The organism is Kitasatospora sp. NPDC036934 (assembly GCF_055608425.1).
The window spans coordinates 224,993-340,335 of record NZ_JBVJQR010000005.1; the positions used below are offsets into that span (position 1 = coordinate 224,993).

Annotated in this window: 82 protein-coding genes, 2 tRNA genes and 1 pseudogene (2 of these 85 running past the window's edge); 53 read left to right on the top strand and 32 right to left on the bottom strand. The window is 73.3% G+C overall.

What is annotated here, in order from left to right; all coding sequences use genetic code 11:
* Both malQ and ACZ7BZ_RS10180 read right to left on the bottom strand, forming a co-directional pair.
* Positions 1 to 1,422: the 5' portion of a 4-alpha-glucanotransferase gene (malQ, locus tag ACZ7BZ_RS10175; RefSeq protein ID WP_470358032.1), read on the bottom strand. Its footprint begins 741 nt before the window's first position; the window shows 1,422 of its 2,163 coding nt (coding positions 1-1,422); its start codon is at positions 1,420 to 1,422; the stop codon falls past the left edge of the window.
* A gap of 725 nt (positions 1,423 to 2,147) precedes the next feature.
* Entirely contained in the window at positions 2,148 to 9,518 is a 7,371-nt protein-coding gene (locus ACZ7BZ_RS10180) for a polymorphic toxin-type HINT domain-containing protein (RefSeq protein WP_470357954.1), read from the bottom strand.
* Between the two features lie 355 nt (positions 9,519 to 9,873).
* Between ACZ7BZ_RS10180 and ACZ7BZ_RS10185 the strand changes: the two genes are divergently transcribed.
* Positions 9,874 to 14,163, top strand: coding sequence for a ricin-type beta-trefoil lectin domain protein (locus ACZ7BZ_RS10185; RefSeq protein WP_470357955.1), 4,290 nt, complete (start codon positions 9,874 to 9,876; stop codon positions 14,161 to 14,163).
* Between the two features lie 191 nt (positions 14,164 to 14,354).
* Entirely contained in the window at positions 14,355 to 18,269 is a 3,915-nt protein-coding gene (locus tag ACZ7BZ_RS10190; protein ID WP_470357956.1) for a beta-N-acetylglucosaminidase domain-containing protein, read from the top strand.
* Positions 18,270 to 18,532: 263 nt separating this feature from the next.
* On the opposite strand, the pseudogene ACZ7BZ_RS10195 reads toward ACZ7BZ_RS10190, so the two are convergent.
* Positions 18,533 to 19,036: pseudogene (locus tag ACZ7BZ_RS10195) on the bottom strand (HNH endonuclease); the annotation flags it as partial.
* Between the two features lie 526 nt (positions 19,037 to 19,562).
* On the opposite strand from ACZ7BZ_RS10195, the gene ACZ7BZ_RS10200 reads away from it, so the two are divergent.
* Positions 19,563 to 20,714, top strand: a complete 1,152-nt coding sequence (locus ACZ7BZ_RS10200) for a mechanosensitive ion channel family protein (protein ID WP_470357957.1) — start codon at positions 19,563 to 19,565, stop codon at positions 20,712 to 20,714.
* A gap of 113 nt (positions 20,715 to 20,827) precedes the next feature.
* Here the strand turns inward: ACZ7BZ_RS10200 and ACZ7BZ_RS10205 are convergent, their stop codons facing one another.
* Together ACZ7BZ_RS10205 and ACZ7BZ_RS10210 are read right to left on the bottom strand one after the other, a co-directional pair.
* On the bottom strand, positions 20,828 to 22,825 hold the full coding sequence (locus ACZ7BZ_RS10205) for an aldehyde dehydrogenase family protein (RefSeq protein ID WP_470357958.1): 1,998 nt from the start codon (positions 22,823 to 22,825) through the stop codon (positions 20,828 to 20,830).
* A gap of 36 nt (positions 22,826 to 22,861) precedes the next feature.
* The gene (locus ACZ7BZ_RS10210; RefSeq protein ID WP_470357959.1) at positions 22,862 to 24,343 is read right to left on the bottom strand and encodes an MFS transporter; all 1,482 of its coding nucleotides are present in this window, start codon (positions 24,341 to 24,343) and stop codon (positions 22,862 to 22,864) included.
* Between the two features lie 150 nt (positions 24,344 to 24,493).
* Here ACZ7BZ_RS10210 and ACZ7BZ_RS10215 point away from each other — a divergent pair, with 150 nt between their 5' ends.
* From ACZ7BZ_RS10215 to ACZ7BZ_RS10255, 9 genes are all read left to right on the top strand, one after another.
* Positions 24,494 to 24,949 carry a MarR family winged helix-turn-helix transcriptional regulator gene (locus tag ACZ7BZ_RS10215; protein ID WP_470357960.1) on the top strand — a complete coding sequence of 152 codons (456 nt, stop codon included), beginning with the start codon at positions 24,494 to 24,496 and terminating at the stop codon, positions 24,947 to 24,949.
* Between the two features lie 354 nt (positions 24,950 to 25,303).
* Positions 25,304 to 26,494, top strand: coding sequence for an ROK family transcriptional regulator (locus tag ACZ7BZ_RS10220; protein WP_470357961.1), 1,191 nt, complete (start codon positions 25,304 to 25,306; stop codon positions 26,492 to 26,494).
* 116 nt (positions 26,495 to 26,610) lie between these two features.
* Complete coding sequence (locus tag ACZ7BZ_RS10225) at positions 26,611 to 27,957, top strand: ABC transporter substrate-binding protein (RefSeq protein WP_380460798.1); 1,347 nt, start codon at positions 26,611 to 26,613, stop codon at positions 27,955 to 27,957.
* Between the two features lie 24 nt (positions 27,958 to 27,981).
* Positions 27,982 to 28,980 carry a carbohydrate ABC transporter permease gene (locus ACZ7BZ_RS10230; protein WP_465744260.1) on the top strand — a complete coding sequence of 333 codons (999 nt, stop codon included), beginning with the start codon at positions 27,982 to 27,984 and terminating at the stop codon, positions 28,978 to 28,980.
* Positions 28,981 to 29,001: 21 nt separating this feature from the next.
* Positions 29,002 to 29,901, top strand: a complete 900-nt coding sequence (locus ACZ7BZ_RS10235) for a carbohydrate ABC transporter permease (protein WP_470357962.1) — start codon at positions 29,002 to 29,004, stop codon at positions 29,899 to 29,901.
* Complete coding sequence (locus ACZ7BZ_RS10240; protein WP_470357963.1) at positions 29,901 to 31,199, top strand: 6-phospho-beta-glucosidase; 1,299 nt, start codon at positions 29,901 to 29,903, stop codon at positions 31,197 to 31,199. The genes ACZ7BZ_RS10235 and ACZ7BZ_RS10240 overlap by 1 nt, the downstream gene beginning before the upstream one ends.
* A 136-nt stretch (positions 31,200 to 31,335) precedes the next feature.
* Complete coding sequence (locus ACZ7BZ_RS10245) at positions 31,336 to 32,355, top strand: N-acetylglucosamine kinase (RefSeq protein WP_470357964.1); 1,020 nt, start codon at positions 31,336 to 31,338, stop codon at positions 32,353 to 32,355.
* Positions 32,356 to 32,502: 147 nt separating this feature from the next.
* Positions 32,503 to 33,168 (top strand): hypothetical protein, encoded by a 666-nt coding sequence (locus ACZ7BZ_RS10250; RefSeq protein ID WP_470357965.1) that lies wholly within the window; start codon positions 32,503 to 32,505, stop codon positions 33,166 to 33,168.
* A 371-nt stretch (positions 33,169 to 33,539) separates the two neighbouring features.
* Complete coding sequence (locus tag ACZ7BZ_RS10255; RefSeq protein ID WP_470357966.1) at positions 33,540 to 34,649, top strand: hypothetical protein; 1,110 nt, start codon at positions 33,540 to 33,542, stop codon at positions 34,647 to 34,649.
* Positions 34,650 to 34,903: 254 nt separating this feature from the next.
* On the opposite strand, the gene ACZ7BZ_RS10260 is transcribed toward ACZ7BZ_RS10255, so the two are convergent.
* Together ACZ7BZ_RS10260 and ACZ7BZ_RS10265 are read right to left on the bottom strand one after the other, a co-directional pair.
* Entirely contained in the window at positions 34,904 to 35,560 is a 657-nt protein-coding gene (locus ACZ7BZ_RS10260; RefSeq protein ID WP_470357967.1) for a response regulator, read from the bottom strand.
* Positions 35,557 to 36,888: a sensor histidine kinase gene (locus ACZ7BZ_RS10265; protein ID WP_470357968.1), complete on the bottom strand. Its 1,332-nt coding sequence runs from the start codon at positions 36,886 to 36,888 to the stop codon at positions 35,557 to 35,559. The genes ACZ7BZ_RS10260 and ACZ7BZ_RS10265 overlap by 4 nt, the downstream gene beginning before the upstream one ends.
* 134 nt (positions 36,889 to 37,022) lie before the next feature.
* Here ACZ7BZ_RS10265 and ACZ7BZ_RS10270 point away from each other — a divergent pair, with 134 nt between their 5' ends.
* Together ACZ7BZ_RS10270 and ACZ7BZ_RS10275 are read left to right on the top strand one after the other, a co-directional pair.
* The gene (locus tag ACZ7BZ_RS10270) at positions 37,023 to 37,934 is read left to right on the top strand and encodes an ABC transporter ATP-binding protein (protein ID WP_470357969.1); all 912 of its coding nucleotides are present in this window, start codon (positions 37,023 to 37,025) and stop codon (positions 37,932 to 37,934) included.
* Entirely contained in the window at positions 37,931 to 38,791 is an 861-nt protein-coding gene (locus ACZ7BZ_RS10275; protein ID WP_470357970.1) for an ABC transporter permease, read from the top strand. The genes ACZ7BZ_RS10270 and ACZ7BZ_RS10275 overlap by 4 nt, the downstream gene beginning before the upstream one ends.
* Before the next feature lie 96 nt (positions 38,792 to 38,887).
* Here ACZ7BZ_RS10275 and ACZ7BZ_RS10280 read toward each other — a convergent pair whose 3' ends face one another.
* The gene (locus ACZ7BZ_RS10280; RefSeq protein ID WP_470357971.1) at positions 38,888 to 39,649 is read right to left on the bottom strand and encodes a tyrosine-protein phosphatase; all 762 of its coding nucleotides are present in this window, start codon (positions 39,647 to 39,649) and stop codon (positions 38,888 to 38,890) included.
* 249 nt (positions 39,650 to 39,898) lie between these two features.
* Here ACZ7BZ_RS10280 and ACZ7BZ_RS10285 point away from each other — a divergent pair, with 249 nt between their 5' ends.
* From ACZ7BZ_RS10285 to ACZ7BZ_RS10320, 8 genes are all read left to right on the top strand, one after another.
* The gene (locus ACZ7BZ_RS10285; protein WP_470357972.1) at positions 39,899 to 41,026 is read left to right on the top strand and encodes a PucR family transcriptional regulator; all 1,128 of its coding nucleotides are present in this window, start codon (positions 39,899 to 39,901) and stop codon (positions 41,024 to 41,026) included.
* A 277-nt stretch (positions 41,027 to 41,303) separates the two neighbouring features.
* The gene (locus ACZ7BZ_RS10290) at positions 41,304 to 42,068 is read left to right on the top strand and encodes a hypothetical protein (RefSeq protein ID WP_470357973.1); all 765 of its coding nucleotides are present in this window, start codon (positions 41,304 to 41,306) and stop codon (positions 42,066 to 42,068) included.
* Between the two features lie 65 nt (positions 42,069 to 42,133).
* Complete coding sequence (locus ACZ7BZ_RS10295; RefSeq protein ID WP_470357974.1) at positions 42,134 to 44,155, top strand: flotillin family protein; 2,022 nt, start codon at positions 42,134 to 42,136, stop codon at positions 44,153 to 44,155.
* Positions 44,156 to 44,179: 24 nt separating this feature from the next.
* Positions 44,180 to 48,892 carry a DNA repair ATPase gene (locus tag ACZ7BZ_RS10300; protein WP_470357975.1) on the top strand — a complete coding sequence of 1,571 codons (4,713 nt, stop codon included), beginning with the start codon at positions 44,180 to 44,182 and terminating at the stop codon, positions 48,890 to 48,892.
* Positions 48,893 to 48,992: 100 nt separating this feature from the next.
* Entirely contained in the window at positions 48,993 to 49,781 is a 789-nt protein-coding gene (locus ACZ7BZ_RS10305) for an ABC transporter ATP-binding protein (protein ID WP_470357976.1), read from the top strand.
* Entirely contained in the window at positions 49,775 to 52,357 is a 2,583-nt protein-coding gene (locus tag ACZ7BZ_RS10310; RefSeq protein WP_470357977.1) for an ABC transporter permease, read from the top strand. The genes ACZ7BZ_RS10305 and ACZ7BZ_RS10310 overlap by 7 nt, the downstream gene beginning before the upstream one ends.
* A gap of 221 nt (positions 52,358 to 52,578) precedes the next feature.
* A complete protein-coding gene (locus ACZ7BZ_RS10315; protein WP_470357978.1) occupies positions 52,579 to 53,433 on the top strand; it encodes a class I SAM-dependent methyltransferase in 855 nt (284 codons plus the stop codon).
* Between the two features lie 8 nt (positions 53,434 to 53,441).
* Positions 53,442 to 54,533: an aromatic ring-hydroxylating oxygenase subunit alpha gene (locus ACZ7BZ_RS10320; RefSeq protein ID WP_470357979.1), complete on the top strand. Its 1,092-nt coding sequence runs from the start codon at positions 53,442 to 53,444 to the stop codon at positions 54,531 to 54,533.
* Positions 54,534 to 54,848: 315 nt separating this feature from the next.
* Here ACZ7BZ_RS10320 and ACZ7BZ_RS10325 read toward each other — a convergent pair whose 3' ends face one another.
* The 3 genes from ACZ7BZ_RS10325 to ACZ7BZ_RS10335 all read right to left on the bottom strand — a co-directional run bounded on the left by ACZ7BZ_RS10325 (position 54,849) and on the right by ACZ7BZ_RS10335 (position 58,771).
* Complete coding sequence (locus tag ACZ7BZ_RS10325) at positions 54,849 to 56,510, bottom strand: 4Fe-4S binding protein (protein WP_470357980.1); 1,662 nt, start codon at positions 56,508 to 56,510, stop codon at positions 54,849 to 54,851.
* Between the two features lie 42 nt (positions 56,511 to 56,552).
* Positions 56,553 to 57,470, bottom strand: a complete 918-nt coding sequence (locus tag ACZ7BZ_RS10330; RefSeq protein WP_470357981.1) for an AurF N-oxygenase family protein — start codon at positions 57,468 to 57,470, stop codon at positions 56,553 to 56,555.
* A 299-nt stretch (positions 57,471 to 57,769) separates the two neighbouring features.
* A complete protein-coding gene (locus ACZ7BZ_RS10335; protein ID WP_470357982.1) occupies positions 57,770 to 58,771 on the bottom strand; it encodes an RNA ligase family protein in 1,002 nt (333 codons plus the stop codon).
* A gap of 361 nt (positions 58,772 to 59,132) precedes the next feature.
* Here ACZ7BZ_RS10335 and ACZ7BZ_RS10340 point away from each other — a divergent pair, with 361 nt between their 5' ends.
* Positions 59,133 to 59,345, top strand: coding sequence for a cold-shock protein (locus ACZ7BZ_RS10340; protein WP_470357983.1), 213 nt, complete (start codon positions 59,133 to 59,135; stop codon positions 59,343 to 59,345).
* 142 nt (positions 59,346 to 59,487) lie between these two features.
* On the opposite strand, the gene ACZ7BZ_RS10345 is transcribed toward ACZ7BZ_RS10340, so the two are convergent.
* The 3 genes from ACZ7BZ_RS10345 to ACZ7BZ_RS10355 form a co-directional block, all read right to left on the bottom strand.
* Positions 59,488 to 61,677, bottom strand: coding sequence for a serine/threonine-protein kinase (locus ACZ7BZ_RS10345; RefSeq protein ID WP_470357984.1), 2,190 nt, complete (start codon positions 61,675 to 61,677; stop codon positions 59,488 to 59,490).
* Between the two features lie 127 nt (positions 61,678 to 61,804).
* On the bottom strand, positions 61,805 to 62,479 hold the full coding sequence (locus tag ACZ7BZ_RS10350; protein WP_470357985.1) for a response regulator: 675 nt from the start codon (positions 62,477 to 62,479) through the stop codon (positions 61,805 to 61,807).
* Positions 62,476 to 63,705, bottom strand: coding sequence for a sensor histidine kinase (locus tag ACZ7BZ_RS10355; protein WP_470357986.1), 1,230 nt, complete (start codon positions 63,703 to 63,705; stop codon positions 62,476 to 62,478). Before ACZ7BZ_RS10355 ends, ACZ7BZ_RS10350 begins: the two co-directional genes overlap by 4 nt.
* Before the next feature lie 204 nt (positions 63,706 to 63,909).
* Here ACZ7BZ_RS10355 and ACZ7BZ_RS10360 point away from each other — a divergent pair, with 204 nt between their 5' ends.
* Positions 63,910 to 65,055, top strand: a complete 1,146-nt coding sequence (locus ACZ7BZ_RS10360; RefSeq protein ID WP_470357987.1) for a serine hydrolase domain-containing protein — start codon at positions 63,910 to 63,912, stop codon at positions 65,053 to 65,055.
* Between the two features lie 47 nt (positions 65,056 to 65,102).
* On the opposite strand, the gene ACZ7BZ_RS10365 is transcribed toward ACZ7BZ_RS10360, so the two are convergent.
* Positions 65,103 to 65,717, bottom strand: coding sequence for a hypothetical protein (locus tag ACZ7BZ_RS10365; protein ID WP_470357988.1), 615 nt, complete (start codon positions 65,715 to 65,717; stop codon positions 65,103 to 65,105).
* A gap of 94 nt (positions 65,718 to 65,811) precedes the next feature.
* A tRNA-Leu gene (locus tag ACZ7BZ_RS10370) sits at positions 65,812 to 65,895 on the bottom strand.
* 167 nt (positions 65,896 to 66,062) lie between these two features.
* On the opposite strand from ACZ7BZ_RS10370, the gene ACZ7BZ_RS10375 reads away from it, so the two are divergent.
* The 3 genes from ACZ7BZ_RS10375 to ACZ7BZ_RS10385 all read left to right on the top strand — a co-directional run bounded on the left by ACZ7BZ_RS10375 (position 66,063) and on the right by ACZ7BZ_RS10385 (position 69,012).
* On the top strand, positions 66,063 to 66,956 hold the full coding sequence (locus ACZ7BZ_RS10375; RefSeq protein ID WP_470357989.1) for a LysR family transcriptional regulator: 894 nt from the start codon (positions 66,063 to 66,065) through the stop codon (positions 66,954 to 66,956).
* A gap of 125 nt (positions 66,957 to 67,081) precedes the next feature.
* A complete protein-coding gene (gene dmpI, locus ACZ7BZ_RS10380; RefSeq protein ID WP_465744322.1) occupies positions 67,082 to 67,264 on the top strand; it encodes a 4-oxalocrotonate tautomerase DmpI in 183 nt (60 codons plus the stop codon).
* 191 nt (positions 67,265 to 67,455) lie between these two features.
* Positions 67,456 to 69,012: an AMP-binding protein gene (locus ACZ7BZ_RS10385; RefSeq protein WP_470357990.1), complete on the top strand. Its 1,557-nt coding sequence runs from the start codon at positions 67,456 to 67,458 to the stop codon at positions 69,010 to 69,012.
* Positions 69,013 to 69,189: 177 nt separating this feature from the next.
* On the opposite strand, the gene ACZ7BZ_RS10390 is transcribed toward ACZ7BZ_RS10385, so the two are convergent.
* A complete protein-coding gene (locus ACZ7BZ_RS10390) occupies positions 69,190 to 70,089 on the bottom strand; it encodes a LysR family transcriptional regulator (RefSeq protein WP_470357991.1) in 900 nt (299 codons plus the stop codon).
* A 61-nt stretch (positions 70,090 to 70,150) separates the two neighbouring features.
* Here ACZ7BZ_RS10390 and ACZ7BZ_RS10395 point away from each other — a divergent pair, with 61 nt between their 5' ends.
* Entirely contained in the window at positions 70,151 to 70,501 is a 351-nt protein-coding gene (locus ACZ7BZ_RS10395) for a DoxX family protein (RefSeq protein WP_470357992.1), read from the top strand.
* Positions 70,502 to 70,566: 65 nt separating this feature from the next.
* On the opposite strand, the gene ACZ7BZ_RS10400 is transcribed toward ACZ7BZ_RS10395, so the two are convergent.
* Complete coding sequence (locus tag ACZ7BZ_RS10400) at positions 70,567 to 71,208, bottom strand: TetR/AcrR family transcriptional regulator (RefSeq protein WP_470357993.1); 642 nt, start codon at positions 71,206 to 71,208, stop codon at positions 70,567 to 70,569.
* Between the two features lie 59 nt (positions 71,209 to 71,267).
* On the opposite strand from ACZ7BZ_RS10400, the gene ACZ7BZ_RS10405 reads away from it, so the two are divergent.
* Positions 71,268 to 72,674: an aldehyde dehydrogenase family protein gene (locus tag ACZ7BZ_RS10405; RefSeq protein ID WP_470357994.1), complete on the top strand. Its 1,407-nt coding sequence runs from the start codon at positions 71,268 to 71,270 to the stop codon at positions 72,672 to 72,674.
* A 37-nt stretch (positions 72,675 to 72,711) separates the two neighbouring features.
* Here ACZ7BZ_RS10405 and ACZ7BZ_RS10410 read toward each other — a convergent pair whose 3' ends face one another.
* Entirely contained in the window at positions 72,712 to 73,233 is a 522-nt protein-coding gene (locus tag ACZ7BZ_RS10410; protein ID WP_470357995.1) for a hypothetical protein, read from the bottom strand.
* A 142-nt stretch (positions 73,234 to 73,375) separates the two neighbouring features.
* Here ACZ7BZ_RS10410 and ACZ7BZ_RS10415 point away from each other — a divergent pair, with 142 nt between their 5' ends.
* The gene (locus ACZ7BZ_RS10415; RefSeq protein WP_470357996.1) at positions 73,376 to 74,290 is read left to right on the top strand and encodes a sigma-70 family RNA polymerase sigma factor; all 915 of its coding nucleotides are present in this window, start codon (positions 73,376 to 73,378) and stop codon (positions 74,288 to 74,290) included.
* Between the two features lie 62 nt (positions 74,291 to 74,352).
* Here ACZ7BZ_RS10415 and ACZ7BZ_RS10420 read toward each other — a convergent pair whose 3' ends face one another.
* Positions 74,353 to 74,886 (bottom strand): DinB family protein, encoded by a 534-nt coding sequence (locus ACZ7BZ_RS10420; protein ID WP_470357997.1) that lies wholly within the window; start codon positions 74,884 to 74,886, stop codon positions 74,353 to 74,355.
* A gap of 50 nt (positions 74,887 to 74,936) precedes the next feature.
* Positions 74,937 to 75,512, bottom strand: a complete 576-nt coding sequence (locus ACZ7BZ_RS10425; RefSeq protein WP_470357998.1) for a nucleosidase — start codon at positions 75,510 to 75,512, stop codon at positions 74,937 to 74,939.
* Positions 75,513 to 75,992: 480 nt separating this feature from the next.
* Between ACZ7BZ_RS10425 and ACZ7BZ_RS10430 the strand changes: the two genes are divergently transcribed.
* The 10 genes from ACZ7BZ_RS10430 (at position 75,993) to ACZ7BZ_RS10475 (ending at position 89,210) form a co-directional block, all read left to right on the top strand.
* Positions 75,993 to 77,306, top strand: coding sequence for a hypothetical protein (locus ACZ7BZ_RS10430; RefSeq protein WP_470357999.1), 1,314 nt, complete (start codon positions 75,993 to 75,995; stop codon positions 77,304 to 77,306).
* 16 nt (positions 77,307 to 77,322) lie between these two features.
* Positions 77,323 to 78,294, top strand: coding sequence for a glutamate ABC transporter substrate-binding protein (locus tag ACZ7BZ_RS10435; RefSeq protein WP_470358000.1), 972 nt, complete (start codon positions 77,323 to 77,325; stop codon positions 78,292 to 78,294).
* Between the two features lie 197 nt (positions 78,295 to 78,491).
* Positions 78,492 to 79,862, top strand: a complete 1,371-nt coding sequence (locus tag ACZ7BZ_RS10440) for a hypothetical protein (RefSeq protein ID WP_470358001.1) — start codon at positions 78,492 to 78,494, stop codon at positions 79,860 to 79,862.
* 5 nt (positions 79,863 to 79,867) lie between these two features.
* Positions 79,868 to 82,432, top strand: coding sequence for a serine/threonine-protein kinase (locus tag ACZ7BZ_RS10445; protein ID WP_470358002.1), 2,565 nt, complete (start codon positions 79,868 to 79,870; stop codon positions 82,430 to 82,432).
* 3 nt (positions 82,433 to 82,435) lie between these two features.
* Positions 82,436 to 83,797, top strand: coding sequence for a protein phosphatase 2C domain-containing protein (locus tag ACZ7BZ_RS10450; RefSeq protein ID WP_470358003.1), 1,362 nt, complete (start codon positions 82,436 to 82,438; stop codon positions 83,795 to 83,797).
* Between the two features lie 94 nt (positions 83,798 to 83,891).
* Complete coding sequence (locus ACZ7BZ_RS10455) at positions 83,892 to 85,247, top strand: vWA domain-containing protein (RefSeq protein WP_470358004.1); 1,356 nt, start codon at positions 83,892 to 83,894, stop codon at positions 85,245 to 85,247.
* Between the two features lie 73 nt (positions 85,248 to 85,320).
* A complete protein-coding gene (locus ACZ7BZ_RS10460; RefSeq protein WP_470358005.1) occupies positions 85,321 to 86,502 on the top strand; it encodes an FHA domain-containing protein in 1,182 nt (393 codons plus the stop codon).
* A 155-nt stretch (positions 86,503 to 86,657) separates the two neighbouring features.
* Positions 86,658 to 87,575 (top strand): ABC transporter ATP-binding protein, encoded by a 918-nt coding sequence (locus tag ACZ7BZ_RS10465; RefSeq protein WP_470358006.1) that lies wholly within the window; start codon positions 86,658 to 86,660, stop codon positions 87,573 to 87,575.
* On the top strand, positions 87,572 to 88,717 hold the full coding sequence (locus ACZ7BZ_RS10470; RefSeq protein ID WP_470358007.1) for an ABC transporter permease: 1,146 nt from the start codon (positions 87,572 to 87,574) through the stop codon (positions 88,715 to 88,717). Before ACZ7BZ_RS10465 ends, ACZ7BZ_RS10470 begins: the two co-directional genes overlap by 4 nt.
* Positions 88,718 to 88,805: 88 nt before the next feature.
* Complete coding sequence (locus ACZ7BZ_RS10475) at positions 88,806 to 89,210, top strand: globin (protein ID WP_380463518.1); 405 nt, start codon at positions 88,806 to 88,808, stop codon at positions 89,208 to 89,210.
* Positions 89,211 to 89,245: 35 nt separating this feature from the next.
* Here ACZ7BZ_RS10475 and ACZ7BZ_RS10480 read toward each other — a convergent pair whose 3' ends face one another.
* The 5 genes from ACZ7BZ_RS10480 to ACZ7BZ_RS10500 form a co-directional block, all read right to left on the bottom strand.
* Positions 89,246 to 89,938 carry a DUF8185 domain-containing protein gene (locus ACZ7BZ_RS10480; RefSeq protein ID WP_470358008.1) on the bottom strand — a complete coding sequence of 231 codons (693 nt, stop codon included), beginning with the start codon at positions 89,936 to 89,938 and terminating at the stop codon, positions 89,246 to 89,248.
* A 70-nt stretch (positions 89,939 to 90,008) separates the two neighbouring features.
* Entirely contained in the window at positions 90,009 to 90,452 is a 444-nt protein-coding gene (locus ACZ7BZ_RS10485) for an acyl-CoA thioesterase (RefSeq protein WP_188303386.1), read from the bottom strand.
* Positions 90,453 to 90,561: 109 nt separating this feature from the next.
* On the bottom strand, positions 90,562 to 92,226 hold the full coding sequence (ettA, locus tag ACZ7BZ_RS10490) for an energy-dependent translational throttle protein EttA (protein ID WP_470358009.1): 1,665 nt from the start codon (positions 92,224 to 92,226) through the stop codon (positions 90,562 to 90,564).
* 297 nt (positions 92,227 to 92,523) lie between these two features.
* Entirely contained in the window at positions 92,524 to 93,954 is a 1,431-nt protein-coding gene (locus tag ACZ7BZ_RS10495; RefSeq protein WP_380463524.1) for a Cys-Gln thioester bond-forming surface protein, read from the bottom strand.
* A gap of 356 nt (positions 93,955 to 94,310) precedes the next feature.
* Entirely contained in the window at positions 94,311 to 94,886 is a 576-nt protein-coding gene (locus ACZ7BZ_RS10500) for a single-stranded DNA-binding protein (protein WP_470358033.1), read from the bottom strand.
* Between the two features lie 654 nt (positions 94,887 to 95,540).
* Here ACZ7BZ_RS10500 and ACZ7BZ_RS10505 point away from each other — a divergent pair.
* Positions 95,541 to 95,613 (top strand) — tRNA-Arg (locus tag ACZ7BZ_RS10505).
* 295 nt (positions 95,614 to 95,908) lie between these two features.
* Here ACZ7BZ_RS10505 and ACZ7BZ_RS10510 read toward each other — a convergent pair.
* Positions 95,909 to 96,520, bottom strand: coding sequence for a TetR/AcrR family transcriptional regulator (locus ACZ7BZ_RS10510; protein ID WP_470358010.1), 612 nt, complete (start codon positions 96,518 to 96,520; stop codon positions 95,909 to 95,911).
* Positions 96,521 to 96,596: 76 nt separating this feature from the next.
* Here ACZ7BZ_RS10510 and ACZ7BZ_RS10515 point away from each other — a divergent pair, with 76 nt between their 5' ends.
* A complete protein-coding gene (locus tag ACZ7BZ_RS10515) occupies positions 96,597 to 97,148 on the top strand; it encodes a GNAT family N-acetyltransferase (RefSeq protein WP_470358011.1) in 552 nt (183 codons plus the stop codon).
* 169 nt (positions 97,149 to 97,317) lie between these two features.
* On the opposite strand, the gene ACZ7BZ_RS10520 is transcribed toward ACZ7BZ_RS10515, so the two are convergent.
* Complete coding sequence (locus ACZ7BZ_RS10520; RefSeq protein ID WP_470358034.1) at positions 97,318 to 98,799, bottom strand: MFS transporter; 1,482 nt, start codon at positions 98,797 to 98,799, stop codon at positions 97,318 to 97,320.
* Positions 98,800 to 99,090: 291 nt separating this feature from the next.
* On the opposite strand from ACZ7BZ_RS10520, the gene ACZ7BZ_RS10525 reads away from it, so the two are divergent.
* From ACZ7BZ_RS10525 to ACZ7BZ_RS10535, 3 genes are all read left to right on the top strand, one after another.
* A complete protein-coding gene (locus ACZ7BZ_RS10525) occupies positions 99,091 to 99,780 on the top strand; it encodes a TetR family transcriptional regulator (protein WP_465744367.1) in 690 nt (229 codons plus the stop codon).
* Positions 99,781 to 99,814: 34 nt separating this feature from the next.
* Positions 99,815 to 100,624, top strand: a complete 810-nt coding sequence (locus ACZ7BZ_RS10530; RefSeq protein WP_470358012.1) for an enoyl-CoA hydratase/isomerase family protein — start codon at positions 99,815 to 99,817, stop codon at positions 100,622 to 100,624.
* Between the two features lie 150 nt (positions 100,625 to 100,774).
* Positions 100,775 to 101,377 (top strand): phosphatase PAP2 family protein, encoded by a 603-nt coding sequence (locus ACZ7BZ_RS10535; RefSeq protein ID WP_380463042.1) that lies wholly within the window; start codon positions 100,775 to 100,777, stop codon positions 101,375 to 101,377.
* Position 101,378: 1 nt separating this feature from the next.
* Here ACZ7BZ_RS10535 and ACZ7BZ_RS10540 read toward each other — a convergent pair whose 3' ends face one another.
* On the bottom strand, positions 101,379 to 102,605 hold the full coding sequence (locus ACZ7BZ_RS10540; protein WP_470358013.1) for an acyl-CoA dehydrogenase family protein: 1,227 nt from the start codon (positions 102,603 to 102,605) through the stop codon (positions 101,379 to 101,381).
* A gap of 151 nt (positions 102,606 to 102,756) precedes the next feature.
* On the opposite strand from ACZ7BZ_RS10540, the gene ACZ7BZ_RS10545 reads away from it, so the two are divergent.
* Entirely contained in the window at positions 102,757 to 103,383 is a 627-nt protein-coding gene (locus tag ACZ7BZ_RS10545) for a TetR/AcrR family transcriptional regulator (protein ID WP_380463048.1), read from the top strand.
* Between the two features lie 84 nt (positions 103,384 to 103,467).
* A complete protein-coding gene (locus ACZ7BZ_RS10550; protein ID WP_470358014.1) occupies positions 103,468 to 104,943 on the top strand; it encodes a cellulase family glycosylhydrolase in 1,476 nt (491 codons plus the stop codon).
* Here the strand turns inward: ACZ7BZ_RS10550 and ACZ7BZ_RS10555 are convergent, their stop codons facing one another.
* Positions 104,944 to 106,968: a M3 family metallopeptidase gene (locus ACZ7BZ_RS10555; protein WP_470358015.1), complete on the bottom strand. Its 2,025-nt coding sequence runs from the start codon at positions 106,966 to 106,968 to the stop codon at positions 104,944 to 104,946.
* Between the two features lie 161 nt (positions 106,969 to 107,129).
* On the opposite strand from ACZ7BZ_RS10555, the gene ACZ7BZ_RS10560 reads away from it, so the two are divergent.
* Complete coding sequence (locus ACZ7BZ_RS10560; protein ID WP_470358016.1) at positions 107,130 to 108,842, top strand: bifunctional 3'-5' exonuclease/DNA polymerase; 1,713 nt, start codon at positions 107,130 to 107,132, stop codon at positions 108,840 to 108,842.
* 3 nt (positions 108,843 to 108,845) lie between these two features.
* Here ACZ7BZ_RS10560 and dhaM read toward each other — a convergent pair whose 3' ends face one another.
* The gene (dhaM, locus tag ACZ7BZ_RS10565; RefSeq protein WP_380463059.1) at positions 108,846 to 109,238 is read right to left on the bottom strand and encodes a dihydroxyacetone kinase phosphoryl donor subunit DhaM; all 393 of its coding nucleotides are present in this window, start codon (positions 109,236 to 109,238) and stop codon (positions 108,846 to 108,848) included.
* A 143-nt stretch (positions 109,239 to 109,381) separates the two neighbouring features.
* On the opposite strand from dhaM, the gene dhaK reads away from it, so the two are divergent.
* Together dhaK and dhaL are read left to right on the top strand one after the other, a co-directional pair.
* The gene (gene dhaK / locus ACZ7BZ_RS10570) at positions 109,382 to 110,377 is read left to right on the top strand and encodes a dihydroxyacetone kinase subunit DhaK (RefSeq protein WP_470358017.1); all 996 of its coding nucleotides are present in this window, start codon (positions 109,382 to 109,384) and stop codon (positions 110,375 to 110,377) included.
* 11 nt (positions 110,378 to 110,388) lie between these two features.
* Positions 110,389 to 111,015 carry a dihydroxyacetone kinase subunit DhaL gene (gene dhaL / locus ACZ7BZ_RS10575; protein ID WP_470358018.1) on the top strand — a complete coding sequence of 209 codons (627 nt, stop codon included), beginning with the start codon at positions 110,389 to 110,391 and terminating at the stop codon, positions 111,013 to 111,015.
* A gap of 327 nt (positions 111,016 to 111,342) precedes the next feature.
* Here the strand turns inward: dhaL and ACZ7BZ_RS10580 are convergent, their stop codons facing one another.
* Positions 111,343 to 112,512 (bottom strand): PP2C family protein-serine/threonine phosphatase, encoded by a 1,170-nt coding sequence (locus ACZ7BZ_RS10580; RefSeq protein ID WP_470358019.1) that lies wholly within the window; start codon positions 112,510 to 112,512, stop codon positions 111,343 to 111,345.
* Between the two features lie 153 nt (positions 112,513 to 112,665).
* Here ACZ7BZ_RS10580 and ACZ7BZ_RS10585 point away from each other — a divergent pair, with 153 nt between their 5' ends.
* The 3 genes from ACZ7BZ_RS10585 to ACZ7BZ_RS10595 all read left to right on the top strand — a co-directional run.
* Positions 112,666 to 113,607 (top strand): PrsW family intramembrane metalloprotease, encoded by a 942-nt coding sequence (locus tag ACZ7BZ_RS10585; RefSeq protein ID WP_470358020.1) that lies wholly within the window; start codon positions 112,666 to 112,668, stop codon positions 113,605 to 113,607.
* A 118-nt stretch (positions 113,608 to 113,725) separates the two neighbouring features.
* Complete coding sequence (locus ACZ7BZ_RS10590) at positions 113,726 to 113,944, top strand: heavy-metal-associated domain-containing protein (protein WP_380463469.1); 219 nt, start codon at positions 113,726 to 113,728, stop codon at positions 113,942 to 113,944.
* Between the two features lie 64 nt (positions 113,945 to 114,008).
* Positions 114,009 to 115,343, top strand: the 5' portion of a protein-coding gene (locus tag ACZ7BZ_RS10595) for a heavy metal translocating P-type ATPase (RefSeq protein ID WP_470358021.1). Its footprint extends 960 nt past the window's final position; 1,335 of the gene's 2,295 nt are visible here — the first part of the coding sequence; it begins with the start codon at positions 114,009 to 114,011; its stop codon lies off the right edge, out of view.

Consider the following 115,343-nt stretch of genomic DNA (forward strand, 5'->3'; position numbering starts at 1 on the left):
GTGGCCGTTCGGGACCCACCAGAGACGGAAGAGGCCCATCACGTGGTCGATCCGGAGGGCTCCGGCGTGCCGGACCGCTGCTCGCAGGAGTTCCGCGTACGGGGCGTAGCCGGTCCTCGCCAGGGCGTCCGGGCGCCAGGGCGGCAGGCCCCAGTCCTGGCCGTGGGCGTTGAAGGCGTCCGGCGGGGCGCCGGTCGAGATGCCGCCGGCCAGCACGTCCTGGAGCGCCCAGGCGTCGGCGCCGTCCGGGTGGACGCCGACGGCGAGGTCGTGGATCAGGCCGACCGGCATGCCGGCGTCGCGGGCGGCGCGCTGGGCACAGGCGAGCTGCTGGTCGACCTGCCAGGCGAGCCAGCGGTGGAATTCGGCCTGCTCTTCGAGTTCTTTGGCTGCTTGCTCGATGTGTGGGCCGTTCGGGTGACGCAGGCCCTTCGGCCAGTGGTGCCAGTCGGCGCCGTGCGCCTCGGCGATCGCGTTCCAGAGGGCGTGCCGGCGCAGCCACTCCCCCTCGCGGCGCCGGTACGCCTCGTAGGCGGCCTGGCGGCCGGGGCCGCGCGGGACGTCGTGGAGGAGGTGGAGGGCTTCGCGCTTGAGGGCCCAGACCGCGTCGCGGTCGACCAGGCCGTCGTGGGCGAGGACTTCGTCGCGGAGACGGGCTGCGCGGCGGGTGAGGTCGTCCGCTGCCGTCCGCTGTTCCGGCGTCAGGTAGGCGTACTCGGGGACAGCCTCGATCCGCAGGTGCACCGGGTCGGCGAAGCGGCGGGAGGAGGGGCGGTAGGGGGACGGGTCGGAGGGGGTGCCGGGGGCCGCGGGGAGGGCTTGGTGGAGTGGGTTGATCTGGACGAAGCCCGCGCCGAGTTCGGCGCCGGCCCACTGGGCGAGTTCGGCGAGGTCCCCGAGGTCGCCCATGCCCCAGGAGCGGGAGGAGAGGACGGAGTAGAGCTGGGTGAGGAAACCCCAGCTGCGGCCGGGGAGTTGGGGAAGCTGGTCCGGGGCGACGATGAGGGGGGCCCGCTCCTCTCTGTCGGTGGTCTCCGCCGTGAGGGTGTGGCGGCCGAACGGGAGGTCGGCGGGCAGCCAGTGCGAGTGGCCGCGGGGCAGCTGCCAACTGCCGCCGCCCTCCAGCTCGATGTGCAGCCGGGCATCGGCCGGAACGTCCAGCGCGGTGCGGCGGCCCTGTCGCACGACGATGCAGGGCGGCAGCAACCGGGCCTGCTGCTCGGCACGGTGGCGCTCCAGCGCCTCCCGCACCTCCTCCGGCGACCCCGCCGCCACGCCGAGTGCCGCCAGCACGGCGACCAGCGTCCGCGCCCCCACCGCCTGCCCGCCCGCCCCCGGGTACCGGGTGTCCACCCCGTACGCCTGTGCCAGCGCCAGCAGTTCGGCGGGCGGCGGCGGCGCGTCCTGCGTCGGGACCTTCAGCCCGTCGGCTCCGTCACTGTCGTGGTAAGCGGCCACTCGCGGCTCCTGCGATGTCTCGGCAACGCCTGGTCAGGACTCCCCAAGTCCTACCCGGGTGACGGGGCGATGACGCTGCGCGACACGGGTACGGGCGATGGCGGCGCTCACTGGCAACATCCCAGTCACATCCGTTCCCCCGAAAGCGCGGAAGATTTTCAGACGTACGGGTTTCGACTATACGAGACACCGGCCACCACTGGAAAGTCATCCGGAAATATCGGGCATGCCACTTCTCCAGAGATCAACTGAAGAATTAGATCCTCCGGCGGAACGTCCGATTCGAACCACTCTCCATCACCCCCATCAATAATAAGCGTACGCCACCCATATTCGCGAGCCAGTGGAACCCAGATCAAGATATCTCCATTATCCGTCCCCCCCCAGCAAATAATGTCATCAATCCGCACCCCCAGGGCGGAAATCCTCCTACAGGCAGGCCATTCGGGGTGAGCACGAAGCACGCGTCGCGCATTCTCGGTGCGCCACGTGAGATTTAGATACTTGTTCTCCGAGTAGACTCCATAGACCCAGAGAAACCCACTAAAACAGCCCGGACCATAGGATGTCAGGATCGAGGAATACTCACCAGGAATAGGACCGTGAACCCTTGAGGAACCTCCCCCCTCACCGTCGCAGCAATCGGGCGGAAGGATCTGCCGAAGCATCGATTGGGGCACCCAGACCACCTACAACACCTTGAACGTAGCGGACATGAACCATCCCGAGTCATCCACGGCCTCGATCGTTAGCGCATGCGCAATGTTACTACCCGGGCGATAGTGTGGCGTAGCCGCATAGATAATGTCATTTCCCTTCGCCACATGCGCCGCAATCAATTTCTCAAACTCATTCATTGGACCGTTATCAACCGCTTCAAGCGTGGTAATGAAATTGCTTTCGACGTTGCCGGCCCCACCCATAGCGCTGGGCAGAAGATGCCCACGAGAATGACCGGCGGCCTGCCCACCGAAACCAGGAGGCTGGATGCGCTGTCGCGCTTTAGTTCCCTTGGTCGTCGCCGGGGTCACTTCAGCAATGACGCCGGACCGGCGCCCTTCCGCGTCAATCGTGCCGTAATCAACGTTTGGGGGGCAATTGTGCACCAGCACTGATGAACTACCAGCAGCGACATAGTAAGTGTGAAGCTGGTCGACGGTGAGGTTGTGGGTGGTGACGGCGTAGGGGTAGTTGCGGACGGACTCGATGGTGCGGGTCATGCCGTCGGACTGGCGGAGCTTCTCGCCCGGGGTGAGGTCGCCGGCGTCGACCCACTGCTGGCGGGTCTCGCTCCAGTAGGGGTGGTGGTGGGTGGAGGTGATCTTCGACTGGTCGGCGGCCGGGGGGCCGCGGGGGTTGGCGTCGTCGGTGAGGGTGAGGTCGGTGAAGTCCTTGTCGTCAGGGGTGGTGATGGTGGCGGTGACGGTTTCAGGGCGGGTTTCGCCAGTCTGGGGATCGGTTGCCACGACGACGTCGCCGTCGTGCACGTCGCCGATGGCCTTCGTGGTGCCGTCCGCCATCAGGACCAGGGTCGCTGCCGGGAAGCTGTTGCACTTTTCGGGGCTCGGGGATGAATCCGCCTCAGCCCTGCTTGGTTTTGCTTCGGTGCCTGCCGCGTCGGTTGCTGTTTCTCTCGCTGCTTTTTCTTCGGCTGCCTTGGCTGCTGCTGCTTCGGCCGCGCGGGCCTCGGATGCGGCGGTCCTGGCGGTGACGAGAGCGGCTTCGGCTTCCCTCGCGGCGCGTTCGCCGCCCCTGATGGCGTCGTAGACCCGGGTGATCTCCTTGTAGATCTTGAGGGCCTCGATGCCGACCTTGATGGCCTTGAAGATCTTGCCCCAGGGCACCACGTTGAGAGCCGTGTTGATGCAGGCCATCACGTCGCCCTTGGTGAAGCAGTCGCGGGCGTCGTTGAAGCCGATCAGGTCGCCGACGATGTCGACCACCTTGTGCACGAGCTCATCGCGCTTGTGCTTGGTCTCGTTGAGGTTCTTCTGCGCCTCGAAGGCCGCGTGCACCGCGGTCTGTTCCTCCGCCGTGGGCGGCGGCTGCACGGTCGCCTTGGTGATGTAGGAGTAGCCGTGGCCGTTGTCCCGCTCGTCCGCGAGGCCCTGGCATTCGGCCGGGGTGTCGCAGGTGGGCCTCAGGCCGTTGGCGTCCGACTTGTTGATCGGGCTGTTGTTGGCGTACGCGTAGGCGTTCCACTGCTGGGGGTCGCCGGCGACGGTGATCGGGTCGGGGCTGATGAAGCGGCCGGTCTTGGGGTCGTACTCGCGGGCGCCGAGGAGGGTGAAGCCGGTGGCCTTCTCCTTGGTGCCGCCGACGAAGCCCTTGTCGCCGGCCCAGACGCCCTCGGCGGGCTGGGTGCCGCGGTCGTTGCCGAAGGGGTCGGTGGAGCGGCGGACGTGGGCGAGCGTCGCCGAGTCGAGCTGGACGCCGTTGGTGCCGTGCGGGTCCGCGCTCTGGTAGGCGAGCGCGGACGGTCCGCTGCTGCTGGTGGTGCGGGTGATGGAGAGGCCGTTGGAGGCCGCGTAGCTGCGGACGTCGGTGACCACTCCGGAGTTGGTGTCCAGGGTGATCTGGTCCGCGCCCAGGTTGAGCGTGGTCTTGCCGAGGTCGCGGCGGATCAGCTGGTTGCCCGACACGTCGTACAGGTAGCTGGTGGCGCCGTTCTCGCCGGTGCCGGTGATCTGGTCGAGCTTGCCCTGGGCGTTCCAGGTCAGCGTCCGGGTGCCGGGGGTGTCGGTGATCGCGGTGGTGTTGCCCGCCGCGTCGTAGGTGTAGGAGGTCACCGCGGTACCGGCCGGGCCGGTCCGGGCGGACTTCGTCAGCGCGTGCGGGCCGCCCGTGCCGCCGCCGGTCTTCGGGTCGGTGGACGGGGTGTTGGGGCCGGTGCCGAAGGTCTGGGTGGTGGTGACGTCCTTGTTGGCGTCGCCGGTGACGTCCTTCTGGACCAGCTTGGTGCGGTTGCCGATGAGGTCGTACCCGTACTGCTGCCAGTACGGGGCCGGACCGCCGACGCTCGGCTGACCAGCATCGACGGACGGGCCGTCGCTGTTGGTGCAGGCGCCGACGCCCGGCACGCTCGGCTGCGGCTTGGTGGTCTGGGTGCCGGTGTCGGTCCAGGCCTGGGTGAGGCGGCCGAGGTAGTCGTGGGTGAAGCACTGCAGGTCGGCGACGGCACCGTCCTGTGCGTCGCGGGCCGAGGTGACCTGGCCCAGCGGGTTGTAGGTGTAGTCGACCGAGTCGACGTGGGCGGTCTCGGCGGTCTGCTTGTCGAGGATCGAGCGCGTGACCCTGCCCGTGGCGTCGTCGATCACCATCGTGGCGACGACCTGGGCTCCTGCGCCGCCCACCGTGGTCCGGTACGGCCTGCCATAGGGGTTGTACCGGACGTCGGCCATATAAGTGGTGGATGGGTCGAACCCGAAGGCGCCGCTCAGCCCTACCAGTTGCCCACCGGTGTCGATGGTGAACTTGAGCGTCTCGCGCCCCAGGTTCGCCGCCGGCACTCCGGGCATCACCGTGCTCGTCAGACGGCCGGCCTCGTTGTAGGTGCTGTCGCTCTGGTAGACGCCCGCGAGCTTGCCCTCGACCGCCGGGATGGTGGTCTTGGAGCCCGTCTCCCGATAGCCGATGTCATAGCCGGTGATCTCCGACTTGTAGGCGGCTCCGCTCGCCCCACCGACATAGCGGGTGGAGGAGGTCGGCTTGCCCAGGGCGAGGGTGTCGAAGGTCCAACCGGCGACCTGCTTGGCCGGATCGACCGCCGTTCCTTCGTAGGCCGCGACGGTACGGCCGAGCAGGTCGGTGACCGTGGTCGCGCTCTTGCCGCGCGAGTCCGTGGCGGTGGTCAGGCTCTTGCTGTCGTCGTAGGACGTCGTTCCGGTACCCGAATCCGGGTCGCTGGACTTCACCGGGCGGCCGAGCAGGTCGTACTCGTACGACCACGTGTTGCCGGCCGCGTCCTTGCGCCAGAGCTCCTTGCCCTCGGGCGAGTAGCCGTAGGTGGTCTCGTCGTAAGCACCGCTCGGGGCGTTGGACTTGTACTGACGCAGCGCCACGGTGTTGCCGCGGGCGTCCTTGACGGTCGCCGAGGCGAAGCCGCCGGCCGGCGGGGTGGTGCGAACCTCGTCGGCGCCGACGAAATCGGTGTGGGTGCGCCACTGCTCCACGCCGTACGACTGGAAGATCGAGTCCACGGTACGGCCCATGCCGTCGAACTTCTGGACGGTCTGAGCCGGGATCTTGCCGTCCGGCTGCACCCCGCCGTTGGGCAGGAAGAGCTGACCGCTGGGCTGTGCCTGGTCGTTGTAGTAGGCGGCGCTGGTCTTGGTCTGCCAGCCGTGTGAGTCGAACAGCGCGTCGGTGATCATGCGGCCGGTGGCGCCCGAGGGGGTGCTGGCCTGAGTCTGGCGGACGCGGCCGAGACCGTCGTAGATGGTGAAGCTGGAGGTGTAGGTCTTCAGGTCACCCATCAGCGCCTGGCTGAGCACCTGCGAGGGTGCGTTGGTGCCGTTGACCGAGTACGAGATCTTACGGTTCGGACGGCCCGGGTTCTTCGTCCGGTCGTTGCCCGGGCTCCAGGCCGCGACGCCTCGGCCGAGGGCGTCGAAGTCCTGCTCGCTGATCCGGCCGTTCTCGTCCTTGATCTTCAGCGGCGAGCCGCGGCCGACGTCCAGCGTGCTGACGGTCTGCCAGCCCATCGGGTTCGTGTGGGTGACCTGGGTCGGCAGCTGGCCGGTGGCCGGGGAATAGGCGGTCTTGGTCTCGGCACCGGTCGGGTGGGTGGCGTCGGTGCGGGTCGGGTCGACGGTGCTGGTGACGCGGCCGTAGGCGTCGAAGCTCGCCCGGGCGGTGGTCCGGTAGACCGGCCGGCCGTTGGCGTCGTAGCGCTCCAGGACCTCGGTCGAGGTCTGCTCCGACTTGGCGCCGGCCGTGCCGAGCGGTAGGCCGTCGAAGTACGCCCGGGTGTCCGCGACCGTGTTGTCCTTGGTCGGGGTCTGACCACAGGCGCCCTTGAGGACCACGGTGCGCGAGGCGAGTTGGGTCGGGGCGTTGCCGGGGCCGGTGGCGTACTCGAAGGAGGTGCAGAGCAGTTGCTCGGGGTGGGCCAGGTCGCCGTTGTCGGAGACCGTCAGCGGGCGGGCGAACGGTGTCGAGTCGTACGTGGTGGAGCGCTCGCGGGTGCGCCAGCCGTTGGCCAGCTTCTCCCGGTTGGTCACCTTGAGGGAGTTGACGGCCCGGGCGGTGATGGCGGGCATGCCGCCGGACTGGCTGCGGGTGGCCGTGACAGGTCCGATCCATGGGTCGGAGACCGTGGTGGAGAGGAGTTCGCCGCTCTCGCCGTTGTAGTCGGCGGAGTCACGGACATAGCCGGCCAGGACGTTCTCGTCCTTGATACTGCCGCCGTTGACGTCCTTCACGCTCACCTGACGGGTGGACCCGTCGGCGAGGACGTCGCCGTCCATGCCGCGCAGGAAGGTGGCCACCGACTTGGTGCGCGGTGCCTCGACGTCGCTGCCACTACCGGTGAGGGTGGTGACCGTCGCGTAGCCGCGGAACTGGTCCCAGGTGCGGGCCTTGGGGTTGGGCATTGCGGAGTCGTTGCGGTGCCAGGCCGCACCGCCGCCGTAGACGTAGTTGGTCACGACGATCGGGTTGCCGCCGGCAACCGCGTCCTCCTGGGTCACCGACTGCACGATGATCTTGTTGAACCAGTCGTTGACCGGATCCGGGTCGCTCTGGCCGGGCAGGTACCACTTGACCGGCATGCAGGCCATCGTGTTGCTGTCCTCGGACGCCGGCATCGTGCCGCCGGGCTCCCGGGAACATTCGGCGGGACGGTAGACGACGTTGATCAGACCGCCGGTCTCGGTGGTGATCTTCTGGATCCGCGGACGGTTGTACGACTCGATCGAGGCCGAGGTGCCGTCCGGACGGACGATCTTGCCCGTGACGCGGTTGGCGATCTGCAGCGGCTGGAAGGACACCGCCGGCAGGGTGATGGGCGTGCGGTTGTTGCTGCCGGTGCGCTGGACGGAGTCGAGCCAGAGCGACGGTGAGGTGCCGTCGCCCGGGTCCTGGAAGGACTGGTTGAGGGCGAAGGAGTCGACCGGGCGGTAGGAGCTGCCGGCCCAGACCTCGGTGTCGATCCTGGTGAGCCGCTTGGTGGTCCAGAAGGTGGGCGAGGAGACGGTGCAGTCGCCGGTCGCGTCGCAGTTCTGGTCGATCGGAGTGTCCGGCCAGCGCTTGGCGTTGGCCTTGTTCCGCTGGGACGGGTCGCAGGAGAAGGCGCTGTCCGGCAGGCAGCGCTCCGCAGTGCGGAACCACACCTGGGCGGCCGGGTTGGCCTTGCCCTTGGCGGCGATCTGGTCGGGCAGGCGCTGGCCGTAGCCGACCCAGGTCGGGTAGCTGGCGCGCTGGTACTGGGTCCGGGGGCCGTTGCCGTTGTTCTGGCCGCCGCCCTGGACGTAGTAGTTCTGCTCCTGGTCGTACCGGTAGGTGATCAGGTTCTGGTGCGGGTCGACGACGTAGTCCAGCGACCACTGCCAGCCCATCTGGTTCCAGGTCTTGGTGGCCGGGGAGCCGTCCTTGAGGCACGGGTCCTGGCCGCCGGGCCAGTAGATCGGCACGGTGGAGACCGAGTTGCTGGCCTGGTCGCTGCCGTCACCACCGGGCAGGTGGTTGGCGCCGAAGTAGTACTGGGTGCCGTCGCCGGTGGTGATCCGCCAGGCCTCGCCGTTCCAGGCGCCGTTGCTCTGGCCGGTCAGCCGCTCGACCTTGGTGCCGTCCTCGCCCTGGAGGTGCCACTCGCAGGACTTGTCGTCCTTGACCAGCTGGCCCGCGTGGCCCGCCAGCGAGAGCTGGAGCAGGTCACCGCCCCAGCACTGGTCGCCGGAGCCTTCGACCCCGGCGTCCTTGCAGCTCTTGTAGCCGCGGACGATGGAGCCCGGGTGCCACTCCCAGCCGTCGCCGATCCAGGACGGCTGGGCGTTGGTGGAGGCGGTCTTGCCGTCCACTGCGGAGGAGTCGTAGCCCAGCGACACGGCGGGCGCCGCACCGGCCAGCGCGGACGGCAGCTCGACGGTGTAGCCGTAGGTGAAGTTGCCCGCGTTGGCACCGGCCTGCCAGGAGGCGGACGGGGTGATCGGCGAGGCGGTGAAGTCACCGCCGCTACCCTTGGCCTCCGCCTCGACGGCGATGGCCGCGGACGGGGAGGGCGCTCCCGCCGGGCCGTCGAACGCGCCGGCCGAGGACGACCGGGCGGCGGACTTGGTCGCGGCGGCCCGCGGGAGTTCGACCTCGGCCGTCAGGCGGCCGGTGGCCTCGTCCAGCTGGGACGGCACCGGGGTGCGGGTGGTGCAGCCCGCGGCCCCGGGGGTGGTCAGCGCGCACCCGGGCAGCTGGACGATCCGGGCCCGGGAGCCCCAGTTGGCGCCCGCGTTCTTCGCCCAGGCCTGGATGTCGATGCCGACCTGGACCCGGCCTGCCGGACCGCCCTCGCCGGTGTCGGTGAGGGCGAGCAGGGCACCGTTGACACCCGCCGCCTTGGTCCGGCCCTGGTCGGCCAGGTCGACCTGGAGGGCGGGCGCGGCGGCAGGGGCGTCGTTCGCCGGAGCCGCCACTGCGGACTTGGCGGCGGTCTTGGCGCCCGCGACGGGCGCGATCCAGACCGGCAGCGAGCCCGCCTGGACCGGCTGGGAGGGCAGGGCGGTCGGGGAGGCGTCGGCGGCCGCCGGAGCCATGGCGGCCTTCCCGGCGACCGCGGCGCCGCCGAGCACGGCGGTGGCTCTCCCTGACGGTGGACTGGAATCGGCTGGTGGCGACCACTTCTTGCCCGGGTCGGGCGTGTGCCCCGCGGGCTTGCCGCTCGTGCCCTTCACCGGCTGGACGTCGGGCACCGGAGTGTTCGGCGGCACCCAGACCTCGGGCGGCGTGGCGGCCTTGGCCACCGCTTGAACCGAGGGGAGCGTCACCACGGACATGCAGACGGCCAGGGCGGCTGCCGTGGCCAGTCGTGAACTGCGCGAACGGTTGAACAGCCGGAAGCGACGCGGCACTTGATCCCCCCACGGATTTGCCAAGCCTTTAGGTGCGCCGAGCCGTCAGCCCGGGCCCACGGCACCTTAGGGGCACACGACCTATCGAAGGTAGGGAAATATTAAAATTACAGTACGTGACGAACCTCACCCGGAGAGCAATGTGGCACCACTCTGACAACTCGGACACCTTGTCGACAAAAAGCTTTGACAGCACACGAAATGTGAAGGCAGCGTGCGCCTGACCTCTGCTCACATCACCATCGACGACGGGTTCTTCATGTCGAGGCCACAGCTCCCAGCTCCCTCAATTCGCAGACGGAACATACGAAACCGGACATTCGGTGCCGCCCTCCTCCCGCTCGCCTGCACGGCAGTGCTCTCCCTCGGCGCGGGCCTGCTGGCCGTGCCGACCATCGCGGCCGCGGCCCCGGCCGACCGCAACCACGGCCCCGCCGACCTCGCCTGGCCAGCCACGCCGACCCAGCCCGCCAAGAACGGGTCCGACGCCCGGGCGGCGCAGGTCTCCGCGATCCGCGCGGCCCAGGCCACGGCGAGGAGCACCGGAAAGCCCGTCGTCGTCGACGCGTTGACCGCGGGCAGCAGCCGGACCACCGCCAACCCGGACGGCACCGTGGTGACCGACTCCGCTCCCGTGGTGGAGCGGGTCAAGAACGCGGACGGCAGCTGGCGACCGGTCGACGCCACGCTCCGGACCGGCCAGGACGGAACGCTCGCCCCGGCCGCCGTCCCCTCCGCGCTCACCTTCTCCGGCGGCGGCACCGGCCCGCTGGCGACCATGGCCACGGCGGACGGCCGGAAGCTGTCGGTCAAGGCTCCGTTCGACCTGCCGAAGCCCGAACTCAACGGTGACAGCGCGCTCTACCGCTCCGTCCTGCCGGACGTCGACCTGGAGTTGAGCGCGACCCCGGCCGGCGGTTGGCGCCAGGTCCTGATCGTGCGCACCGCCAAGGCGGCGAGCGACCCGAAGATCAAGAAGCTGCACCTCGACACCGCCGCCGACGGGCTGACCGTCAAAGCCGACGCGAACGGCAACCTGACGGCTGAGGACGCCTCCGGCAAGATCCGCTTCACCGCCCCCACGCCGCTCATGTGGGACTCCAGCACGGCCGTGGCACCCGCTGCGGCCGCCCGGCCGAAGGCCCAGAGCAAGCTCGCGGCCGACGGCGCCCCGGCCGCGCCCGCGTCCACCAGCAAGGCACCCGGCCCCGACGCCAAGACCGCGCCGATCGCCACCACCGTCAGCGGCGGCGGCATCGACCTGGTGCCGGACGCCTCGGTCCTCGGCCAGGGCACCGGCCCGTGGTTCATCGACCCCGGCTGGAACCCCAGCGTCGACAACGGCGCCCAGGCCTGGGCCCAGGTGCAGTCGGCCTACCCCGACACCCCCGAGTACAACGGCACCCAGTTCGGCCAGGACAAGCCGGCTGCCGGCTACTGCGGCTACATCGACACCAACAACCGCTGCACGAAGGAGGGCAAGGAGCGGGCCTACTTCCAGGTCGGCCTGAACTCGGTCTTCTGGGACTCGGCCGTCCAGAGCGCAAAGCTCTACGCCACCGTCGCGGCCTCGTCCAGCCCCTCGACCCCGTCGCCGATGGGCCTCTACTCGACCGGCTCGGGAACCAGCAATCCGATCAACCAGTGGACGACGTGGAAGGCCCAGCCCTGCCCGGAGCTCGGGAACTGCGCCAAGGTCGGAATGAACTGGATCAAGGGCGAGGGCGGCGTCGAGTACGACGTCTCCGGTCAGATGGCCCAGGCCGCGCGCGAGCACTGGGGTGGCTGGACGTTCCTGTTCGCCCCCGACGACGAGGGCAACAAGTACTACCGCGAGCGGTTCGCCAACAACCCCCACATAGTCGTCACCTACGACTTCGCCCCGCACATCGGCAGCCCGGGCACCAGCCCGACCCCGGGCTTCGCCCGCGACGCGGCCTACAACCAGTGCCAGACTCCCGGCACCGCCCACCCCTGGGACAACCCCGGGTGGGTCGGGATCAACACCGACGTCAACCTGGCCGCGGACACCTGGTCGCCGACCGGTGAGCAGCTCTGGACCACCTTCAAGATCTGGGACGACGACGACAACGGCTCGTCGAAGATCTACGAGACCGGCTGGGCCGCCAGTTCGGGCCGTCGGAACGTGAGCGTCGGCTCCCTGATCGACGGTCACCAGTACGGCTGGTTCGGCCACACCGGCGACGGCACGCTCGACAGCGACAACACCGCGATGTGCTTCCTGCGCATCGACCGCACACCGCCGACCGCCCGCGTCACGTCGACCGACTTCCCGGAGTCCGGCACCCTGGGCGGGCACCCCAAGCTGGTCGGTCAGGAGGGTGTCTTCACCCTGACCGGCACCGATCCGGCCCCGGCCGGCGGCGGCCGTTCCTCCGGTTTGGCCTGCGCCCGCTGGACCACCGACCCGATCCAGGCCGCGGCCACCGGGTGGAACTGCAACAACGGCGGCAACGTCGTCAAGATGGACGGCGACGGCAGCTTCCAGCTGAAGTACACCCCCTGGCACTGGGGGACCAACTTCCTGTACCTGCAGACCCAGGACAACGCCGGCAACATGTCGCAGCCGGTCGCGTACACCTACTTCGTGCCGAGCAACCCGGCCGCCGGCGACCCGGTGATGGGTGACATCGACGGCGACCGCAAGGCCGACGTCCTGCTGCCGGACGGCACCGGTTCGCTGCGCCTGGTCGGCGCGAACGCCGACCCGTACGCCGCCCCGAACACCAAGCCGGCGTCCGCGCCGGGGGCGGCCGACAGCCAGGACTGGAGCACCGTCCAGACCACCCATCGCGGTTCGTTCACCGAGCGGAATGTCGACGACCTGATCGCGCACGCCCCCGGCGCTGCCGAGCTGTACCTCTACGCCAACGACGACATCGCCGCCCACCTAGACGGCCAGTACTCCATTCCGCTGTCCAAGTCCGGTAGCTGTGCGTTCCCCGACGGCACGCCGATCTCGTGTGCGGACTACGGGAACGGCGGCAACTGGTCGTCGGTGACCCAGATCGCGGCGTTCGGCTCCCCAACAGGGGACACTCCCAAGAACCCGGGCACGGTCACCGCCGGCCTGCCCCGATCGTCCCTGCTCTACGTCGAGAAGAGCCGACTCTGGCTCGCCCTGTCATCGGGCGTCGGGCAACTGGACGGGCCGAACATCCTGCTCTCCCAGAGCCAGGCCTGGGACTCCTACGACCTGATCACCCCCGGTCCGGCCAAGGGCACCAACATTCCCACCGTCTGGGGCCGTTCGAAGTGGGACGGCACCATCCACTCCTACCAGTTGGGCAAGGGCAGCACCCAGGGCACCTTCGACGCCTCCGCGTTCGCCGAGCCCACCAAGGGCTGGCTGGCCAACGGCGTCGACGCCAAGCTCTACCCGAGGGTCGGTTCCAACGGCGATGTCACCGGCGACGGCGTCCCGGACCTCTGGGCCGTCGACACCGACAACCAACTGGTCGCCTGGGCCGGCGTCGGCACCAAGGCGCCCGACGTCAACAGCGGCCCGATGGTGACCGGTCTGGAGACCAATCCGGTCGTGCTCGGCAACCTGAACCGCCCGGTCGGCAACTGGCTGGCCGCCCCCGACGGCGGCAACACCGTCAAGGACGGCCAGAAGAAGGCCGACGGGACGGCCTCGGGCGTGAGTTGGGTCGGGGACACCGTGGACGGCCGCGCCACCACAGTGGGCGCCTTCAGCCCGGAGGCCGGGTCGAACGTCACGATGTCGCGCCCGGTGGTCGACTCCCGCAAGAGCTTCACGGTCTCCACCTGGGCCAAGACCGGCCCGAAGGGCGGCATCGTCGCCAGCCAGGACACCGTGCACAGCAGCAACTTCATCCTGTACGCCGACGCCAAGTACGGCTTCTGGGCCTTCGGCCTGTCGGTCAGTGACGACGACACCTGGTCGTACGACTTCACGGACACCAGGAACGCCTCCGCCTACTTCCGCCCCGGCGTGTGGACCCGGCTCACCGCCTCCTACGACGCGGACACCGGCGCGATGTCGCTGTACGTGGACGGCGTCCTCGCCACCACCGGCTACCACCGGGCGAGCACCAGTCCGCCGTCCTCGGGGCCGTTCGTGCTGGGCCGGTACCGGTACCAGTCCAAGCCGAGCGACGCCTTCGACGGGAGCATCAGCAGCACCGCCGTCTACCCGTTCGCGGTGGCGCCGACCGCGCCGGGCACCGCGAGCGTGATCCGCTCGCGCGTCGACACCAACAAGTGCGTGGACCTCAGCGGCGCTGTGGCGGCCAACGGCACCGCGGTCCAGCTCTACGACTGCAACGGGAGCACCGCCCAGCAGTTCTCGCTGGGGGGTGACGGCAGTGTCCGGGTCATGAACGGCTGCCTGGCGCCGGTGAACGCCGGTACGGGCAACGGCACGCTGATGGAGTACCGCACCTGTGACGGCACCGCCGCGCAGAAGTGGATCCCGCTCGCGAACGAGGTGCTGTACCACCCGGCCTCCGGCCGCTGCCTCGACCTTCCGGGCGGGCAGACGGCCAACGGCACCCGGCTCCAGCTGTGGGACTGCCAGATCGACCAGCTCGGGCCGAACCACCAGTGGTACGTCCCGAACCTGCGGACGGCCGTACAGCCCGCACCCCCGCGCTCCTGACCCCGTGTCCTGAGCGCCGCACCTCGGGCCCGCTCCGCCGCCTGGCGGGCGGGCCCGAACGGTTGTCAGAGGCAGTCCCGACAAAGGATCAAGCAGGGCAAAACCGGCATAGCCGTCGGTGACGTTGACACCGGGTTGGGTAGCTGGTGGGGTTGCGACCGTTGTGGTCCAGGCCTGGCGAGGAGGCCCCTGTGCAAGCCCGTGTGTCCGTTGCGGCCGGGCGGCGGCTGCGACAGCAGTTGGAGCAGAGTCCGGTGTTGCGCGAGGTGCTGGACCATCCGGCGGCGCTGGCGGCGCGGCGGGCCACGGCGCGGACGTGCCGTCAGCTGGTGCCGCGGACCGCGGACCGGCTGATCTCCGACCTCAAGGGGACGGAGCCGTTGCTGGCGTCGGTGCGGGCGGAGCGTGCGGCGCGGCGGCCGGGGCGGCGGGCGGTGCGGATCGCCGCCGGGGTGGTGACCGCGGCGGTCGTCGGCGGGCTGCTGGCCGGGCCGCTGCCCTCGTCGGCGTACGCGGCCGGGCCCGGGCCGGACGTGGTGAGCACCGCGCCGCAGACGCCGCTGGGCAGCGTGACCGACCCGCAGGTGTTCCCGCACCCGCAGGAGCAGACGGTGGCGGGCAAGGCCGTCACCGTGCCGGCCGCCGTGGCGCTGGTGACCGCGCCCAAGGTGGACGGTGGCGCGGTGGACGCCGTGCGCGAGGTGCTGACCGTCGCGGGGGCCAGCGCGGTGACCCCGCAGCCGGACGGCGGCACCCCCGCCGCCGGCTCGCTGGTGGTGTACATCGGCGGCCCCGCCGAGGGCGCCGACGGCGAGACCGACCGGACGCTGCGCCAGCTTGCCGCCGCGGCCGGCGGCAAGGACGGCTCGGCACCCTCGACCGCGGGCATGCCGCCCGGCGGCTACGTGCTGTCCGTCGGCCAGTTGCCCGCCCAGGGCGGCGGGACGTACGGCGCGGTGGTGCTCGCGGGCGCCGACGCGACCGGCACCTTCTACGCAGCGCAGAGCCTGCGCCAGCTGCTCGCCGCCGTACCCGCCGGTCAGGGCCAGGGGCCGGGCGCGGCCGGGCTCGGCCTGCCCGGGGTCACCCTGCGGGACTGGCCGAGCGGCGCGGCGGCGCGCGGCACCGCGGAGGCGTTCTACGGCACCCCGTGGACCGCCCAGCAGCGGCTCGACCAGGTCGACTTCCTGGGCCGCTCCAAGCAGAACTTCTACCTCTACGCCCCCGGTGACGACCCGTTCCGGCTCAACCGCTGGCGCGACGCCTACCCCGCCAACCAGCAGTCCGAGCTGCGCGAACTCGGCGACCGGGCCCGGCAGAACCACGTCACCCTCGGCTACGCGATCGATCCGGGGCAGTCCCTCTGCTTCAGCTCCGGCAAGGACGTCGACGCGCTGGTCGCCAAGCTGGACGGGCTGCGCAAGCTCGGCTTCACCGCGTTCCAGCTGCAGTTCCTGGACGTCAGCTACGACGAGTGGCACTGCGACGACGACCGGGACGAGTACGGCCGGGGCCCGGCCGCCGCCGCCAAGGCGCAGGCCTCGCTGGTCAAGAAGGTGCAGGACCGGCTGATCGCCAAGAACCCCGGGCTGGCGCCGCTGTCGATCGTCCCCACCGAGTACCACAAGCAGGGCTCCACGCCGTACCGCAAGGCGCTGGCCGACGCGCTGCCCGCCGGTGTGCAGGTGGCCTGGAGCGGCGGCGCGGTGATCCCGGAGAAGATCACCGGCGCCCAGACCTCGGACACCGGCAGCCTGTACGGTCACCCGCTGGTCACCATGGACAACTACCCGGTCAACGACGCCAGCCCGGACCGGCTCTTCCTCGGCGCCTACACCGGCCGCGACCCGGAGGTGGCGACCCGCTCCGCGGTGCTGCTGACCGGCGCCATGCAGCAGCCGGTGGCCTCCCGGATAGCCCTCGCCACCGCCGGGGACTTCGCCTGGAACCCCGCCGGCTACAAGCCCGACGACTCCTGGCAGGCCGCGGTGCGCTCGCTCGCCGGACCGACCGGCGCCGCCGCCACCCCGGCCGGATCGGTGCTGTCCGCCGTCACCGCGCTGGCCGGCAACAGCACCTCCTCGCCGCTGGCCAAGCAGGAGTCCGGCTACCTCCAGCCGCTGCTCGACCAGTTCTGGGCCAACGCCGAACCCACCTCCGGCGCCGCCCCCGACCTCGCCAAGTTGATAGCGGCCGCGGGCCCGCTGCGGGACGCCTTCGCCGCGATGGCGGGCGCCCGGCAGACCCTCGCCGGCACCCAGGCCACCGCCCAGCTCGCCGCCGAGGCCGGGCCCTGGCTCGGCCCGCTGCGCGACTACGGGCTGGCCGGGCAGGCCGCGCTGGACATGCTGCTGGCCCAGCACGGCGGCGACGGCACGGCCGCCTGGAAGGCCCGGGTCCAGCTCAACCAGCTGCGCTCCCAGCTCGCCCAGGCCCCGGCCACCATCGGCGCGGGCGTGCTCGCGCCCTTCCTGGACCGGGCCGTGCGCGCCGCCGACAACTGGTCCGGCGTGGTCAGCGGCGGGGTCACCCCGACCAGCAGCATGGGCACCGCGCACGACCACCTGCCCGCGCTGATGACCGACGGCCAGGCCGACACCTTCTACTGGAGCTCCGCTCCCCCGCAGCCCGGCGACTCGGTCGGCGTGGACCTCGGCGCGGGCCGGCCGATCAGCGGCGTCACCGTGCTGATGGGCGGCTGGGGCAACGGCCCGGACGCCCAGAACGCCGCCGACGACTACATCCGCGACGGCGTCCTGGAGTACAGCAGCGGCGCGGGCGGCTGGCAGCAGCTCGCCGTGGTGAAGAACCAGAAGACGGTCAGCGCCCAGCTGCCGCCCGGCACCGTGGTGCGGGCGGTGCGGCTGCGGGCCACCGCCGCCCAGAAGACCGCCGTCGCGGTGCGCGAGTTCACCGTCACCGCCCCGGACGAGTCCCCGGCCAGTGTCTCCGGCGGCCCCGCCGCGGTGCCCGGCTCCTCGGCCGCGGCCGTCCTGGACGGCAACCCGGACACCGCGTACCGCGCCGCCAAGGCGCCGACCGCGCAGGACGAGCCGCTCACCGTCGAACTCGGCGCCGCCCGTCCGCTGGACCGGCTCACCGTGCTCACCGACCCGAACGTGCACGCCACCGCCACCGTCGCGGTGCGCCGCTCCGACGGCGGCTGGGTCGACATCGGCACCGTTCAGCCCGGCTACAACGAGCTGCCGGCCGGCGGGCAGCCCGCCGACGCGTTCCGGCTGACCTGGAAGCCCGGCGGCGACCCGCCGGTGGTCAACCAGGTGATCCCCTGGTACGCCGACGCCCCGGCGGCCCGGCTCAGCCTCACCGACCCGGCCCTGGACGTGGTCACCGGCGCCGCCGCCCCCGCCAAGACCCAGGCCACGGTCGAGGCCGGGCGTCCCGAGGGCACCACCGGCGAGCTGCGGATCGACGTGCCGGCCAACGCCAAGGGCCTCGCCGTCACCCCGGCCGGTCCGGTCGCCGTGCCGCGCGGCGGGCGGGTCGGCGTGCCGCTGCTGGTCACGGCCGCGGCGGGCACGCCGTCCGGGACGTTCCAGGTGCCGGTGTCCTACCTGGCGGGCGGCACCACCGTGAAGCAGGTGCTGCAGGTGCACGTCGTCCCGCCGACCGGCGGTCCGGACCTCGCGCGCGGCGCCCAGGCGTCCTCCTCGGGCGACGAGACGCCGGACTTCCCGGCCGCCGCGATCGCCGACGGCGACCCGAAGACCCGCTGGTCCTCACCGGCCAAGGACGACGCCTGGGTGCAGCTGGCTCTGCCGCAGGCCGGTCACCTGGGCGCGGCGGTGCTGCACTGGCAGTCCGCATACGCCTCCTCGTACAAGATCCAGGTCTCGGCGGACGGCAGCACCTGGACGGACGCCGCGACTGTCGACAACGGCAAGGGCGGGGACGAGACGGTGCGCTTCGACGCCCCGAACGTCCGGTACGTGCGGATGCAGGGCGTGGCGCGGGCCACCAAGTTCGGCTACTCGCTGTACGGCATCGAGCTGTACGCCGTCACCGCCCCGGCCGCTCCGCCGCAGCAGCCGGCCAACCCGCCGGCCCAGCCGGGGACTCCGGGGACACCGGCCACCAAGCCGTAGGCGCGGCGGGGCCGGAAACGGCGGCGGGCCGCCGGGCTCCCCTTCGTGGGGGGCGCGGCGGCCCATGAGGCGCGTACCGACGGTGTGACGGGCGGGCCCTTGTGGTGCTGTGGTCAGGCGGAGAGCGGTTCGGGCTGCTCGCCGCGGCGGACGGGGCCGGAGTGGGCGGCGTGGGCGGTGTGCGCCCGGCCGATCGGGACGGAGTGGCTCGACTCCGTATGGTCGTGGTGCTCGTACTCGCCCCACTGCGGGGCACGCAGTTGGTCGCCGCCGCCGTAGGGCTCCAGGTAGGGCCGCCAGCGCGGGTCCTTGATCCCGGTGCCGATGATCCGCCAGGCGAGGCCGCTGGGCGGCGCCGGTGGGCGTTTCATCCGCCAGCCGAGTTCGGTCAGGTGGCGGTCGGCCTTGGTGTGGTTGCAGCGGCGGCAGGCCGCCACCACGTTGTCCCACCGGTGCTGGCCGCCCCGGCTGCGCGGGATGACGTGGTCGACGCTGGTGGCGGCGGCCCCGCAGTAGACGCAGCGGCCGTGGTCACGGGCGAACAGCGCCCGGCGGGTGAGCGGGACGGGCCCGCAGAACGGGACCCGGACGAAGCGGGTCAGTCGGACGACGGACGGCGCCGGAAGGGCGCTGGTGGCGCTGTGCAGAGTGACTCCCGTGTCCTCCAGGCTGACCGCCTTGTGGTTGAGGACCAGGATGAGTGCGCGGCGCATCGATACGACGCCGAGTGGCTCGTAGGACGCGTTGAGGACCAGGACATGCGGCACGGATGCCTCCTTGGACGCCTGCGACGCGTGGCTCGCGCCGGGACGAGCGGTTGGATCGCGCAACGAGTGCGTGATCTCCCCCAGTGTCGCCTTACGCCTTCGTACGGCGCCACCACTCCTGTGTAACGGACCTGACGTGAACTCCGGGTGTGGTGTCTGTCATACCCGGTATGCCCGGGCGGAGGTCCGGTTGCACCCGGGCGCGGCCGGGACGGGGGCGGGGCGGGAGCGGGGCGGGGACGGCGGACCGGCCGGGGGTGCGGCTCGGCCGGTCGGAGCAGCGCCGGGGGCCGTTCGGCGGACGGGCCGGGGCCGTCCGGGGGCGGTGTGGCCGGTGGTGCCGGGGTGGCTCGGGGGTGCTCCTCCGGAGGAGCGCACCGGGGCGTTGACGGGGCGTCCGGGCGGGGACGCACGCCGGTCGGCCGGTCCGGGCCGGTGTGCGGTGCCGGATAGGCTAGCGCGCACGGTCCGCGGGCCGCCTGCGCGGCACGGACCGGTCACGCCCCCAGCAAGGAAGGCCCCGCACGTGTTCCGCTCCGGCGCCACCGGTCCGACCGACGCGTCCCCGACGCTATCCACCCCGACGCCGGCCCCCTCGCCCACCGCACCGGACCTGCCACAGCTGCGCATCCCGACCAGTGCGCAGGAGGTCACCGACACCACCAAGCAGGCCGCCAGCTGGTTCGACACCCACTGGCAGAGCTGGCTGGCCGGCGGCCTGCGGATCGTCCTGATCATCCTGCTGGCGCTGGTCCTGCGGGCCGTGGTGAACAAGCTGATCACCCAGCTGATAGCGCGGATGACGCGCAGCCACGACCACCGGGAGGAGAGCCGGCTCGGCGGGCTGCTGGCCAACCACGGGGTGGTGAACCCCGAGCGGCGACAGCAGCGCTCGGAGGCGATCGGCTCGGTGCTGCGCAGCATGGCGTCCTTCACCATCCTGGGCACCGCCGCGCTGATGGTGCTCTCCGCGCTCGGGATGAACCTGGCGCCGCTGCTGGCGAGCGCCGGAGTGGCCGGTGTGGCGATCGGTTTCGGCGCCCGCAACCTGGTGACGGACTTCCTCTCCGGGGTCTTCATGATCATGGAGGACCAGTACGGCGTCGGCGACGAGATCGACACCGGGGTGGCCACCGGCACCGTGCTGGAGGTCGGCCTGCGGGTGACCAAGCTGCGCGGGGGCAACGGCGAGATCTGGTACATCCGCAACGGCGAGGTGAAGCGGATCGCCAACATGAGCCAGGGCTGGGCGACCGCCTCGGTCGACGTCCAGGTCGGGTACAAGGAGGACCTCCAGCGGGTCGAGGACCTGATCCAGGAGACCGCCGAGGGGATGTCCAAGGAGGCGCCGTACGACGAGCTGATCTGGGCACCGGTGTCGATCCTGGGCGTGGAGTCGGTGGCGGCGGACTCGGTGATGGTCCGGATCGAGGCCCGGACGGCCCCGGGCAAGGCCCCGGTGGTCTCCCGAGCGCTGCGCCAGCGGCTGAAGACGGCCTTCGACCTGGCCGGCATCAAGGTCAAGGAGGAGGCGGCGGCGGTGGCCACCGGGGTGGCCATCACGACGGTGGAGCCCTCGCCGCCGTCCGCCCTGGCCGACCCGACCTCGCCGCGCTACCGGGCGGCGGAGCCGATCCCGCTGCCGAAGCCGCCGACGGACGACCTGGCGAAGCCGTAACGGTCCAGCGCCCGGCTCGGCCCTCGCGGGCCGAGCCGGGCCGGGTGGCGCCGGGCCGGGTGGCGCCGGCCTGGCAGGATGCGGGCCGGGCCGGGTGGCGCCGTCGGCGGCGGTCAGCCCAGGGGCTTGTCCAGGACCGCCTTGGTGTGGCTGAACGTGTCGATCGAGTACTTCCCGTGGTAGCGGCCCATGCCGCTCTCGCCGACCCCGCCGAAGGGCAGCTCGGGGACGGCCAGGTGGGAGACGGTCAGGCCGAAGACGAGGCCTCCGGAGGAGGTTTCCCGGGCCAGGCGCTGCTTGGTCCGCTCGGAGTCGGTGAAGGCGTACAGGGCGAGCGGCTTGTCCCGCTCGTTGATGAAGGCGATCGCCGCGTCGAGGTCGGGCACGGTGACGATCGGCAGGATCGGGCCGAAGATCTCCGCCTGCATCACGGGCGCCTCGGGGGAGACGTCGGCGAGGACCGTCGGGGCGAGGTAGCGGGCGGAGCGTTCGTGGCCGCCGCCGGTGACGGTCCGTCCGTCGCCCAGCAGCGCGGTGAGCCGGTCGTGGTGGCGCTCGTTGACGATCCGTCCGTACTCCGGGCTGCTCGCCGGGTCCTCGCCGTACAGCGCGCCCACCGCGGTGGCCAGTTCGGCTTCGAGCGCGGTGGCGGTGTCGCCGATGGCGAGGACGTAGTCGGGGGCGACACAGGTCTGCCCGGCGTTCTGGAACTTGCCGCGGGCGATCCGCTGCGCGGTGACCGCCAGGTCGGCGCCGGGCTCGACCACCGCGGGGCTCTTGCCGCCGAGCTCCAGGGTGACCGGGGTGAGGTGCTTGGCGGCAGCGGCCATGACGATCCGCCCGACCGTGCCGTTGCCGGTGTAGAAGATGTGGTCGAAGCGCTGCTCCAGCAGTGCGGTGGTCTCCGCCACGGCGCCCTCGACGACGGCCACGGTCTCCCGGTCGAGGTAGCGCGGCAGCAGCCGGGCCATCGCCGCGGAGGTCGCCGGGGTCAGCTCGCTGGGCTTGACCACGGCGGTGTTGCCGGCCGCCAGCGCGCCCACCAGCGGGGCGAGGGCGAGCTGCAGCGGGTAGTTCCACGGGGCGATGACCAGCACGACGCCCAGCGGGTCGCGGACCACGCGGGCCTCGGCGGGCAGGAACGCGGCCGGGACGGCGGCGGGCGCCGGGGCCAGCCACTCCTCCAGGTGTGCCACCGTGTGGTCGATCTCGTTGACGGTGAAGCCGATCTCGCCGCGGTACGCCTCTGCCGCGCTCTTGCCCAGGTCGGCCCGGAGTGCGGCCAGGAACTCGTCGGACTGCTCGGTGAGCAGCGCGCGCAGGGCGCCCAGCTGGGCGAGGCGCCAGGCGAGCGGCCTCGTCCGACCGGTGTCGAAGGTGCTCCGCAGCCGCGCCACCACGGTGGCCGGGTCGGTGGAGACGGCGTCGACCAGCGTACGGGCCAGGGCGGCGGAGGAGCTCGGGTTCTGGCCGGTGTAGAGGTTGCGGTCGATGACGGTGTGCGGCGTGAACGGCGCGGTCTCGGCGAAGTCGGCGCCCAGCTCGACCAGGCGGTCCTGGAGCAGCCACTTGGCCTTGGCGGCGAGCCCGACGGCGCTCTCCTCGGCGTTGGTGAAGCCGGTCATCCGGTAGCCGGCGAACGGCCAGCTGCCGTCCTCGCGACGGGCGGCGAGCAGCGCGGCGGGCGCGTGGCAGACGACGCCCAGCGGCTTGCCCGAGTCCAGGGTGCGGGTGAGGATCCGGCCGGAGACCTCGTCCACCGCGAGGTCCTCCATCGGGCCGTGCCCGCCCGGGTAGAAGACCAGGTCGTACGCGTCGGGGTCGACCCGGGACAGCTCGACCGGGCTCCGGAGCGCGTCGCCGATCGAGGCGAGGTAGGCGGTGAGGCGGTCGGCCTGCTCCTGGCCGCCGTTGACCTCGGCGGCCAGGCTGCCCCGGTCGACGGTGGCGGGGGCGCCACCGGGGGTGGCGACGGTGATCCGGTAGCCCGCCTCGCTGAAGATCCGGTGGGGCTCGGCGAGTTCCTCGGCCCAGAAGCCGGTGGGGTGCTCGGTGCCGTCGGCCAGGGTCCAGTGGGTGGCGCCGGTGACGACGAAGAGGACGGAAGTCATGTGGTACTCCGGGAGGGAAGACGGTCGGTCAGTCGGTCAGGAGTGGGAGGGCGCCGCTTCGGGGGCCTCGGCCGGCGCGGGGGCGGCGGCGAGCGGCCGGTGGTGCCTGCTGAGCCCGGCCCAGGCGACCGCCGCGGCCAGCAGCAGCGCCACGGCGGCCAGGACGAAGCTGACCGTGAACTGGCTCTCGGCGGGCAGCGCCGCGCCGATCGCCGGGTAATCGATCACCTTGGAGGCGAGCAGCGAGGTCACCACGGCGCTGGCGATCGAGCTGCCGACCGAACGGGAGATGGAGTTGATGCCGTTGGCGATGCCGGTCTGGTGCAGCGGCACGCTGGCCGCGATCAGCGCGGGCATCGCGGCGTAGCCGAAGGAGATCGCGATGCCGGTGAGCATGCCGGCCGTGATCACCGAGCCCTCGGCGCCGTGGCCGAAGGCGAGCCAGGCGAAGCCCCCGACGCCGATCAGCGCGCCCACCCCGAGGGTGGAGCGGGCACCGATCCGGCGGACCAGCCGGCCGCCGACCGGGGCTGCCGCCAGCGCGATCAGGGCGCTGGGCAGCAGGTACTCGACGGAGGCCCGCAGCACCGAGGCGGTGAAGCCGTAGCCGGTGAGCCGTCCGGGCATCTGGACCAGGTACGAGATGCCGATGAACTGGGCGAAGGAGGCGAAGCCGACGAAGAGTCCGGCCAGGTTGGTGAAGAGCACCTGGCGGTGGACGAACATCCGCATGTCCACCAGCGGGTTGGCCACCCGCCGCTCGACCAGCACCCAGAGCGCGGCGACCACGACGGACCCGCCCAGCGAGCCCAGCGTGCGGGCGGAGGACCAGCCCCACTCGTGGCCCTGGGAGATGCCGAGCAGCAGCAGGACCAGGAAGACGGCCAGGGTGAGGGCGCCCAGGACGTCGATCCGGCCCCCGGCGGGCGAGCCGCCGTGCGGGACGACGAACGCGACGGCGGCCAGGGCGAGGACGGTCAGCGCGGTGGAGAACCAGAAGACCAGGTGGTAGTCGGGGTGGGCGCCCTGGGTGAGCAGCCCGGTGGCCACCAGCGAGAGGCCGCTGCCGAACGCCAGCGTGCCGCTGACCAGCGCCATCGCTCCGTGCAGCTTCTCGTGCGGCACTTCGTCGCGGATCACCGAGAGGGCGAGCGGGAAGATCGCGGTGGCGGAGCCCTGGAGGACCCGGCCGACGATCAGGAGGGCCAGCGAGGTGGTGGTGGCGGCGATCACCGAGCCGACCACCATCACGCCGAGCACCGCGAGCAGCGTGCGCTTCTTTCCGTACTGGTCGCCGACCCGGCCCAGCAACGGGGTGAAGACGGCCGCCGAGAGCAGCGCGGCGGTCGTCACCCAGCTGACGCCGGCGGCGCCGGTGTGCAGGTCCTTCTGCAGCAGCGCAAGGATCGGGACGACCTGGGTCTGCGCCATCGCCACCACCATCGCGGCCAGGCCGAGCGCCATGATCAGGGGAGTGCTGCCGCGTTTCGGCGGGCCGACAGCAGGGGCGTGGCTCATCAGGGGGTCCTTCCGGGGAGGGCCCGCCGCGCGGAGGTGCGGGACCGGGCCTGAGGCTTGAAGACCTAGATAGTTGATGTCATCAAGCAATAGGTCGAAGGTAGACCTGGATGATTGAGGATGTCAAGCAATCTCGCTTACACTCGAGCCATGCAGCAGCCCGCCGGCCCGTCCACGTCCGCCCCCATGGGCGCCCCCACGCCCGTCCAGCTCATGGACCAGCTGGCGCGGGCCGCTGCGGCCTACTACCGGAACTTCGCCGCGATGGCGGCCGAGCGCGGCCTCACCCTGATGCAGGGCAAGACGCTCAGCCTGCTCCGCGAGCCGAGGCCCATGCGCACCCTCGCCGACCTGCTCGCCTGTGACGCCTCCAACGTCACCGGGATCGTCGACCGCCTGGAGGCCCGCGGGCTGGTCCGCCGCGAGGTCGACCCGGCCGACCGGCGGGTCAAGAACGTGCTGCTGACCGAGGAGGGCGAGGAGACCGTCCGGCAGATCCGCGCCGACATGATGTCGGGCCTCACCGGGCTGGAACAGCTGGACGACGAGGACCGCCACGCCCTCCAGGCCCTGCTGGCCCGGGTCTTCTCCGAGCCGACCGGCTGAGCGGCCGGGCCCGTTCGGTGCATCCGCCACGGCAGTGCAGGCGGGTTGACCAGCGGCTCTTCCGTCTTGTGCGCAGGAAGTCGACCAGGCCGACCTCCTGCGCAGGGGCCTGACGTTTTCTTCTTCCCGTTTCTCGTCCCGGGGTTCTCTCGGGTGCCGGGCGAGCGTGAGCCCGGCCCCCTTGCCTTGGCGGGCGGCCTTCGGGGGCCTTCGGGGGCCGGGGTAACGCTTCGGCATCCTCCGGGGGACCGGCCATTGACACTCCGCTGACGGGGACCGTACGGTCCTGTGACAAGCGACTGGAAAGTTTCCTAACAGTTCCGGTCCATCAGTCGGGAGGGGAGGATTCCGGGCATGACCAAGAGCACCGCCAAGGCTCCCCTCGCCGGCACCCCCAGTCTGTTGCGCGCGATCAACGACCGCGCCGCGCTTGAACTGCTGCTGGAGAACGGGCCGCTGTCCCGCACTCAGATCGGCAGCCTGACCGGGCTGTCCAAGCCCACCTCGTCGCAGTTGCTGTCCCGGCTGGAGGCGGCCGGGCTGGTGGTGCCGGTGGGCACCACGGAGGGTGGGCCGGGGCCCAACGCGCAGCTGTACCAGGTGAATCCGGCCTCCGGGTACGTGGCCGGACTGGATGTCACCAACAGCGGGATCCGGGTCGCGGTCGCGGACATCACCGGCGGCACGCTGGCCGAGCACAGCGTGTCCACCAGAGGTGTCCCGGCCGCCGAGACCGTGCCCAGGGTGGCGGCCTCCGTCGCCGAGGCGGTGCGGGCGGCCGGGTTGCCCGAGCGGTGCCTGCGGACCGTCGCGATCGGGGTCGGCGGCGCTCCGGATCCGGTGACCGGGAAACTGCGCTACGCCTCCCACCTGCCCGGCTGGCACTCGCCCCGGCTGGTCGAGGAGCTGACCGCGGCGATCGGCGCCCCGGTGTCGATCGAGAACGACGTGAACCTTGCCGCGGTCGCCGAGCAGGCCTCCGGTGCGGCGGCCGGCTTCGAGGACTTCGTCCTGCTCTGGGCCGGCGCGGGCGTCGGCGCGGCCGTCGTGATCGCCGGACGGCTGCACCGGGGCTTCACCGGCGGCGCCGGCGAGGTCGGCTACATGCCGGTACCCGGCTCACCGGTCCAGTGGGACGCCCGTCGCCGCAAGTTCGGCGGCTTCCAGGACCAGGTCGGCGCACCCGCCGTCCGGACCCTGGCCCGCGAGCACGGACTCGGCGCGCCCACCGCGGAGGAGTCGATCGCCAAGGCCCTGGAGACCCCGGGCGCCGGCGAGGCCTTCCTCACCGAGCTGGCCGGACGGCTCGCCGTCGGGCTGTCCGTGATCGTCGCCGTGGTCGACCCCCGGCTGGTGGTCCTCTCCGGCGCGGTGCCGAGCGCGGGCGGCGAGCGCCTGCGCGCGCTCGTCGAGGACGAACTGGCCCGGATCTGCCTCGCCCGTCCGGAGATCCGCAGCAGTGCCCTGCCCGGCTCGCCCGTCCTGATCGGCGCCCTGCAACGCGCCCTCACGGACGCCCGTGAGGCGGTCTTCTCCACCCACTGATCCATCCGCTGACGCTCCCCCTGTCACCTGCACCCACCTCTCCCCCAACCCCTACGCGGGCCCCGAGGCAATGACGCCTGCCCGCGCACCCCCAGGAGGACCTCGAAGTGCACCCCATCACCTCCCGCAGAGGCCGCCGCACGGTCGCCGCCGTCGCCGGCAGCGCCGTCCTGGCCCTGCTCGCCTCCGCCTGCACCGGTTCCAGCGAGTCGGGCGGCAGCGACGACTCCGCCAGTGGCAAGGACGTCACCATCACCTTCTGGCACGGCTGGAGCCAGGACAACGAGGTGAAGGCGATCAACGACACCATCGCCGCCTTCGAGAAGGCCCACCCCAACATCCACGTCAAGCCGGTCGGCAACGTCGCGGACGACAAGGTCAACCAGGCCCTGCGGGCCGGCGGCGACGACGCCCCGGACGTGGTCTCCTCCTTCACCACCAACAACGTCGGCATGTTCTGCTCGACCAAGGCGTTCATCGACCTCAAGCCCCAGCTGCAGAAGAGCGGCATCGACGCGGCCAAGACCTTCCCGGCCGCGATGCTCAACTACACCCAGTTCCAAGGAAACCAGTGCTCGCTGCCGCTGCTCGGCGACGCGTACGGGCTGTACTACAACAAGAAGGCCTTCGCCGCGGCCGGCATCACGGCCCCGCCGAAGACCTTCAGCGAGTTCGCCGCCGACGCCAAGGCGCTGACCGTCGCCGACGGCGACTCGTACAAGCAGCTCGGCTTCATGCCGCTGTACCACGGCTACGAGTCCACCACCGAGCACTTCCTCGGCCAGTACGGCGCCACCTACTTCGGCGCCGACGGCAAGTCGAACCTCGCCGCCGACCCGAAGGTCGCCGCGATGCTCGACTGGCAGAAGGGCATGGTCGACCAGCTCGGCGGCTACGCCAAGCTGGACAAGTACCGCGCCACCTTCGGCGAGGAGTTCAGCGCCAAGAACCCCTTCCACACCGGCCAGGTCGCGATGGCCATCGACGGCGAGTGGCGCACCGCCTCGCTCGCCGAGAACAAGCCCGACTTCGACTGGGCCACCGCGCCCTTCCCGGTGCCGGACGACCAGGCCGCCAGCTACGGCCGCGGCTACCAGACCGGCACCATCGTCGGCATCGCCAGCACCAGCAAGAAGCAGGCCGCGGCCTGGGAGTTCGTCAAGTTCCTCACCACCGACACCGACGCGGTGGTCGACTTCGCCAACGCGATCCACAACGTGCCCAGCACCTTCGACGCGCTCAACTCGCCGAAGCTGGTCAGCGACCCCAACTTCAAGACCTTCCTGGACGTCGCCAAGAACCCGAACTCCGGCACCACCCCGGCCAGCGTCAACGGCGGCGGGTACATCGTCTCGCTGCAGAACCTCGGCTACGACTACGAGTCCGGCAAGCAGACCGACCTGAAGGCCGGACTGGCCGCCACCGCCAAGCAGATCGACACCGACATCGCCCAGGCGAAGTAGCGGCGACGGCCCTCGGAGCTCCCCATGTCACTCGCGTTCGGCACCCGCAAGGGCGCCGGGACGGCCGACCCGGCGGCGCCCTCCACGCAGCACCTGCTGCGCCGGAAGCGCCGCCGGGAGGCGGCCCGCACCCTCGCCTTCCTCTCCCCCTGGCTGATCGGCTTCAGCGTCTTCTTCGTCTACCCGCTGATCTCCACCGCCTACTTCTCCTTCACCCAGTACAACGGCTTCGGCGCGCCGACCTTCAACGGGCTGAAGAACTGGGACTACGTCCTCAACCAGCTGCCGACCTTCTGGCAGGGCCTGCGCAACACCCTGTGGCTGGTGCTGATCATGGTGACCCTGCGGGTCGCCTTCGGCCTCGGCATCGGGCTGCTCATCACCAAGGTCAAGACCGGGGCCGGCTTCTTCCGCACGGTCTTCTACCTGCCGTACCTGGCCCCGCCGGTGGCCGCCACCGTGGCCTTCGCCTTCCTGCTCAACCCCGGCACCGGGCCGCTCAACCACCTGCTCGGCGAGCTGGGGCTGCCGCAGCCCGGCTGGTTCGCCGACCCGAGCTGGTCCAAGCCCGCGCTCACCCTGCTCGCCATGTGGGGCATCGGCGACCTGATGGTCATCTTCATGGCCTCGCTGCTGGACGTCCCCAAGGAGCAGTACGAGGCGGCCGAGCTGGACGGCGCCGGCCCGTTCCAGCGGTTCCGGTACGTCACGCTGCCGAACATCTCCCCGATCATCATGTTCGCGGTGGTCACCGGGGTCATCCAGACCATGCAGTACTACACCCAGGCGATCGTGGCCGGGAAGGTCGCCAGCGGCATCGCCGGCAACTCCGGCCAGCAGTTCGAGCCCGGCTACCCGCAGGGCTCCACCTGGACCCTGCCGCAGATGGTCTACAACCTCGGCTTCCAGCGCTTCAACTACGGCGCGGCCTGCGTCGTCGCCCTGGTGCTGTTCGCCATCTCGATGGCCGTCACCTCGATCCTGCTCCGCCGCAAGTCCGGCTTCATGGCCAGCGACGACTAGCGGACCGATGAGGACTCTGTCATGACTCTCAGCTCCACCCTGACCAAGCCGCCGACCCGTACCGCCGCCGGCACCGCCGCCGCCCGGTCCGCCCGGCGCCGCGCACTGCTCAACTGGGTGGCCGTGCACTCGCTGGCCATCGCCGCCGCGCTGTTCTTCCTGCTGCCCTTCGTCTTCGTCTTCCTCACCTCGGTGATGAACGACCAGCAGGCACTCACCACCGACTACTGGCCCACCTCCTGGAACTGGGGCAACTACGCCCAGGTCTGGGACACCCCCGGCTTCCTCACCTGGTGGCGCAACACCCTGGTGTACGCGGGCGCCGGCACCCTGCTGACCGTCGTCTCCAGCCTGCCGGTCGCCTACGCCCTCGCCAAGTTCCGCTTCCGCGGCCGCAACCTGGCCCTGATGGCGGTCATCGCGATGATGATGCTGCCGCCGCAGGTCACCGTCATCCCGATGTACCTGTTCTGGGCCAAGCAGATGGGCCTCGGCGGCTCGCTCTGGCCGCTGATCATCCCGATGGCCTTCGGCGACGCGTTCTCGATCTTCCTGCTGCGCCAGTTCCTGATGACCATCCCCAAGGAGTACCTCGAGGCCGCCCGGATCGACGGCTGCGGCGACCTGCGCACCCTGCTGCGGGTCGTGCTGCCGATGGCCAAGCCGGCCATCGCCGCCGTCGCCCTGTTCCAGTTCTTCTACTGCTGGAACGACTACTTCGGCCCGCAGATCTACGCCAGCAACAACCACGAGGCCTGGACGCTCAGTTACGGCCTGGAGTCGTTCAAGGCCGCCCACCACACCAACTGGAACCTCACCATGGCCGCCACCCTGCTGGTGATGGCGCCGGTGATCATCCTCTTCTTCTTCGCGCAGAAGGCCTTCATCGAAGGCGTGACACTGACAGGGGTCAAGGGCTGATGTCCTCCGTTACCAGTCTCAAGTTGGCCATCGTCGGCGGAGGTTCGACGTACACCCCGGAACTGATCGACGGCTTCGCCCGGCTGCGCGACAGCCTGCCGATCGGCGAACTGGTGCTGATCGACCCGGCCGCCGAGCGGCTGGAGCTGGTCGGCGGCCTCGCCCGGCGGATCTTCGCCAAGCAGGGGCACCCGGCGGTGGTCACCGTCACCACCGACCTGGTGGCCGGCGTCGCCGACGCCGACGCCGTCCTGCTCCAGCTGCGGGTCGGCGGCCAGGCCGCGCGCAACCAGGACGAGACCTGGCCGCTGGAGTGCGGCTGCGTCGGCCAGGAGACCACCGGCGCGGGCGGGCTCGCCAAGGCGCTGCGCACCGTCCCGGTGGTGCTGGACATCGCCGAGCAGGTCCGGCGAACCAACCCGGACGCCTGGATCATCGACTTCACCAACCCGGTCGGCATCGTCACCCGCGCCCTGCAGGACGCCGGGCACAAGGCCGTCGGACTGTGCAACGTCGCCATCGGCTTCCAGCGCAAGTTCGCCGCCCACCTGGGGGTGGCCCCGGAGCTGGTCCGGCTGGACCACGTCGGGCTCAACCACCTCACCTGGGAACGCGGGGTGACCCTGCTCGACTCCCCCGGCGCGGCCGGCGGGCGGGAGGTGCTGCCGGAGCTGCTCGCCTCGCACGGCAAGGAGATCGCCGACGACCTCCACCTGCCGCAGGCCTTCGTGCAGCGGCTCGGCGTGGTGCCCTCCTACTACCTGCGGTACTTCTACCAGCACGACGCGGTCGTCGAGGAGCTCAAGGCGCAGGGCTCGCGGGCCGCGCAGGTCGCCGAGATCGAGCGGCAGCTGCTGGAGCTGTACGCCGACCCCACGCTGGACACCAAGCCCGAGCTGCTCGGCCAGCGCGGCGGGGCCTTCTACTCGGAGGCCGCCGTCCAGCTGATCGCCTCCCTGCTCGGGACCGGCGGCGGGACGTCCGTCCAGGTGGTGAACACCCGCAACGACGGGGTACTGCCGTTCCTGCCGGACGACGCCGTCATCGAGGTGCCGGCCGAGGTCGACGCCCGGGGCGTACGGCCGCTGCCGCAGCGGCCGGTCGAGCCGCTGTACGCCGGGCTCGTCGCCGCCGTCACCGCGTACGAGCACCTCGCCCTCGACGCCGCCCTGCGCGGCGGACGCGACCGGGTCTTCGACGCCCTGCTCGCCCACCCCCTGGTCGGCCAGATCGAACTCGCCGACCGGCTCACGGACCGGCTGCTCGCCCACAACCGCGAGCACCTCGCCTGGGCCTAAGCCCCGGGGCCCGTCTCCGAAGCCCCGCAGGCGCGGGTTCGAAGACGGGCCCCGGCGCCCTCGCCGGGCCCTCTGGGAGGGCCCGGCCCCCGGCCGGGGCTTGCGGCCGGGCCACGTACGAGCCGCGGGGACCTGAATGACCCACCAGCCCGAACCGCTCCTGTCCGGCGTCCTCGCCATCGACGCGGGCAACTCCAAGACCGACGTCGCCCTGATCGGCGCCGACGGCACCGTCCGCGGCACCGCCCGCGGCGGCGGCTTCGCCCCCCAGAAGATCGGCGGCGCCGCCGCCGTGGCCGGCCTCGCCCCGCTGGTCGAGCAAGCCGCCGCGGCGGCCGGCCTCCCCGCCACCGGCGGCGTGCTCACCAGCCACGTCAGCGCCTGCCTGGCCAACGCCGACCTGCCGGTCGAGGAGGAGGCGCTGCGCGCCGCCCTCGAATCGCACCCCTGGGGCCTCAGCAACACCGTCGTCAACGACACCTTCGGCCTGCTGCGGGCCGGCACCGACGGCCCGCGCGGGGTCGCGGTGGTCTGCGGCGCCGGGATCAACTGCGTGGGCCTGCTGCCGGACGGGCGCACCGCCCGCTTCCCCGCCCTCGGCGAACTCACCGGCGACTGGGGCGGCGGCTCCGGACTCGCCGTCACCAGCATGTGGCACGCGGTGCGCGCGGAGGACGGGCGGGGCGGGCCGACCGGCCTGGCCCGCGCCATCGCCGAACACTTCGGCCTGCCCAGCGCCGGCGCCGTCGCCGAGGCCGTCCACCTCGGGCACCTGCCGGGCACCCGGCTGCACGAGATCGTCCGGGTGCTGTTCGCGGTCGCGGGCGAGGGGGACACCGTCGCCGTGGAGCTGATCGACCGTCAGGCCGACGAGATCGTCCGGCTGGCCGCCGTCGCCCTCGGCCGGCTGGACCTGCTGGGCTCGCCGACCCCGGTGGTGCTCGGCGGCGGGGTGCTCGCCTCCCGGCAGCCGCTGCTGCTCGACAACGTGACGGCGCGGCTGGCGGAGGCCGCGCCGCTGGCCGAGCCGCGGGTGGTCGTCGCGCCGCCGGTGCTGGGCGCGGCGTTGCTCGGGCTCGACCACCTGGGCGTGGGCGCGGACGCGCAGGCCCGGGTGCGCGAGGCGTACGAGGCGCAGCGGCCCGTCGCCGTCTGACGGCCCGCCCACCGCAGGCCTCCCGCTCCCCCGTTGACCTCCCGCCCCCGCCGGATCCGCACATCCGGCGGGGGCGGGAACCGTGCGGCGGGAACCGCTCGTGTACCCGGGTGCCGACCACCACCGACGCCCGGGGAGACTTGCGCCATGGCCGTGTCCCGCATCCTCCTCGCCGCCGCCGCGCTGACCGGCACCGCCCTCGTCGGCCTCACCGGCTGCACGCCCGCCGACTCCCGGCCGACGGTCGCCGCCGCCTCCGCGGCCGCGGCCCTCGCCGACGACGGCCTGGACGACCCGCTGCTCGACGACGACGACTTCGCCGAGGACGGGACGTACCCCACCGCGGGTACCGTCGCCGCACCCTCCGTCGCCGCACCCTCCGACGCCGACCCCTCGGCCACCGACCCCTCGGGCACCGCCCCCGCCGCCGCTGACCCCTCCGCCGATCCGGAGTGCACCGCCCCGGCGCCGGACCCCGGCCACCAGGTGCTGATCGTGGTCGCCGCCGGCCCCGCCGAACTCACCGCCCAGCCCGCCCGCTTCGCCTGCACCCCGGCGCGCTACGAGGCCACCGGCTCCCCCGTCCACTACGGCTTCGCCGCCGCCGGCGTCACCGCCACCCTGGTCGACCGCCCGCACCGGGACTCAGCCAAGCCCGTCCAGCTCGACGACCTGGTCACCCACCTCAACGACTGCCTCGCCGAGCGCGACCCCGCCGACCCGTACGCCTGCGACGGCAACGCCTACGACGTGGTGCTGGACTCCCACGGGCGGATCATGCGGATCGCCGAGCTGGAGACCCCGACGGCGTGAACCGGCCACCGGCCGCGGAACGGGCCGCGCGGTAGCGGGCCATACGGTGTAGAACCTCCCCTCAACTGTTGAGATTCGCCTGCGCTACGCGCATCAACGAGTGGCCAGCTGGGGGCTTTTGGCGTTCTATACCTTTTTCGGGGCCGCTCTTGGCGTTGGTCTTACTCTTGCCCTCGTTGACCCGGTTTCAGCTGCTCTGGTTTGCTTCGGACCCCGACGGCGAACCGGTCCCCCATCCCCGCTTCGCTGACTGTTCATGACGAACGGTCGGTGGCACCCGGCTTGCCGTCGTCGCTCCTCCCGATTTGTCCCCCCATGGTGTCGCCGCGCCCCACCGGTGCGCGGTCGGCAGGCAGAGAGGAACCCTCACGATGGGCATGTCCCCCACCTCCCGCCGGACGCGTGTCCGGGCCCTGACCGGGCTCAGCGCGCTGGCGCTGGCCGCCGCCGGATTCGCCGCCGCCCCGGCCGCCCAGGCCGACCAGCCGGGCAGCGAGTTCGCCGGGAACAGCCACCCCTACCGGCATGGTGCCGTCCCCACCAAGGAGAGCGCCGAGCACGCCGGTACGAACTCCGCCGCCACCGCCCGCACGACGAACCTGAAGTTCGGCGGCGGGGTCGACGGCATAGGCGTCACCACCGGCGCGCCGAAGGTGTACGTGATCTTCTGGGGCTCCCAGTGGGGCACCGCGGGCACCGACGCCAACGGCTACACCACCCTGTCCGGCGACCCGTCCGGCGAGGCCGTCCGGGCGCAGCAGCTGTTCAAGGGCCTCGGTACCAACAACGAGACCTGGTCCGGCGTCATGACCCAGTACTGCGAGGGCGTCGCCAAGGGTTCCACCAGCTGCGGCTCCACCGCCGCGCACGTCGGCTACCCGACCGGTGGCGCGCTGGCCGGCGTCTGGGTGGACACCTCCGCCGCCGCCCCGGGCCAGGCCACCGGCAACCAGATCGCCAACGAGGCCATCAAGGCCGCCGGGCACTTCGGCAACACCACCGCCGCCGCCAACCGCAACGCCCAGTACGTGGTGCTCTCGCCGACCGGCACCCACCCGGACGGCTTCAACACCTCCACCGGCAACTTCTGCGCCTGGCACGACTGGAACGGCGACACCACGCTGACCGGCGGCGCGGCCACCTCGCCCTACGGCGACGTGGCGTTCAGCAACGACCCGTACGTGACCGACATGGGCACCTCCTGCGGCCAGAACTACGTCAACAGCGGCACCGCGGGCCTGCTGGACGGCGTGACCATGGTGTTCGGGCACGAGTACGCGGAGACCGTCACCGACCAGAACCCGGCCGGCGGCTGGACCGACTCCTCCGGCGCCGAGAACGCCGACAAGTGCTCCTGGAAGGGCGTCGGCGGCACCGGCGGCTCGCAGAACGTGGCCTTCGCGACCGGCTCGTTCGCGATGCAGGGCACCTGGTCGAACGCGGTCAGCGCGTGCCAGATCTCGCACGCGATCGTCCCCTGAGCACCACTGCGTGAGCGCGGGGTCCAGAGCATCACCGCGTGAGCGCGGGACGCCGGGCCCCTGCGTGAGCCCCGGTTCCCGGGCGGCGTGGGGCGGTTCGAGAACCGAATGATCCGGCGGATCCGAGGGGACAGAGGGGTCTCGTGCCCTGACGGTCCGGTGCGGGTGGAGGCGCCGGGGCGGGTCGTGCGGACCCGCCCCGGCGCTTCGCGCTGCCCGGGCCGGGGTGGGTCCCGGCCCGGGCCGATGCGGTCTCAGGACGGTGCGACCAGGCCGAACTCGTAGGCGTGGATGACCAGGTGCACCCGGTCCCGGGCGCCCAGCTTGGCGAACAGGCGGGCGACGTGCGCCTTGGCGGTGGCCACGCTGATGGTGAGTTCCTCGGCGATCTCGGTGTTGGACAGGCCGCGGCCGACCAGGGTGAGCACCTCGCGCTCGCGCTCGGTGATGCCCTCGGCGGACTTCCGGGGCCGGCCGGCCGCCTCCGGACGGGCGGCGAACTCGCCGATCAGGCGGCGGGTGATGGCGGGGGCTAGCAGGGCGTCCCCGGCGGCGACCACTCGCACGCCGTCCAGGATGGTCTCCAGGGCGAGGTCCTTGACCAGGAAGCCGCTCGCCCCGGCGCGCAGCGCGCCGTACACGTAGTCGTCGTCGTCGAAGGTGGTCAGGACGAGGACCTGGGTGGGCAGTTCCGGATCGGCGAGGATCCGGCGGGTGGCCTCGATGCCGTCCATGCCGGGCATCCGGATGTCCATCACGGCGACGTCCGGGCGCAGTCGGCCGACCAGTTCGACGGCCTCGGCGCCGTTGCCGGCCTCGCCGACCACCTCCAGATCGGGGGCGTCGGCGATCAGCACCCGCAGGCCGGTGCGGATGAGCGGCTGATCGTCGACCAGGACGACGCGGATCACGGTCCCACCTCCGGGGCGGCTGTTGCGGGTACTGCGGGCGCAGTGGATTCGGCGGGCGTAGTGGATTCGGCGGGCGTAGTGGATTCGGCGGGCGCGGCGGACTCTACGGGCGCAGTGGACTCCGCCGGCGCGGCAGGAACTACGAACGTAGTGGGTGCCGCCGGTGCCGCCGGGATCGGCAGCAGGGCCGCGACCCGGAAGCCACCCTCGCGGCGCGGACCGGCACTGAACTCGCCGTGCAGCAGGGCGACCCGCTCCCGCATGCCGGCCAGGCCGTAGCCGGTGCCGGGGGTGTGGATGGCCGTGCCCGCGCCCAGGTCGACGACGGTGACGGCGAGCCGTTCCGCGCCGTACTCGACGGTGACGTGGCAGTCCCGGGTGCCGGAGTGCTTGACCACGTTGGTGACCGACTCCTGGACGATCCGGAAGGCGGCGAGGTCCACTTCGGCCGGCAGCGCACGGGCTTCGCCGCGCCGGGTGAGCGCGACCCGCACCCCGGCACCCGCCGTCCGCTCCACCAGTCGGTCCAACTCGTCGAGCCCGGGGGCGACTTCGAGCGGCGCGGCCTCCCCGTCACCCTGCCGCAGCGCGCCGAGCATCCGGCGCAGCCCGGCCAGGGTCTCCCGACTGGTGGCCTCGATGGCGTCCAGCGCGTTGCGGGTCTCGGCGGGCTGGGTGTCCATGACCCGGCTGCCCATCCCCGCCTGGATCGCGATGATGCCGATGTTGTGGGCCACCATGTCGTGCAACTCGCGGGCGATGCGCAGCCGTTCGGCGGTGACGGCCTGCTCGGAGGCCCTGCCGCGCAGGGCCTCGGCGTGGGCGCGGCTCTGGCGCACGGTGTTGCCGATCAGCCAGGCGATCAGCACGGTGGCGGCGAGTCCGAGGTAGGCGTACGGGTTCACGGTGTAGTCGTTGACGGCGCCCCAGGTGAACAGGGTGGCGAGCACGGCCAGCGGCATCGACACCGCGATCGTGGAGACCAGCCGGGAGCGGGTGACCACGCAGTAGCCCACCACCACCTCGGCGATCAGGAACTGCACCGGCGCCGTCGGGACGGTCCACATCCCGAGCGCGTAGACGCCGCCCGCCAGCGCCACCGCGACGGCCGCCAGCGGCAGCCGGACCAGCAGGAAGGCGACCAGGGTGGTGACCACGGCCGTGACCACCAGGGGCATGTCCTCGGTGTTGCCGTTGTAGTCGAAGAGGTGGTGCAACTCGTTGTCCCGGGTGAAGAACCGGAACACCACGATGGTCGTCCAGAGCGCCGCCACCCACACGCCCGCGGGCAGGCGCCTGAGCAGGGGCGGGCGGGGTTCGGTGATCATGACGCGATGGTAGCGGCGGGCGGAGTGGCGGCGCATTGGCCCGCGGGAGTAATCCCGGGGGCGGGGGTGGCGACCCGCGGTTGTGTCCCGCCGCCCGATGCCCGACCACGGTCCTGAACGGCACTGTTGTCCCCGTGATCGAGATCGAGCGACTGACCAAGCGGTACGGCGGCACCACGGCCGTCGACCAGTTGACCTTCACCGTCCGGCCGGGCACCGTCACCGGCTTCCTGGGCCCCAACGGCGCGGGCAAGTCCACCACGCTGCGGATGATCCTGGGCCTCAACACCCCCACCGAGGGCACCGTCACCGTCGACGGCGTGCCCTTCGCCGGCCGACCGCGCGGCCTGCGGCACGTCGGCGCACTGCTGGACGCGAGCGACGTGCACGGCGGCCGCAGCGCCCGGGCCCACCTGTCGGCGCTGGCCCGCAGCAACCGGATCCCGCTCGGGCGGGTGGACGAGGTGCTCGCCGAGGTCGGCCTCGGCAAGGCCTCGGGGCGGCGGATCGGCGGCTACTCGCTGGGCATGAAGCAGCGCCTGGGCATCGCCGGCGCCCTGCTCGGCGACCCGCCCGTGCTGCTCTTCGACGAGCCGCTGAACGGGCTGGACCCGGAGGGCGTGCTCTGGGTGCGCGGACTGTTCCGCCGGCTCGCCGACGAGGGCCGTACCGTCTTCGTCTCCAGCCACATGATGGCCGAGATGGAGCACACCGCCGACCGGCTGATCGTGATCGGCCGCGGCCGGCTGATCGCCGACGAGTCCCTGGTCGAGTTCTCGGCCCGCCACGCGGAGTCGAGCGTGGCCGTCCGGGCGCCGGAACTCCCCCGGCTGGCCGAGGCCCTGCGCACCGAGGGGGCCGAAGTCGGCTTGGTGGAGCCGCAGTTCGGCATCGTCACCGGGATGGCCGTCGAGCGGATCGGTGAACTGGCGCTGCGGGAAGGGCTGGTGCTGCACGAGCTGACCGCCCGGACGTCGTCCCTGGAGTCGGCGTTCATGTCCCTGACCGCAGACAGCGTCGAGTACCTGGCAGGAGAGGCCCGATGAGCACCATGACCCTGACCCGTACGGAGAGCGCCCGGGTCACCGAACCGGCGCCCCGGTTCACCGACCTGCTCGCCGCCGAGTGGATCAAACTGCGCTCGCTGCGCTCGACGTACTGGGTGCTGGCGCTGGCCTCGCTGACGGCGATCGTGATCAACCTGAACGCCGTCCACAGCGACCTGACGTACATCGACCACCCGCCGGCCCCGATGCCCGGCTTCCCCCCGTACCGGTACGACGCGCTGTACCACAGCCTCAGCAGCACCTCCTGCTACCTGATGGCGATCGCGGCCGGCAGCCTCGGGGCGATCACCGTGTTCGGCGAGTACACCACCGGCCTGATCCGCACCACCTTCGCCGCCGTGCCCGACCGGCGCGGGGTGATCGCCGCCAAGGTGCTGCTGATCGGCGGGATCACCGCGCTGGCCGGGGTGGTGGTGTCGACGGCGTCCTTCTTCGGCGGCAACGCGATGCTTGCCTCCCGGCACGTCGGGCTCTCCATCACCGAAGGGGTCAGCCTGCGGGCCGTCCTCGGCTACGCGGCGATCGTGCCGGTCTGCGCGCTGATCGGCATGGCGCTGGGCGCGGTGCTGCGGCACGCCACCGCCTCGATCGTCTCCCTGGTGATGCTGTTCTTCATCCTGCCGCTGATGTTCGACGGGGACCGCTACCGCTGGCTGCACGAGATCGGCGCCCACCTGCCGATGGAGACCGTCAACCGGCTGACCTACAACCCCGACTCCTCGACCACGATCAGCAAGTGGGCACCGAGCGTGCTGGACTCCTGGATCACCATGGGCGCGTGGGCGGTCGTGGCGATGGCGGTGACGGTGGTCGTGGTCCGACGCCGGGACGTGTGAGGCCCTCCCGCACCCGCCGCCCGCCGAGCCGCCACCCGGTCTCGGCGGGCAGCGGGTGCGGGCGTTCGGGCGGGCACCCGGGACGAGGGCGGCGGCTCAGGCCGTGGTGACCGCCGCCTTGGCGCGGAAGGCGCCGAGGGTGGCGGCCGGGACGCCGCAGGCGGGGAGGAAGGCCTCGGCGCCGCCGTGGCGGGAGCGGACCTGGCCGAGGAAGACGGTCATCGCCTCGGCGGGGGCCTCCAGCAGCGGGGCGGGGATGGTGAGGGTGCGGCCGTCGGAGTCGGTGACGCGAGTGGCGCCCTGGCCGTTGAGGGCGGTGCGGTGACGCTCCGCGAGGTTGGCGAAGATCTGCGGGAGGGCGTCGGAGGTGCGGGCGTAGTCGGCGACGATGCGCTCGGCGGGCACGCCGAGGAGATCGAGGAGCAGCGCGGTGAGCAGGCCGGTGCGGTCCTTGCCGGCGGCGCAGTGCAGCAGGACGGCGCCGGGACGGGTGGCGGCCTCGACGGCGGCGGCGACGGCGGCGGGGGCGGACTCGGCGAGCAGCAGGTAGAACTCGCCGAGGTCGGCGGCGGTGGTCATGGTCGCCATGCGGGCGGTGAGGACGTCGGTGGCCGGATTCACCGGGGCGGCGACCACGGCTATGCCCGCGGCCTCGGCGGCGGCCCAGTCGTCGGGGCGGGTCTCCCGGGGGTCGCGCAGGTCGACGACGGTGCGGATGTCGCAGGAGCGCAGCTGGGCGACGACGGCCTCGTCGGCGGCCGGGTAGGGCTGGGCGGAGCGGTACAGCACACCGGGGCGGACCCGCAGGCCCTCGGGATCGCTGAGGACGGCGGGATCGCGGAAGTTGACCAGGGACATGCGGGTGGCCTTTCGGGTGGAGCCGCGCCGGGCGGAGCAGGACGTCCAACAGGACATCTAGATGTCTAACGCCTCACCGGGGCGCCGGGCAAGCCACGGCCTCCCGACGGCGCCCCTTCCATCCTCCGCCCCACCCCGCCGGGGGCACCTCGGAACGGCGGACCAGGACCGCGCGGGGCCCCCGACCGTTAGGATCCTGATAAGGTTCACCGCCGAAAATCCAGGCCACACGGGGGTTGGCAGCGCGCGGTGAACGACACCAACGACAACGGCAACGAGAACGACATACCCACCGAGCTGGCCGAGGCCTACCTCCTCCTGCTCGCCGACGTCTCCCGCACCGGGCGCCTGCTGCGCCGGGACGAGCTGGAGCGCCTGCGCCGGCTGGGCGAGCACTGCGCCGAGGCCGGCTACGGCCTGCGCGAGGTGGTCGCGCACTGCCTGGCGGCGGCCCGGCGGGCCTGGCAGACGCTGCCCGGGACGACCGCCGCCGCCAGCATCGGCGAGCTGCGCCGGATGGGCGACGCGGTGCTGGCCGCCACCGACGCCGCACTGGCCGCGCTGGGCGAGGGCCACGAGCGGGCGCAGCGCCTGGCGGTCCGTCAGGAAGAGGCCGCCAGGCGGGAGTTCATCGACGACCTGCTGCACGGCCGCACCGACCTCGGGCTGCTCGCCGAGCGCGCGGAGCGGTTCGGGCTGCGGCTGGCGGGCGCGTACACGGTGGCGGTGGCGGTGGGCGAGGAGCCGTTCGCGGACGTCCATCCGATGGTGCACCGGGTGGAGCGGGAGCTGGCCGGGCGGTTCGGCGAGCGGGACGTCCTGCTGGCCAGCAAGGACGGCCGGCTGGTGTGCATCGCCCCGGACTCCGAGCGGGCCGTGCTGGAGGCCTTCGCGGACCTCACACTGCGCCCCGGCTCCGGCTACCGCCCGGTGCTGCGGGTGGCGACCGGGCGCCGGCACTCGGGCGCCAGCGGGGTGCTGCGCAGCTACGACGAGGCACTGGACGCCCTGGACTACGCCCAGCGGCTCGGCCTGCCGGCCCGCCTGCTGAAGGCCGAGGAGCTGCTGGTCTTCCCGGTGCTGATGCGCGACCGGGCGGCGATGGCCGACCTGGTGCGCAGCGTGCTCGGCCCGCTGACCGAGGCGCGCGGCGGCGCCCGTCCGCTGCTGGACACCATCGCGGTGCAGGCGGAGGCGGCGTACGTGAACGCGGAGGCGGCGCGCCGGCTGGGCCTGAGCGTGCGCACCCTCGGCTACCGGCTGGAGCGGATCAGGGCGCTCACCGGCTACGACCCGGCGGACGCCCTGCAGCGCTTCACCCTGGAGACGGCGGCGATGGGGGCCCGGCTGCTGAACTGGCCGGAGCAGCCGCTGTAGGGCGCGTCCGGGACGACTGCCGGGAAAGGAACGCCGGAAGGGGCCCCGGGAGGGGCGCGGAAGGACCCGGGAGAGCTTGCCGAAAGAGATCGGCAAACCCCGGACGACCCGCCCGGGGCCGCCCTGTTGCCCGGCTGTCGCAATGTCACGGCGAGCGCGCGTACCAGGGTGTCAAAAGGCCGTAAAGATTGCCGGATCCTGGCAATGTGCGGACGCCTCCCCCGCTGCCATGATCTCCCCGGCGCCGATGTGCGGCGCCGTGGGAAGGGCGGGGGGCATGGCCGGGACGGGGGACTTCTTCGCGGCCGCGCTGGCCTTTCCGACGGCGCTGTTCAGCTTCGCGCTGGTGGTGGTCACCGGGTACTGGCTGCTGATGCTGATCGGCGGCCTGGGGTTCGACGCCCTGCACGGGGGGCACGGCGTCGGGCACCACCTGGGTACCGGGCACGCCGGGCACGTGGACCCGGTGGGTCACGTCGGGCACGGTGCCGGGGGGCACGTGGCCCACGGGGCGTCCGGCGGGCACGGTGCCGGCGGGGGGAACGCCCACGACGGTGCCCACGGGGGGCGGGGTGCCGGCCACCACGGGGGCGTGCTGGACGCGCTGGGGCTGGGCGGGGTACCCGCGACGGTGGCGGTGTCGCTGCTGGTCGCGCTCGCCTGGTTCGTCAGCCTGGCCGGCACCGTCCTGACCTCGGGGGCACCAGCGCGCGGCGGCGTGTTCGCCGTCGCGCTGGTCGCCTCCTGGGCGGGCACCCGGGTGCTCGTCCGGCCGCTGCGGCGGCTGTTCCCGCAGGACCGGCCGATCACCCGGGGGGACTTCGTCGGCCGGGTCTGCGTGATCCGCACCGGCCGGGTGACGGCCGACTTCGGGCAGGCCGAGGTGACCGCCGAGGACGGCTCCACCGCGACCCTGCAGGTCCGCACCCCGGACACCGAGCCGGGATTGACGGCCGGGCGCACCGCCCTGATCTACGACTACGACGCGGACCGCGAGCACTTCCTGGTGGCGCCGTTCGACCCGTCCCCGCCAGGCCTCTGACGTCACGTCGGTTCTCTTCCGAACACAACCACTTCGCACCACCATCTCCGTCAAAGGACTCCGTGATGGACACCATCGCCGTGGGTTTCGGCGTACTCATCGCCGTCGTGCTCCTCATCCTGCTCGCCGCGCTGCTCTTCGTGGGCCGCCTGTTCCAGAAGGTCGAGCAGGGCAAGGCACTGATCGTCTCCCGGACCAGGAGCGTGGACGTCACCTTCACCGGGGCGATCGTCCTGCCGGTCCTGCACAAGGCCGAGCTGATGGACATCACGGCGAAGACGGTGGAGATCCACCGGGCGGGCCGGGACGGCCTGATCTGCCGGGACAACATCCGGGCGGACATCCGGATCTCCTTCTTCGTCCGGGTGAACAAGACCGTCGAGGACGTCGTCAAGGTCGCGCAGTCGATCGGCACCGCCCGGGCCTCCGACCCGCAGGCGATCCAGGACTTCTTCGCGGCGAAGTTCGCCGAGGCGCTGAAGACCGTCGGCAAGCAGTTGGACTTCACCGACCTCTACACCCACCGGCACGAGTTCCGGGACCAGATCATCGCGGTCATCGGCACCGACCTCAACGGCTACACCCTTGAGGACGCGGCCATCGACCACCTCGAACAGACCCCGATGAGCCAGCTGGACAGCGACAACATCCTGGACGCCCAGGGCATCCGCAAGATCACCGAACTGACCGCGATCGAGCACGTGCGCACCAACGAGTACCAGCGCACCGAGGAGAAGGAGATCACCCGGCAGAACGTGGACGCCCGGGAGACCGTCCTGGAGCTCGAACGCCGCCAGGCCGACGCCGAGATCCGCCAGCGCCGCGAGATCGAGACCCTGCGGGCCAAGGAGGACGCGGTGATCGCCCGGGTGCAGGAGGAGGAGCGGCTCAACGCCCAGACCGCCTTCCTGCGCACCGAGGAACTGCTCGGGGTGCAGCGGGAGAACCAGGCACGTGAGGTCGCGGTGGCGCAGAAGAACCGCGAGCGGGTGATCGCGGTGGAGAACGAGCGGATCGAGAAGGACCGGCTGCTGGAGGTCGTCGGCCGCGAGCGGGAGACCGAACTCGCCGTCATGGCCAAGCAGAAGGAGGTCGAGTCGCGCCGCCGGGAGGTCGCCGACGTGGTCCGCGAGCGGGTCGCGGTCGACCGCACCGTCGCCGAGCAGGAGGAGGCCGTCAAGACCCTGCGGGCCGTCGAGGAGGCCGAGCGGGTGCGCAAGGCCGTCGTCATCCAGGCCGAGGCGGAGGCACAGGAGCGGCTCGTCAAGGACATCAAGGCCGCCGAGGCAGCCGAGCAGGCCGCCTCGCACAAGGCCCGCGAGTCGCTGGTGCTGGCCGAGGCCCGACAGCAGGCCGCCGAACTGGACGCCGCCGCCAAGGTCAAGCTGGCCGAGGGCGTCCGGGCGGAGGCCGCCGCCGAGGGGCTGGCCCGGGTCCAGGTGCGGGAGCAGGAGGCCGCGGCGGTGGAGAAGGTCGGCCGCGCCGAGGCCGCCGTCCAGGCCGAGAAGGCCAAGGCGGCCGCGCTGGAGGTCGGTGCCAAGCTGAAGGCGGAGGCCGAGGGCCTGACCGAGAAGGCCGCGGCGATGGCCAAGCTGGACGAGGCCTCGCGCGGGCACGAGGAGTACCGGCTGCGGCTGGCCGCCGAGAAGGACGTCCGGCTCGCCGGGCTGGACACGCAGCGGCAGATCGCCGAGGCCCAGGCCGCGCTGGTCGCGACCGGGCTGGAGAAGGCGAAGATCGACATCGTCGGCGGCGACTCGGTGTTCTTCGACAAGCTGGTGCAGTCGGTGACGGCCGGCAAGAGCGTGGACGCCTTCGTCGGCCACTCGCGGACCACCCAGGCACTGGCCGGGCCCTGGCTGGACGGCCGGGCCAGCTTCACCGAGGACCTCACCCGGGTGCTGTCCTCGGTGTCCACCGCGGACGTGCAGAACCTCACGGTGTCCGCGCTGCTGCTCAAGCTGATCGGCGGCGGCGGCGAACAGGCCGGACAGCTGCGCCAACTGCTGGACTCCGCCAAGAGGCTGGGGATCGCCGAGACCCCGATCGGGGCGCTGGCCGGCGCCTCCCTGAACGGCAGCAAGTAGCCACCCGCCGAGCACCTGGGGAACGTGACCGTGGAAGCCCTCGACGACGCCCGGCCCGACACCGGCAACTACGAGGTCCTGCGCCGCCGGCTCGCCCGGTCCGCCGCCGAACTCACCGGTCGTGCAAAGGCGTTGAACGCCCGTCGGGTCGAGGAGTTCGGTGGCGGGGAGCTCCGGCTCACCGGCACCGGGCGGCTCACCACCGCCCGGCCCTGCCTGCCGCAGGACCTCACCGCCGTCGGCGGCCGGCTGCTGCTCGGCACCCGGCCGGCCGAAGTGCTGGACGGCGCCGAGGACTTCGCCGACGTCCTCGGCCTCTACCGGCCCGACGACCTCTCCCCCACCGGCGGCGCCCTGCTGAACGACCCCCGGCTGCGCCAGGACCTCGCCGACCTGCGCCGCTACTTCCGCGACGCCCGACTGGAACGGCTGCGCCCGGTCGGCGGCCGGCTGCTCGCCGTCTTCCGCACCGGCCCCGCCGCCGCCGACGTCCGGGTGCTGCGCTGGCGCCTGGACGAGGACCGGGCCGACTACCAGGACGGGCGCGGCGAACGCGACCACACCCCGGCCGACGGCCAGCAGCTCGACTGGACGCCGCTCACCCGCGACGACCAGCTGCCCGCCGCCCCCGGCAGCGCACCGCGCGCCGACCTCGCCGGGGAGGTCCACCTCGGCGTGGACGGCGGGCGGCTCACCCTCACCACCCCCGACGGCCGCGAACTGCACCACGAGCCGCTCGCCGAGGCCCTGCAGACCCTCGCCGACGCCCAGATCGCCCACGCCCGGCTCGCCACCCTGCTGCTGGTGCGGGTGCGCCCGTACCAGGAGGAGACCGTCCGGCACCTGGTGGTCCACCTGCCCACCGGCCAGGTCACCCGGATCGACGCCCTCGGCCGGGCCTGCCTGCGACTGCCCGCAGACCAGGGCGTCGCCTTCCCCGGCGGCTGCCACCTCGCCGACGGCACCGTGCGCACCTTCGACCAGCCGGTGGACGGCCTGGCCTACGAGCGCACCGTCCTCTCCCCCAACGGCGAGGACGTGCTCTACGAGTTCCGCTCCACCACCGACGGGCACGCGCTGCTCCAGCCGTACAACTCCGTCCGCCAGGAGGCCGCCACCCCGCTCGCCTGCCAGGGCTACGCGCTGCTCGACGACGGCACCCTGATCGCGCTGCGCCCCGCCGAGGACGGCCCCACCCGGCTGCACCCCGTCCAGCTGTGGCAGAGCCCGTTCACCAGCGAACGGCACGCCGCCGAACAGCCTCCCGGAACCGGCCCGTTGGCCCGGATCGGCAACGCCGACCTGGTCCGCGGCCTGGCCGACTGCCTGGCCCTCGCCCGGCTGGCCGCCGCGGGCGCCGACACTCCGGCCGGGCACCGGGCCGTGCTCGCCGCCTGCGCCCGCACCGCCGACCGGCACCACTGGCTCGGCCAGGACGGCCTCGGCGACCTCGCCGCGCCGCTCGCCGCGATCCGCGACACCACCCGGCAGGTGATCGCCGAGTACGAGGCGATCGCCCAGCTCACCGCGCACGCCGCGGCCCGCACCGAGGAGACCGCCGAGCACGTCGAGGGCCTGCTGCGCACCGCGCGCGGCGAGACCCTCGCCGACGCCGCCGAGTGGGTCGACCGGCTGGCCGCCCTGCGCCGCGCCCAGGGCCGGGTGGAGGCGCTGCGCGACCTGCCCCGGGCCGACCCCCAGCGGATCGACGCGCTCTCCGCACACCTCGCCGAGGGGCTGGCCGAGGCCGCCGGCCGGGCCGTCGGCCAGCTCGCCGAACCCGCGGCCTTCGAGCCGCACCGGCACCGGGCCGGCGAGCTCGCCGATCGCTGCGCGGGCATCACCACCGCCGCCGAGGCGGAGCCGCTGTCCGCCCGACTGGCCGAGCAGAGCGAGGCGTTGCAGACCGTCTCGGAGCTGGTCGGCACCCTCGACCTGGCCGACGCCACCACCCGCACCGCGATCCTGGACCGGCTCGCCGACGTGCTCGGGCTGCTCAACCGGGGCCGCTCCACGCTGACCGTCCGCCGCCGGGAACTGCGCACCCGCGAGGCCGCCGCCGAGTTCGCCGCCGAGACGGCGCTGCTCGCCCAGGCCGTCACCGCGGCCCTCGCCGCCGCCGACACCCCCGAGGCCTGCGACGACCGGCTCGGCCGACTGCTGCTGCGGATCGAGCAGCTGGAGACCCGCTTCGCCGACGCCGACCCCTCACTCGGCGAACAGCTCGCCGAACGCCGCACCGAGATCCACGACGCGCTCACCGCCCGCCGCCAGCACCTGCTGGAGGAGCGGGCCGGCCGCGCCGACCGGCTGGCCGCCTCTGCCGAGCGCATCCTCGACACCCTGCACCGGCGCCTCGCCGCCCTCGGCACCGCCGCCGAGATCGACGCCGCCCTGGCCGCCGACCCGACCGCCGTCAAACTCCGCGACCTCGCCGGCCGGTTGACCGAACTCGGCGACACCGTCCGGGCCGAGGAGCTGACCGGACAGCTGCGCGCCGCCCGCGGCCGCGCCCACCGCGCCCTGCGCGACCGCGCCGAACTCGCCGGGGACGGCCCCGGCACCCTGCGACTCGGCCGCCACCTGTTCACCGTCACCACCCAGCGCCCCGAACTCACCCTGCTGCCCTGGCACGGCCGCCCCGCCTTCACCCTCACCGGCACCGGCTACCGCGCCCCCGTCACCGACCCCGCCTTCGCCGCCACCGAGCGCTACTGGTCCCGCCCGCTGCCCTCCGAGACACCCGCGCTCTACCGGGCCGAGTACCTGGCCGCCAGCCTGCTGCTGGCCGCCGAACCGGGCTCGCTGTCCTCCGACGCGGACCTCCTGGAGTACGTCCGCCGGGCCGCAGAGCAGCGCCCGGACGAGGGCTACCAGCGTGGGGTGCACGACCACGACGCGGCACTGGTGCTCCGCGCCCTGCTCGAACTCGACGCCGAGGCGGGCCTGTTGCGCCACCCGGCGGAGGCCCGGGCGGCCGCCCAGCTGTACTGGGCGCACGGCACGGACGACCGGCAGCGGCTGGTCTGGCACACCCGGGCCCGCTCGCTCGGCCTCGCCCGGCAGGCGTACGGCGGCACCGTCCCGGCACTGGCCGAGCTGGCCCGCGAACTCTCCGCAGCCGTAGCGGAGTTCACCCCCGGCGCGGTCGGCGCGGGCGACTACCTGGTGGCCGAACTCGCCGCCGCCGCACCGAGCTTCGCCCACTCGGCCGGAGCCGGCGCGCTGCTGGAGAAGTTCCACGCCGCCCCCGAGTCCGCCGGGCTGACCCAGGCCCTGGCCACCCTCCCCGACGACCCTGCGCTGCTCCCGGTACGGCGCCAACTGGCCTCCGCCTGGCTGGAGTCGGCCGCCGGCGACGCCGACCCGGGCGACCGCGCCGAGGCCGCCGCCGTGCTGCTCTGCCCGGCCCTGCCGCGCCGCCCCGCCGAGGGCGCCGTCGGCATCCGGCTGACCGGACTGCTCGGCGACCACCCCCGGCTGACCGGCGGATCGCTCGACCTGCGACTGGACGAACTGCTCTCCCGCGTGCGCGAGTTCGAGCGGGTCGACGCCCCCGGCCAGCGCGCCTACCAGCGGCTGCGCGGCGAACTGCTGGCCGCCGAGCACGCCCGGCTGCGGCTCGACCAGTACCGGCCCGCGCCGCTCAACGGCTTCGTCCGCAACCGGCTGATCGACCAGGTGTACCTGCCGCTGATCGGCGACAACCTCGCCAAGCAGCTCGGCAGCACCGACACCGGCGGGCCGGTGGACCGCAGCGGCCTGCTGCTGCTGGTCTCCCCGCCCGGCTACGGCAAGACCACCCTGGTCGAGTACCTCGCCGAGCGGCTCGGCCTGCTGCTGGTCTCGGTCAGCGGCCCCGCCCTCGGCCACCGGGTGACCTCACTGGACCCGGCCGAGGCCCCCGACGCCACCTCCCGACGCGAACTGGAGAAGCTCAACTTCGCCCTGCACGCGGGCGACAACGTGCTGCTCCACCTGGACGACGTCCAGCACACCTCGCCCGAGTTCCTGCAGCGCTTCATCCCGCTCTGCGACGCCCAGCGCCGGATCGACGGCGTCCACGACGGCGAGGCCCGCGAGTGGGACCTGCGCGGCAAGCGCTTCGCGGTGGTGATGGCCGCCAACCCGTACACCGAGTCCGGCCGGCTCTTCCGACTGCCCGACATGCTCGCCAACCGCGCCGACGTCTGGAACCTCGGCGACGCGGTGGCCGGCCGGGAGGACCTCTTCGCCCTGAGCTTCGTCGAGAACGCCCTGCCCGCCAGCCCCCACCTGGCCCCGCTGGCCACCGCCGAACGCGCCGACCTGGACACCCTGCTCGCCCGCGCCTCCGGCACCCCCGGCGGCACCCTGGCCGGCGCCTGGCCGGCCGCCGAGGCCGAGCGGATGACCGCCGTACTGGCCGGACTGCTCCACCTGCGCGGCACCGTGCTGGCCGTCAACCGCGCCTACCTCGCCTCCGCCGCCCAGGACGACCGCGCCCGCACCGAGCCGCCGTTCCTGCTCCAGGGCTCCTACCGCAACATGGCCAAGCTCGCCCAGCGCCTCGACCCCGCCCTCACCCGGCCGGAACTCGACGCCCTGCTCACCGACCACTACCGGGCCGAGGCCCAACCGCTCGGCGCCGAGGCCGAGGCCCAGCTGCTGAAGCTGGCGGAGCTGCGCGGCGCCCTGACGCCGGAGCAGTCGGCGCGCTGGGAGCAGCTGAAGCGCAGGTGGCGCGAGGAGGTGTAGCCGAGGCGCCGGTGGCACGCGGGGGTGTAGCCAGCTACACCCCCGGAAGTGAACCCCTGGCCATTGAGCCACCCCCGCCCCGGACGGTGGGATGGGGATCATGAACGCCACCGACCTCGCCGTCGAACTCCGCTCCGTCCGCCGGACCTACCGGCGCGGGCCCGAACCCGTCATCGGCCTCGACGACGTGACCATCGGGTTCCCGTTCGGCACCTTCACCGCCGTCATGGGCCCCTCCGGCTCCGGCAAGTCGACCCTGCTGCGGTCGGCGGCCGGCCTGGAGGCCATCGACGGCGGCGAAGTGCGGGTCGACGGCACCGTCCTCGGCGGACTGCGCGACAAGGAGCTGACCGTGCTGCGCCGGGAGCGGATCGGCTTCGTCTTCCAGTCCTTCAACCTGCTGCCCGCGCTGACCGCGGCCCAGAACGTCGCGCTCCCGGCCCGGCTCTCCGGCCGCCGCCCCGCACCGGCCGAGGTGACCGCCGCACTGGCCGCCGTGGGCCTCGCCGACCGGGCCGGGCACCGACCGGCCGAGCTGTCCGGCGGGCAGCAGCAGCGCGTCGCCATCGCCCGGGCACTGTTCGCCCGCCCCGCCGTGCTGCTCGCCGACGAGCCGACCGGCGCGCTGGACTCCACCAGCGGCCGCGAGGTGCTCGCCCTGCTGCGCAGGACGGCCGACGACCCGGGCCGGGCGGTGGTCATGGTCACCCACGATCCGGTCGCCGCCTCCTACGCGGACCGGGTGCTCTTCCTCCGGGACGGTCGGCTGGCCGGCTCGCTCGAGCGGCCCACCGCCGAGCAGGTCGCCGCCCGGATGACCGCGCTGGAGGCCGGTTCGCTGGAGACCGGTTCGCTGGAGGCCGGTTCGCTGGAGGCCGTCGCATGCTGACCCTTGCGCTCGCCTCCGTCCGGCTCCGCTGGGCATCGTTCGTCGGCAGCTTCATCGCGCTGGCCTGCGGCGTCGCCCTGATGGCCACCTCGCTGCTGGTCATCGCCGCCACCGCCGACGTCCCCGACCAGGGCCGTCAGCGCTTCTCCCAGGCCCCGGTCCTGGTGACCGCCGACCTGAACGTGGACTTCACCCCCGCGAGCGGCGGCGACCCCCAGCCCACCCCGGTCCCCGCCCAGCCGGGCCTGCCCGCCGCCCTGATCACCGCCGTCGCCGCGACCGGCCCGACCGTCGCCGACCGCACCTTCTACGCCCAGCTCGCCGACGGCCCGCGCGGCCAGGTGGGGCGCGCCTGGTCCGGCGCGGCCCTGGGCGGCTACCGGCTCACCGCCGGCACCGCCCCCGCGGCCGACGACCAGGTCGTGATCGGCGGCGGAAGCCCGGAGCTGGTCGGCCGGCAGGTCCGGTACGTCACCGCCGACGGCCCGCACACCGCGACGGTCTCCGGCGTCACCGAGGCCGAGGCCTTCGAGCACGCCGTGTTCTTCACCGACGCCCAGGCCGCCCGCTACTGCCCCGCCGTCGGCGTGCTGGCCGCCTTCGGCCCCGTCGACGCGGTGCGCCGGGCCGTCGACGCGGCCGGCGGCGCGAGCGTCGCCCGGGTGCTCACCGGCCCCGAGCGCAGCCAGGTCGACCCGCACCACGCCGAGGTCAGCAGCCGGCTGGACGACGTGCAGACCCCGCTCGGCCTGTCCGCCGCGGTCTCCAGCGGCACCGCCGTGTTCGTGGTGGCCGGCACCTTCGCGCTGTCCATCGCCCAGCGCCGCCGCGAACTCGCGCTGCTGCGGCTGATCGGCGCCACCCGTCGGCAGCTGCGCGCCCTGGTCAACCGGGAGGCGCTGGTGGTCGGCGTGCTGGCCTCCGCCGCCGGCTGCGGACTGGGCGCGGCCGGGGCGGCGCCGGCCGGCCGCTGGCTGGTCGACCACGACATGGTGCCCGCCGAGTTCACCGTGCCGGTCACCTGGTGGGGGCTGCTGGTCGCGGGCGCCGTCGGGCTGCTGACCGCGTTCGGCGGCGTGCTGATCTCCTCGCTCAGGGCCGGGCTGATCAGCCCCGGCGAGGCGCTCGCGGACGCGGACGTGGAGCGGCGCTCGCGCGGCGCGCTGGTGTTCCGCTGGGTGAGCGGCCTGGTGGTGCTGGGCGGCGGCATCGTCGCCCTGGTACTGACGGCCCGCACCTGGCCGGACGCGGCGGCCAACGCCGCCGACTCGCTGGCCCTGCTGCTGGCCGTCGTGGCCGGCTGCGTGCTGCTGGCGGCCGTCCTGGCCGGGCCGGCGATCCGGCTGCTGACCGCGTTGCCCGCACTGGTGGGCCGGGTGCGCGGGCGCCCCGCCGAAGAGGCCGGCGGCATCGTCTGGGCCACCGCCCGGCAGAGCTCGCTGACCGCCTTCCGGCGCACCGCGGCGACCACCACCCCGGTGGTGCTGGTGATCGCCTTCTCCGGATGCCTGCTCGGCAGCATCGACACCATCAACCGCGCGCAGGTCAGCGAGGTCCGCCACCAGCTGTCCGCCGCAGACCTGGTGGTCAGCCCGGCCGGTACCCCCGGGCTGAACCGGGCCGTGGTGGAGCGGGTCCGGGCCGTCCCGGGGGTGCGGGCACTGGTCATCACCCCGACCTCGCTGATGGCCGTCGACCCGACCGGCCAGGCCCTGGTGCCGCTCGGCGCCGCCACGGCGGACCCGGCCGCACTGGCCGAGGTCGACCGGCTGCCGGTGGTCGCGGGCTCGCTCGCCGACCTCGGCCCCGGCTCGGTCGCGCTCAGCCGCACCTGGCCGGGCTCGCCCCGGGTCGGCGGGCAGGTCGCGGTCCGGCTGGCCGACGGCACCCCCCGGAACCTCCGGGTCGCCGCCCTGCTCGGCAGCGGCGCCGAGACCGTCCAGGCCTGGGTGACCGACCCGGACGCCGTCACCACCGGCGTCAACGGCCCCGGCGGCGTCGGCGGCCCGGCCCTCGCGAGCCGGATCGACCTGCGGGTGCTGCCCGGCACCGACCCCCAGCAGGCCGCCGCCGCGCTGCGAACCGCCGTGACCGGCCTGGGCGCCCGGCTCAACACCCCCGAGGAGGTCTGGTCGGCCGCCTCCGACAGCACCGAACAGGCCGCCTGGGACGCCCTGTTGATGATCCTCGGCCTGGCCATCGGCTACGCGGCGATCGCCCTGGCCAACTCCCTGGTGATGACGGTCAGCGACCGCCGGCCGGAGCTCGCCCTGCTCCGCCTGGCCGGCGCCACCCGGGGCCAGGTGCTGCGCACCGTCGCCGTGGAGACCCTGATGTGCGTGGCCGCCGGCACCCTGCTCGGTGTGCTCGGCACCGCCATCAGCGTCGGCGGCTCCTGGGCCGCACTGACCGCCCTGGTCGGCCCGACGCCGGCGATGGTGCCCTGGACGGCGATGGGCGTACTCGCCGCCGCCTGCGCGGCGATCGCCCTGACGGCGGCGGTACTCCCGACAGCCCTGGCCCTGCGCGGCCGCGACGGCCAGCCCCTCCTGCGCGGCGCTGCGGGCGCGGCCTGAACCGGCTGCGCGCCCGGTCCCCCTCCCGGCTCGGCGCGGCGCTCTCTCCGCTCGGCGCGGCGGTCTCTCCGCTCGGCGCGGCGACGGGGCTGATCGTGCGCGGCCGCAGGAGGCCCCGGTCGGATGGTCACCCCGTCCGACGAGCGCACGATCCGTTCCGGCGGCCCAGTCGCGCGTGGCGTCGCCGGGAGGGGGAGCGGGTGCGCGGCTAGCGTTCCCGCATGGGCGTTCAGGAACTCGATCTCACCGGGCTGCGCCGGGTGTACGGGCGGCCGGGGAGCCGGTGGTTCTACCGCCGGGTGGGGCGCAACGCCCGGCACTGGGGGTGGACGGAGCCGGGGCAGTCGAAGTGGCGGCTGTGGCGGGCCCAGCGGCAGTTGGAGGACGTGCTCGGCCGCAAGCTGGCGCTGCCGGTGGGCGCGCGGGTGCTGGACGCGGGTTGCGGGGCGGGGGTGGTGGCGCGGGCGATGGCGGCGCGGTTCGGGCTCGTGGTCACCGGGGTCGACGTGCTGGACTTCCACCTCAGCGAGGCCCGCCGGCTGAGCGCCCGGGCCGCACTGGACGGACAGACCGCCTTCTCCTGGGCCGACTACCATCAACTCCCCTTCGGTGACGATGAGTTCGACGGGGCGTACTCGATGGAGACGCTGGTCCACTCCTACCGTCCGGCCCGCGCCCTGGCCGAGTTCCACCGGGTGCTGCGCCCGGGCGGGCGGCTGGTGCTGCTCGGCCCGATGACCCCCGGCCCACTGGAGGAACTGCCTTCTGCTGCCCGCGAGTTGCTCGAACCGTACCTGGACGCGATGTCGATGAACGGCGCCCGGCTCTACCACGCGGGCAACCTGCCGCGACTGCTCACCGAGGCCGGCTTCGAGGTCGAGGAGGCGCTGGACGCGACCGCGTACTACCAGCCGTTCACCGAGGCCGTGCACGCCTGCTTCCGCGTCCCGTGGGAGCTGATGCGCCGCTGCGGCGATCCGGCGAAGTGGCTCAACCTCCGCTCCACGGTGGAGATGTACGCCGTCCGCGAGTACGTCGTTTGGTACGTTCACACCGCCGTCAAGCCTTCGAGGTGACCACCGCCATGGACCCGCGCTCCGCCCCGCTGCCGTACCCGAGCGGCTGGTTCTGCGTCGGCCGGGCCCGCGACCTGCCGCCCGGCCGGGTGCGCACGGCCCGGCTGATGGGCGAGGACGTGGTGCTGTACCGGACGCAGCGGGGCGCGGTGCGCGCGATCGGGCCGCACTGCCCGCACCTGGGCGCGCACTTCGGCACGGGCGGGCGGGTCCGCGGCGAGGAGTTGGTCTGCCCGTTCCACGGTTTCGCCTTCGCCCCGGACGGCTCCTGCACCGGCTCACCGGACGGCACCCGGCTCCGGGGTGAACTGACGAAACGCCGACTGGTCGAACGGGACGGCGCGCTGTTCGTCTGGCGGGGCGGGCCGGACGGTGTCGCGCCCGGCTGGGAGCTACCACCGGCGGTCGGTGTACGGCCGCTGGCCTGGTGGAGCGGGGAGGTGCTCTCGCATCCGCAGGAGGTACTGGAGAACAGCGTGGACTTCCGGCACGTGGCCGTGCTGCACGGCCTGGACACCCGGGAGACGGCGCCGCCGGAGCCGGACGGCCCGCTGTTCACCGTCCACCAGCGCACCACCACCCGGTTCCCCGGGCTGGGCGCGGTGAGCCTGGAGCAGCCGGTGGTGCTGGCCGGGCTGGGGCTGATGCGGCTGACCGCCGAACTGCCGGAACTGGGCAGCACGCTGCGGGTGTGGGTGCTGCCGACGCCGCTCGCGCCCTGGCGCACCCTGGTGCGCTTCGCGGTGACCAGCAGCGTGCCGGTGCCGGGAGTCGGGTCGGCGAGGGCCGTGGACCGGGCCGCCTCCTGGGTGGCGCTGCGGGCCGCGGTGCGGATCATCAAGCAGGACCGGCCGGTGCTGGCGCACAAGCGGTACCTGGCGCAGCCGCGGCTCGTACCCGGGGAGCGCTCGATCGGGGTGTTCCGGCGCTGGGCGCGCCAGTTCTATCCGGAGGGCGTCGCGGGCGTCGAAGGCTTCGAGGGCGCCGAGGGCATCGAGGCCGGAGACGGCACGGGGGCGGCCAGCGACTCCCAGACGGGATCGGGCAACCCGGGCACCGCCCGCCCCTCCGACTTCCAGCGGCGGGCCAGTTCGGCGTAGATGGGCGCCCCGGGGTCGGGCTCGGGGTCCGGTTCCGGGCCAGGGCCAGGACCAGGACCAGGACCAGGTTCCGGAGGGCGCCCCGCGCCCGGCAGGATCGTTTCTTCGGCCGGCCAAAGCCAGGAAGCCGTCATCACCCCAAAACTGCTCACATCCGCCCAACGCGCCCAGGAGCCCCGGGTCACGGCCGCGTCAACCGGACGGCCCGCGCCTCCACCCCGCGCGGGCCGTCCGACGCACCGCAGCCCCGCCTCAGCCCCGCCGCGGGGCCGCCTCAGCGCCGCCGGCCCGCGTCAGCCCCGCCGCGGGGCCGCCTCAGCGCCGCCGGCCCGCCGCCAGCAGCTCCGCGACCGTCGCCAGCTTCACCCGCGGCCGCCCCTGCGCCGCGCCCCGCTCGCGCTCCGCCCGGTCCACCGCGCGCAGTTCCCGCAGCCCCACCGCGTCCGGCCGGCGCTGCCGCACCAGCCGCTCGAACTCCGCCTGTCCCGCCGTGGGTACCGGCAACGCCCGGGCCTCCGCGTCGTCCATCAGCGCGTCCACCGTCTCCCGCGCGCAGGCCCGGTTGGCGCCGATCCCGCCGGACGGCCCGCGCTTGGCCCAGCCGACCACGTACGCGCCGGGCAGCGCCCGGCCGGTGGCCGGGTCGACCACCCGTCCGCCGCGTTGGGCGACCGTCCCGGTCCGCTTGTCGAACGGCAGTCCGGGCACCGGCACGCCCCGGTGTCCGATGGAGCGCACCACCAGGCCGGCGCGCAGGGTCTCTCGCTCCCCCGTCGAACCGCCGGGCTCTCCTTCCCCGGTCAGCAGCGTCCGCTCGACGGTCAGCCCCGAGACCCGGCCCTGCTCCCCGGTCAGCTCGACCGGCGTCGACAGGAAGCGCAGCACGATCCGGCGCCCCGGCCCGGGTGCGGCGGCCGCGTCGTGGCGCACCAGTGGCAGGGCGGCGAGCAGCGCGGCCCGGGAGTCCGGCGCGGCCGCCTCGATCGCGCCCCGCACCTGCGGGTGGTCCTCGACCACCAGCTCGACGCCCGGCAGCCGGCGCAGCGCCAGGAACTCGGGAGTGCTCCAGGCGGCCTGGTCGGGCCCGCGCCGGGCCAGCAGCACGACCTCCCGCACCCGGCTGCGGCGCAGCGCGGCCAGGGCGTGGTCGGCGATGTCGGTGACGGCGAGCTGGTCCGGGTCGGTGAGCAGGATGCGGGCGATGTCCACCGCGACGTTGCCGTTGCCGACCACCACCACCCGCTCGGCGGACAGTTCCACGGCGTCGGCCGGCACCGTCGGGTCGGCGTTGTACCAGCCGACGAAGGAGGTCGCGGGCACGCTGCCGGGCAGGTCCTCGCCGGGCACGCCGAGCCGCCGGTCGGCGGCCGCGCCGACCGCGTAGACCACCGCGTGGTGGTGCGCGACCAGTTCCCGGTGGCTGACGTCGGTGCCGACCTCCAGGTTGAGGTGCATCCGCAGCCGCGGGTCGTGGAAGACGCTCGCGAAGCTCTCCGCGATCCGCTTGGTGGACTGGTGGTCGGGTGCGACGCCGTGCCGCAGCAGGCCGCCGGTGACCGGCAGCCGGTCGATCATGGTGAGTTCGGCGCCGGTGCAGCGCAGCAGTTCCTGCGCGGTGTACCCGGCGGAGGGCCCGGTGCCGACCACGGCGATCCGCAGGGTGCCCACCTCGCCCGGCAGACTTCGCGGGAAGCTGGGCGCGCCCCAGGCGTGGTCGTTGGGGTGGTCGCGGTACCAGTCGCGGTTGAGGTCGCCGAAGACGACGTCCGGCCCGCGCAGCCGGTCGACCGGGAACACCGCGTCCACCGGGCAGGCGTCCGCGCAGGCGCCGCAGTCGATGCACGCCCGCGGATCGATGTACAGCAGGTCGGTGGTGCCGAACTCCGGTTCGTCCGGGGTCGGGTGGATGCAGTTGACCGGGCAGACGGACACGCACGAGGCGTCGTTGCAGCAGGTCCGGGTGATCGCGTAGGCCATGGCCGGGGGTGAGTCCTCGTCCTCGCTGGAGATGGTGGTCCGTCAGAGCATGTGCACGCGGCGGTAGACCGCCGCGGCGCGGCTGGTGATCAGCCCGGTCTCGGCGAGGAACGCCATCAGGTGCCGGGAGCTGTTGCGCATCATCGCCTTGCGGTGCTCGTTGCCCCGCACCTCGTCGAGGGCCCGCGCGACGTCCAGCCCGGCGGCCTTGTAGACGCCCGGGTGCACCATGCTGCTGACGATGACGTACGCGCCGATCGCGATGCCGGTGGCCGAGGCGCGCCGGCGGGCCGGGCTCGCGTGGCGCACCCGCTCGCGGATCTCCTGCCGGGCGAACTTCATGTGCCGCGACTCCTCGACCACGTGGATCCGGGAGGTGCCGCGGACGATCTCCAGGACGTTCTCGCCGCGCATCCAGTCGCGCTGCATGACGTCCAGCACCTCCTCGGCCACCAGGATGCCGCCGTAGGCGAGTTCGCCCTTGGCGAGTGCCTTGAAGGCGCGCCCGGCCTGGGCGATCACCTTGTTGGGGCGGTAGGCGGGGACGCCCATCTTCTGGCAGGCGCGGGCGAACATGATCGAGTGGCGGCACTCGTCGGCGATCTCGGTGAGCGCGAACTGGAACTCGGCGTTGGCCGGGTTCTTGAGGTACTGGTCGCGCAGCACCATCTGCTGGAGGATCATCTCGAACCAGATGCCGGTGTTCATGATCGAGCAGACCTCGTGCCGGGTGAGGGTGACCCGCTGCCGCTCGGTCATCTCGTCCCACAACCGGGTGCCGTAGAGGGTGCTCCACTCGGGGTTGAGGCCGTAGTGCTCCGCCGGGAGGGAGGCGTCCCAGTCGATCTCGGTCATCGGGTCGTAGGAGAGGGTGGCGGCCGACTCCAGCAGCCGCTTCGAGACGTCGTCGTCGGCCGCCGTGTGACCGTGATCCGCCGCCGCCTGCCTGGTGAGAGCCATCGCTGCCTCCTGGTGCCTGCCCCTGCGGGTTCCCGCTCACCCGCTTATTAGACGGACAGTACAATAAGAGCCGGTCCCCGAGAACCCCCCGCGCAGCGCCGAACCCGCGCGCAGCGCCGAACCCGCGCGCAGCGCCGAACCCGCGCGGAGGGCCGAACCCGCGCGGAGGGCCGCGCGCGGCGGAGGGCGGACCTCACCGCTCACGGGTCCCGCCCAATTGCCTGCACGTGCGGTCCAGCGCGGACCACATGGCCTCCAGCCCCGCCGGGATCGGTGCTCGGGCGCCGGCAGGCGCCGGGTCAGCGGCCGGGCCGGTCCGCGGCGTCGAAGGCGGCCAGGGAGAGCGCGCCGGGGGCGAGGGCGCGGTGGAGGGCGGTGAGCACGGGGGACTCCAGGCCGCCGAGGGCTTCGGCGAGTTCGTCGGTGACGTCCTGGACGATCTCGGCGGCCACTGCGGCCGCGGGGGTGCGGGGGCCGAGTTTGCTGACGGCCGCCGCGGCGCGGGCGGGGGTGAGCAGCGCGGAGGCCTGGACCAGGAGCCAGCCGGGGACGCCGGCCGCGCCCTCCGGCGGGGGGAGGTAGGGGCGGGCGCCGTCGTAGCGCTCATCCTCGGCGAAGGCCCGCTGTTTGACCTTGATCACCGGCCGGGCGGCCGCCGACTCGTGCCATGCGCCGGCGGGCTTGAGGACGTACCCCTCGGCGAGGTTGTCGGGCAGTTCGGGCAGGCCGAACAGGGCGGGCACCCGAGTGGGGAAGGTGACGGGCAGGTCCTGGAGGACGTTCGGAGTGCCGCGCCCGAGCAGGGGTACGCAGGCGAGCCCGGCGGTGGCGGCCGCGGACCGGAGCTCCCGGTCGGGGATCCACCACCGACCCCCGTCCGTCTCCACCGTGGCGTCGAAGGGCAGCCAGCGCAGCCCCGGGGCGTACCAGACGCCGGTCTGGACGGGTTCGACGCCGTCGGCGGCGGGCACCTCGGGGTGCGGGTAGCGGCCGCCGGCCAGCTCGCCGTACACGGTGACGAGGGCTCCCGGGTGTTCCAGCAGCACGGCCGCCGCGAAGCGCCCGGCGGCGACCCGGAGTTGCGGCCAGATCCGGCTGACGCCGAAGAAGGCGTCGAGATCCTCGTCGCCGAGCAGGTCGCGCCGCTTGGCGGCCCGTACGGAGTTCCCGTCGCAGACCACGGCGAAGTGCGCGCCGTGCACCTTCTCGGCCGCGATCCACTCACGGCCGCCGGATGCGCCGGGGCGCCCCTTCGCGGGGATCTTCGGATAGGGCGTCAGTTCGGACCGGGAGTCGGGCACGAAGGGGATCCTCGCCGCAACGCCCCTCCCTGGCAACGGAGATATCCCGGACAGGGCCTGGGCCACCCGCTCCCACAGCCCGCGAGGTGGGCGTGGAGGAGGTCCTCGGCCTCCGCCGCCGTCCGGTGACCGATGAGGACGCGGGCGGTGAGCCCGTCGGTGAGGGCGAGCAGCGTACGGGCCTCGCGCCAACCAGCCCCGGATCCGCCGTCGCATCAGCGCCGCGCCCCTCACCCCTCAAGACGGGAGCCCCGCCCCCAGGCAGCCGACCACAGCGCGCCGACTACGTCTCGTGTCGGCCCGAGCGCCCTGCGTGAGATGATCACGCGAGGTCACCGTGATCCGACCCCGAGGAGTAGGCATGGCCGAGCGCCAGAACGGCACCGTGAAGTGGTTCAACGACGAGAAGGGCTACGGGTTCATCAGCCCGGAGTCCGGCCCCGACCTGTTCGTGCATTTCCGGTCGATCGAGTCGACCGGCTTCAAGTCCCTGGTGGAGGGTCAGAAGGTCTCCTTCGAGGTCACCCAGGGACAGAAGGGCCCGCAGGCCGACAAGGTCCAGGTCGAGCAGTAGACGCCCCGGCGGACCCCCGCGCGCGCCCGGTCGATCGCGACCGGGCGCGCGTTCCGTTTTCCGGGGCCGGGGCCGGGGCCGGGGATTGGGCAACAGGCGGCAGGCGGCAGGCACCGACGGACGGCCGGGCGAGCGGGCGGCCCTACTTGGACCGCAGCGCGGTCAGCACGCCCTGCACCTGCTGGGTCATCGCCGGGGGCAACGCGCCGTACTTCAGCGACTCGCCCGTCGCCTGGCCCGGTGCGCTGACCGCGTAGGAGGCGAAACTCGCCATGACGGCGGCGCCCCCGCCGCTCCCACAGAAGTCGAGGTAGCTGAAACCGACCACGGGGTAACCGGACTTGACCGGCTTCTGGTAGTCGAGCTCGACCGAGAGCCTGCTGCCCGAGGCCGCCACGGTGCCGGTCGCAGCCATGGCGTTGGCGCCCGCGGTGCTCGGGGCGACGTCGCCGTCACCGGTCCGCACCCGGGCCGTGTGGAGGTTGCCGACGTCCTTCAGCGGCACGAAGCCGATCGAACCCATGGCTCCGGCGATGGCACCGGGGATGCCCGCTTCGGTCGCGCCGGTCCCGGTCTTCTCCCCGGAGTCCCAGACCGGGCCCGGATTGAACGGCCAGTCGGCGGGTGCCGCCTTGCCGAGATAGTGGGCGAAGACGAAGGCGGACCAGGACAGGCCGGTCGGGACCCGTACGTCGATCGATGAACCGGGCAGCACGGTGGTCGGGTTGAGCGCCCTGATCGCCGGATCGTTCCAGGTCCGGATCTGGCCCCGGAAGATCTTGGCGAGCGTCGGTGCGTCGAACACCAGATCCGTCACCCCCGGCACGTTGAAGACCACCGCGACCGGCAGCACCGCGATCGGGACTTGGGCCATCTGTCCCGAGACGCAATGCCTGCCGGTCTGACCCACCTGGCTGTCGGGCACCGCATCGTCGACGGTGGCGGCCTCGAGGCGGCCGACGGCGAAGTCGGCCACGTTGGTGTTGCCGAACGGGTTGCTCGGGTCTCCGACGAGCGGGGCCCGGTAGCTGAGTCGGTTGCTCGGGCAGGCCTCGCCGAAGTCCGCCGTCCACTTCTTGACCAGGTCGGCCTCCATCCCGTCCGAGCCGACGACCGCCGTCTCGGCCGTGTCGGTCGGGGCGCAGCCGAGGCCTGTGGCGGCTGCGGACGGGCCGGCCTGCCCGGCCTGCCCGGTACTCGGCTCCCGGTCGTGCCGGACCAGGTAGCCGAGCGTGCCCGCCGCGGCGACCACGACGGCGGCCAGCGCCGAGCCGATCAGCAGGGCCCGGCGCGGGCGGGGGCCCCGTTCGGCGGCGGAGGACGGCGGGAGGTGCGGCGGGGCGGCCGGCGGCACCGGCGGCTGCTCCGGCGCCGGGGCGACCGGGCTGGCGGCCGTCGGCGTCGCGACCGCCGGGGCGACCGGGCTGGCGGCCGTCGGCGTCGCGACCGCCGGGGCAGCCGGGGCGGCCGGGGCAGGCGCCGGCACAGCAACCGGAGCCACCGGCCCCGTCCGCAGCCGGACCGTCCGCTCCCGCGCACTCTCCGCGATGATCCTCAACAGCCCCTCCACCGTGGGCCGCTGCTCCGGATCCTTGGCCAGGCAGCCGGTGATCAGCGGGAGCAGCTCCGGCGCCAGCCCGGCGAGGTCCGGCTCCTCGTAGACCACCCGGAATCCCACCGCGTGCGAGGAGTCGGCGCCGAACGGGCCGCGCCCGGTGGCCGCGAAGGCGAGGACCGAGCCGAGGGCGAACACATCGGTGGCGGTCGTCGCCGTACCGCTGCGGAACTGTTCGGGCGCCATGAACGGCGGGGTGCCGACGGCGACTCCGGTGCTGGTGAGCTGGGTCTCGCCGGCGCTGCGGGCGATCCCGAAGTCGATGACGCGCGGGCCGTCCTCGGCGAGCAGCACATTGCCGGGCTTGAGGTCGCGGTGCACCAGCCCGACGCGGTGGATCTCCTGGAGCGCCTCGGCCAGTCCGGCGGCCAGGCGGCGGACCTCGGGCGGGGTCAACGGGCCCTGCCCGGCGATGCGTTCGCCCAGGGAGGGGCCGGGGATGAAGAGGGTGGCCAGCCAGGGGGCCGGGGCGTCGGGGTCCGCGTCGAGGACGGGCGCGGTGAAGGCACCGCTGACCTTGCGGGCGGCCGTGACCTCCTGCCGGAAGCGGGCCCGGAACTCCGCGTCGGCGGCCAGTTCGGGCCGGATGACCTTGACCGCCACCTGGCGGCCGGAGACCGACCGGGCGCGGTAGACCACGCCCATGCCGCCCGCCCCGAGCCGGCCCTCCAGGAGGTACCCGCCGATCTCGCGCGGATCGTGTTCCGACAGGGTCACGTGCCGTTCCCTCCCCCAGGCATGTCCGGCCGACCGGCCCAGCCTAAGGCCTGCCTCCCCGCCTCCTGCCTCCTGCCTCCTGCCTCCTGCCTCCTGGTGGAGGCCCGAGTCGGCCGGGGAAGCCGGCTCAGCCCGTGAACCCCGGCACCACCAGTCCCGACTCGTAGGCGATCACCACCGCGTGGGTCCGGTTCTGCGCCCCGAGCTTCGTCAGCACGTTCCCGACGTGGGTCTTCACCGTCTCCTGGCTCACCGTCAGCATCTCGGCGATCTCCGGGTTGGACAGCCCGGTGGCCATCAGCCGCAACACCTCCTCCTCGCGCCCGGTCAGCGCCGCCCGGGGCAGCGCCTCGGCGGAGTCCAGCGGGCGGGCGGCGACCATCCGGCGCAGCGCGGCCGGGAACAGGATCGCCTCCCCCGCCGCCACCACCCGGACCGCCTCGGCGATCTGCCGGACCGGCAGCCGCTTGAGCACGAAGCCGCTGGCCCCGGCGCTGAGCGCGGCGGTGACGTAGCCGTCGTTCTCGAAGGTGGTGATCACCACGACCCTCGGCGGCTCGGCGGACTCCGCCAGCAGCTGCCGGGTGGCCTCGATCCCGTTGCGGCGCGGCATCCGCACGTCCATCAGAACCACGTCCGGACGCAGTCGCAGCGCCTGCTCGACCGCGTCGACGCCGTCGGCGGCCTCCCCGATCACCTCGATCCCCGGCTGGACGGAGAGCAGGGTGCGCAGGCCACTGCGGGTGACTTCGTCGTCGTCCGCGATCAGCAGCGTGACGGGGGCACCGGACGCGGTGCTCACACCGTCGCCCGGACCGGCAGCCGGACCGCCAGCTTCCAGCTCTCGGGCCCGTCCGGCCCGGCCGCGAACTCGCCGTGCAGCAGCCGTACCCGCTCGGCCAGTCCGGGCAGGCCGTGCCCGGAGGTCGGGAAGGCGCCGGTTCCGGTTCCGGATCCGGTCCGGTTGACCACCCGCAGCTCCAGCACGTCCGGCGCCGCCACCACGCCGACCTCGATCGGGCCGCCGGTCCCGTGCCGCAGGGCGTTGGTCAGTCCTTCCTGAAGGATCCGGTACGCCGCCCTGGAGAGCGTCCCCGGCACCTGGGCGAGGTCGCCGGCGAGGGCCGGGTCCACCACGGCGCCCGCGTGGCGCAGCCGGTCCAGCAGTTCGGGCAGGTCGGCGAGGGTCCGGGTGGGTGCCGTGGCCGCGTCCTCCTCGCGCAGCACACCGAGCACGTAGTCCAGGTCCTCCAGCGCGGCCCGGGTGGACTCCTCGATGCTGCGCATGGCGGCCCGCGCCGCCGCCGGATCGTCGGCGAGCACCTCGCCCGCCACCGCGGCCTGGATGGTGGCCGCCGTCAGAGTGTGCCCGATGGAGTCGTGCAACTCGTGGGCGAGCCGGTTGCGTTCGGCCAGCGCCAGTTCCCGTTCGGCGGCCAGCGCGAGCCGCTCGGCGGCGGACGGTCCGAGCAGCCGCGGCGCCGCCCAGCGCAGGACCCCCGTCACCACCGCGCAGCCGGTCACCGCCAGCAGCACGCAGACGACCGCCGGCAGGCAGCTCCACCAGCCGTCCGGCACCTCCAGCGACCAGCCGAACAGGCTGAACCGCGCCTCGCCGCCGAGCCAGCCGAACGGCAGGGAGAGGCCCATGAGCAGCAGCACCCCGCTCACCAGCGCGCCCGTCCATCCCAATGCCGCCTGCAGCACCAGCCAGGCCGGCGTCCGCCAGCGGTCGGCCCCGGACGGCCGGCGCCCTGCGGCGGCCGCCGGCAGCGGCACCCCCAGCATTCGACGGGCGGACGCGACCAGGGCGCGCCGGGTGGTGCGGGCCAGCCCGAGCAGACCGGTCAGCACCGTCCAGAGCAGCAGGGTCAGGGCGAACCGCACGAGATACGGAGCCGACGCCCAGCCGAGCGCCGGCAGGGCGGCGAGCGGCAGCAGCGGAAGGCTCGCCAGCGCGCCGCAGTAGGCGAACAGTGCGCCCGTGTACGTGGAGCCGCGGAGCAGCGGCCGAAGTGCTCTGATCATGTCCGCCAGTATGTCCGGGCAGGTCAGCGAGGGCCTCCCCCGATCGGGGGAGCGCGTTTTCCCGCCTTTCCGCGATGTGCGCCGGGGGCGCCGGAGCCCAGGATCGAGTCACTTGCTCACCGACGCATCCACCACCGGCGAGCCCCCGACCGGCAGACCCACGACCGGCGGACCCACAGCCGACGAATCCACAGGAGTCGACCCATGCGTGACCTGACCCAGCAGAAGCCCCGTTCCTCCCGGCGGCGGCGGGGCGTGTCCGCCGCGCTGGTCCTCGGCCTCATCACGGCCGGCGCCCTGGCCCCCGCGACGGCCGTCGCCGCCAAGCCGAACACCGTCCAGCAGGGCCTGAACGCCCTGGTGCGCTCCGACGGCCTGCCCGCCGCACTGGCGAGCGTCCAGGACCGTACGGGCCGGACCCGCCACTACACGGCGGGGGTCGGCAACCTGGCCACCGGCGCGAAGGTGCCCAAGGACGGCCAGGTGCGGATCGGCAGCAACACCAAGACCTTCACCGCCGTCGTCGCCCTGCAACTGGTCGGCGAGGGGAAGGTCAAGCTGGACGAGCAGGTCGAGACCTACCTCCCCGGCATCGTGCGCGGGGACGGCATCGACGGGCACGGGATCACCGTCCGCCAGCTCCTCCAGCACACCAGCGGGCTCCCCGAGTACGAGGGGGACATCGACGAATCCGTCATGCAGCAGCGGTACTTCGAGCCGCGCGAGCTGCTGGACCTGGCCTTCCGGCACCCGGCCCACTTCGCCCCCGGGAAGGCGTTCAAGTACAGCAGCACCAACTACGTGCTGGTCGGCCTGATCATCCAGAAGGTCACCGGCCGACCGCTCGCCGAGGAGATCGACCGGCGGATCATCCAGCGCATCGGCCTGCGCCACACCTACTTCCCCGCCACCGGGGACCGCGGCATCCGGGAGGCCCACCCCAGCGGCTACCGCCAGGAGAAGCCGGGCGGCCCGCTGATCGACACCACCGAGCTGGACCCCTCCGCGGGCTGGGCGGCGGGTCAGATGACCTCCACCGACTCCGACCTGAACCGGTTCTTCACCGCCCTGCTGGGCGGCCGGCTGCTCTCCCCGGACCTCCTCGCCCAGATGCGCACCACCGTCCCCATCGGGGACACCGGCGCCGGCTACGGGCTGGGGATCATCAGCCGGCCGCTGTCCTGCGGCGGCGTCTACTGGGGCCACGGCGGCGACATCCCGGGCTACGAGTCCCGCGGCGGCGCGACGGACGACGGCCGCGCCGCCGACATCACCGTGACCAGCGTCCCGGCGGACGACGCGGTCACCCGGCACCTGGAGGACGTCGTGGACACGGCCCTCTGCCGCTGACCCGGACCGCCCCGACGACTGTCCCCCGGCCCCGGCCCCGGGGGACCTCACCCGTCGAAGTTGGACCAGAAGATCCCGACCCCCGCTCCACTGCCGTCCCGACCGACCAGGATGCTGTTCGCCGTGAAGTCACAGGTCGGGAAGACCAGGCTGTTGGCGCCGCTCTCCGGGTCGACGACGACATCGAGCACCGGCGTCCGGGAGCCCGCCTCCTGCTGCGCGGCGAGCTCGGCCACGGCCCGGGCCACGGGGTCCTCCGCGTCCGCGAATCCGGCGGTCCGCCGGAGGGCCCCGCCGATCGCCAGCCTGTCCGGGGTGCTGGAGTGGATCGCCGAGGCGTGCTCGCTCAGCATGTTGACGTCGTCCGACGCCTCCTCCCAGCTCGCCCCCACCAGTGCCTCCGGGGCGGTGCCGCCGACGACCAGCGCGACCGCGGAGACGGTGGCGCCCCGCTCGTCGTCCCAGTCGTACGCCAGGTACACCTCGTGCAGCCCCTCGGCGATGTCGTCGAAGGTGAAGTACTCCCCGCCCTCGAGCCCGCACACCGCGATGTCCCCGCGGCTCGACAGGCGCCCCGCCAACGTGAACTCGCCCAGGAAGCCCGGATCGTCCTCCGAACCGTTCGCCTTCAGAACCGCTTCGATCGCTTCGATCATCTTCATGCCGGGGAGTGTGTCACCCCCCTCCGACAGGAGCCCGTGCGGGAGCCGCAAACAGAACGGCCGGTCGATCCGAAGATCGACCGGCCGTTCGCTGTGCGCGAGGGGGGAGTTGAACCCCCACGCCCTTTCGGGCACTGGAACCTGAATCCAGCGCGTCTGCCTATTCCGCCACCCGCGCATCTGGGTGATGGGTTAACTATAGACCATCTTCAGGGGTGCCTCCGACCAGGTCAGAGCGACGAAGGGGGGCCGCCCACCGCGGGGCGGCGCCCGTGGTCCGGCCGGCCCCGGCCGGACCACGGCCTGCGACGATGAGCCCGTCGAACGATCGAGCAGGGGGACCGCATGGAGCTACGGCAGCTGCGCTGCTTCGTCGCCGTCGCCGAGGAACTGCACTTCGGCCGGGCCGCCGAGCGACTGCTGCTCGGACAACCGGCGGTGAGCCAGCAGGTCCGGCGGCTGGAGCGGGAGTTGAAGGTCGAGCTGTTCGACCGCTCGCCCCGGTACGTCCGGCTGACCCCGGCCGGGGAGCGCTTCCTGCCCGCCGCCCGCAACGTCCTGGCGGCCGAGGACGCGGCCCGCGCGCTCGCCGCCGACCTGGCCGCGCCCGCCGTACTGCGACTGGGCACCGTCACCGGGCTCGCCGAGCGGCTCGACCTGATCCTGGAGACCTACCAGCAACGGGCTCCCGGCGTACGCGTCGAACTGCACTCCGCCCCGGTGCGGGAGCGGCTGGCCCGACTCTCGGACGGCCGCCTGGACGCCGCCTTCGTCCGCGGTGCGATCGCCGAGCACAGCCCGGATCTGCACTTCCTGCCGGTCTGGGAGGACGAGTTGGTGCTCGCCCTGCCCGCCCGACACCCGCTGGCCACCCGGCCCGAGCTCGATCTCGCCGAACTCGCCGACCTGCCACTGCGGTTGACCGAACACCGCAACCACCCGGCGCTGGTGGACCTGGTACTGGACGCCTGCGCACAGGCCGGCTTCCGGCCCGTCCTCGGCCCGCCGCACGGCGCCCTGCAGGACACCCTGGCGTCGATCGGCACCGGCACCCCGATGTGGACGGTGGTGTACGCCGCCAACGCCCGGCTGGTGAACACCCACCGGGTGGCCTTCCGCCGCTGCCGCACCCCGCTGGCCCTGGCCACCTCGGTCGCCGTACGGCGCTCCACGCCACCGCCCCGACTGCTCCTGGAGGCCTGCCGCACCCCACTGGCCTGGGACGATCAGGATTCGTGATCGCTGCCAGAGCGATTCGGGTCTGGATGCGGGCGGGCCCGATCCGGTGGACTGTTCCCAGCCGGAGAACCCGGCGGAGGAGCCCGGCGGACCAGCCGGGCAGGACACCCGGTCAGGAGCCGAAGATGCCGATCGTCACCATCCAGCAGGGCCCGCGCAGCGTCGAGCAGAAGCGCGAGCTGGTCGAGAAGGTCACCGAGGCCTTCGTGGACACCCTCGGCGTCCCGGCCGAGAGCGTGTTCGTGTTCGTCAACGAGTACCAGCCGGACAACTGGGGCACGGCCGGCAAGCTCACCGCGGACCGCTAGCCCCGGCAGGACCGATGGGCCCGGCGATCCGCCGGGCCCGCCGGCCCCGATGAGCACTGGGGGCCGCCCACCGAGCGGATCCTTCGTCCACCGACGATGTTCTGACCAGGCATGGCCAAAACTCGCCGGTAGGGGACGGGGGGTGGAGTTAGCCTGGCGACATGGTTGCAAACTACAAGGACGCAGTCGCCATGAGTGACCAGGAGTTCGTCAGCGCACCCGCCCTGATCCTCCGTTCGCTCGCCTCCCGCCCGCACCGGCGTGCCATCACCACCGCCGACCGGGTCGAGATCACCGCCGGCGACTTCGCCGCCGCCACCTACCGCCTCGCCCACGAGCTGCTCGCCCGCGGCATCACCCGCGGCTCGACCGTCACCCTGCTCACCGGCAACACCGCCGAGGCCCTCAGCGCCCGCTACGCCGCGGGCCTGGCCGGCGCCCGGGTGGTCAACCTCTACGACGGGATGAGCGCCCCGGTCCTGGCCGAGATCGTCGCCAGCGTCGACACCACCGTGCTCCTCGTCGACGCCGAACGCCACGCCGACGCACCCGCGTTGCTGCCGCTGATCGACGTCCCCGCCGTCCTCACCCTGGGCCCCGGCCCCGACGGAACCGGCACCGACGGCACCATCGGCGAGGACGTCATCGCCGCCTCCGCCACCCGCCCCGCCGCGGAACCCGCCGTCCCCATCGGCCCCGGCGACGACCTCGGCATCCGCCACACCGGCGGCACCACCGGCATCCCCAAGGGCATCCTCAGCCTCCACGGGCCCCTCCGCCGGATGTTCGACACCCCCCTCCACGACCGCCCGGGCGCCGAGCCGCCCCGCCTGCTCGCCGCCACCTCGATCGCCCACCTCGCCGGTGTGCTCGCCGACCTGACGCTCCACGAGGGCGGATCCGTCGTCCTCCAGCGCTCCTTCGAGCCCGGCGACGTCCTCGCCGCGATCGAGCGCGAACGCATCACCGACCTGTGGGTGCTGCCCCCGCTGCTCTACCGGCTGCTCGACCACCCGGCGATCGGCCGCACCGACCTGTCCAGCCTGCAGCGGATCGACTACGGAGGCTGCGCCTCCTCCCCGACCCGGATCCGGGAGGCCCTCAAGGTCTTCGGCCCCGTCCTGGTCAGCCTGTACGGCATGTCGGAGGCGCAGAAGATCGCCGTCCTCACTCCGGGCGAGTACGCGCGGTTCGGCGAGGACGGTCCGCTCCCGGTCGGTCGGCCCTTCCCCGAGGTGGAGGTGGAGATCCGCGCCGCCGACGGCACCGTGCTGCCGCCCGGCGAGCAGGGCGAGGTGCACGTCCGCTCGGCGATGCTGATGGCCGGGTACTGGAAGCTGCCCGACCTCACCGCCCGGGTCCTGCGCGACGGCTGGCTCGACACGGGCGACATCGGGTACTTCGACACCGACGGCTACCTCTACCTGGCCGACCGCCTCAAGGACCTCATCATCGTCGTCGGCGGGCACGTCTACCCGACCGAGGTCGAGGAGCTCCTGCTCACCCACCCGACCATCGCCCAGTGCGCCGTCTTCGGCGTACGCGACGACCAGGAGGCCGAGCACGTCCACGCCGCCGTCGTCCCCGCCGCCGGGCAGCGGCCGACCCTGGACGAGGTCCGCGCCTTCGTCACCGCCCACAAGGGCCGCATCTACGCCCCCGAAGCCCTCCACCTCCTCGACGCCATCCCGCTCACCTCCGTCGGCAAGCCCGACAAGAAGCGCCTCCGCGAGTCCCTCCCCCGCTGAGCCCGCCGGGGGACGCGCACCGAAACCCCACCGAACCCCGCACGGATCCCCACCCGCTTTCACCCCCAGGCGGGGTTTGGCTCAATGAACCACCACCCCGGTGCCGAGAAGCCAACGGGGGGTGGCGGCGCTGAGGGCCGCCACCCCTCCCCCCGCCCGAGGGCCACCGCCGCGCGCTCACTCCTCGGCGGCGGCCGCCTCCAGGCAGCAGTCCACGAACGCCCGCACCACCGGGTCACCGTCGTCCGCCGGGGACCACGCGACCGCGATCCGGCTCGGGCTCACCCCGCCGACCGGCCGGTAGGCGATCCCCGGGCGGGCGTAGAAGCGGGCGGTGGAGGCGGGGGCGAGCGCGACGCCGTAGCCGTTGGCGATCGCGCTCAGCCAGTCGTCCGGGTGCTCCACCACCGCGCCGAAGCGCACCGGGCGGCCCTCCCGCTCGTCGGCGGCCACCCAGTAGTCCCGCCAGCGGCCGGTCTCGGCCGGGGCCGCCACGAACGGCTCGTCCCACAGCTCGCGGAACGGCACCACCTCCAGCGCGGCCAGCCGGTGCCCGGCCGGCAGCACGACCCAGCGCGGCTCGGTGGACAACTCGGCCACCCGCAGCCGCTCCTGACCGGGGAACGGCAACCGCAGCAGCGCCGCGTCCACCTCGCCCGCCGCCAGGCCCGCCGTCGGATCCGACCAGGCGGTGTGCCGCATCTCGACCCGCCAGCCCGGCTGCCGGGCGGAGAACGCGGCGACGATGCCCGGGGTCGCCTCGTTCGCCGCGCTCGCCAGGAAGCCGACCCGCAGCACCCGCGCCGCCCGGCTCGCCGCGCCCCTGGTCTCCCGCAGCGCCGCGTCCCAGTCCGCCAGCAGTCCCGGGACCCGAGCCGCCAGGCTCCGGCCGGCCACCGTCAGCGCCATCCCGGCCCGGGACCGGACGAACAGCGGCACCCCGAGCAGCTTCTCCAATTGCCGGACCTGCTTGGTCAACGCGGGCTGGGAGACGTACAGCCGCTCCGCCGCGCGGGTCAGGCTGCCCTCCTCCGCGACGGCGGCGAAGGTGCGCAGCAACCGGGTGTCCACATCCATTCCACCAGGTTATGGAAGCGGGTATTGGACGCGACGGGAGCACCCTGACGAGGCTGGAGCCATGTCCATCGCCTGTCTGATCGTCACCGTCCTCGCCGTTGCCGCCAACGCCGGGATCGCCGCCGCCGACTTCGCCAGGGCCCCGTTCGTCCTGGCCAACTCCGCCGAGGTGCGGGTGAAACCGGAGTGGGTCCCGTGGCTGGCCGCCCTCAAGGCGGCCGGGGCCGCCGGACTGCTCATCGGCCTGGTCGGCTATCCGCCGCTGGGTGTCGCGGCCGCGATCGGGCTGGTGCTCTTCTACCTCGGCGCGGTGGCCACCCACGTCCGCACCGGGGTGCTGCACAACCTGTACTTCCCGGCCGGCTACCTCGCCCTGGCCGTGGCCACCCTGGCGCTCGTCCTCACCCACTGAGGCCGCACCGGCCGGCACCCGCGCGAGCGGCTCCGCCAACGGGACCGGCCCCGACCCGGGCCCGTTCAGCCCGACGGCGTCCCGCCCACCGCCCGCACGGCGAAGGGCAGCAGCCGGTCGGCGGTCTGCCGGGCGGTGGCCTCGTCGACGTCCTCGGGCAGCCGGGGGGTGAGCAGGAAGTGGGTCATCACCGGGCCGACCACCACCTCTCCGACCAGTTCCACGCCGTCGAGCGGCGGGATCTCGCCCCGCTCGACCGCCCGCCGGACGACCTCCGCGACCCTTCCGTACAGCGGCCGGAGGAAGGCCGTGACCAGCGCCTCGGCCAGCGCGGTGTTGTGGGCGGCCTCGCCGATCAGGGCACGGATCACCCGGCCTGGCTCGCCGGTCATGCTGGCGGCCTTGTCCCGCAGGACGACCCGCAGGTCCGTCTCCAAGCCGCCGGTGTCGGGCTGCTCGTACGAGCTCTCGCCGTGGAGTGCGGCGGCGGCGATCACCAGGTCCTCCTTGGAGGACCAGCGGCGGTAGAGGGTCGCCGTGGAGACTCCGGCCCGGGCGGCCACGGCGGCCGTGGTCAGCCCGCCGTAGCCGTTCTCCGCGAGGACGGCGAGGGTGGCGTCCAGCAGTGCCCGGTCCCGGGCGGCGTCGCGCGGGCGGCCCCGACGCGGCGGCGGGGCGGACGGGGGCGGGGTGGTGCTGGGGGTCATGCCGGAAGTCTACCGAAAACCAGAAACGAAATCGTTTCGTTTCGTTTATGCTCGACGGCATGAGCCTCTCCGCCGAAGCCACGTCCACCGGCAGCGACGAAGCCGCCGCCACCGTCTCCCGCCTGCACGCCGCCTTCGCCGCCGGCCGCACCAAGCCGCTCGCCTGGCGCAAGGCCCAACTCCGCGCCCTGCGCCGCCTACTGGTCGAGCAGGAGGCCCTCTTCACCGCCGCCCTGCACGCCGACCTCGGCAAGAACGCCGCCGAGGCCTACACCACCGAGATCGGCTTCACCCTCAACGAGATCGACCACACCCTGCGCCACCTCGACGGCTGGCTGCGCCCGCGCCGCATCCCGGTGCCGCTCGCCCTGCAGCCCGCCCGGGCCCGTACGGTCCGCGAACCGCTGGGCACCGTGCTGATCATCAGCCCGTGGAACTACCCGCTACAGCTCGCCCTCTCCCCGCTGGTCGGCGCGCTCGCCGCCGGCAACTGCGCGGTGGTCAAGCCCAGCGAACTCGCCCCCGCCACCGCCGCCGCCATCGCCCACTGGCTCCCCCGCACCCTGGACCGGCAGGCCGTCGCCGTCGTCGAGGGCGGCGTGCCGGAGACCACCGCCCTGCTGGACCAGCGCTTCGACCACGTCTTCTACACCGGCAACGGCACCGTCGCCCGCATCGTCATGACCGCCGCCGCCCGTCATCTCACCCCCGTCACCCTGGAGTTGGGCGGCAAGAGCCCGGTCGTCGTCGAGCCCGGCACCGACCTCGCCACGGCCGCCCGCCGGATCGCCTGGGGCAAGTTCATGAACGCCGGCCAGACCTGCGTCGCCCCCGACTACGTCCTGGCCATCGGCGACACCGCGACCACCCTCGAAACGGAACTGACCGCCGCGATCCGGGAGATGTACGGCGCCGAGCCGGCGCACAGCCCCGACTACGGCCGGATCGTCAACGAGCGGAACTTCGACCGCCTCACCGCCCTGCTCGCCGACGGCCGGCTGGTCACCGGCGGCGACCACCGCCGCGCCGACCGCTACCTCGCCCCCACCGTCCTCGCCGACGTCGACCCGGACGCCCCGGTGATGCGCGAGGAGATCTTCGGCCCCGTCCTGCCGATCCTCCGCGTCCCCGACCTGGACGCAGCGATCGCCTTCATCACCGCCCGCGACAAGCCGCTCGCCCTCTACGCCTTCACCGCCTCGGCCGCCACCAAGCGCCGCCTGACCACCGAAACCTCCTCCGGCGCCCTGGCGTTCGGCGTCCCCAACGCCCACATCGCCGTCCCCGGCCTGCCGTTCGGCGGCGTCGGCGAGAGCGGCCTCGGCCGCTACCACGGCAGCCACTCCATCGACACCTTCAGCCACACCAAGTCCGTGCTCGACAAGCCCCTCCTCGCCGACCCGCTCCGCCCCGCCTACCCGCCGTTCACCCCGCTCAAGTCCCGCCTCCTGCGCCGCCTGCTCTGAGATCCTCCGAGTCCTCCGACCCGCCGGACCGGCGGCGCTACGCCCGGAACAGCGGCTCGTACGCGTTCCCCTCCACCCCGTTGAGCAGCACGTACGACGGCCCGAGGCCGAAGGCGACCTCCCGCAGCCGCGCCAGGGCCTCGGCCACGGTGGGCACGTGGAGCCCGATCGCGGCGGCGGCCGCGTCCCGGTCGGCGAGCAGTTCGGGCTCGTCCGCCAGGTAGTCCTCGGCCGCGGCCGCGCTCTCCTCCTCGGTCAGCCGCCGGCAGTCCCGCCACCACGGCACCGCCAACAGCAGCCGGACCATCTCCTCCAGCCCGACGGCCAGCAGCGCCGCGCCGCCCTCGGAGTCGGCGAAGAGGACGGGCCGCTCGTCGCCGCCGTCACCGCACAGGAAGAAGGTGCCGCCCGCGCTGCACTTGGCGACCTCCTCCAGGGCCTCCCCCGAGGCGAGCACGACCTCCTCCACGTGCGAGTAGGCGTCGAGGGAGAAGTCCCCGGGCCAGAGCAGGTAGTCGACGGTGGCGGGGGTGGCCCGGAGGCGCGTGAGGAACGACATGGCGGCCACCCTACGAGGCCCCCACGACAACTCCGCCCGCCGGGAGTTGATCTCCGCGCCGCCCCGCTGTTGGCTGGCTTCCGCTGCCCTGACCCGAGACCGGCCCCGAGGCCGACCCGAGGCGACGAAGGAAGTTGACACGGTGGACGACAGATCTGCCCGGACCGCGCTCTTCGAGGAGCACCGCCCGCACCTGCGCGCGGTCGCGTACCGGATGCTCGGCTCGATCAGCGAGGCCGACGACGCGCTCCAGGAAGCCTGGCTGCGGTACGACCGCACCGACACCGCCGAGGTGGCCAACCTCGGCGGCTGGCTGACCACGGTGGTCTCCCGGGTCTGCCTGAACCTGCTGCGCGACCGCGCCGCCCGCCGCGAGGAGCCGCTGCAGCCGACCGGTCCTGGCGGCGAGGACGGCCCCGAGCGAATTCCGGACCCGCTGCTGCGCCGTGAGGGGGTGGTCGACCCGGAGCAGGAGGTGATGCTCGCGGACTCGGTCGGCCTGGCACTGATGGTGGTGCTGGAGTCGCTGTCGCCCGCCGAGCGGGTCGCCTTCGTGCTGCACGACCTGTTCGCGGTGCCCTTCGAGGAGATCGCCCCGCTGATCGAGAAGACCTCGGCCGCCACCCGCCAACTGGCCAGCCGGGCCCGCCGCAAGGTGCAGGGACGGCCCGTGCCGGATCCGGACCTGGGCCGCCAGCGGGTGGCCGTGGACGCCTTCTTCGCCGCCGCCCGCTCCGGCGACCTGGCGGCGCTGCTCGCCGTGCTCGACCCGGACGTGGTGCTGCGCTCGGACGGCGGGGCCGGGCAGGCCCGGCACACCGTGGTGCTCGCCGGCGCCGCGACGGTGGCCGGGCAGGCCGTGCTGTGGGGCGGGCTGTCGCCGTTCGCCCGTCCCGCGCTGGTCAACGGCGCCGTCGGCGCGGTGGTCATCGGCGACAACGGACGGGCGCTGTCGATCATGGCGTTCACCGTGGTGGCCGGCGCGATCGCGGAGATCGAGGTGCTCCTCGACCAGGAACGGCTGGCGGCCTTCGACCTGTCGGCGTTCCGGGACTGACGACCGGTCCGCTGTGGGCGGGGGCGGGCCGCCCACAGCGGCCCGCCCCCCGCCCGCAGGCCTCAGCGCCCGACGGCCCCGTCCAGCTGCTCGCGGATGATGTCCGCGTGCCCGGCGTGCCGTCCGGTCTCCTCGATCATGTGCACCAGCACCCAGCGCAGCGACGGCCCTTCGGCGGCGTCGGGCCGCAGCGAGCGCGCGCCCGGCCGGTCCAGGTCGGGGGCGGCCGCTGCCACCGCGTTGGCCCGGGCGATCGCCTCCCGGTAGTCGGCGACCGCCGCCTCCACCGTCAGTTCGGCCGACCCGAAGTCGTCGCTGTCCAGCGGCGCGTCCCCCTGCCCGCCGTACGCGTACTCGAGCCAGTTGAGCTCGACCACGGTCAGGTGCCGGACCAGCCAGAGCAGGCTGGTGCCGGAGGCGACGCCGGGGCGCCGGGCGTCCTCGTCGCCGAGGCCGTCCAGCTTGCCGATCACGCCCTCCCGCAGGTAGTCGAGGAAGGCCAGCAGGGTGGTCCGCTCGTCGGCGTTGAGCGTCGGCGGGCGGTTGTCGGAGAGCTTGCTCGGCGCGGCGCCCCGGGGCGCGGTGTTGTCGGTCACCCCGCCACCGTAACCAGCGGAACCGGCCGGACGCACCCGACCAGGGCCCGTCACCAGCCCTGTGCGCGCACCCAGTCCGCGAGGTGCCGGGCGCAGCCGTCCACCGACTCCCGCCAGCTGTGGGCCGCGCCGTCCCCGGCCTCGTCGCTGACGTACTTGACCAGCCGCACCGGCACCCCGGCCCGGTGGGAGACGGCGGCGACGGCGTAGCCCTCCATGTCGACCAGGTCGGCGTGCTCGGCCAGCCGGGCCTTGGCGGACGGGTCCTCGACGAACAGGTCGCCGGTGGCCAGCACCGGGCCGTCGCCCCGGCCGACCACCAGCGGGGCGCCGTAGCTGCGGCCGGTGAGCTGCTGCAGGGCCGTGGTGTTCAGGTCGTGCTGGATCACCTGGACGACGTGGTGCATGCCCTCCCAGCCGGGGCGCAGCGCGCCGGCCGTGCCGAGGTTGATCACCTCGGAGGGCCGCTCGCCCCGGGCGAGCACGGTGGCCAGGGCCGCCGTGGCGTTGACCTTCCCTATCCCGGTGAGCAGCACGGGCAGCCGGTCGTCGAGGTGGGCGGCCTCCTCGCGGACCGCGACGACGAGCAGCGGGCGGTCGGGCGAGATCGTTCCAAGCAGTCGCATGGGGCCCATGGTACGGAGCGCAGGGGTGCCGGGCCCGGGATCAGCGCGGCGCGGAACCGCTCGGGGCGCCGCCGGCGTCGCACGGGTCGCCACCTCTCCGTCGGCCCGGCAGGACCGGTACAAGCCGTACGAGAGCGTGCGGAAACCGTGCACGACATGCTCAAGATCGGCGCAAGTCAGGTGTGGCCGGAGGAAGTCACGGCCATACTGCTGCCATCGGTCGGGCCCCGGGTGTCGGGCCGGCCCCAGGGGAGGATGAGGCGGGTGGCAACACCAGTAGGCAACGGCGCACCGGGCGCACCGGTCCCGGCCCGGCCGGGCACGCCACCGGCCGGGTCGACGGCAGCGCCGTACGGGGGTGCGGCGGCACCGTACGGCGTTCCGCCCGCCCCGGGGGCGCCGCCCCGCGGGGTGCCCGCGGCGAGGCCCGGCTCCGGAGGGCCCGCGCGGCGCCCCCGGACAGGGGCGCCGGAGCGGGGTGTGCGCGCCCGGCTGGCGCAGGCCACCCGTACGCCCCCGGGCCGGCTGCGGCTGGCCGGGGTGGTGCTCGCGGTGCTCACCGTGGCCTTCGGCGGGCTCACCGCCTGGCAGTTGGAGACCAGGGCGCAGGCCGCCGACCGGGTGGTCTCGTACAGCCAGCCGCTCAGCCGGGACGCCGCCGAGATCCACCGCTCGCTGGCCGACGCCGCCACCACCGCGGCCTCCGGCTTCCTGCTGGCCGGCGCCGAGCCCAAGGACGTCCGGGCCCGCTACGAGCAGGACCTCGCCCAGGCCGCCAAGCTGATCTCCCAGGCCGCCGCCCGCACCACCGCGACCTCCCCGGCGCAGGACTCACTCAGCCGGCTGAACCAGCAACTCCCGGTGTACGCCGGTCTGGTGGAATCCGCGCGGGCCGACAACCGGCAGGGCATCCCGCTCGGCGGCGCCTACCTGCGGTACGCCTCCGAGCAGATGCAGACCGTGCTGCTGCCGGCCGCCGCCGAGCTGAACACCATCGAGAACCACGAGCTGGTGAACGACTACGCCGCGGCGCGGTCGACGCCCTGGGGCGCGTACGGCCTGGCGGTGCTCACCCTGGCCGCGCTGGGCTGGGTGCAGCTGACCCTGTTCCGCCGCACCAACCGGGTGTTCAACATCGGTCTGGTGGGCGCCACCGCCGCCGTCCTGGCCGGCACGCTCTGGCTCGCCGTGGCCGGGCTGACCACCGGCTCGGCACTGGAGAAGAGCGACCGCGAAGGGGCCAACCCGCTGCGGGCGCTCAACTCGGCCCGGGTGGACGTGCTGACGGCCCGGCTGGCGGAGAACCTGAACCTGGTCGCGCGCGGCTCCACCGCCACCTACGCCACCCAGTACACGGACCTCACCAAGCGGCTGGCCGGAACGGCCGAGAAGAGCACCCCGATGCGCGACCGCGCCGGCACGCTCTCCAACGCCCTGATCCTCGCCCCCGCCGCCGCGAGCAGGTCGCTGGCCACCGCCGCCGACCAGTACGACGTCTGGCAGGACCGGTACCGCGCCGCGCGCACCGCCGAGGTCGACAACGCCGACTACCAGGGCGCCCTGAACGCGACGGTGTCGGCCACCGACACCACCGACACCGCCGACGCCGCCTTCAACGCCACCGACCGGGCGCTCGCCCAGGCCGCCGACGCCGAGCAGGCCCGGTTCGACGCCGCCGCCGACGGCACCGCCGGGGACCTCCGCCTCGCGGCCGGCGCGGCCGCGGTGCTGGGCCTGGTGGCCGCGGCGGCCGCGCTGCGGGGCCTGGGCCGACGACTCGCCGAGTACCGGTAGAGGGGGGAACACGACGATGCGCACGAGGACCGTACCGACCAGGAGCGCCGCGGCGCTGGCAGTGCTGGCGGCCTGCGCGGCCGTGCTCGGCGGGGGCGGACCGTCCGGCGCCGCGCCGGCCGCCGCGACCGCCGCGCCGCAGAACGCGCCGCAGGCAGTCCAGCAGACCCAGGACCAGTCCGACACCTGCGACATCTACAGCAGCGTGCCGCCGAGTTCGGCCGACGGCCCGGCGGTGAAGGCCATCAAGGCCAAGCGCAGCCTGGTGATCGGCGTGGACCAGAACAGCTACCGCTGGGGCGCCCGCAACCCGAACACCGGCCAGATCGAGGGCTTCGACATCGATCTCGCCCGGGCCATCGGCACCGCCATCATGGGCGACCCGGACAAGGTGGTGCTCAAGCCGGTCGCTACCGCCGACCGGGTCGACGCGGTGCAGAAGGGCCGGGTCGACCTGATCGTCCGCACCATGACCGTCAACTGCAAGCGGATGCAGGACGTCGCCTTCTCCAAGCCGTACTTCAGCATCTCCCAGCGGGTGCTGGTGCCGAAGACCTCCCAGGCGAAGAACCTGGACGAGGCGATCGCCGGCAAGAACGTCTGCGTCGCCAAGGGGTCCACGGCCGCCGATGTGATGGACCCGGCCAAGGGCGCCAAGAAGGACGCCAAGGCGCAGCTGACGGTCGTCGAGAACCAGTTGGACTGCCTGGTCCTGATGCAGCTCGGCAAGGTCGACGCCACCATGACCGACGACGGCCTGGCGGCCGGCCAGGCCGCCCAGGACCAGACCGTGCGGATCGTGGACGGCGACGTGCAGCCGGAGGTGATCGGCGTCGCCATGCTCAAGAGCAGCCCGGACCTCACCGCCCGGGTCAACCAGGTGCTGGCCGACTACCACGGCAGCGGCGACTGGGGCCGCAGCTACGACCGCTGGCTGAAGCCGTACATGCTGAACGAGGCCGAGCACTACTGGCCCGTTCCGCACTGAGCGCCGCATCGCGCACGGAGCACCACGGACGCGGGGCGTTGACGCCGTCTTGACGCCCCGCGCCCGCACCGCCCGGACGGCCACCGGCTAGGGTTCGGGACGATCACCACGGGGAGACCGGTGGTGGGCACGGGGGTTGTCGTGGGCCGCACGTCGTACGCGACGGCGTCGCACGCGAGGGAAGGAAGGACACCGCGGTGGCGGCATCGGCTGGCCCGGTACTGAGCCGGGAGGAGGTGGACCGCGCGCTCGCGCGCCTCGGCGCGGAGCGGGACGCGGTCGAGTCGGCGCTGCTCGCCCTGCAGGACCACCCGGGCCTGCGGCTGCTGGAGGGCGCCGGGCTGTCCGGCCGCACCCTGGAGCGCTGGTCGGTCGCCGGCAAGGGCCTGCCGCTGCTCTGGGCGCTGTTCGACCGCTACTCCGAGGCGCTCGCCTCGGCCCGCGCCGTCCGGGCCCGCAAGGCCAAGCCCGGCGGTCCCGAACTCGCCGAGCTGAGCGAGCTGCTGACCGGCGACGCGGTGACCGTCCCCGGCGGCGCGCTGCCGGACGGGCCGCAACTGCTGGGCGCGCCCGCCAAGCTGGTCGAGCGGATCAGCCTGGACGCGCTGATGGCCCGGATGAACTCCTGGTACGCCACCGTGCTGGAGGTGGTCAGCGCCGCCGACGCGGTCTGGTCGGCGCTGCCGGCCCGGATCGACCTGCTGCTCGCCGAACTGCACCGGGTGCAGACCCTGGCCGCCTCGCTCGGCGTGCGTACCGGCAGCCACCCGCTGGGCGACGACCTGACCGGGCTCGGACGCGACCTCACCGAGCTGCGCACCGAGGTCCGGGAGGACCCGCTGGCGCTGTGGCGCCCGGCCCGGGTGCCCGCCCAACGCGGCACGGTGCCCGACGGCGAGGCCTTCGCCTCGGCCGCCGGGGTGGTCGACACCGAGCGCTTCGACCGGGCCGGGCGGGCGCTGGACGGCGTCCGGCTGGAGCTGGAGAACCTGCTGCGGCTGCGCGACGACGCCGAGGAGCGCCTCCAGGGCGTCGGCGACCTGCTCCAGCGGGCCGACGCCACCCTGGCCGAGGCCCGCCGGGCCCGCGGCGAGGTGCTGGCGAAGATAGCGGCCAGCGACGTCCCCGCGGTGCCCGGCCCGGCCTCGGCGCTGCGCGAACGGATCGTCACCGCCCTGGACCTGCGCCAGGCCGGGCAGTGGGGCCGGCTGGCTCCGCTGCTGGACACCCTGGAGGACGCCGCCGCCAAGGAGCTGGCCCGGGCCCGGCACTCGCTCACCGAGGTCACCCAGCCACTGGCCGTCCGGGCCGAACTGCGCGGCCGGCTGGACGCCTACAAGGCGATGGCGGCCCGGATGCGGGTCGCCGAGGACCCGGAAGTGATCGAACGGTACGAGAAGGCGCGCTGGCTGCTGTGGAGCGCGCCCTGCGACCTGCGGGCGGCGGCCACCGCGGTGGCCCGCTTCCAGCAGTCGCTGCGCCCGGCCCAGAGCGAGGCCGCGGAGGGCGCACCGGCACACGGGACGACCGGCCAGACGCCGGTCGACGGACAGGTACAGGGGGGCTGAGGTTGATGGGCGAGACGTGCGTACGGCCGGGGTGCTCCGGCAGCGGCAGGATCGACGCGGACGGCTACTGCGACGAGTGCGGGCTGACCCCGGTGGGGGCCGCGGCGGTCGCCCCGGCGTCCTCCGGCGCGGCGGCCCCGCCGCCGACCGCCGCCGGTCCCGGCTCGCCCTGCCCGCGGGACTGCTCCGGCAGCATCGACGCGGACGGCTACTGCGACGAGTGCGGGCTCACCCCGCCCGGCGCGGACACCGGCATCACCCAGCCCCACGTGCCGTCCGCGCGGGTCGCCCCGGACTCCGCCCGCAGCGGCTCGATCCGCTCGCTGTCGGCCCGCACCGGCTCCGCCCGCTCGATGTCCGGCCGCTCCCGCTCGCACCGCTCGACCCGCACCGGCAGCAGCCGCTCGGTCTCGGTGCGCTCCACCCGGGGCAGCGTCAGCGCCGGCACCCGCAACCGGCTGGGCGCCGGGCTGGTCACCGTGCCGACCGTGGCGACGGCCGACCCGGCGCAGGCGGTGCTGACCAATCCGGAGGTGCCCGAGCGCAAGCGGTACTGCTCCAAGTGCGAGGCCCCGGTGGGCCGGGAGAAGAACGGCCAGCCGGGCCGCCCGGACGGCTTCTGCACCAAGTGCGGCACGCCGTACTCCTTCACGCCCAAGCTGCGCCGCGGCGACCTGGTCGGCGGCCAGTACGAGGTGGTGGGCTGCCTGGCGCACGGCGGGCTCGGCTGGATCTACCTGGCCATAGACCGCCGGGTCAACGACAAGTGGGTCGTCCTCAAGGGCCTGTTGAACACCGGGGACGAGGACGCGCTCGCCGCGGCCGTCGCCGAGCGGCGCTTCCTGGCCGAGGTGGACCACCCGAACATCGTCCGGATCATCAACTTCGCCGAGCACCTGGACATCGGCTCCGGCTCCACCGCCGGCTACATCGTCATGGAGTACGTCGGCGGCAAGTCGCTCAAGGACATCGCCAACGACCGCCGCACCCCGGACGGGCGGCGCGAGCCGCTGCCGGTGGAGGTGGCGATCGCGTACGCGCTGGAGGCGCTGCCCGCGCTCGGGTACCTGCACAGCCGGGGCCTGATCTACTGCGACTTCAAGATCGACAACGTGATCCAGAGCGGCGACGCGCTCAAGATCATCGACATGGGCGCGGTCTGCCGCCTCGACCACGACGGCGCGATCTACGGCACCGTCGGCTACCAGGCCCCGGAGATCGCCACCCACGGCCCCTCCCCCGCCTCCGACCTCTACACCGTGGCCCGCACCCTCGCGGTGCTCACCTTCGACTTCCAGGGCTACAGCACCACCTACCGCGAAACCCTGCCCGGGCCCGAGGACGTCGAGGTCTTCGCGAAGTACGAGTCGTACTACCGCTTCCTGGTCCGCGCCACCGACCCGGACCCGGCCCGCCGCTTCTCCTCCGCCGAGGAGATGGCCGACCAGCTCACCGGCGTGCTGCGGGAGGTCCTGGCCCTCCAGGACGAGCGGCCCCGGCCCGCGCCGTCCACCCTGTTCGGCCCCGAACTGCGCGTCGTGGACACCGACTTGGTGCTGCCCACCGACCACCCCGGACAGCTCCGGGTGGCCGCCCTGTCCCCCTCCGCCGCCGCCCTGGCGCTGCCCGTCCCCCGGGTCGACCCGGGCGACCCCAACGCCGGCTTCCTCGCCACCCTGCTCGCCACCGACCCCGAGGAGGCGCTCGCCGCCCTCGGCGGCGCCCCCGCCGTCTCGGTCGAGAGCCGGCTGCGCGAACTGCGCGCTCTGCTCGAACTCGGCCGCCACGACACGGCCGTGAACGCGCTCGCCGCGCTGGAACAGGACCACCCGGACGACTGGCGGGTGGTCTGGTACCGCGGGCTGGTCGCCCTGGTCGCGGCCGCCGACGACTCCGGCACGCCCCGAGCACCGGGTCAGGAGCACCCGGAGGCGAGCGGGCGAATCACAGCCCTTCGAGCGGCTGCCGAGGCCTTCGACGCGGTCTACGACGCCTTCCCCGGCGAGGCCGCGCCCAAGCTCGCCCTCGCCATCTGCGCCGAACTGCTCGACGACGGCGGCGACGCGGCCGAGTTCTACCGGCTCGTCTGGACCACCGACCACTCCTACCTGAGCGCCGCCTTCGGCCTGGCCCGGGTCCGCCTCGCCGGGGACGACCGGCCCGGCGCGGTGCGGGTGCTGGAGTCCGTCCCGGCCACCTCCAGCCAGTACACCGCCGCCCGGATCGCCGCCGTCCGCGCCCGGCTGCGCGAACGGGCCGCCACCGAGCCGCTCGCCGCCGACCTCGCCGCCGGCTCCGACCAGCTGACCGCGCTGCGGCTGGACGACCGCCGCCGCGAGGAGCTCTCCGTGGAGGTGCTCGGCGCGGCCCTCGGCTGGGTCGGCGCCGGCTCGGCCGGTGCCCCGCAGGGCGCCGACCTGGTGGTACTGGGACGTCCCGCCGTCGAGCGGGAACTGCGCTTCGCCCTGGAACAGTCCTACCGGGTACTCGCCCGGTTGGCCGACCGGGCCGAGACCAGGATCGAGATGGTGGAACGGGCCAACCGGGCCCGCCCCAGGACGTGGGTGTAACCGATGCCGCAGCAGACCGAGTGCCCGAGCTGTTCCGAGCCGATGGACCGTGAGGACGCCTACTGCGGGCGCTGCGGGGCCGGCCGGGACGGTCGGGCGGCCCCGGGCGCGATGCCCGCCAGCTGGGCCGCCGCCCGCGGTGAGGCCGTCCCGCCGCAGCGCGGGCCGGTCTGCGTGCACTGCGGGCAGCCGCAGGTCACCGAGGACGGCTACTGCGAGGGCTGCGGCAGCGCCCAGCCGCGCCCGCGCGACCACATGGAGAAGGCCCTCGGGGGCGTCGCCGGGGTCAGCGACCGCGGCGTGCGCCACCACCGCAACGAGGACTCCTTCACCGTCGCCGCCACCTCGCTGCCCGGCGGGGAGCCCGTCGTGGTCGCCGTGGTGTGCGACGGCGTCTCCTCCTCCGACCGCCCCGACGAGGCTTCCGAGACCGCCGTCGACGCCGCCTCGGAGTCCCTGCTCACCTCCCTGGAGGCCGGCCGGGACCCGGAGGAGGCGATGCGCGCGGCGATCGCCGACGCCGCCAAGGCCGTCGCCGACCTCGCCACCGACGGCGCCGGCCCGACCCGCCCCGACCTCAACGCACCCGCCTGCACCTACGTCAGCGCCATAGCGGCGGGCGGCCGGGTCACCATCGGCTGGGTGGGCGACACCCGGGCGTACTGGATCCCGGACGACCGCACCGGCGCCGAACCCTTCCGGCTCACCCAGGACGACTCCTGGGCGGCCCGGATGGTCGAGGCCGGGCTGATGGGCGAGGCAGAGGCCTACTCCGACCCGCGTGCCCACGCCATCACCGGCTGGCTCGGCGCCGACGCCGAGGAGGTCGTGCCGCACACCCTCGACTTCACCCCGCACGTCCCCGGAGTGCTGCTGATCTGCACCGACGGGCTGTGGAACTACGCCGAGGCGGCCACCGACCTGGCCTACTACGTCCGGCCGGACGCCCGCACCGAACCGCTCGCCACGGCGCAGACCCTGGTGAAGTTCGCGGTCGCGGCCGGCGGGCACGACAACATCACCGTCGCGGTGCTGCCGATCGAGCCGTCCGCCGCCGCGCTGGCGGAGATCGAGGAGACGCCCACCGCGCTGGACCTCAGGGTGATCACCCCGGCGGAGGCCCAGGCCGTCCGGACGGGCGCCCCGGTCGGCACCCCCACCGGTATCCCGGCCGCTGCCCTCGGGGACGACGAGGACCACGACCCGACCCTGCCGGACCTCCCGGTGATCGGCTCCCCCTCCGCCCCGCTGCCCCCGGCCCCGCCGGTCCCGGCCACCGCGCCGCCCGCCCCGCCGGCCGTCCCGCCCGCACCGCCCGTGGCGCCGCCCGTCCCGCCGCAGCCGCCGCACCCGCCGACGGCCTGACCGGCCCGACGCGAACGGCCCGACGGCCTCCGTCCGCCGGACCGCCCCGAGACCCGATCGCATCCACCCCTGACCCGACGGGAGCCACCGCCCCATGGCAACACTGGCGAAGCCGAACCTGCCCAGGTTCGACGTGGAGATCTTCCAGAACGAGTACCTGGCCGACGGCGCCCGCGAGGTCAACGCCATCGTCACCGTCACCTCCACCGGCGGCGGCACGTCCGGCGGCCGTCCGCTCGGGATCACCGACGCCGGCCGACCGGGCGGCGACGCCAATGCCGCCGTGGTGATCCTGGTCGACTGCTCGGGCTCGATGGACTACCCCAAGACCAAGATCAACGGGGCCCGCGAGGCCACCGCCGCCGCCATCGACGCCCTGCGCGACGGCACCGCCTTCGCGGTGGTGGCCGGCACCCACGAGGCCCGCGACATCTACCCCGGCGACGGCACCCTGGCGACCGCCTCGGCGAGCACCCGGGAGCAGGCCAAGGAGTCGCTGCGCCGCCTCACCGCGGCCGGCGGCACCGCGATGGGCACCTGGCTGGCCAAGGCCGACAAGCTCTTCCTCACCCGCCGCGACATCGCCATCCGGCACGCCATCCTGCTCACCGACGGCAACAACGAGCACGAGTCGGCGGAGGACCTCGCCCGCAACATCGAGCGGGTCACCGGCCACTTCACCGCCGACTGCCGCGGCGTCGGCACCGACTGGCGGATCGACGAGCTGCGCAAGATCTCCTCCGCGCTGCTCGGCACCACCGACATCGTCGCCGAGCCCTCCGGCCTGGCCGAGGACTTCCGCTCGATGATGACCGGCGCGATGGGCAAGCAGGTCGCCGACGTCGCCCTGCGGATCTGGACCCCGGCCAACGCCGCGGTCAAGTTCGTCAAGCAGGTCGCCCCCGCGGTCGAGGACCTCACCGGCCGCCGCGCCGAGTCCGGCCCCCGGGCCGGCGACTACCCGACCGGCTCCTGGGGCGACGAGAGCCGCGACTACCACGTCTGCGTCGAGGTCCCGGCGGCGTCGGTCGGCAACGAGATGCTCGCCGCCCGGATCAGCCTGGTGTTGCCCCCGCAGGTCGGCGGCGGCACCCCCGAGGTGCTCGGCCAGGGCCTGGTCAAGGCCGTCTGGACGGACGACCTGGCCTCCTCCACCCGGATCAGCCCGCAGGTCGCCCATTACACCGGGCAGGCCGAACTCGCCTCCTCCATCCAGGAGGGCCTGGAGGCCCACCGCGCCGGGGACGTCGACACCGCCACCGCCAAGCTGGGTGCCGCCGTCCGGATCGCCCACGCGACCGGCAACGACGGCACCTTCAAGCTGCTGCAGAAGGTGGTGGACGTGGTGGACCCGAAGGAGGGTACGGTTCGGTTCCGTAAGAACGTGAGCGAGGCCGACTCGATGACCCTTGAGACCCGGTCGACCAAGACGGTACGTGTGAAGAAGTGACCGCTGAAAACGTGATCGGGCCGGCCGCCCGGCGCCACGTCGCACCGCACCGGCCCGAAACGAGGGGGACCTGATGCCGATCTGCCCGAGGGGCCACGAGTCGCAGGCCGAGGACTGGTGCGACTTCTGCGGCTTCCCGATGACTCCACCGGCCCCGGCACCCGGCGCCCACGGGGGGTACCCGGGCACGCCCGGGGCCGACTCCGCGCCCGGCGCACCCGCCGGGTACCCGCAGCACGGCGGTGCCGCCTTCGGCGCGCCGCCCGGGCCGCCGACCCACCCGGGGGCCGTCCCGCCGCCTCCGCCCGGAGCGTTCCCCCCGCCCGGCGGCTACCCGCCGCCCGGGGCGCCGCACGGCCTCACCGAGGGCCTGGCCGTCTGCCCGATCTGCCGCAGCCCGCAGACCGGCCGGTTCTGCGAGGAGTGCGGCTACGACTACGAGCTGTCCACCCCCTCGCGCCGCCAGGTGCCGGCCGGCGGCGGCGCCGCACCCGCGCCCGCGCCCGGCCCGGCCCAGCCCCCGCCGCTGAACATCCCGGCGGCCTACGGCGGCCCGGCGCAGCCGCCGCAGGCCCCGCCCGGTCCGCCCGGGGCGCCGCAGCCCCACCAGCCGCAGCAGCCGGGGTACCCGCAGCAGCCGGAGTACCCCCACACCTACGGCTACCCGCCGCCGGAGGGCGCCTTCCCGGAGGCCCCGGTCCGCGAGGACTCCGGCCCGGTGTACGCCCAGCCGGCCGGCCCCGGCCCGAACAACCGCGGCGGCGACTTCGGCACCTCCTTCCACCTGGCCCCGCCGCAGCCCCAGCCGGGTGCCCAGCCGGAGGGCGCCCCGGCCGAGCCGGTCCGGGCCAACTGGATCGCGGTGGTCTCGGCCGACCGCGACTACTTCACCGACATGATGGCCCGCAGCGGCCCCGAGGCGGCCGGCCTGTTCTTCCCGCCGTACTGCCCCGAGCGCCGCATCCCGCTGACCGGCCGCGGCCAGCTGCGGATCGGCCGGCGCAGCCAGCACCGGGGCACCGTCCCGGAGATCGACCTGTCGGTGCCGCCGGAGGACCCGGGCGCCTCGCACCAGCACGCGCTGCTCGCCGAACAGGCGGACGGCAGCTGGGTCCTGGTCGACCAGGACTCGACCAACGGAACCACCGTGAACGGCGGCGCGGACCCGATCTCCCCGCACACCGCCGTACCGCTGAACGACGGCGACCGGATCCACATCGGCGCCTGGACCACCATCACGATGCACCGCGCCTGACCCGCTTCTGATCGCGCGTCAGCGACAACTCCGGCCGGGCCGGGCGGAATTCGGATATTCCGCCCGGCCCGGCTTTCCGTGACTTCCTCAGGGATTCCACAAATTCCCTTCGCCGACATGCACAAGACGCTCCGAAACCCCTATTCTCTGGCCTCATGACTGCTGCAATATCCGCCGACGGCATCCGTCAGCGGTACGGGGATGTGCAGGCCGTCGACGGGGTTTCGCTCACCGTCGAGGCCGGCGAGTTCTACGGGATCCTGGGCCCGAACGGCGCCGGGAAGACCACCACCATGGAGATCCTGGAAGGCGTCCGGAAGCCCGACGAGGGCCGGGTCGAGCTGCTGGGGATGGCGCCCTGGCCGCGCAATCCGAAACTGCTGCCGCGGATCGGCGTGCAGTTCCAGGCCTCCGCCTTCTTCCGGAAACTGACCGCCCGGGAGACCATCCGCACCTTCGCGTCGTTCTACGGGGTCGGCCCCAAGCGGGCCGACGCGATGCTGGAGCGGGTCGGCCTCGCCGACAAGACCGAGAGCCTCACCGACCAGATGTCCGGCGGCCAGGCCCAGCGCCTGTCGATCGCCTGCGCACTGGCCCACGACCCGGAGCTCGTCTTCCTGGACGAGCCCACCACCGGCCTCGACCCGCAGGCCCGCCGCAACCTCTGGGACCTGCTGCGGGACATCAACGCCGAGGGCCGCACCGTCGTCCTGACCACCCACTACCTGGACGAGGCCGAGATCCTCTGCGACCGGGTCTCGATCATGGACCACGGCAGGATCCTCCACACCGGCGCCCCGGCGGCGCTGATCCGCGAGATCGACGACACCGTCCGGATCAGCGTGGCGTCCGGCCAGCTGCCGCTGGAGCGGGCCCGCGAACTGCTGGCCGCCGCCGGCGCCGACATCGCCACCCTGGAGGACGACACCGTCTCGCTCTCCGTCTCCACCCGCCTGCCCTCCCCGGTCCTCAGCGTCCTCGCCGAGCAGAACGCGCTGCGCGGCCTCGAAGTGCGCGGCGCCACCCTGGAGGACGTCTTCCTCCAGCTGACCGGACGGGAGTTCCGCGCATGACCGTCACCACCTCCTCCGAGCCGAAGGCCCCCGCACCGCGCGGTGGTTCGGCCGGCGCCGCCGAGGGGCGGGAGCGGGTCAGCGCCTTCTGGAGCCTGTCCCGCGCGATGCTGCTCGGGATGAAGCGCGACCGCACCGCGACCTTCTTCATCCTGCTGTTCCCGCTGGTCTTCCTGGTCTTCTTCGGCTCCGTGACCAAGGGCTCCGGCAGCCCGCACGCCAAGGTCGCCCAGGTCGGCGCGGTGAAGCTGTTCGACTCGATCCAGGGCGACCAGCGGGCCGGCCTGGACAAGGTCCTCACCATCACCAGGACCGACGACGAGGCCGGCACGCTGGAGAAGGTCCGCAAGGGCGACTTCGACGCGATGATCAAGCAGGGCCCGGACGGCACGGTGGAGCTGCGCTACACCGCCGCCGACCAGGTCAGGGCCGGCGCGCTCCATGGCATCCTCAACTCGGTCGTCCAGGAGGCCAACCAGCAGGCCACCCACCAGCCGGCCGCCTACGTGCTGGACTCCCAGCAGGTCGAGGACAAGTCACTCAAGCCGATCCAGTTCCTCACCCCGGGCCTGCTCGGCTGGGCCGTCGCCACCGGCGCGGTCTTCGGCGCCGCGCTGACCCTGGTCAACTGGCGCAGGTCCAAGGTGCTGCGCCGGCTGCGGCTGGCGCCGATCAGCGCCGGCACGGTGGTCAGCTCCCGGATCCTGGTCTCGCTGCTCACCGCGTTCCTGCAGACCAGCGTGTTCCTGGTGGTCGCCACCAGCTTCTTCGGGCTCAAGCTCACCGGCAACTGGTGGCTGGTCCTCCCGCTGGTGGCCTGTGCGACGCTCGCCTTCATGTCGATCGGCCTGCTGGCCGGTTCGGTCGCCAAGACCGAGGAGGCGGCCAACGGCATCTCGCAGATCATCGTGCTGCCGATGTCGTTCCTGTCCGGCTCGTTCTTCCCGCTGGACGGCGCCCCCGGCTGGCTGCAGACCGTCTCCAAGGTCATGCCGCTGCACTACCTGGTCGACACCGCCCAGACCGTGCTGACCCGCGGCGGCGGCATCACCGACGCCCTGCCGACCATGGGCGGACTGCTGCTCTTCGCGGCCGTACTGACCGGCATCGCCTGGAAGCTGTTCAAGTGGGAAGACGCCTGATCCTCCCCTCCTGACACCTCCGGCCCGACGGGGTCGTACGCCATTGGTCCCGGTGTACGACCCCGTCGGCGTCTGCGACCATGGTCGGGTGACAGAGATCGGGCGAGGCACGTTCAGCGAGGAGACCTTCTTCGAGCAGGTCGGCGGTGAGCCGACCTTCCGGCTGCTGACCCGCCGCTTCTACGAGGGCATCGCCCAGGACGAGTTGCTGCGACCGATGTACCCCGAGGAGGACCTCGGCCCGGCCGAGGAGCGGATGGCGCTGTTCCTCATGCAGTACTGGGGCGGCCCGCGCACCTACAGCGAGCAGCGCGGCCACCCCCGGCTGCGGATGCGGCACGCCCCGTTCAAGGTCGACAAGGCCGCGCACGACGCCTGGCTCACCCACATGCGCGCCGCCGTGGCCGGCCTCGAACTGCCCGCCGAGCACGAGCGGCAGCTGCTGGACTACCTGACCTACGCCGCCGCCTCGATGATCAACACCCCGGGCTGAGCGGGCGGTTCACCACCCCGGGCTGAGCCTGCGGTTCACCGCAGCGGGCTGAGCCCCAGCCCCGCGCCCGGCGCGGCCGCGGTCCGCACCAGCACCGAACCCGCCGGGGCGCTCAGCCGCAGCCAGCCGCCCGCCCGGTGCACCGAGAGCGGGGCCCCGGGCTTCAGGAAGCCGATCGCGTACGCGGCGTGCACCGCGCGCAGCGGCAGCTCCGGCAGCACGCCGACCGGCCGGGACCAGATCTCGTCCGCCAGCCGGTCCAGCACCGCACGGCTGCGGTGGTGCTCCGGGACGGCCTCGGTGCGCTCCCGGAACTCCCGCACCCCGGCCATCAGTTCGGGGTACACCTCGGCCACCGGCGGGGCCCCGACCGGTCGCCAGCCGGCCCGCGGCGGCAGCAGCCCGGCCCAGGCCGGACCGGTCACCGGCGCGGGCAGCGCGACGGCGCCCGCCTCGGTGTCCACGCCGTCCAGCAGCTGGCCCGCCGAGACGGTCAGGTCCACCGGCTCGTCCAGGCCGCTCAGCCGGGCCGTACGGATCGCCAGCGCGCCCGAACCGCCCAGCGGCAGCCGCCCGAAGACCGCCAGCACGCCGTCCGCCCCGGCCGGGTCGACCGCCTGCAGGCGCACGGCCGCCGCCCGGTCGAAGCGCAGCAGGCGCAGCAGGAAGGCGGAGAGGTCGGCGGCCTCACCGGTGTCGGTCAGGGCGAGGCGGGCGGTGACGGTCAACGCGGCTCAGCTCGAATCGGTTCGGGGATCCTGGTGCTCGGGGATCCGGGCACTCGAGGTCCGGGGACTTTCAGACTGCCGCGCCGACCGGGGCCTCGTCCATGAAACGGGAGAGGAACTCCCGCTCCACCGGTGAGATCCGGCGCGGCCGGCCCTCGGCCAGGTCGTACGGCACGACCACGGTGGAGGCGCGGACGTACACCGTCTCGGAGCCGTCCTCGTGGACGTCCTTGATGTCGTAGGAGACGGTCAGCGAGGCGCTGCCGATGCGCGTCACCCGGGTCTCGACGGTGACCGGCTCCGGCCGGTGCACCAGCGGACGCTTGTAGTCGATCTCGTGGCGGGCCACCACCGAACCGCCCGCGAACTCCCCGGCGCCGGCCTCGGCGGCCTGGGTGAACATGAAGTCGATCCGGGCCTCCTCCAGGTAGCGCAGGAAGACCACGTTGTTGACGTGCCCGAAGGCGTCCATGTCGGACCAGCGCAGCGGGCAGGCGTAGATGTGGCGAGCCACGGGTGTTCTCCTCGGTGTCCGGTCGCCCGCCGCCGAACCTCGGCGACGGGCCGCGGCCCGGCAGGCCGCCCCGGGGGGCAGTCTGCCGGGCCGTTGTGACAGCTGGGTGTCAGCCTCGGGTCAGCTTCTTGTACGTGGCCCGGTGCGGACGGGCGGCGTCGGCGCCCAGTCGCTCGATCTTGTTCTTCTCGTACGACTCGAAGTTGCCCTCGAACCAGAACCACTTGCTCTCGCCCTCGTAGGCGAGGATGTGGGTGGCCACTCGGTCCAGGAACCAGCGGTCGTGGGAGATGACCACGGCGCAGCCGGGGAACTCCAGCAGGGCGTTCTCCAGCGAGGAGAGCGTCTCGACGTCGAGGTCGTTGGTGGGCTCGTCGAGGAGCAGCAGGTTGCCGCCCTGCTTGAGGGTGAGCGCCAGGTTCAGCCGGTTGCGCTCACCACCGGAGAGCACGCCGGCCGGCTTCTGCTGGTCCGGGCCCTTGAAGCCGAACGCCGACACGTAGGCGCGGGACGGCATCTCGACCTGGCCGACGTTGATCCAGTCCAGACCGTCGGAGACGACCTCCCAGAGGGTCTTCTTCGGGTCGATGTTGGAGCGGGTCTGGTCGACGTAGCTGATCTTGACGGTCTCGCCGACCTTGACCGTGCCGCTGTCCGGGGTCTCCAGGTCCTGGAGCATCTTGAACAGGGTGGTCTTGCCGGCGCCGTTCGGGCCGATGATGCCGACGATGCCGTTGCGCGGCAGGGTGAAGCTCAGGTCGTCGATCAGGATCTTCTCGCCGAAGGCCTTGTTGAGGTTCTCGACCTCGATGACGACGCTACCCAGGCGCGGGCCCGGCGGGATCTGGATCTCCTCGAAGTCCAGCTTCCGCATCTTGTCGGCCTCGGCCGCCATCTCCTCGTAACGGGCGAGGCGGGCCTTGGACTTGGCCTGACGGCCCTTGGCGTTGGAGCGGACCCACTCCAGCTCTTCCTTGAGCCGCTTGGCGCGCTTGGCGTCCTTCTGGCCCTCGACCTTGAGACGGGACTGCTTGGTCTCGAGGTAGGTGGAGTAGTTGCCCTCGTAGGGGTAGGCGCGGCCGCGGTCGAGCTCCAGGATCCACTCGGCCACGTTGTCCAGGAAGTACCGGTCGTGGGTGACGGCCACGACGGTGCCCTTGTACTTCTCCAGGTGCTGCTCCAGCCAGTTCACCGACTCGGCGTCCAGGTGGTTGGTGGGCTCGTCGAGCAGCAGCAGGTCGGGGGCCTCCAGCAGCAGCTTGCAGAGCGCGACGCGGCGCTTCTCACCACCGGAGAGCTTGGTGACCGCCCAGTCGCCGGGCGGGCAGCCCAGGGCGTCCATGGCCTGCTCCAGCTGGGCGTCCAGGTCCCAGGCCTCGGCGTGGTCCAGCTCCTCCTGGAGCTTGCCCATCTCGTCGAGCAGCGCGTCCGAGTAGTCGGTCGCCATCAGCTCGGCGATCTCGTTGAAGCGGTCGAGCTTGCCCTTGATCTCCTTGACGCCGTCCTGGACGTTCTCCAGGACCGTCTTGGTCTCGTCGAGCGGCGGCTCCTGGAGCAGCATGCCCACGGTGAAGCCGGGCGAGAGGAAGGCGTCGCCGTTGGAGGGCTGCTCCAGGCCGGCCATCATCTTCAGCACGGTGGACTTACCGGCACCGTTGGGGCCAACGACGCCGATCTTCGCTCCGGGGAGGAAGCTGAGCGTCACGTCGTCAAGGATGACCTTGTCTCCGTGAGCCTTGCGCACCTTGCGCATCGTGTAGATGTATTCCGCCACGTGAGATCGCTCCGGCGTCGTCGGGAGTATTCGTCTTGCAGCGTTCCATTGTGCCGCACCGGCCGGGAGCCCCGAACCGCCCGGGTGACCCCACCGGGGTATCCGGCCCCTCCCCCCTGCGTCGATCGCCCCCGAGGCTCCCCGCGCCGGGTCCTCCCCACTCCTCCGCCGGGACGCCCAGCCGGACATGCGGACCGGACATGCGGACGGCCCGGCCCCCGCAGATGCGGGAACCGGGCCGGTTCGACTACTCAGGCCCTCAGGAGGTCATCGCCTCCCGTGACCCGCTCAGGCGGTTCAGGCGGTGGTGCGACCGTGACGGCCACGGCGGCGCAGGACGAAGACCGCGGCGCCACCGGCCACGACCAGGCCACCGGCGACGGCGGCGAGGATCGGGGTGGAGTCATTGGCACCGGTCTGGGCCAGGCCACCGGTGCCCGGGGCGGCGCTGGTGGTGGACGGAGCCGGCTGGGCGCCACCGGCGCTCGGGGTGCCCGAGGGGGTGGCGGTACCGGTGCTGGTGCCGGCCGGGGTGGTCGGGGCGGAGGACGGGTTGCCAGTGCCGGTCTTGCAGTCCAGGACACCCTGGAAGTCGCGGCTGTAGCCGTTCGGACCGGTGACGGTGATCTTGTAAGCGGTCTTCTCGGCGACCGGAACGAGCACACTCTCGGTCTTGCCCGGCTGGACGGTCAGCGACTGCTTGCCGACCGTGACGGTGCCAGCTTCGTCACCACCGTTGGTGACGGAGACCCGCACGCCGTTGTTGGCGCACTCGACCTTGGCGGTGCTGTCGATCAGCGCGCCCTTGCCCTGCTTCCAGGTGGCCTTGGCGGCGGCGGAGACGCTGACCTTGCTGGAGCCGGCCAGGATCATGGTCTGGCTGTGGTCGGTGGCGGTGTAGCCCTTGCTCAGGAACACGCGGCCGCTGGGCACCTCGGTGGAGACGTCGGCCTTGAGGGCGAGCGAGCCGTCCGGGGTGCCGGCCGGGACGTCCAGGAACAGCTGGGTGTCCTTGGCGATCGGCCCGGTCAGGGTGGCGCCGACCGGCTTGCCGTCCTTGTCCACCAGCTTGGCCTTGTCGGCGGCGTCGCCGGTGACGGCGAGCTTCACCGCGCTGGCACTGGAGTTGAGGACGAACGGGCCGAGCTTGCTGCCGGACTTGCCGGACACCGAGTCCGGGGTGAGGCTCAGCGACGGCTTGGGCTCGGCGGCGATGCCCTTGTTGGCGCCACTGACCAGGTAGTCGCGCAGCTTGGTGGCCGCCTCGCTGTGCGGGGTGGCGTTCTTGCCGTCCGAGAACTTCCAGATCGCGGCCTGGGTGCCGGCCGCGGCGTCCTCGGCCGTCAGGCCCGGGATCTTGAGGGAGGCGGCGAGCGAGCTCTCCGACACCTTCGGGTAGGAGTTCTCCAGGATCCAGCGGATCTTGGAGGCGGGCTCCGCGCGCTTCGGGTCGCCGAGGGAGCTGCTCGACCAGTCCGACTCCTGGTACTGGATCTTCTTCCTGATGTCCACCGGGAACCCGAAGTCGATGCAGTAGGTCTTCAGCTCGCCGTCGGCGGTCTTGAGCGTGAACAGACCGGCGTCGTAGGTGTCGCCGTCGACGTCGACCTTCTCGCCGAAGATCGAGTTCTGGACGACTGCGGACACACCCGACGCCGGAGTGTCGGCCGCAGCCGCCGCACCGGCCGCGAACAGGCCTCCGCCCAGCGCAACGCTGGTCGTGAGCATGACAGTGGCTATGCGGGACAGACCCCGCCCCTGCCTCTTGAACATCTGGGATCCCTCCGGAGCGGGCCGCGCCGATTGGGCAGCCCGCCGACTTGCCGTGCCGCGCGTGCCCCCTGTGGCACTGCTGCGGGGTGTGAACCAACCGAATCCTATTGAGCCTCAGGGGCCTCGAAACCCCCATGCGAAATCAGGACGATTCCGTATCTGGATCGTTATCAACCCCCTCAGGTTCCACACAAGCTGACGCTCCGCCAGAATCCGTCCTCGACTTTCCGTTATCCCGACGAGATTGCGCCTGCGGGCGCAACGACTGTCTCGATCAACATATTTGTCGACAGGGAAGGGTCACCGCCCCCTCAGCCCGACATCGCCCGGTCTTCACCTCCCCGTTCCCCCTCGGACACTCCCTCCTGCTGCTCCGTCACCGCCCCCGCCCCCGGGGGCGACTCGGGCAAACGGGGCGCCGCAGCCACCGCCGAGGCCCGGCGCGACTCCAGTGCGCTGACGATCCACCCGGGCACCGGCTCGTTCGCGGTCTCCGCGCCGGCCGCCCCCACCGGGCCCGGCGGCTGCCCGCGCACGCCCGCCGCCCAGCGGAACGCCGAGGTGCCGCGGGTGAGATCGTGCCCGACCGACCGGGCGTCGATCTCGGCCCGACTGCGTTTCGCCTCCCCGTCCCGCCACTCCCGCACCCGCAGCCGGCCCGTCACCAGCACCGGATCGCCCTTGGCCAGCGAGCCGATCAGGTTCACCGCGAGCGCCCGCCAGGCCGTCACCCTCAGCCACTGCGTCTCACCGTCCACCCAGCAGGCCCGCTCGCGGTCGTACCGCCGCTCGGTGCAGCCGAGCTGGAAGTTCGCCATCGGCACCCCGCCGCTGGTTTCCCCGTAGCTCACCTCGGTCGCGACATTGCCGAGCACCGTCACATGCATCTCGTTCACAGCACACTCTCCGTTCTCGCCGACGCACCGTACGGAATCGAGCGGTGCGAGTTGAGAGTGCGCCCCGGAAGAAATCCCCGCCACCGGGTTCCGAAATCCTGTGGACAACTCCTAGGCCGATCGGCAGGGTGAAAAACGGCAGTCACTCACAGGGGTGAATTTCGGCCTTCGTACACCGCCGGGCCGCCAGCTCTTCGCGCTCATGACAACAAACCGGCTGATCGCGGCCGCCCCCGGGGCGCGCCGGATGAGCCGCCGGCGGCCGTCCGCCCACGTCATCCGACCGGAGCAAGCCGAATAGGAACCCCCACCCGCGCCGACGGCGCGACATTCTCCGTGTCGAATCCATAACGGGTGGGGAGGCAGCCCCGTAACGAGTGCACAACGTCCGGCCCGGAACTGTCCCAGACCGCTGCACGCACGGTCTTCACCTGCGATTATCGGACCGCTCCACCGAACCGACACACCAACGACGGTGTCGTCACACCCGGCCGAGGATCTGAACACCCTTATCCTGTCCCCGACAGGGCGAGGGCCTGCCAACCCCCACCCCCACCCTCCGGCACGGGGCCGGACCACGCGCGTCCCCAACGCTCGTCGCCCGATCCCGGCCACGGTCACGCCCGCCAGGGCGCCGTCCGTCCCGCCCCCATAGCTCAGCGGATAGAGCACCCGCCTTCTAAGCGGTAGGTCGCAGGTTCGAATCCTGCTGGGGGCACCGACCCACAATTCCCGCAGGCCATCGCGCATGCGAACACTTTCCGTGGCCACACCGGACCTCCGGGTAATCCGGCACCCACCGCACATAACCCGTGACAATGCGTGTCATGACCGCCGCGAAAGCCGGCCGAGCGGGAAACCGGAATTCCGGGCGAATCCCCCACCCCTGAACGAAACAACCCGCCCTGGCCGGCCAGGCGGCGAAATCCGACAAAAGCCGGACAGAAGCGCCCGGTACGCGCCCGGTACGTGTCCGGGCACATCGGGGCGCCTCATCGGGGCGCCCCAGGAGACTATGCCGCCAGCCCCGCCAGATAGCCGTCGAGCAGTGCGATCTGCCGCTCCGCGGGAAACTCCGCCGGGGCGAACAGCGACTGCACCACCAGCCCCAGCACGAAGGCCTGCGCCGCCGCCGCGAGCCCGGCGGGATCGGCCCCGGCCGGGAGCTCGCCGAGCCGCTGGGCGTCCGTCACGTGCGCCGTGAGCGCCACCCGCGAGCGGGCGTAGCGCCCCGCGTGCGCGGCCGCCAGCTCCGGGTCCGCGAGGGCGACGTCCCAGGAGCTGACCCAGATCCGGTTGCCGGACTCGGTCGCCTCGTCCAGCGGCAGCACGTCGAGCAGCGCGGCCCGCAGCCGGGCCAGCCCGGCGGGCGGCGGCGGGGCGCCGTCGGCGGGGGCCATCCGCCGGGGCCGGGCGGCGGAGCGGCGGTCGAGCTCCTCCAGGGCGTGGCTCAGCAGCGCCCGCTTGTTCGGGAAGTAGTGCGTCAACAAACCGGTGGAGGCGCCCAGTTCGGCGGCCACCGCGCGCAGGGTGAGCCCTTCGAAGCCCTTGCTGGAGAGCACCCGCCACACCCCCTCGGAGACTTCCGAGCGGCGGGCGTCATGGTCTCCACGGGCTGGCGTCATGGGGGCTATCGTACATACCAAACGTTTGTTATGAATGACCCTGACCGCTCCGGCACCACCTCCGAAAGGCCCGCCCGTGTTTTCCGTCCCGCTCGCCGAGAACGCCGAACTGCGCCCGCTGGAGCCCTGGCAGGCCCCCGAGTTCCTGGCCCACATCGACCGCGGCCGCGCCCACATCGACCCGTGGATCCCGTGGGCATCCTTCTCCACCGACCTGGACTCGGCCCGCGCCACCCTGCAGCGCTACGCCGACCGCCAGAACACCGACTCCGGCCGGATCTACGGCATCTGGCGGGACGGCACGCTGGTCGGCGGCGTGATGTTCGTGCACTTCGACGCCAAGGGCGGCACCTGCGAGGTCGGTGCCTGGACCGAACCGGCCGGCGAGGGCGGCGGGCTGATCACCGCCGGTGTCCGGGTTCTGCTCGAGTACGCCTTCACCACCCGGGGCCTGCACCGCGCCGAGTGGTGGTGCTCGGCCACCAACGCCCGCAGCCGGGCGGTGGCGGAGCGGGTCGGCATGCGCCGGGACGGCGTGCTGCGCGAGTGGTACCTGCACAACGGCGTCCGCCACGACAAGGAGATCTGGGCGGTCCTGGCCCGGGAGTGGGCTGTCGCCCGGGGCTGACGGCCCGCAGGAAGGCCATCGGGACCGGACACGACGGATCCAGGTCGCGACGGAGCGGGGCGTGACGGACCAGGATGCGACGGAGCGGGGCCCGGTGGACACCCCATCGTCCACCGGTCCCCGCTCCGTCGAACTCCCCCGCCGACCCAGCCGATCCCGCCGACCCCGCTCAGGCCGCCGGCGCCGGCTCCTCCGCCCCCGCCGCCGACTCCGAAGGCTCTACCGAACGCAGCCGCAGGGCCAGCAGCAGCACCAGCACCATCACCCCGCCCGCCGACAGGAAGACCACGTCCACGGCGTCCGTGAAGCTCCGCACCGCGTGCTCCCGGGCCGCGCCGGTCATCGTCCGCACCACGCCGAGCGACCGCCCGGGCTCGCCGGTCTCGAACACCCGGGCCAGCACGGTGCCGAAGAGCGCCGCGCCGAGCGCGTTGCCGAGGGTCTGGAAGAACCGGATTCCGGTGGTGGCGACGCCGAGTTGGTGGCGCGGGGCGGTGTCCTGCACCAGGGTGATCAGCTGCCCGATCAGCTGCCCGAACCCGGCGCCCAGCAGGGAGAGTTCGGCGCCCACCTGCCAGAGCGGGGTGTCCGGGCCGCTGAGTCCGAGCAGCGCCAGGGCGAGCACCGAGCAGCCCGCACCGGCGATCAGGAAGGTGCGCGGCCGGTGGCCGCGGGCGATCAGACGGGTGGCCAGCAGGCCGACCCCGGTCATCCCGGCGGCCATCGGCATCAGGTAGAGGCTGGCCGTGGTCGGGGCGACCCCCCGGGCGATCTGCAGGTAGATCATCACGTAGACGATCGCGCCCATCATGCCCATCCCGACCAGGCCCTGGATGGCGAAACCGATCCGCACCACCGGAATCCGGAACAGCGAGAGCGGCAGCACCGGCTCGGCGGCGGTGGCCTGGCGCCACAGGAAGAGCCCGAGCGCGGCCAGGGTGGCGGCGGAGAGCCCGAGGATCACCGGGGAGGCCCAGCCGTAGTCCTTGCCGCCCCACTCGGCGACCAACAGCAGCCCGGTGGCGAAGGCCGCGGCCAGGGTGGCGCCGAGGAAGTCCAGACCGCGCCGGCCGAGGGTGCGCGGCAGCTTGATCACCAAGACGACGCCGACCAGGACGAGCAGGCCCAGCGGCAGGTTGATGTAGAAGATCCAGCGCCAGCCGAGGTGGTCGGTGAACAGCGCGCCGATCAGCGGGCCGATCGCCATGCCGAGCCCGGCGACGATCCCGCCCACTGCGCCACCCTTGCCACGGCCGCGCTCCTGCGGGTCCTGGAGCTGGGCCATCACCACCATGGTCACGCTCATCAGTCCGCCGCCTCCGATGCCCTGGACGGCCCGGAAGGCGATCAGCTCGCCCATCGACTGCGCGGCGCCGCACAGCGCCGAGCCGAACAGGAAGGTGCCCACCGCGCCGAGCAGCACCCGCTTGGCGCCGTGGACGTCGCAGAGCTTGCCGTAGAGCGGGAGCAGTGCGGTGGCGGCCAGCGAGAAGGCGCTGACCAGCCAGGGCAGCCGGTCGACGCCGTGCACCGGGTCGAGGTCGCGGACGATCGGCACGGTGGCCGCCGAGACGATGTTGGAGTCGAGCACGGCCAGCACGATCGTCACCAGGCAGAGCAGCATGCCGAATTGGCGCTGGACGGTGGTCATCAGGCCGGATCCGGCCCGGTCGGGCAAGGCCTGGTCGGACGAGGTCCGGCCCGGCGAGGCCTGGCGCTGCGTCGTCCGGCCCGGCGAGGTCTGGTCGGACACGGCCTGGTCGGGCGTGGTCCTGGCGGCGGATGCCATAGGGAAAGTCCCCCCGGAGTCAGTGGAGTCGGCCCAGACCGGTGCGGTCCGGCGGGCTCGTCACCACCATGTCAGTACTTTTGGACTGGGTCAATTCTTCATCCACGCCAATCTTTCTCCCTGGTCAACCTTTGATCCTGGTACAGTCTCCCCATGGCGACCCACCACGGCTTGGACCTCGGCCCCGACCGCGACCTCGACGCACTTCCGCTGCGCGAGCGCAAGAAGATCCAGACCGGCATCCGGATCTTCCGCACGGCCATCGGCCTGTTCGCCGAACGGGGCTTCGACCAGGTCTCGGTGGCCCAGATCGCGGCCGCCGCGGACGTCTCCAAGATGACCGTCTTCAACTACTTCCCGACCAAGGAAGACCTGGTCATGGGCCCGATGGAGCAGCACCTCGACGAGCCTGCCCGGGTGGTGCGCGAACGCGCCCCGGGCACCTCGGCGGTCGCGGCGCTGCGCGAGCACTTCCTGGCCGCGCTGGAGCGGCGGGACCCCGCCACCGGCCTGAACGACGACCGGGTGGTGCTGGACGTGATCCGGCTCGTCCACGACACCCCGGCGCTGGCCCTGCGGGCCACCGCGGCCTTCGACCCCCGCGCGCGAACCCTGCTGGCCGCCGAGCTGCTCGCCCAGGACCCGGCCCACGACGAGCTGCTCGCCCGGGTCGCCGCGGCCCAGCTGCTCGCCGTACGGCTGACCCTGATCGGCGACAACCACCGCCGGATGCTCAGCGGCGAACGCGCCGAGGACGCCCTGCCCGCCGCCCTCGAGGCGGCCCGCCGGGCCTTCGCCTCGGTCGAACGCGGACTCGGGGCGTACTGCGCCGGCCCGGCCTGAGAGAGTGGCCGCACCACGCCGACCGGAGGTGCGCATGGACCAGCCGCTGCTCACGCGGGACCGCTCCGCCCTGCCCGCCCGAGCCGAGGGTCTGAACGCCTACGTGGGCGAGGACGGCGTCGCCGTCCTGGAGTTCGCCCGCCCGCACCGGCGCAACGCGGTGACCCTCGCGATCTGGCAGGCGCTGCCCGAGGTCCTGGAGCAGCTCGCCGAGCAGCCGGGCGTGCGCGTCCTGCTGCTCACCGGCGCCGGGAACACCTTCAGCGCGGGTGCGGACATCACCGAACTCGCCGAGGTGTACGGCGATCCGCGGCGCGCGGACGCCTACCACGCGGTCAACGTGGCCGCCGAGGAGGCTCTCGCGGCATTCCCCCACCCGACCCTCGCGGTGGTGCACGGCGCCTGCGTGGGTGGCGGCTGCCAGCTGGCCGTCGCCTGTGACGTGCGCTTCGTCGCCGAGGACGCCCGGCTGGGGATCACCCCGGCCAAGCTCGGCGTGGTCTACCCGGCGGTGCCGACCCTGCGGCTGGCTCGGCTGGTCGGCCCGGCCCGGGCCAAGTACCTGCTGTTCTCCGGCGAGTTGGTGCGCGGCCGGGACGCGCTGCCGCTGGGCCTGGCGGAGCGGGTCCTGCCGGACGTCGAACTGGACGCCGCCGCGCTGGAGTTCGCCCGGCTGCTGACCAGCCGCTCGACCCAGACCATCGGCGCGGTGAAGGCCGCGCTGGCCGTTCCGGCGGAGCGGGCGGGCGAGGCCCTGGAGCCCTGGGAGCGGCGCTCCCGGGAAGCCTCGGACGTGCACGAGGGGCTGGCCGCCTTCCTGGCGGGCCGCCCGCCGAGGTTCTGACCGGCGCGGTTCTGACCGACCCGGTTCCGCGCGCTACGGCCGCCCCGGTGGCGACCGGCGCCGAGGCGCGGTGGCGCAGGCGGCTCACGTACGATCATCCGACCGGCGACGAGCCGCCCGCCGCCCTTCCGACCCGGAGTACGCACCCCGATGACCGCCGAGGCCACGACCGCCCCCACCAGCCGGACGACCTGGGCCCGCCGGGTCACCGACGGCGTCGAGCCGAAGAACGTGATCATCGCGGTCTGCCTGCTGATCGGCGCCCTTCGGTACGGCTGGGCCGGCCTCGGCTGGGCCGCCTTCGCCGCGCTGTTCGCGGCCGTCATCCCGACCCTGTTCATCCAGCGCGGCATCCGCAAGGGCACCCTGGAGGACCGCCACGTCGGCCACCGGCAGCGCCGGCTGACCGTCATCCCGTTCATCATGGGCTCGGTCGCGGTCAGCTTCGCGGTGATGATCCTGGCCGACGCCCCGCACGACCTCACCGCGATGGTGGCGGCGATGTTCGCCTCGCTGATCCCGATCCTGGTGATCACCGTCTGGTGGAAGGTCTCCGTGCACACCGCCGTCGCGGCCGGCGCGGTGACCTGCCTCGGCATCGCGCTCGGCCCGCTGTGGCTGCTGCTCTACCCGCTGGTCGCGGTGATCGGCTGGTCCCGGGTGGTGCTGCGGGACCACACCACCGCGCAGACGATCGTCGGCGCGGTGGTCGGCGCCCTCAGCTCCGGGCTCGCCTTCTGGGCCACCAGGTGAGTCAGCGGATCGGCATCCCCGAGATCGCCCGGGCGATGACCAGCCGCTGGATCTCGCTGGTCCCCTCGAAGATCGAGTAGATCGCGCTGTCCCGGTGCATCCGCTCCACCGGGTACTCCCGGGTGAAGCCGTTGCCGCCGAGGATCTGCATCGCCTGCGCCGTCACGGACTTGGCCGTCTCGCCCGCGTACAGCTTGGACATCGAGCCCTCGGCCGCGGTGAACGGCTGGTTGTTGGCGGCCATCCAGGAGGCCCGCCAGACCAGCAGCCGCGCCGCGTCGATCCGGGTCTTCATGTCGGCGAGCTGGAAGGCCACGCCCTGGTTGTCGATGATCGGGCGGCCGAACTGCTCCCGGGTCTTCGCGTAGTCCAGCGCCACCTCGTACGCGGCCCGGGCGATGCCGATCGCCTGCGCCCCGACGGCCGGGCGGGAGGCCTCGAAGGTGGCCATCGCCGCGTTGCCCCTGCCGCCCGCCCGTTTGACGCCCTCGCGGGCCCGGGCCAGCCGCTGGTCCAGCTTCTCCTTGCCGCCGAGCAGGCAGCTGCCGGGCACCCGGACGCCGTCGAGCACCACCTCGGCGGTGTGCGAGGCGCGGATGCCGTGCTTCTTGAACTTCTGGCCCTGGCTCAGCCCCGGGGTGCCCGGCGGGACGACGAAGGAGGCGTGCCCGCGGGTGCCCAACTCCGGGTCGACGGTGGCCACCACGACGTGCACGGCGGCGATCCCGCCGTTGGTCGCCCAGGTCTTGGTGCCGTTGAGCACCCACTCGTCCTTGGCCTGGTCGTAGACGGCCCGGGTGCGCAGCGCGCCGACGTCGGAGCCGGCGTCCGGCTCGGAGGAGCAGAAGGCGGCCACCTTGACGTCGTCGGGGGTGCCGAACATCTGCGGGGTCCAGGTGCCGATCTGCTCGTCGGTGCCGTTGGCGAGCACCGCGACGGCGGCCAGCGTGGTGCCGACGATGGACAGCCCGATGCCCGCGTCGCCCCAGAACAGCTCCTCCATGGCGATCGGGATGCCGACGCCGGAGGGGTCGAAGTACTGCTGGGCGTAGAAGTCCAGCGAGTAGATGCCCAGCTTGGCGGCCTCCTGGATGATCGGCCAGGGAGTCTCCTCCCGCTCGTCCCACTCGGCCGCGGCGGGGCGGATCACGTCCGCGGCGAAGCCGTGCAGCCAGTCGCGTACGGCGAGCTGGTCCGCGCCCGGGTCCAGCGAGAACGTGCTGCTCATGGTGGAGCCTCCGCAGAAGGGATACGACGCAGGGATTGCGGCCGCCGGATGCGACCCACCGGGGTGTTACCCCGGGTAACATCGTCGGAGTCTGCTACTGATTGGTAACCGGTGTCAACGCCCAGGCAACCCAGAAACCGAGGAGCAGCGCATGTCCCGAGAGCCCCGCCGCGAGCAGCTGCTCAACGCCGCCGACCGGGTCATCCAGCGCGAGGGGCCGAGCGCCAGCATGAACGCCATCGCCGCCGAGGCGGGCATCACCAAGCCCATCCTCTACCGGCACTTCGGCGACCGGAACGGCCTGATCGGCGCCCTGACCGAACGCCACACCAGCGGCCTGCTGGCCGCCGTCCGGGCCGCCCTGGCCGAACCGCTGGAACGCCGCGACCGGGTCGAACACGTCCTGGACACCTACCTGGCCGGGATCGAGGCCCGCCCCCAGGTCTACCGGCTGCTCACCCACCCCGAACCCGGCGACCCGAGCGGCGCCGGCAACGCCCTCGCCCCCGCGCTCCGGCAGATCGCCGAGGAGATCACCCGGGCCGTGCAGCACCAGGTCGACCTCGGCGCCGACCGCGAACTGCTCGCCGAGGCCTGGGGCCGGGGCATCACCGGCATGGTGCTGGCCGCCGGGGACTGGTGGCTGGAGACCAGACCCTGCTCGCGCACCCGCATGGTGCAGGCCCTGGCCGACCTGCTCTGGGGCCGCCTGGCCGCCGCCGCCGACCTGCCGCAGGCCGTCCTGCCGCCCACCCCCGCCGAACCGAACGGCGACTGAACTCCCCGTCCACGCACGACCCTTGTGCCGGCCCGGGGGCCACGGGCATCATCGGGCCCCCACCCCCCGCCGTGCGAGGTCCCGATGCGCCTGCGCCGCACCGCCGTTGCCCTGCTGCTCGCCGCCACCGCCCTCGGCGGCACCACCCCAGCCACCGCCCAAGACGCCCACGGCGCCGACGGCGCCCACGAGGGCCACGCCGACCACCCGGCCCGCTTCCCCGCCGGGACGGCCACCGGCCCGGACGGCCGCACCGCCCTCACCGACGACCAGGGCCGCCGGCTCCAACTGCGCGGCTTCAACCTCGACAAGTACGCCGAGGCCACCGGCGCCGACCTCGACTCCATCGCCGCCCAGGGCTTCACACTGGTCCGGCTGCCGGTCTCCTGGACCAGGCTGGAGCCCGAGCGCGGCCACCTCGACCCCGCCGAACTCCACCGGATCCGGCAGCTCCTCGACCGGGCCGACCGGCTGGGCCTGCTCGTCCTGGTCGACTTCCACCAGGACGTCTACGGGCCGAAGTTCGGCGGCGGCACCAACGGCATCCCGGTCTGGGCCACCCGCGACGACGGACTGCCGTTCACCCCCGACCCGAAGGACTGGTTCGCCGGCTACTTCCAGCCCGCCGTCCAGGCCGCCTTCCGCCACCTCTACGACGACCCCGACCTGCGCGCCTGGCAGGCCGACTTCTACACCCGGCTGGCCCGCGAACTGCGCGGCCACCGCTCCCTGTTGGGCTACGACCTGTTCAACGAGCCGTTCGGCCCGGTGGACGGCGACCCCACCGACCCGGCCGTGCTCGCCGCCGCCTCCACGGCCCTGGAACAGGGCCGGCTCGCCGACATGTACCGCCGGCTGATCACCGCCGTACGCCGAGTGGACTCCCGCGCCTGGCTGTTCGTCGAACCGACCGTCCTGGTCGGCCAGGGCGTGCCCACCGCCCTCCCCGGCTTCGCCGACCCCCGCCCCGGCGCACCCCGGCTCGGCTACGCCCCGCACTTCTACGACACCGCGGTCGAGAACGGCGCCGACTGGGACCCTTCCGACGGCTTCGTCGAGCAGTACACCGCCGCGATCACCGGCTACCCGGCCGCCCACCGGCTGCCCGTGCTGGTCGGCGAGTGGGGCCCGCCCGACTCCCGCACCCCGGGCAACACCCTGCTGGTGCGCCGCCAGGTCGCCGCGATGGACGGCTTCGCCGAGGGCTGGACCATGTGGTACTGGTGCCGCGGCACCGGCGGCTACTGCACGCTCGACCCCACCGGGCACCCCGCCCCCGGCGACGGCCCGGCCTTCGGCCCGTACCCGGCGGCCGTCGCCGGCAGCGGCGTCCGGACCACCGACGGCGCCGTCCGCTGGGCCGCCGACGGCACCGGCCGCAGCAGCGAACTCGTCCTGCCGCCCGCCGCGTTCCCCCACGGCGCCCGGGTCACCGTCTCCCCCGCTGGCGCCCGGGTCGAGGTCGAGCAGCCCACGGCCGGGCGCGCGGGAACCGTACGGATCCGGCTCCCGCGCGTCCGCCCGGGCACACCCGTGACGGTGACCCTCACCCCGCGCTGATCAGGCCAGCCCCCGGCGGGCCAGCAGCGGCGCGGTGTCCGGCGCCCGGCCGACCACCGCGCGGAAGGACTCCAGCGGGTCCCGGCTGAACCCGCGGGCCAGCAGCTCGCGCCGGAACTGCTCGCCGCTGTCCCGCACCGACCGCCCGTTGGTCTCGAACCACCGCACGGTGTCCGCGTCCAGCACCTCCGACCAGATGTACGCGTAGTACCCGGCGCTGTAGCCGCTGGAGAAGATGTGCTGGAAGTACGGCGTGCGGTAGCGCGGCGGGATCGCCGGCACCGCGATGCCGGCCTCCACCAGTGCCCGCACCTCGAACTCCTCGGCGTCCGCGACCCGGTGGCCCTGCGGCAGGGTGTGCCAGGCCCAGTCCAGCAGGGTCGCCGCCAGGTACTCCACCGTCCGGAAGCCCTGCCCGAAGCCCTCGGCCGCGGTCATCCGCTCGACCAGCTCGGCCGGCAGCGGCTCCCCGGTGGCGTGGTGGCGGGCGTAGTTGGCCAGCACCTCCGGCCGGACCATCCACATCTCGTTGACCTGCGAGGGGAACTCCACGAAGTCCCGCGGCACCGCGGTGCCCGCGAACAACGGGTACCGCACGTCCGAGAACAGCCCGTGCAGCGCGTGCCCGAACTCGTGGAACAGGGTGCGCACCTCGTCCCAGCTCAGCAGCACCGGCTCACCCGGCGCCGGGCGCGGGACGTTGAGGTTGTTCAGCACCACCGGCCGCCGCCCGGTCAGCCCGGACTGGGCCACCAGCTCGTCCATCCAGGCCCCGCCGCGCTTGGACGCCCGGGCGTGGAAGTCCCCGATGAACAGGCCCAGCGGGGTGCCGTCCTCCTCGAACACCTCGAAGACCCGGGCGTCCGGGTGGTGGGCCGTCAGCTCCGGCCGCTCGGTGAAGCTCAGCCCGTAGGCGAGCTTCGCGGCGAAGAACACGCCGTCCTTCAGCACCCGCTCCAGCTCGAAGTACGGACGCAGCGCCGCGGTGTCCACCTGGAAGGAGGCCTGCCGGACCTTCTCCGAGTAGTACGCCCAGTCGTGCGCGGCGATCTCCGCGACGCCGTCCTCGGCCGCCACCCGGGCCAGCTCGGCGGCCTCCCGGCGGGCGTTCGCCACGGCCGGCTCCACCAGCCGGGCCAGCAGCCCGGACACCGCCTCCACGGTGCCGGCCGTCTCGTCCGCCACCACGTACGCGGCGTGGCTCGGGTAGCCCAGCAGCGCGGCCCGCTCGGCGCGCAGCGCGGCCATCCGGATCGCCAGCGGTCCGTTGTCCTCGGCGCCCCGGGCGAGCGAGGCGGCCAGCAGCCGCTCGCGCACCGAGCGGTCGGCGAGCTGGGCCAGCTCGGGCTGGTTCGAGGGGCTCTTCAGGCTGAGCACGTACTTGCCCTCGTGGCCGAGCACCCGGGCGTTCTCCGCCGCACCGGCGATCGCGCCCGCGGACAGCCCCGCCAGTTCCTCGGCGGAGTCCACCACCAGCGCGGCGGCGCGGGCCGCGGCGTTCACGTTCTGCTGGAACGTGGTGCCCAGCGCGGCGAGTTCGGAGTTCAGCTCGCGCAGCCGGGCCTGCTCGGCCGCGCCGAGCCGGGCGCCGGAGCGGACGAACGCGGTGTACCAGCGCTCCAACAGCCGCAGGGACTCCGGGTCCAGGCCCAGCCCGGCGCGGTCCGCGTGCAGCGCCTCGATCCGGGCGAACAGTTCCCGGTCCAGGTGGATCGCGTCGTGGTGGGCCGCGAGCAGCGGGCTGACCTTCGCCTCCACCTCGTCCAGCAGGTCGGTGGTGTCGGAGGAGGACTGGTTGCGGAACACCGCGTCCACCCGGCGCAGCAGCCCGCCGGAGCGCTCCAGGGCGACCAGGGTGTTCTCGAAGGTCGGCACGGCCGGGCTGCCGGTGATCGCCGCGATCTCGGCCAGCTGTTCGGCCATCCCGCGCTCGTAGGCGGGCAGATAGTGCTCCTCCCGGATCTCGGCGTAGGGAGGCAGTTCGTAGACCAGCGTGCTGGCTGCGAAGAACGGGTTCTCGGTCATTTCGCCGACCCTACGCGGTGTCATCCCGCGTGCCCATACACCCCAGGTCATCGTTGTCAGACCCACCCGTTAACGTCGACGGCGCGGACCCCCACCCGTACACCCGCACGCTCCACCGCCCAGCCGTACGACCAACCACCACACGAGAGGAGACGCCCGCCGTGGCCCCCAGAACCGCCCTCGCACCCGCCCCGCACGGCCCCGGCGGCCGCCTCCAGCCGCTCGACGACGCCGGCCGGCCGCTCGGCCCGCCGGAGGCCGTCCCCGACCTCGCCGCGGCCGTCGCCGCCCGGGAGGCCGCCGATCACCCGCGCTGGGTCTGGGCCGCCGCCGACTCCGGGTACGCCCCGCTGCTGCCCCGGCTGCCCGACCGGCTCGCCCGCTGCCACGACCTCCGGCTGGTCGAGGCGCTACTGCTGGGCCACGAGGGCCGTTTCGGCGCGCCGCGCTCGCTCGGCGCCGCCTGGGCCCGGCTGCACGGCCTGCCCGTTCCGGACGACCTGCCCGAGCCGGGTCTCGCCGACGCGGACGACGGACAGGACACCCTGTTCGCCCCGGACCGGCTGCAACTGCCGCCCGGCGTCGACCCGTTGACGGCCGTGGTGGCCGTGCACGCCGAACAGCAGCGGCGGATCGCCGCCATCGCCGACCCGGCCGAACGGCAACGCTTCCGGCTGCTGGTGGCCGCCGAGTCGGCCGGCGCCCTGGTGGCCGCCGAGATCGCCCACGACGGCCTGCCCTGGCGCTCCGACGTCCACGACCGGCTGCTCACCGAACTGCTCGGCCCCCGCCCCACCGTCCCCGGCACCCAGCCCCGGGTGCTCGCCGACCTCGCCGTCGAACTCCACCAGGCCCTCGGTGCCAAGCCGTTCAACCCCGACTCGCACACCCAGGTGCTGCGCGCCTTCGCCGAGGCCGGCATCCAGCTCGGCTCCACCCGCTCCTGGGAGCTCAAGGAGATCGACCACCCGGCCGCCCGGCTGCTGGTCCGCTACAAGGAGCTGGCCCGGATCCACGTCGCCCACGGCTGGGCCTGGCAGGACGCCTGGGCCCGCGGCGGCCGGTTCCGGCCCGAGTACGTGGTCGGCGGCGTGGTCTCCGGCCGCTGGGCCAGCCGCGGCGGCGGCGCCCTGCAGATCCCGCGCATCCTGCGCCGCGCCGTGGTCGCCGACCCGGGCTGGCTGCTGGTGGTCGCCGACGCCGCCCAACTGGAGCCGCGGGTGCTCGCCGCACTCTCCCAGGACACCGGCCTGGCCCGCACCGCGGCCGGCGGCGACCTCTACGAGGCGCTCGCCGCCCAGGCCTTCCAGGGCGACCGCGACAAGGCCAAGCTCGGCCTGCTCGGCGCCATGTACGGGCAGACCAGCGGCGACATCGGCCAGCTGCTGAACACCCTGCGCCGCCGCTACCCCGCCGCGATGGGCTACGTCGAGGCCGCCGCCCGCACCGGCGAGGACGGCGGCGTGGTCGCCTCCCGGCTCGGCCGGGTCTGCCCACCCGCCTCCGCCGCCTTCCTCGACCTCACCGAGGCCGACACCGCCGGCGAGACCGGCGGCCGCACCGCCCGCGCCCGCGGCCGGTTCACCCGCAACTTCGTCATCCAGGCCAGCGCCGCGGACTGGGCGCTGGCCCTGCTGGCGGCGCTGCGCCGGCGGCTGAACGAACTGCCGGTGGCCGTCCCGGCGGACCGCCCGCACCTGGTGTTCTTCCAGCACGACGAGGTGATCGTGCACACCCCGGCCAACCTGGCCGAGGAGGTGGCCGCCGCCGTCACCGAGGCGGCCGACGAGGCCCGGCGGCTGGTCTTCGGCGACACCCCGGTGCGCTTCCCGCTCAGCACCGCCGTCGTGGACTGCTACGCCGACGCCAAGTGACCGCTACAACTTGCGGAAGGAGCGCGCCTCCTCGGCCGCCGCGACCACCTCGTCCAGCCCCGCCCCGGCCGAGGCGGTGACCGCGGCGGCCACCGCGCCCTCCACGAACGGCGCGTCCACCAGCCGTACGCCCGGCCGCGGTTCGTCCTCCAGCACGGTCACCGCGGTGAGCACCGAGCTGCCGAGGTCCGGCAGCACCACGACGCCGGCCCCGCCGTCCGCCGCCGCGACCGCCGCGGCGATCAGCTCGTAGCTGGTGCCCAGCCCGCCGTCCTCCGTCCCGGCCGCGACCACCACCCGCACGCCGTCCGAGGCCAGTTCGCCGAGCAGCTCGCGCAGCCCCTCCGCGAGCCGAGCGCTGTGCGAAACCAGAACAATGCCCACGCGTTCGCTCATGCGCCCGACCCTACGGCCCGTCCCACTGCTCCGGAAGAGCGAACGGAACGCGCGTGTCGGACCCCGTGCCCACGGCCCCCGTCTGGCGTAGCGTCGGCGACAGCAGCGTCCTGATCTCGTGGCCACCTAGGGAGCGAAGAGCGTTGAAGAAGCTGATCAACACCCCGGAGAGCGTCCTGGAGGACGCCCTGGCCGGAGTCGCCGCCGCCCACCCCGAGCTGACGGTCGACATCCCCAACCGGGTGATCACCCGAGCCTCCCGCCCGGCCGGCCCCAAGGTCGCGCTGATCTCCGGTGGCGGCTCCGGCCACGAGCCGCTGCACGGCGGCTTCGTCGGCCCCGGCATGCTCGACGCCGCCTGCCCCGGCGAGGTGTTCACCTCCCCCGTCCCGGACCAGATGCTCGCCGCCGCCAAGGCCGTGGAGTGCGGCGCCGGCGTCGTGTTCATCGTCAAGAACTACACCGGCGACGTGATGAACTTCGAGCTCGCCGCCGAACTCGCCGCCGAGGAGGGCCTGGAGGTCCGTACCGTCCTGGTCAACGACGACGTCGCGGTCGAGGACTCCACCTGGACGGCCGGCCGCCGCGGCACCGGCGCGACCGTCCTGATCGAGAAGACGGCCGGCGCGCTGGCCGAACGCGGCGCCGGCCTGGACGAGGTCGCCGCCCTGGGCGAGCGGGTCAACGCCGCCTCCCGCTCCTTCGCGATCGCGCTCACCGCGGCCACCGTCCCGGCCGCCGGCAAGCCCGGCTTCGACCTGCCCGAGGACGAGATCGAGGTCGGCGTCGGCATCCACGGCGAGCCCGGCCGCCGCCGCGAGAAGCTCCGCCCGGCCCGCGACCTGGCCGCCGAGGTGGTCGGGACCATCCTGGCCGACCACCACCTGACCGCGGGCGACGAGGTGATCGCCCTGCTCAACGGCCTCGGCGCGACCCCGCTGCTGGAGCTGTACGTGGTCTACGGCGAGGTCGCCGCCCAGCTCGCCGAGCGCGGCATCACGGTGGCCCGCAGCCTGGTCGGCAACTACGTCACCAGCCTCGACATGGCGGGCTTCTCGCTCACCCTCACCAAGGCCGACGCCCAACTGCTGGACCTCTGGGACGCCCCGGTCGACACCCCCGCCCTCAAGCGGGCCTGAAGGGAGACGGCATGGACTTCGACACCGCCCTCGCCGAGGCCTGGATCCGCGCGATCGCCGCAGCCGTCGAGCGGGAGCGAACCCAGCTCACCGAACTGGACTCCGCGATCGGCGACGGCGACCACGGCAGCAACCTCCAGCGCGGCTTCAGCGCCGCCCTCACCGCCCTGGACGGCCTCCGACCCACCAGTCCCGGCGCCGTCCTCACCAAGACCGGCACCACCCTCATCTCCAAGGTCGGCGGCGCCTCCGGCCCCCTCTACGGCAAGGCCTTCCGCGCCATCGGCGCCGCCCTGCCCGAACCCGCCGGCCCGATCGCCGTCGCCGAGGCCCTCTCCGCCGGCCTGGACGCGCTCCGCATCCTCGGCAAGGCCGAACCCGGCGACAAGACCATCGTGGACGCCTGGACCCCGGCCGTCGCCGCCTTCCGCACCGCGGCCGCCGCCGGTGCCCCCCTCCCCGAAGCCGCCGCAGCCGCCGCCGAAGCTGCCGAACGGGGCGCCCACGACACCGTCCCCCTCCAGGCCCGCAAGGGCCGCGCCTCCTACCTCGGCGAACGCAGCATCGGCCACCAGGATCCAGGCGCCACCTCCACCGCCCTCATCTTCCGCACCCTCGCCACCACCACCGCCGACTGACGCCCCCACCCCCAACGGGCACCCAGGCACCACCCCCTCTTGGCACCCCGCACCCCGCACCACCCCCCGCCTCCCCCTCACCCTCACCCTCGACCAGGCGAGAGGAACGCGCTGCGGGAGGGGGCGGTGGAGGGGGTGGGTGCGGAGAGGGGCGTGACGGGTGATTTTCAGACCGCCAACGACGAGCACCCCGCGCGATGAGGGTCGGCGGTCCGAAAATCACCCAGCCCCCGGAGCACCCACCCCCGGAACCGCCCCCGGCACCACCCACCCCCCCGAAAGCCCCACACAACAACAGCCCCCCGCAACGCCCCCCACCCCGCCCCCTCAGTCCGTCCGAGCGACCAACAACAACAACGCGTCATCCCGCAACTCCCCACCCGTGTGCGCCAGCAGATCCGCGTACACCCGCCCCACCGCCGCCTCCAACTCCCCCGCCGAGCGCCCAGCTCCCCGCACCAGCGGCCCCACCCGCTCCGCCAGCGGGTAGAACTCCCCGCTCCTGGGGTGCCGCGCCTCGATCACCCCGTCCGTACACAGCACCAGGACGTCCTCCGCCCCGAACGGCTGCCTCCAGGTGGTCGGTTCGCCCGTCGCCAGCCGCCCGAGGCCGAGCGGCACCCACGGGTCGGGCGCGTCCAGGACGTGGGCCCGCCCCTCGCCGTCGACCCGGATCGGCGCCACGTGCCCGTACTGGAGCAGTTCCATCTCCCCCGGGGTGCGGAATTCGGCGAACAGCGCGGTGGTGAACTCCCCGTCGGGCACGTGCCGCTCGACGCTGGCCTCGATCCGCGCCGCGACGCCCCGCAGTCCGGCCTCGTCGTACGCGGCTTCGCGGAAGGCGCCGAGCACCACCGCCGCGGTCTGGACGGCCGCCAGTCCCTTGCCCCGGACGTCGCCGACCGCGACCCGGGTGCCGTGCGGCGTCTCCAGTACCGAGTAGAGGTCCCCGCCGATCCGCGAGGCGTCCGCCGCCGAGACGTACCGCACGGCCAGCCGCAGCGGGCCGACGGCCGGTCCGGGCAGCCGCAGCAGGGCCCGCTGGGCGGCTTCGGCGACGGAGCTGACCGCCGCGAAGGCCGCCGCCCGCCGCATCCGGATCTTGGCCACCCAGGCGGAGAACAGCGTCAACACCAGGTAGCTGACCATCGCACCGTAAAGGAAGCGGGCGTCGTTGATGTTGTCGACCTGGTCGTAGTGGCTGAGCCCGAAGACCGCGAGCAGCCCGACCGCGCAGACCGCGAGCAGTTCGCGGGGTTTGAGGGTGAGCGCGGCGATGGTCGGGACCACGGTCATCAGTGGCGCGAGGTACCGGTCCTTACCGGAGAGGAGGTCCGCGAGTGCGACCAGCAGGACGGCGAGCAGCGCCGGGGTCGCCCGCCGCCAGAACGGCACGTCCTGGAGGTCGGCGGCCAGCAGGGCGCCGCGCTGCCGGGCCTGGGGCAGTCCGGCGGCGGTGGGGGCCGAGGGCGACTGGGCACGGCGGATCGGAAGCACACATCGAACATAAGGGACGATCCCACCCCCGGCGGTCGCGGGCCGCCCCCCACAACCGTCCACATCATCCCCTAATGCCTGATTTGTCATAAAGTTCGACCGAAGCAGCTACTCCGCAGCTACTCAGCGGCTACTCAAAGGAGGCCCCGCCCGGTGTCCGGATACCGACCCGCTCCGCGCATCACCACACCCCCCGTCCGGACCGCCGCCCGGCCCCACCACTGGGTCAAGTTCTTCCTGACCGGCCTGCTGCTCTGGGCCTGCACCGTCCTGGTCACCTTCTTCACCGACAACAGCAACCTGGTCCCGACGATCGTGCTGCTCGGCAGCTTCCTCGTCCCGGCCACCGTGGTGATCTGGGCGTACGAGCGCTACGCGGCCGACCTCGGCGCGGACCGCATCTTCACCTGCTTCGGCATCGGCGGGGTGATCGGCGTCCTGGGCGCCTCGGTGCTGGAGTCGTACCTGCTCTCCCCCTCGGTGTGGATGTACGTCGGCGTCGGCCTGATCGAGGAGGCGGTGAAGCTGGCCGCACTGGTGCTGGTGAGCCGGCGGCTGCGGGTCGTCGGGCTGCGGTACGGGCTAGTGCTGGGCGCCACCGTCGGCGCGGGGTTCGCCGCGTTCGAGAGCGCGGGGTACGCGTTCAACGCCGTGCTGAGCATCCAGGGCCTCTCGCTCGACGACCTGGTGGAGACGGAGATCCTGCGCGGGGTGCTCGCGCCGGTCGGCCACATCCTGTGGACGGCGATCATCGGCGGGGTGCTGTTCCGCGAGCGGCGGGGCGGCCGTTTCCGCCTCACCGCCCCGCTGCTGCTGACGTACCTGGGCGTCTCGCTGCTGCACGCACTGTGGGACGGCATGAGCGGCATCGCCGTCTGGCTGGTCGCCCGGACCACCACCAGCGACTTCCAGCGCGCCCTGTTCGACCTGGGCTACATGCCGAACCCGTCCAGCGAGCAGGTCCACCTGTACACCGCGTACGACACCGCCGGACTGCTGCTGGTCTCCCTGGGCGGGCTGCTCTGGCTGCGGCTGCTGCTCCGACGCGAGCCGACCGCGCCGATCCCGGCGCAGCACCCCTCGGTCCCGGCCTGACCGGAGCCGTCGCCTACGATGCGATCCACCTCCCCCACCCCCTCGGGAATACCCCGCAGGGGTATGGTGTTCGAAGAGTAAGAGAGCCAGCACCCGCACCGACCTCCCGGAGGCCCCGATGTCCAGCACCATCACCTACACCGTGTCCGGCATGAGCTGCGGCCACTGCGAGAAGGCGATCAGCGAGGAGCTCTCCGTGCTGGCCGGCGTCACCGACGTCGCCGCCGACGCCCAGGCCGGTACCGTGACGGTCTCCTCCGACGCCCCGCTGGCGGAGGACGCGGTCCGCGCCGCGATCGACGAGGCCGGCTACGAGCTGGTCGGCCGCGCCGCCTGAGTCACCCCGGTACGGCGGGGCCGGCACCGGCCCCGCCGTACGCCCCCAGCAAGGAGCCCTCCGCATGACCACCTCCGCCCCCGGCGTCGAGGCACGGGACCGGGTCGAGCTGTCGATCGGCGGGATGACCTGCGCCGCCTGCGCCGCCCGGATCGAGAAGAAGCTCAACCGGATGGACGGCGTCGAGGCCACGGTCAACTTCGCCACCGAGAAGGCCCGGGTCGACTACGGCGCCGGCGTCACGGTCGAGGACCTCATCACCACCATCGAGCGGACCGGCTACACCGCCGAACTCCCCCTACCCCCGGCCCCCGTCGCCCCCGCCCCGGGAGAGCCGGAGCGCGGGGAACCGGAGCCCGCCGACCCGCTGCGCGAACGCCTGCTGATCGGCACCGCGCTCAGCGTCCCGGTGGTACTGCTGTCGATGGTCCCGGCCCTGCAGTTCACCAACTGGCAGTGGCTGGCCTTCGCCCTCACCGGCCCGGTCGTCGGGTACGGCGGACTGCCCTTCCACCGCGCCGCCTGGACCAACCTCAAGCACGGCGCCGCGAGCATGGACACCCTGGTCTCGCTCGGCACCCTGGCCGCCTTCGGCTGGTCCTGCTGGGCCCTGTTCGGGGGGCACGCCGGCCGGCCCGGGATGCACCACGACTTCTCCTTCACCATCGGCGCCACCGACCCGGCCGGCGCGCTCTACCTGGAGACCGCCGCCGCCGTCACCGTGCTGATCCTGCTCGGCCGCCACCTGGAAGCCCGCTCCCGGCGCCGGGCCGGCGCCGCCCTGCACGCCCTGCTGGACCTCGGCGCCAAGGACGTCGCAGTCCTCCGGGACGGTCGGGAGGTCCGGCTGCCGGTGGACCTGCTGACCGTCGGCACCCACTTCGTGGTGCGCCCCGGCGAGAAGGTCGCGACCGACGGCGTGGTGGTCGAGGGCAGCTCCGCGGTGGACGCCTCGATGCTCACCGGCGAGTCCGTCCCGGTCGAGGTCGCCGTCGGGGACGCCGTCACCGGCGCCACCGTCAACGCGGGCGGCCGACTGGTGGTCGAGGCCACCCGGGTCGGCGCGGACACCCGGCTGGCCCGGATGGCCCGGCTGGTCGAGGACGCCCAGAACGGCAAGGCCGCCGCCCAGCGCCTGGCCGACCGGATCTCCGCGGTCTTCGTCCCCGTCGTCCTGCTGGTCGCCCTCGCCACCCTGGTCGGCTGGCTGCTGGTCACCAGCAGCCCCACCGAGGCGTTCACCGCCGCCGTGGCCGTGCTGATCATCGCCTGCCCGTGCGCGCTTGGCCTGGCCACCCCGACCGCGCTGATGGTCGGCACCGGTCGCGGCGCCCAGCTCGGCATCCTGATCAAGGGCCCCGAGGCGCTGGAGACCACCCGCCGGGTGGACACCGTCGTC

Bases quoted from the DNA above. Each gene is read 5' to 3' on its own strand.
- ACZ7BZ_RS10205 (WP_470357958.1), bottom strand. From the start codon at position 22,825: ATGACTTCCGTCCTCTTCGTCGTCACCGGCGCCACCCACTGGACCCTG.
- ACZ7BZ_RS10210 (WP_470357959.1), bottom strand. From the start codon at position 24,343: ATGAGCCACGCCCCTGCTGTCGGCCCGCCGAAACGCGGCAGCACTCCC.
- ACZ7BZ_RS10215 (WP_470357960.1), top strand. From the start codon at position 24,494: ATGCAGCAGCCCGCCGGCCCGTCCACGTCCGCCCCCATGGGCGCCCCC.
- ACZ7BZ_RS10220 (WP_470357961.1), top strand. From the start codon at position 25,304: ATGACCAAGAGCACCGCCAAGGCTCCCCTCGCCGGCACCCCCAGTCTG.
- ACZ7BZ_RS10230 (WP_465744260.1), top strand. From the start codon at position 27,982: ATGTCACTCGCGTTCGGCACCCGCAAGGGCGCCGGGACGGCCGACCCG.
- ACZ7BZ_RS10235 (WP_470357962.1), top strand. From the start codon at position 29,002: ATGACTCTCAGCTCCACCCTGACCAAGCCGCCGACCCGTACCGCCGCC.
- ACZ7BZ_RS10240 (WP_470357963.1), top strand. From the start codon at position 29,901: ATGTCCTCCGTTACCAGTCTCAAGTTGGCCATCGTCGGCGGAGGTTCG.
- ACZ7BZ_RS10245 (WP_470357964.1), top strand. From the start codon at position 31,336: ATGACCCACCAGCCCGAACCGCTCCTGTCCGGCGTCCTCGCCATCGAC.
- ACZ7BZ_RS10250 (WP_470357965.1), top strand. From the start codon at position 32,503: ATGGCCGTGTCCCGCATCCTCCTCGCCGCCGCCGCGCTGACCGGCACC.
- ACZ7BZ_RS10255 (WP_470357966.1), top strand. From the start codon at position 33,540: ATGGGCATGTCCCCCACCTCCCGCCGGACGCGTGTCCGGGCCCTGACC.
- ACZ7BZ_RS10265 (WP_470357968.1), bottom strand. From the start codon at position 36,888: ATGATCACCGAACCCCGCCCGCCCCTGCTCAGGCGCCTGCCCGCGGGC.
- ACZ7BZ_RS10275 (WP_470357970.1), top strand. From the start codon at position 37,931: ATGAGCACCATGACCCTGACCCGTACGGAGAGCGCCCGGGTCACCGAA.
- ACZ7BZ_RS10280 (WP_470357971.1), bottom strand. From the start codon at position 39,649: ATGTCCCTGGTCAACTTCCGCGATCCCGCCGTCCTCAGCGATCCCGAG.
- ACZ7BZ_RS10290 (WP_470357973.1), top strand. From the start codon at position 41,304: ATGGCCGGGACGGGGGACTTCTTCGCGGCCGCGCTGGCCTTTCCGACG.
- ACZ7BZ_RS10295 (WP_470357974.1), top strand. From the start codon at position 42,134: ATGGACACCATCGCCGTGGGTTTCGGCGTACTCATCGCCGTCGTGCTC.
- ACZ7BZ_RS10305 (WP_470357976.1), top strand. From the start codon at position 48,993: ATGAACGCCACCGACCTCGCCGTCGAACTCCGCTCCGTCCGCCGGACC.
- ACZ7BZ_RS10310 (WP_470357977.1), top strand. From the start codon at position 49,775: ATGCTGACCCTTGCGCTCGCCTCCGTCCGGCTCCGCTGGGCATCGTTC.
- ACZ7BZ_RS10315 (WP_470357978.1), top strand. From the start codon at position 52,579: ATGGGCGTTCAGGAACTCGATCTCACCGGGCTGCGCCGGGTGTACGGG.
- ACZ7BZ_RS10320 (WP_470357979.1), top strand. From the start codon at position 53,442: ATGGACCCGCGCTCCGCCCCGCTGCCGTACCCGAGCGGCTGGTTCTGC.
- ACZ7BZ_RS10325 (WP_470357980.1), bottom strand. From the start codon at position 56,510: ATGGCCTACGCGATCACCCGGACCTGCTGCAACGACGCCTCGTGCGTG.
- ACZ7BZ_RS10330 (WP_470357981.1), bottom strand. From the start codon at position 57,470: ATGGCTCTCACCAGGCAGGCGGCGGCGGATCACGGTCACACGGCGGCC.
- ACZ7BZ_RS10340 (WP_470357983.1), top strand. From the start codon at position 59,133: ATGGCCGAGCGCCAGAACGGCACCGTGAAGTGGTTCAACGACGAGAAG.
- ACZ7BZ_RS10355 (WP_470357986.1), bottom strand. From the start codon at position 63,705: ATGATCAGAGCACTTCGGCCGCTGCTCCGCGGCTCCACGTACACGGGC.
- ACZ7BZ_RS10360 (WP_470357987.1), top strand. From the start codon at position 63,910: ATGCGTGACCTGACCCAGCAGAAGCCCCGTTCCTCCCGGCGGCGGCGG.
- ACZ7BZ_RS10365 (WP_470357988.1), bottom strand. From the start codon at position 65,717: ATGAAGATGATCGAAGCGATCGAAGCGGTTCTGAAGGCGAACGGTTCG.
- ACZ7BZ_RS10375 (WP_470357989.1), top strand. From the start codon at position 66,063: ATGGAGCTACGGCAGCTGCGCTGCTTCGTCGCCGTCGCCGAGGAACTG.
- dmpI (WP_465744322.1), top strand. From the start codon at position 67,082: ATGCCGATCGTCACCATCCAGCAGGGCCCGCGCAGCGTCGAGCAGAAG.
- ACZ7BZ_RS10385 (WP_470357990.1), top strand. From the start codon at position 67,456: ATGAGTGACCAGGAGTTCGTCAGCGCACCCGCCCTGATCCTCCGTTCG.
- ACZ7BZ_RS10390 (WP_470357991.1), bottom strand. From the start codon at position 70,089: ATGGATGTGGACACCCGGTTGCTGCGCACCTTCGCCGCCGTCGCGGAG.
- ACZ7BZ_RS10395 (WP_470357992.1), top strand. From the start codon at position 70,151: ATGTCCATCGCCTGTCTGATCGTCACCGTCCTCGCCGTTGCCGCCAAC.
- ACZ7BZ_RS10400 (WP_470357993.1), bottom strand. From the start codon at position 71,208: ATGACCCCCAGCACCACCCCGCCCCCGTCCGCCCCGCCGCCGCGTCGG.
- ACZ7BZ_RS10405 (WP_470357994.1), top strand. From the start codon at position 71,268: ATGAGCCTCTCCGCCGAAGCCACGTCCACCGGCAGCGACGAAGCCGCC.
- ACZ7BZ_RS10410 (WP_470357995.1), bottom strand. From the start codon at position 73,233: ATGTCGTTCCTCACGCGCCTCCGGGCCACCCCCGCCACCGTCGACTAC.
- ACZ7BZ_RS10425 (WP_470357998.1), bottom strand. From the start codon at position 75,512: ATGCGACTGCTTGGAACGATCTCGCCCGACCGCCCGCTGCTCGTCGTC.
- ACZ7BZ_RS10435 (WP_470358000.1), top strand. From the start codon at position 77,323: ATGCGCACGAGGACCGTACCGACCAGGAGCGCCGCGGCGCTGGCAGTG.
- ACZ7BZ_RS10445 (WP_470358002.1), top strand. From the start codon at position 79,868: ATGGGCGAGACGTGCGTACGGCCGGGGTGCTCCGGCAGCGGCAGGATC.
- ACZ7BZ_RS10450 (WP_470358003.1), top strand. From the start codon at position 82,436: ATGCCGCAGCAGACCGAGTGCCCGAGCTGTTCCGAGCCGATGGACCGT.
- ACZ7BZ_RS10455 (WP_470358004.1), top strand. From the start codon at position 83,892: ATGGCAACACTGGCGAAGCCGAACCTGCCCAGGTTCGACGTGGAGATC.
- ACZ7BZ_RS10460 (WP_470358005.1), top strand. From the start codon at position 85,321: ATGCCGATCTGCCCGAGGGGCCACGAGTCGCAGGCCGAGGACTGGTGC.
- ACZ7BZ_RS10465 (WP_470358006.1), top strand. From the start codon at position 86,658: ATGACTGCTGCAATATCCGCCGACGGCATCCGTCAGCGGTACGGGGAT.
- ACZ7BZ_RS10470 (WP_470358007.1), top strand. From the start codon at position 87,572: ATGACCGTCACCACCTCCTCCGAGCCGAAGGCCCCCGCACCGCGCGGT.
- ACZ7BZ_RS10495 (WP_380463524.1), bottom strand. From the start codon at position 93,954: ATGCTCACGACCAGCGTTGCGCTGGGCGGAGGCCTGTTCGCGGCCGGT.
- ACZ7BZ_RS10500 (WP_470358033.1), bottom strand. From the start codon at position 94,886: ATGCATGTGACGGTGCTCGGCAATGTCGCGACCGAGGTGAGCTACGGG.
- ACZ7BZ_RS10510 (WP_470358010.1), bottom strand. From the start codon at position 96,520: ATGACGCCAGCCCGTGGAGACCATGACGCCCGCCGCTCGGAAGTCTCC.
- ACZ7BZ_RS10520 (WP_470358034.1), bottom strand. From the start codon at position 98,799: ATGACCACCGTCCAGCGCCAATTCGGCATGCTGCTCTGCCTGGTGACG.
- ACZ7BZ_RS10525 (WP_465744367.1), top strand. From the start codon at position 99,091: ATGGCGACCCACCACGGCTTGGACCTCGGCCCCGACCGCGACCTCGAC.
- ACZ7BZ_RS10530 (WP_470358012.1), top strand. From the start codon at position 99,815: ATGGACCAGCCGCTGCTCACGCGGGACCGCTCCGCCCTGCCCGCCCGA.
- ACZ7BZ_RS10535 (WP_380463042.1), top strand. From the start codon at position 100,775: ATGACCGCCGAGGCCACGACCGCCCCCACCAGCCGGACGACCTGGGCC.
- ACZ7BZ_RS10540 (WP_470358013.1), bottom strand. From the start codon at position 102,605: ATGAGCAGCACGTTCTCGCTGGACCCGGGCGCGGACCAGCTCGCCGTA.
- ACZ7BZ_RS10545 (WP_380463048.1), top strand. From the start codon at position 102,757: ATGTCCCGAGAGCCCCGCCGCGAGCAGCTGCTCAACGCCGCCGACCGG.
- ACZ7BZ_RS10550 (WP_470358014.1), top strand. From the start codon at position 103,468: ATGCGCCTGCGCCGCACCGCCGTTGCCCTGCTGCTCGCCGCCACCGCC.
- ACZ7BZ_RS10555 (WP_470358015.1), bottom strand. From the start codon at position 106,968: ATGACCGAGAACCCGTTCTTCGCAGCCAGCACGCTGGTCTACGAACTG.
- dhaM (WP_380463059.1), bottom strand. From the start codon at position 109,238: ATGAGCGAACGCGTGGGCATTGTTCTGGTTTCGCACAGCGCTCGGCTC.
- dhaL (WP_470358018.1), top strand. From the start codon at position 110,389: ATGGACTTCGACACCGCCCTCGCCGAGGCCTGGATCCGCGCGATCGCC.
- ACZ7BZ_RS10590 (WP_380463469.1), top strand. From the start codon at position 113,726: ATGTCCAGCACCATCACCTACACCGTGTCCGGCATGAGCTGCGGCCAC.